General features: G+C 41.4%; 113 protein-coding genes and 1 pseudogene (1 of these 114 running past the window's edge). 40 read left to right on the top strand and 74 right to left on the bottom strand.

The window, feature by feature from the left end; genetic code table 11:
* Window positions 1-804, top strand: partial view of a GIY-YIG nuclease family protein gene (locus FFR60_RS03180; RefSeq protein ID WP_137662984.1) — the 3' portion only. It extends 162 nt beyond the left edge of the window; only the last 804 of its 966 coding nucleotides appear in the window; its start codon lies beyond the left edge, outside the window; the stop codon is at window positions 802-804.
* A 68-nt stretch (window positions 805-872) separates the two neighbouring features.
* A complete protein-coding gene (locus FFR60_RS03175; protein ID WP_137662983.1) occupies window positions 873-1367 on the top strand; it encodes a GyrI-like domain-containing protein in 495 nt (164 codons plus the stop codon).
* Between the two features lie 516 nt (window positions 1368-1883).
* On the opposite strand, the gene FFR60_RS03170 is transcribed toward FFR60_RS03175, so the two are convergent.
* Window positions 1884-2498, bottom strand: coding sequence for a histidine phosphatase family protein (locus FFR60_RS03170; protein ID WP_137662982.1), 615 nt, complete (start codon window positions 2496-2498; stop codon window positions 1884-1886).
* A 398-nt stretch (window positions 2499-2896) separates the two neighbouring features.
* Here FFR60_RS03170 and FFR60_RS03165 point away from each other — a divergent pair, with 398 nt between their 5' ends.
* Window positions 2897-3157: a DUF6442 family protein gene (locus FFR60_RS03165; protein ID WP_088935308.1), complete on the top strand. Its 261-nt coding sequence runs from the start codon at window positions 2897-2899 to the stop codon at window positions 3155-3157.
* Between the two features lie 97 nt (window positions 3158-3254).
* Window positions 3255-3989, top strand: a complete 735-nt coding sequence (locus FFR60_RS03160) for a YdcF family protein (RefSeq protein WP_137662981.1) — start codon at window positions 3255-3257, stop codon at window positions 3987-3989.
* Window positions 3990-4063: 74 nt separating this feature from the next.
* Here the strand turns inward: FFR60_RS03160 and FFR60_RS03155 are convergent, their stop codons facing one another.
* The 3 genes from FFR60_RS03155 to FFR60_RS03145 form a co-directional block, all read right to left on the bottom strand.
* Entirely contained in the window at window positions 4064-4486 is a 423-nt protein-coding gene (locus FFR60_RS03155; protein WP_137662980.1) for a hypothetical protein, read from the bottom strand.
* A 194-nt stretch (window positions 4487-4680) separates the two neighbouring features.
* A complete protein-coding gene (locus FFR60_RS03150) occupies window positions 4681-5193 on the bottom strand; it encodes a hypothetical protein (RefSeq protein ID WP_137662979.1) in 513 nt (170 codons plus the stop codon).
* Between the two features lie 157 nt (window positions 5194-5350).
* Window positions 5351-5605: a hypothetical protein gene (locus tag FFR60_RS03145; protein ID WP_088935912.1), complete on the bottom strand. Its 255-nt coding sequence runs from the start codon at window positions 5603-5605 to the stop codon at window positions 5351-5353.
* A 347-nt stretch (window positions 5606-5952) separates the two neighbouring features.
* On the opposite strand from FFR60_RS03145, the gene aspD reads away from it, so the two are divergent.
* From aspD to FFR60_RS03130, 3 genes are all read left to right on the top strand, one after another.
* Window positions 5953-7548, top strand: a complete 1596-nt coding sequence (gene aspD / locus FFR60_RS03140; protein ID WP_137662978.1) for an aspartate 4-decarboxylase — start codon at window positions 5953-5955, stop codon at window positions 7546-7548.
* A gap of 228 nt (window positions 7549-7776) precedes the next feature.
* Complete coding sequence (gene thiD, locus FFR60_RS03135; RefSeq protein ID WP_137662977.1) at window positions 7777-8595, top strand: bifunctional hydroxymethylpyrimidine kinase/phosphomethylpyrimidine kinase; 819 nt, start codon at window positions 7777-7779, stop codon at window positions 8593-8595.
* On the top strand, window positions 8585-9133 hold the full coding sequence (locus tag FFR60_RS03130; protein ID WP_088935915.1) for an ECF transporter S component: 549 nt from the start codon (window positions 8585-8587) through the stop codon (window positions 9131-9133). The genes thiD and FFR60_RS03130 overlap by 11 nt, the downstream gene beginning before the upstream one ends.
* Before the next feature lie 371 nt (window positions 9134-9504).
* Here the strand turns inward: FFR60_RS03130 and FFR60_RS22895 are convergent, their stop codons facing one another.
* Window positions 9505-9663: a nuclear transport factor 2-like protein gene (locus tag FFR60_RS22895; RefSeq protein ID WP_249354937.1), complete on the bottom strand. Its 159-nt coding sequence runs from the start codon at window positions 9661-9663 to the stop codon at window positions 9505-9507.
* Between the two features lie 172 nt (window positions 9664-9835).
* Between FFR60_RS22895 and FFR60_RS03120 the strand changes: the two genes are divergently transcribed.
* Both FFR60_RS03120 and FFR60_RS03115 read left to right on the top strand, forming a co-directional pair.
* Window positions 9836-9982, top strand: coding sequence for a hypothetical protein (locus FFR60_RS03120; protein ID WP_171004854.1), 147 nt, complete (start codon window positions 9836-9838; stop codon window positions 9980-9982).
* Between the two features lie 519 nt (window positions 9983-10501).
* Window positions 10502-12034, top strand: coding sequence for an ABC-F family ATP-binding cassette domain-containing protein (locus tag FFR60_RS03115; RefSeq protein WP_137662976.1), 1533 nt, complete (start codon window positions 10502-10504; stop codon window positions 12032-12034).
* Here FFR60_RS03115 and FFR60_RS23120 read toward each other — a convergent pair.
* Complete coding sequence (locus FFR60_RS23120; protein WP_307723309.1) at window positions 12031-12564, bottom strand: hypothetical protein; 534 nt, start codon at window positions 12562-12564, stop codon at window positions 12031-12033. The two genes, FFR60_RS03115 and FFR60_RS23120, sit on opposite strands and share 4 nt — an antisense overlap.
* 361 nt (window positions 12565-12925) lie before the next feature.
* On the opposite strand from FFR60_RS23120, the gene FFR60_RS03105 reads away from it, so the two are divergent.
* Window positions 12926-13510: a helix-turn-helix domain-containing protein gene (locus FFR60_RS03105; protein ID WP_137662975.1), complete on the top strand. Its 585-nt coding sequence runs from the start codon at window positions 12926-12928 to the stop codon at window positions 13508-13510.
* A 38-nt stretch (window positions 13511-13548) separates the two neighbouring features.
* Here the strand turns inward: FFR60_RS03105 and FFR60_RS03100 are convergent, their stop codons facing one another.
* Window positions 13549-13989 (bottom strand): hypothetical protein, encoded by a 441-nt coding sequence (locus tag FFR60_RS03100; RefSeq protein ID WP_137662974.1) that lies wholly within the window; start codon window positions 13987-13989, stop codon window positions 13549-13551.
* Between the two features lie 162 nt (window positions 13990-14151).
* Between FFR60_RS03100 and FFR60_RS03095 the strand changes: the two genes are divergently transcribed.
* On the top strand, window positions 14152-15732 hold the full coding sequence (locus FFR60_RS03095) for an Nramp family divalent metal transporter (RefSeq protein WP_137662973.1): 1581 nt from the start codon (window positions 14152-14154) through the stop codon (window positions 15730-15732).
* A 221-nt stretch (window positions 15733-15953) separates the two neighbouring features.
* On the opposite strand, the gene FFR60_RS03090 is transcribed toward FFR60_RS03095, so the two are convergent.
* From FFR60_RS03090 to FFR60_RS03070, 5 genes are all read right to left on the bottom strand, one after another.
* On the bottom strand, window positions 15954-16670 hold the full coding sequence (locus tag FFR60_RS03090) for a DUF5131 family protein (RefSeq protein WP_137662972.1): 717 nt from the start codon (window positions 16668-16670) through the stop codon (window positions 15954-15956).
* 118 nt (window positions 16671-16788) lie between these two features.
* A complete protein-coding gene (locus tag FFR60_RS03085; protein WP_137662971.1) occupies window positions 16789-17481 on the bottom strand; it encodes a tryptophan synthase subunit alpha in 693 nt (230 codons plus the stop codon).
* Window positions 17481-18761, bottom strand: coding sequence for a PTS ascorbate transporter subunit IIC (ulaA, locus tag FFR60_RS03080; RefSeq protein ID WP_088935317.1), 1281 nt, complete (start codon window positions 18759-18761; stop codon window positions 17481-17483). The genes FFR60_RS03085 and ulaA overlap by 1 nt, the downstream gene beginning before the upstream one ends.
* 11 nt (window positions 18762-18772) lie before the next feature.
* Window positions 18773-19045 (bottom strand): PTS sugar transporter subunit IIB, encoded by a 273-nt coding sequence (locus FFR60_RS03075; RefSeq protein WP_088935318.1) that lies wholly within the window; start codon window positions 19043-19045, stop codon window positions 18773-18775.
* Window positions 19042-21078 carry a BglG family transcription antiterminator gene (locus FFR60_RS03070; RefSeq protein ID WP_137662970.1) on the bottom strand — a complete coding sequence of 679 codons (2037 nt, stop codon included), beginning with the start codon at window positions 21076-21078 and terminating at the stop codon, window positions 19042-19044. Before FFR60_RS03070 ends, FFR60_RS03075 begins: the two co-directional genes overlap by 4 nt.
* A 185-nt stretch (window positions 21079-21263) precedes the next feature.
* Between FFR60_RS03070 and FFR60_RS03065 the strand changes: the two genes are divergently transcribed.
* From FFR60_RS03065 to FFR60_RS03055, 3 genes are all read left to right on the top strand, one after another.
* Complete coding sequence (locus FFR60_RS03065) at window positions 21264-21533, top strand: hypothetical protein (protein ID WP_016178166.1); 270 nt, start codon at window positions 21264-21266, stop codon at window positions 21531-21533.
* A 34-nt stretch (window positions 21534-21567) separates the two neighbouring features.
* The gene (locus FFR60_RS03060; protein WP_137662969.1) at window positions 21568-22491 is read left to right on the top strand and encodes a DNA/RNA non-specific endonuclease; all 924 of its coding nucleotides are present in this window, start codon (window positions 21568-21570) and stop codon (window positions 22489-22491) included.
* A gap of 147 nt (window positions 22492-22638) precedes the next feature.
* The gene (locus FFR60_RS03055; protein WP_137662968.1) at window positions 22639-23652 is read left to right on the top strand and encodes an LPXTG cell wall anchor domain-containing protein; all 1014 of its coding nucleotides are present in this window, start codon (window positions 22639-22641) and stop codon (window positions 23650-23652) included.
* Window positions 23653-23691: 39 nt separating this feature from the next.
* Here FFR60_RS03055 and fsa read toward each other — a convergent pair whose 3' ends face one another.
* Complete coding sequence (gene fsa, locus FFR60_RS03050; RefSeq protein ID WP_137662967.1) at window positions 23692-24342, bottom strand: fructose-6-phosphate aldolase; 651 nt, start codon at window positions 24340-24342, stop codon at window positions 23692-23694.
* A 240-nt stretch (window positions 24343-24582) separates the two neighbouring features.
* Here fsa and FFR60_RS03045 point away from each other — a divergent pair, with 240 nt between their 5' ends.
* A complete protein-coding gene (locus tag FFR60_RS03045; protein WP_137662966.1) occupies window positions 24583-24954 on the top strand; it encodes a YxeA family protein in 372 nt (123 codons plus the stop codon).
* A gap of 36 nt (window positions 24955-24990) precedes the next feature.
* Here FFR60_RS03045 and FFR60_RS03040 read toward each other — a convergent pair whose 3' ends face one another.
* A complete protein-coding gene (locus tag FFR60_RS03040; RefSeq protein ID WP_137662965.1) occupies window positions 24991-25299 on the bottom strand; it encodes a carboxymuconolactone decarboxylase family protein in 309 nt (102 codons plus the stop codon).
* A gap of 253 nt (window positions 25300-25552) precedes the next feature.
* Here FFR60_RS03040 and FFR60_RS03035 point away from each other — a divergent pair, with 253 nt between their 5' ends.
* From FFR60_RS03035 to FFR60_RS03020, 4 genes are all read left to right on the top strand, one after another.
* Window positions 25553-26617, top strand: a complete 1065-nt coding sequence (locus FFR60_RS03035) for a type I restriction endonuclease (protein ID WP_137662964.1) — start codon at window positions 25553-25555, stop codon at window positions 26615-26617.
* A 215-nt stretch (window positions 26618-26832) separates the two neighbouring features.
* Window positions 26833-27147: a PadR family transcriptional regulator gene (locus FFR60_RS03030; RefSeq protein ID WP_088935324.1), complete on the top strand. Its 315-nt coding sequence runs from the start codon at window positions 26833-26835 to the stop codon at window positions 27145-27147.
* On the top strand, window positions 27144-27728 hold the full coding sequence (locus FFR60_RS03025; protein ID WP_137662963.1) for a DUF1700 domain-containing protein: 585 nt from the start codon (window positions 27144-27146) through the stop codon (window positions 27726-27728). The genes FFR60_RS03030 and FFR60_RS03025 overlap by 4 nt, the downstream gene beginning before the upstream one ends.
* On the top strand, window positions 27725-27892 hold the full coding sequence (locus FFR60_RS03020) for a hypothetical protein (RefSeq protein WP_171004853.1): 168 nt from the start codon (window positions 27725-27727) through the stop codon (window positions 27890-27892). The genes FFR60_RS03025 and FFR60_RS03020 overlap by 4 nt, the downstream gene beginning before the upstream one ends.
* A 59-nt stretch (window positions 27893-27951) precedes the next feature.
* Here FFR60_RS03020 and FFR60_RS03015 read toward each other — a convergent pair whose 3' ends face one another.
* Window positions 27952-28743, bottom strand: a complete 792-nt coding sequence (locus FFR60_RS03015; protein ID WP_137662962.1) for a hypothetical protein — start codon at window positions 28741-28743, stop codon at window positions 27952-27954.
* Between the two features lie 199 nt (window positions 28744-28942).
* Between FFR60_RS03015 and FFR60_RS03010 the strand changes: the two genes are divergently transcribed.
* Window positions 28943-29482, top strand: coding sequence for a GNAT family N-acetyltransferase (locus tag FFR60_RS03010; protein ID WP_137662961.1), 540 nt, complete (start codon window positions 28943-28945; stop codon window positions 29480-29482).
* Window positions 29483-29546: 64 nt separating this feature from the next.
* Window positions 29547-30179 (top strand): pentapeptide repeat-containing protein, encoded by a 633-nt coding sequence (locus tag FFR60_RS03005; RefSeq protein ID WP_137662960.1) that lies wholly within the window; start codon window positions 29547-29549, stop codon window positions 30177-30179.
* A 51-nt stretch (window positions 30180-30230) separates the two neighbouring features.
* Here the strand turns inward: FFR60_RS03005 and FFR60_RS03000 are convergent, their stop codons facing one another.
* Window positions 30231-30833, bottom strand: coding sequence for a hypothetical protein (locus FFR60_RS03000; RefSeq protein WP_137662959.1), 603 nt, complete (start codon window positions 30831-30833; stop codon window positions 30231-30233).
* 246 nt (window positions 30834-31079) lie between these two features.
* The gene (gene spx / locus FFR60_RS02995; protein WP_088935330.1) at window positions 31080-31505 is read right to left on the bottom strand and encodes a transcriptional regulator Spx; all 426 of its coding nucleotides are present in this window, start codon (window positions 31503-31505) and stop codon (window positions 31080-31082) included.
* A 563-nt stretch (window positions 31506-32068) separates the two neighbouring features.
* Between spx and FFR60_RS02990 the strand changes: the two are divergent.
* A pseudogene (locus FFR60_RS02990) lies at window positions 32069-32476 on the top strand (YjdF family protein).
* Window positions 32477-32552: 76 nt separating this feature from the next.
* Here FFR60_RS02990 and FFR60_RS02985 read toward each other — a convergent pair.
* Both FFR60_RS02985 and FFR60_RS02980 read right to left on the bottom strand, forming a co-directional pair.
* Window positions 32553-33386 carry a DUF6544 family protein gene (locus FFR60_RS02985; RefSeq protein WP_137662958.1) on the bottom strand — a complete coding sequence of 278 codons (834 nt, stop codon included), beginning with the start codon at window positions 33384-33386 and terminating at the stop codon, window positions 32553-32555.
* Window positions 33387-33549: 163 nt separating this feature from the next.
* Window positions 33550-33972 (bottom strand): GNAT family N-acetyltransferase, encoded by a 423-nt coding sequence (locus FFR60_RS02980; protein WP_137662957.1) that lies wholly within the window; start codon window positions 33970-33972, stop codon window positions 33550-33552.
* A gap of 542 nt (window positions 33973-34514) precedes the next feature.
* Between FFR60_RS02980 and FFR60_RS02975 the strand changes: the two genes are divergently transcribed.
* Window positions 34515-34985, top strand: a complete 471-nt coding sequence (locus FFR60_RS02975) for a MarR family winged helix-turn-helix transcriptional regulator (protein WP_088935334.1) — start codon at window positions 34515-34517, stop codon at window positions 34983-34985.
* A 53-nt stretch (window positions 34986-35038) separates the two neighbouring features.
* Here FFR60_RS02975 and FFR60_RS02970 read toward each other — a convergent pair whose 3' ends face one another.
* The 3 genes from FFR60_RS02970 to FFR60_RS02960 are packed head-to-tail and all read right to left on the bottom strand — an operon-like array spanning window position 35039 to window position 37005.
* Window positions 35039-35212 carry a hypothetical protein gene (locus FFR60_RS02970; RefSeq protein WP_171004852.1) on the bottom strand — a complete coding sequence of 58 codons (174 nt, stop codon included), beginning with the start codon at window positions 35210-35212 and terminating at the stop codon, window positions 35039-35041.
* Between the two features lie 51 nt (window positions 35213-35263).
* Entirely contained in the window at window positions 35264-36154 is an 891-nt protein-coding gene (locus FFR60_RS02965; protein ID WP_137662956.1) for a glycosyltransferase family 8 protein, read from the bottom strand.
* The gene (locus tag FFR60_RS02960; protein ID WP_137662955.1) at window positions 36151-37005 is read right to left on the bottom strand and encodes a glycosyltransferase family 8 protein; all 855 of its coding nucleotides are present in this window, start codon (window positions 37003-37005) and stop codon (window positions 36151-36153) included. The genes FFR60_RS02965 and FFR60_RS02960 overlap by 4 nt, the downstream gene beginning before the upstream one ends.
* A 301-nt stretch (window positions 37006-37306) precedes the next feature.
* On the opposite strand from FFR60_RS02960, the gene FFR60_RS02955 reads away from it, so the two are divergent.
* Window positions 37307-38119, top strand: coding sequence for a Cof-type HAD-IIB family hydrolase (locus tag FFR60_RS02955; protein ID WP_137662954.1), 813 nt, complete (start codon window positions 37307-37309; stop codon window positions 38117-38119).
* Between the two features lie 45 nt (window positions 38120-38164).
* Here FFR60_RS02955 and FFR60_RS02950 read toward each other — a convergent pair whose 3' ends face one another.
* Both FFR60_RS02950 and FFR60_RS02945 read right to left on the bottom strand, forming a co-directional pair.
* Window positions 38165-38806, bottom strand: a complete 642-nt coding sequence (locus FFR60_RS02950) for a carbonic anhydrase family protein (RefSeq protein ID WP_137662953.1) — start codon at window positions 38804-38806, stop codon at window positions 38165-38167.
* Window positions 38807-38842: 36 nt separating this feature from the next.
* Entirely contained in the window at window positions 38843-39769 is a 927-nt protein-coding gene (locus tag FFR60_RS02945; RefSeq protein WP_249354936.1) for an alpha/beta fold hydrolase, read from the bottom strand.
* A 111-nt stretch (window positions 39770-39880) separates the two neighbouring features.
* Here FFR60_RS02945 and FFR60_RS02940 point away from each other — a divergent pair, with 111 nt between their 5' ends.
* A complete protein-coding gene (locus FFR60_RS02940; protein ID WP_088935339.1) occupies window positions 39881-40249 on the top strand; it encodes a YccF domain-containing protein in 369 nt (122 codons plus the stop codon).
* A 34-nt stretch (window positions 40250-40283) separates the two neighbouring features.
* Here the strand turns inward: FFR60_RS02940 and FFR60_RS02935 are convergent, their stop codons facing one another.
* A complete protein-coding gene (locus FFR60_RS02935) occupies window positions 40284-40463 on the bottom strand; it encodes a hypothetical protein (RefSeq protein ID WP_249354935.1) in 180 nt (59 codons plus the stop codon).
* 61 nt (window positions 40464-40524) lie between these two features.
* Window positions 40525-40779, bottom strand: coding sequence for a TfoX/Sxy family DNA transformation protein (locus FFR60_RS02930; protein ID WP_088935340.1), 255 nt, complete (start codon window positions 40777-40779; stop codon window positions 40525-40527).
* A gap of 293 nt (window positions 40780-41072) precedes the next feature.
* Here FFR60_RS02930 and FFR60_RS02925 point away from each other — a divergent pair, with 293 nt between their 5' ends.
* Complete coding sequence (locus FFR60_RS02925; RefSeq protein WP_137662952.1) at window positions 41073-42524, top strand: helix-turn-helix domain-containing protein; 1452 nt, start codon at window positions 41073-41075, stop codon at window positions 42522-42524.
* A gap of 72 nt (window positions 42525-42596) precedes the next feature.
* On the top strand, window positions 42597-43133 hold the full coding sequence (locus tag FFR60_RS02920) for a prolyl-tRNA synthetase associated domain-containing protein (RefSeq protein WP_088935342.1): 537 nt from the start codon (window positions 42597-42599) through the stop codon (window positions 43131-43133).
* A gap of 318 nt (window positions 43134-43451) precedes the next feature.
* On the opposite strand, the gene FFR60_RS02915 is transcribed toward FFR60_RS02920, so the two are convergent.
* Entirely contained in the window at window positions 43452-45371 is a 1920-nt protein-coding gene (locus FFR60_RS02915) for a fibronectin type III domain-containing protein (RefSeq protein WP_137662951.1), read from the bottom strand.
* A 497-nt stretch (window positions 45372-45868) separates the two neighbouring features.
* Window positions 45869-46819, bottom strand: coding sequence for a hypothetical protein (locus FFR60_RS02910; protein ID WP_088935344.1), 951 nt, complete (start codon window positions 46817-46819; stop codon window positions 45869-45871).
* Between the two features lie 182 nt (window positions 46820-47001).
* Between FFR60_RS02910 and FFR60_RS02905 the strand changes: the two genes are divergently transcribed.
* Together FFR60_RS02905 and FFR60_RS02900 are read left to right on the top strand one after the other, a co-directional pair.
* On the top strand, window positions 47002-49575 hold the full coding sequence (locus FFR60_RS02905; protein ID WP_137662950.1) for a transglycosylase domain-containing protein: 2574 nt from the start codon (window positions 47002-47004) through the stop codon (window positions 49573-49575).
* 58 nt (window positions 49576-49633) lie between these two features.
* Window positions 49634-50068 (top strand): hypothetical protein, encoded by a 435-nt coding sequence (locus FFR60_RS02900; RefSeq protein ID WP_137662949.1) that lies wholly within the window; start codon window positions 49634-49636, stop codon window positions 50066-50068.
* A gap of 81 nt (window positions 50069-50149) precedes the next feature.
* On the opposite strand, the gene FFR60_RS02895 is transcribed toward FFR60_RS02900, so the two are convergent.
* The 5 genes from FFR60_RS02895 to ptcA form a co-directional block, all read right to left on the bottom strand.
* Window positions 50150-50815, bottom strand: a complete 666-nt coding sequence (locus FFR60_RS02895) for a CPBP family intramembrane glutamic endopeptidase (protein ID WP_137662948.1) — start codon at window positions 50813-50815, stop codon at window positions 50150-50152.
* Window positions 50816-50922: 107 nt separating this feature from the next.
* Window positions 50923-51852 (bottom strand): carbamate kinase, encoded by a 930-nt coding sequence (arcC, locus tag FFR60_RS02890; RefSeq protein WP_088935348.1) that lies wholly within the window; start codon window positions 51850-51852, stop codon window positions 50923-50925.
* A 9-nt stretch (window positions 51853-51861) separates the two neighbouring features.
* Complete coding sequence (gene aguA, locus FFR60_RS02885; protein WP_137662947.1) at window positions 51862-52959, bottom strand: agmatine deiminase; 1098 nt, start codon at window positions 52957-52959, stop codon at window positions 51862-51864.
* Window positions 52913-54337 carry an APC family permease gene (locus tag FFR60_RS02880; RefSeq protein ID WP_137662946.1) on the bottom strand — a complete coding sequence of 475 codons (1425 nt, stop codon included), beginning with the start codon at window positions 54335-54337 and terminating at the stop codon, window positions 52913-52915. Before FFR60_RS02880 ends, aguA begins: the two co-directional genes overlap by 47 nt.
* 122 nt (window positions 54338-54459) lie before the next feature.
* Window positions 54460-55479 (bottom strand): putrescine carbamoyltransferase, encoded by a 1020-nt coding sequence (ptcA, locus tag FFR60_RS02875; protein WP_088935351.1) that lies wholly within the window; start codon window positions 55477-55479, stop codon window positions 54460-54462.
* A gap of 274 nt (window positions 55480-55753) precedes the next feature.
* Between ptcA and FFR60_RS23065 the strand changes: the two genes are divergently transcribed.
* Window positions 55754-56719 carry a response regulator transcription factor gene (locus FFR60_RS23065; RefSeq protein WP_137662945.1) on the top strand — a complete coding sequence of 322 codons (966 nt, stop codon included), beginning with the start codon at window positions 55754-55756 and terminating at the stop codon, window positions 56717-56719.
* 18 nt (window positions 56720-56737) lie between these two features.
* Here the strand turns inward: FFR60_RS23065 and FFR60_RS02865 are convergent, their stop codons facing one another.
* Complete coding sequence (locus FFR60_RS02865; protein WP_137662944.1) at window positions 56738-57697, bottom strand: hypothetical protein; 960 nt, start codon at window positions 57695-57697, stop codon at window positions 56738-56740.
* A gap of 405 nt (window positions 57698-58102) precedes the next feature.
* Between FFR60_RS02865 and FFR60_RS02860 the strand changes: the two genes are divergently transcribed.
* Entirely contained in the window at window positions 58103-59497 is a 1395-nt protein-coding gene (locus tag FFR60_RS02860; RefSeq protein WP_137662943.1) for an amino acid permease, read from the top strand.
* Between the two features lie 100 nt (window positions 59498-59597).
* Here FFR60_RS02860 and FFR60_RS02855 read toward each other — a convergent pair whose 3' ends face one another.
* Window positions 59598-60716, bottom strand: coding sequence for an AI-2E family transporter (locus FFR60_RS02855; RefSeq protein WP_088935355.1), 1119 nt, complete (start codon window positions 60714-60716; stop codon window positions 59598-59600).
* A 236-nt stretch (window positions 60717-60952) separates the two neighbouring features.
* Between FFR60_RS02855 and FFR60_RS02850 the strand changes: the two genes are divergently transcribed.
* The gene (locus tag FFR60_RS02850; protein WP_137662942.1) at window positions 60953-62143 is read left to right on the top strand and encodes an AI-2E family transporter; all 1191 of its coding nucleotides are present in this window, start codon (window positions 60953-60955) and stop codon (window positions 62141-62143) included.
* Window positions 62144-62211: 68 nt separating this feature from the next.
* Here FFR60_RS02850 and FFR60_RS02845 read toward each other — a convergent pair whose 3' ends face one another.
* Together FFR60_RS02845 and FFR60_RS02840 are read right to left on the bottom strand one after the other, a co-directional pair.
* The gene (locus FFR60_RS02845; RefSeq protein ID WP_088935357.1) at window positions 62212-63375 is read right to left on the bottom strand and encodes an aminotransferase class I/II-fold pyridoxal phosphate-dependent enzyme; all 1164 of its coding nucleotides are present in this window, start codon (window positions 63373-63375) and stop codon (window positions 62212-62214) included.
* The gene (locus FFR60_RS02840) at window positions 63372-63866 is read right to left on the bottom strand and encodes an Lrp/AsnC family transcriptional regulator (RefSeq protein ID WP_137662941.1); all 495 of its coding nucleotides are present in this window, start codon (window positions 63864-63866) and stop codon (window positions 63372-63374) included. The genes FFR60_RS02845 and FFR60_RS02840 overlap by 4 nt, the downstream gene beginning before the upstream one ends.
* Before the next feature lie 236 nt (window positions 63867-64102).
* Between FFR60_RS02840 and FFR60_RS02835 the strand changes: the two genes are divergently transcribed.
* Complete coding sequence (locus FFR60_RS02835) at window positions 64103-64432, top strand: hypothetical protein (RefSeq protein ID WP_088935359.1); 330 nt, start codon at window positions 64103-64105, stop codon at window positions 64430-64432.
* Between the two features lie 97 nt (window positions 64433-64529).
* On the opposite strand, the gene FFR60_RS02830 is transcribed toward FFR60_RS02835, so the two are convergent.
* The 4 genes from FFR60_RS02830 to FFR60_RS02815 form a co-directional block, all read right to left on the bottom strand.
* Entirely contained in the window at window positions 64530-65078 is a 549-nt protein-coding gene (locus FFR60_RS02830) for a hypothetical protein (protein WP_171004850.1), read from the bottom strand.
* 97 nt (window positions 65079-65175) lie between these two features.
* Window positions 65176-66123 (bottom strand): TMEM175 family protein, encoded by a 948-nt coding sequence (locus FFR60_RS02825; protein ID WP_137662940.1) that lies wholly within the window; start codon window positions 66121-66123, stop codon window positions 65176-65178.
* Between the two features lie 88 nt (window positions 66124-66211).
* Entirely contained in the window at window positions 66212-67120 is a 909-nt protein-coding gene (locus FFR60_RS02820; protein WP_137662939.1) for a DMT family transporter, read from the bottom strand.
* 135 nt (window positions 67121-67255) lie between these two features.
* Window positions 67256-69646, bottom strand: coding sequence for a Xaa-Pro dipeptidyl-peptidase (locus FFR60_RS02815; RefSeq protein ID WP_137662938.1), 2391 nt, complete (start codon window positions 69644-69646; stop codon window positions 67256-67258).
* 298 nt (window positions 69647-69944) lie between these two features.
* On the opposite strand from FFR60_RS02815, the gene FFR60_RS02810 reads away from it, so the two are divergent.
* Complete coding sequence (locus FFR60_RS02810; RefSeq protein WP_088935363.1) at window positions 69945-70223, top strand: zinc ribbon domain-containing protein; 279 nt, start codon at window positions 69945-69947, stop codon at window positions 70221-70223.
* Window positions 70224-70243: 20 nt separating this feature from the next.
* Here FFR60_RS02810 and FFR60_RS02805 read toward each other — a convergent pair whose 3' ends face one another.
* The 12 genes from FFR60_RS02805 to FFR60_RS02750 form a co-directional block, all read right to left on the bottom strand.
* Window positions 70244-71479 carry an RbtT/DalT/CsbX family MFS transporter gene (locus tag FFR60_RS02805; RefSeq protein ID WP_137662937.1) on the bottom strand — a complete coding sequence of 412 codons (1236 nt, stop codon included), beginning with the start codon at window positions 71477-71479 and terminating at the stop codon, window positions 70244-70246.
* A 53-nt stretch (window positions 71480-71532) separates the two neighbouring features.
* Window positions 71533-74133, bottom strand: a complete 2601-nt coding sequence (locus FFR60_RS02800; RefSeq protein WP_249354933.1) for a glycoside hydrolase family 38 N-terminal domain-containing protein — start codon at window positions 74131-74133, stop codon at window positions 71533-71535.
* Entirely contained in the window at window positions 74121-75227 is a 1107-nt protein-coding gene (locus FFR60_RS02795; protein WP_171004861.1) for a PTS fructose transporter subunit IIC, read from the bottom strand. The genes FFR60_RS02800 and FFR60_RS02795 overlap by 13 nt, the downstream gene beginning before the upstream one ends.
* A gap of 16 nt (window positions 75228-75243) precedes the next feature.
* On the bottom strand, window positions 75244-75564 hold the full coding sequence (locus FFR60_RS02790; RefSeq protein WP_088935367.1) for a PTS fructose transporter subunit IIB: 321 nt from the start codon (window positions 75562-75564) through the stop codon (window positions 75244-75246).
* Window positions 75565-75579: 15 nt separating this feature from the next.
* Window positions 75580-76026, bottom strand: a complete 447-nt coding sequence (locus FFR60_RS02785; protein ID WP_137662936.1) for a PTS sugar transporter subunit IIA — start codon at window positions 76024-76026, stop codon at window positions 75580-75582.
* Window positions 76027-76028: 2 nt separating this feature from the next.
* The gene (locus FFR60_RS02780; protein ID WP_137662935.1) at window positions 76029-77918 is read right to left on the bottom strand and encodes a BglG family transcription antiterminator; all 1890 of its coding nucleotides are present in this window, start codon (window positions 77916-77918) and stop codon (window positions 76029-76031) included.
* Window positions 77919-78201: 283 nt separating this feature from the next.
* Window positions 78202-79362 (bottom strand): MFS transporter, encoded by a 1161-nt coding sequence (locus tag FFR60_RS02775; RefSeq protein WP_137662934.1) that lies wholly within the window; start codon window positions 79360-79362, stop codon window positions 78202-78204.
* 115 nt (window positions 79363-79477) lie between these two features.
* The gene (locus tag FFR60_RS02770) at window positions 79478-80383 is read right to left on the bottom strand and encodes a sensor histidine kinase (protein ID WP_137662933.1); all 906 of its coding nucleotides are present in this window, start codon (window positions 80381-80383) and stop codon (window positions 79478-79480) included.
* Between the two features lie 25 nt (window positions 80384-80408).
* A complete protein-coding gene (locus tag FFR60_RS02765) occupies window positions 80409-81194 on the bottom strand; it encodes an ABC-2 family transporter permease (RefSeq protein WP_137662932.1) in 786 nt (261 codons plus the stop codon).
* The gene (locus FFR60_RS02760) at window positions 81178-82113 is read right to left on the bottom strand and encodes an ATP-binding cassette domain-containing protein (protein WP_137662931.1); all 936 of its coding nucleotides are present in this window, start codon (window positions 82111-82113) and stop codon (window positions 81178-81180) included. The genes FFR60_RS02765 and FFR60_RS02760 overlap by 17 nt, the downstream gene beginning before the upstream one ends.
* 65 nt (window positions 82114-82178) lie before the next feature.
* The gene (locus FFR60_RS02755) at window positions 82179-82823 is read right to left on the bottom strand and encodes a CPBP family intramembrane glutamic endopeptidase (RefSeq protein WP_171004849.1); all 645 of its coding nucleotides are present in this window, start codon (window positions 82821-82823) and stop codon (window positions 82179-82181) included.
* A gap of 120 nt (window positions 82824-82943) precedes the next feature.
* On the bottom strand, window positions 82944-83624 hold the full coding sequence (locus tag FFR60_RS02750; RefSeq protein WP_137662929.1) for a response regulator transcription factor: 681 nt from the start codon (window positions 83622-83624) through the stop codon (window positions 82944-82946).
* A gap of 313 nt (window positions 83625-83937) precedes the next feature.
* Between FFR60_RS02750 and mazE the strand changes: the two genes are divergently transcribed.
* Both mazE and FFR60_RS02740 read left to right on the top strand, forming a co-directional pair.
* Window positions 83938-84159 carry a type II toxin-antitoxin system PemI/MazE family antitoxin gene (gene mazE / locus FFR60_RS02745; protein ID WP_088935376.1) on the top strand — a complete coding sequence of 74 codons (222 nt, stop codon included), beginning with the start codon at window positions 83938-83940 and terminating at the stop codon, window positions 84157-84159.
* Window positions 84159-84527 carry a type II toxin-antitoxin system PemK/MazF family toxin gene (locus tag FFR60_RS02740; protein WP_088935377.1) on the top strand — a complete coding sequence of 123 codons (369 nt, stop codon included), beginning with the start codon at window positions 84159-84161 and terminating at the stop codon, window positions 84525-84527. The genes mazE and FFR60_RS02740 overlap by 1 nt, the downstream gene beginning before the upstream one ends.
* 42 nt (window positions 84528-84569) lie before the next feature.
* Here FFR60_RS02740 and FFR60_RS02735 read toward each other — a convergent pair whose 3' ends face one another.
* The 6 genes from FFR60_RS02735 to FFR60_RS02710 form a co-directional block, all read right to left on the bottom strand.
* On the bottom strand, window positions 84570-84935 hold the full coding sequence (locus FFR60_RS02735) for a PqqD family protein (RefSeq protein WP_137662928.1): 366 nt from the start codon (window positions 84933-84935) through the stop codon (window positions 84570-84572).
* Window positions 84928-86847, bottom strand: coding sequence for an OPT/YSL family transporter (locus FFR60_RS02730; RefSeq protein ID WP_137662927.1), 1920 nt, complete (start codon window positions 86845-86847; stop codon window positions 84928-84930). The genes FFR60_RS02735 and FFR60_RS02730 overlap by 8 nt, the downstream gene beginning before the upstream one ends.
* 85 nt (window positions 86848-86932) lie before the next feature.
* Window positions 86933-88351: a dipeptidase PepV gene (gene pepV, locus FFR60_RS02725; RefSeq protein ID WP_088935380.1), complete on the bottom strand. Its 1419-nt coding sequence runs from the start codon at window positions 88349-88351 to the stop codon at window positions 86933-86935.
* Between the two features lie 627 nt (window positions 88352-88978).
* A complete protein-coding gene (gene ppdK, locus FFR60_RS02720) occupies window positions 88979-91594 on the bottom strand; it encodes a pyruvate, phosphate dikinase (protein WP_137662926.1) in 2616 nt (871 codons plus the stop codon).
* A 213-nt stretch (window positions 91595-91807) separates the two neighbouring features.
* A complete protein-coding gene (locus FFR60_RS02715; protein WP_137662925.1) occupies window positions 91808-92311 on the bottom strand; it encodes a YehS family protein in 504 nt (167 codons plus the stop codon).
* 140 nt (window positions 92312-92451) lie between these two features.
* Window positions 92452-94200 carry a glycoside hydrolase family 13 protein gene (locus FFR60_RS02710; protein WP_137662924.1) on the bottom strand — a complete coding sequence of 583 codons (1749 nt, stop codon included), beginning with the start codon at window positions 94198-94200 and terminating at the stop codon, window positions 92452-92454.
* A gap of 650 nt (window positions 94201-94850) precedes the next feature.
* Here FFR60_RS02710 and abc-f point away from each other — a divergent pair.
* Window positions 94851-96344, top strand: a complete 1494-nt coding sequence (abc-f, locus tag FFR60_RS02705; RefSeq protein ID WP_137662923.1) for a ribosomal protection-like ABC-F family protein — start codon at window positions 94851-94853, stop codon at window positions 96342-96344.
* 47 nt (window positions 96345-96391) lie between these two features.
* Here the strand turns inward: abc-f and FFR60_RS02700 are convergent, their stop codons facing one another.
* From FFR60_RS02700 to FFR60_RS02690, 3 genes are all read right to left on the bottom strand, one after another.
* The gene (locus tag FFR60_RS02700) at window positions 96392-97090 is read right to left on the bottom strand and encodes a GntR family transcriptional regulator (RefSeq protein ID WP_088935385.1); all 699 of its coding nucleotides are present in this window, start codon (window positions 97088-97090) and stop codon (window positions 96392-96394) included.
* A 148-nt stretch (window positions 97091-97238) separates the two neighbouring features.
* On the bottom strand, window positions 97239-99641 hold the full coding sequence (gene hypD / locus FFR60_RS02695) for a trans-4-hydroxy-L-proline dehydratase (protein ID WP_088935386.1): 2403 nt from the start codon (window positions 99639-99641) through the stop codon (window positions 97239-97241).
* 31 nt (window positions 99642-99672) lie between these two features.
* Window positions 99673-100452 carry a glycyl-radical enzyme activating protein gene (locus FFR60_RS02690; protein ID WP_137662922.1) on the bottom strand — a complete coding sequence of 260 codons (780 nt, stop codon included), beginning with the start codon at window positions 100450-100452 and terminating at the stop codon, window positions 99673-99675.
* Between the two features lie 175 nt (window positions 100453-100627).
* Between FFR60_RS02690 and FFR60_RS02685 the strand changes: the two genes are divergently transcribed.
* A complete protein-coding gene (locus FFR60_RS02685) occupies window positions 100628-101170 on the top strand; it encodes a helix-turn-helix domain-containing protein (protein ID WP_088935388.1) in 543 nt (180 codons plus the stop codon).
* A 46-nt stretch (window positions 101171-101216) separates the two neighbouring features.
* Here FFR60_RS02685 and FFR60_RS02680 read toward each other — a convergent pair whose 3' ends face one another.
* The 8 genes from FFR60_RS02680 to FFR60_RS02645 all read right to left on the bottom strand — a co-directional run bounded on the left by FFR60_RS02680 (window position 101217) and on the right by FFR60_RS02645 (window position 107914).
* Entirely contained in the window at window positions 101217-102002 is a 786-nt protein-coding gene (locus FFR60_RS02680) for an N-formylglutamate amidohydrolase (protein WP_137662921.1), read from the bottom strand.
* Window positions 102003-102110: 108 nt separating this feature from the next.
* Window positions 102111-102434 (bottom strand): PTS lactose/cellobiose transporter subunit IIA, encoded by a 324-nt coding sequence (locus FFR60_RS02675; protein ID WP_137662920.1) that lies wholly within the window; start codon window positions 102432-102434, stop codon window positions 102111-102113.
* An 18-nt stretch (window positions 102435-102452) separates the two neighbouring features.
* Window positions 102453-102971, bottom strand: a complete 519-nt coding sequence (locus FFR60_RS02670) for a GrdB-related putative oxidoreductase (RefSeq protein WP_137662919.1) — start codon at window positions 102969-102971, stop codon at window positions 102453-102455.
* A 14-nt stretch (window positions 102972-102985) separates the two neighbouring features.
* Window positions 102986-104341: a PTS cellobiose transporter subunit IIC gene (celB, locus tag FFR60_RS02665; RefSeq protein ID WP_088935392.1), complete on the bottom strand. Its 1356-nt coding sequence runs from the start codon at window positions 104339-104341 to the stop codon at window positions 102986-102988.
* A gap of 26 nt (window positions 104342-104367) precedes the next feature.
* A complete protein-coding gene (locus FFR60_RS02660) occupies window positions 104368-104697 on the bottom strand; it encodes a PTS sugar transporter subunit IIB (protein ID WP_088935393.1) in 330 nt (109 codons plus the stop codon).
* Window positions 104698-104718: 21 nt separating this feature from the next.
* Window positions 104719-105672: a glycosylasparaginase gene (locus FFR60_RS02655; RefSeq protein WP_171004848.1), complete on the bottom strand. Its 954-nt coding sequence runs from the start codon at window positions 105670-105672 to the stop codon at window positions 104719-104721.
* A gap of 160 nt (window positions 105673-105832) precedes the next feature.
* Window positions 105833-107134 (bottom strand): M20 family metallopeptidase, encoded by a 1302-nt coding sequence (locus FFR60_RS02650; protein ID WP_137662918.1) that lies wholly within the window; start codon window positions 107132-107134, stop codon window positions 105833-105835.
* Window positions 107135-107182: 48 nt separating this feature from the next.
* Complete coding sequence (locus FFR60_RS02645; protein ID WP_137662917.1) at window positions 107183-107914, bottom strand: GntR family transcriptional regulator, LSA1692 subfamily; 732 nt, start codon at window positions 107912-107914, stop codon at window positions 107183-107185.
* Between the two features lie 272 nt (window positions 107915-108186).
* On the opposite strand from FFR60_RS02645, the gene FFR60_RS02640 reads away from it, so the two are divergent.
* Together FFR60_RS02640 and FFR60_RS02635 are read left to right on the top strand one after the other, a co-directional pair.
* Window positions 108187-108930 carry an epoxyqueuosine reductase QueH gene (locus FFR60_RS02640; protein ID WP_137662916.1) on the top strand — a complete coding sequence of 248 codons (744 nt, stop codon included), beginning with the start codon at window positions 108187-108189 and terminating at the stop codon, window positions 108928-108930.
* Window positions 108931-109112: 182 nt separating this feature from the next.
* Window positions 109113-111212, top strand: a complete 2100-nt coding sequence (locus FFR60_RS02635) for an LTA synthase family protein (protein ID WP_137662915.1) — start codon at window positions 109113-109115, stop codon at window positions 111210-111212.
* A 33-nt stretch (window positions 111213-111245) separates the two neighbouring features.
* Here the strand turns inward: FFR60_RS02635 and FFR60_RS02630 are convergent, their stop codons facing one another.
* The 4 genes from FFR60_RS02630 to FFR60_RS02615 all read right to left on the bottom strand — a co-directional run bounded on the left by FFR60_RS02630 (window position 111246) and on the right by FFR60_RS02615 (window position 115032).
* Window positions 111246-112043: a Cof-type HAD-IIB family hydrolase gene (locus FFR60_RS02630; RefSeq protein WP_137662914.1), complete on the bottom strand. Its 798-nt coding sequence runs from the start codon at window positions 112041-112043 to the stop codon at window positions 111246-111248.
* Window positions 112040-112978 carry a glycosyltransferase family 2 protein gene (locus FFR60_RS02625; RefSeq protein WP_088935411.1) on the bottom strand — a complete coding sequence of 313 codons (939 nt, stop codon included), beginning with the start codon at window positions 112976-112978 and terminating at the stop codon, window positions 112040-112042. Before FFR60_RS02625 ends, FFR60_RS02630 begins: the two co-directional genes overlap by 4 nt.
* Window positions 112971-113885: an AraC family transcriptional regulator gene (locus FFR60_RS02620; RefSeq protein WP_137662913.1), complete on the bottom strand. Its 915-nt coding sequence runs from the start codon at window positions 113883-113885 to the stop codon at window positions 112971-112973. The genes FFR60_RS02625 and FFR60_RS02620 overlap by 8 nt, the downstream gene beginning before the upstream one ends.
* A 199-nt stretch (window positions 113886-114084) precedes the next feature.
* Window positions 114085-115032 carry a hypothetical protein gene (locus tag FFR60_RS02615; protein WP_137662912.1) on the bottom strand — a complete coding sequence of 316 codons (948 nt, stop codon included), beginning with the start codon at window positions 115030-115032 and terminating at the stop codon, window positions 114085-114087.
* Window positions 115033-115343 lie beyond the last annotated feature (311 nt).

Below are 115343 nucleotides of genomic sequence, written 5' to 3'. Positions count from 1 at the left end.
ATGGTTCGCTGGATTGCTGACTTTGATTATGAGTTAGCGGCAACAGAATTCGATGCTCTCTTATTAGAATGCCATTTAATTCATCAAATTCGCCCACGTTACAATCGAATGATGAATTACTACGAAGGCTACGGCTATTTTCAATTTATTGATAAAGCTCCCTACCTGAAAGTCCTAAGCGAGTGGTCTGAGGAAGGCTTAGTGATTGGTCCCTTCTATAAACAAAGCAAGATCCAGGAATTGAAAGAGATCATTAATAGTACGTATCGCTTAGACGGACCGTTGAAATACGTAGCGGGCATCGTTAAAAACTATGACGAAATTTCTCCTGAAGCAGAGTTTGACCTGCGGATACAAGAGATTAAGGCGACGCTTTTAGGTCAGTCCACCGCCCTGCTTACGCGGATCGATCAGCGGGTGCAGGCTGCCAGTGAGCGCCACGATTATGAAGCCTCTGCGCAATGGTGGAATAACTATTTGACCGTTCAGCGCTTTTTGCGGCGCAATAAACAGCTGATCCAGATCATGCAAAATCAAACCTTTGTCGGCATATTGCCGGAAGACGGCGTTTATTACTGCTACTTATATGCTAAAGGGGAATTGCTGAATCGGGTGGTTTATCAACGCGAACCAACCATTGAGCAAGCCAAAAAGCGATTAGAAAAAGGCGTTTCAGCTAAGACCTGGCAACGTCTGGAAGCCAAAGAACGCTTGGATAAGGCCGATGTTGATTTGTTTCCTATTTTCTTTAATTATTTGAACCAGCATGGACAGGTCAGAGGCTTCTCCCCGCAGGAAAAATAGCTCGTATTTGTATTCGATTTCATTCCTTGTTACAATCAGCGTAGGAGTTTTAGAAACGGGGGATGACTATGCAGATTGAGAAGATCACTAAACCAGCACAAACGATCGTTTCGATGTCCACACATATTTCACATGAACATTTACCAAATTACATCGGAACCTCTTTTGTAGACCTGTTAGAATATATTCAAAAAAATGAAGCTGAGCTTGTTGGGACACCATTTATTTCTTATTTGAACCTAGATGAGACTGGCCAAGCTAGAGATGAACTCTTAGCTGTCGAAATCGGCTTTCCTATTAATAAGGAAATTCCTTCAACAGAAAAATTCCAAAGCTATGTCCTGCCCGGCTATCAAGCAGTCCGAACACTCTATGTCGGTGACTATGATGATTTGACGGATTCTTATAAGGAATTAATCGATGCCATCAAGCAAGAAAATGGAATCTTCACCTTCCGCAGCTATGAATACTTCCTGACGGATGCCTCCGTACCATTAGAGGATCAAGAAACCATGATCGAATTGACTTATCGCTTAAAACGAAAAGCATCACTTACAGAATGACCGAATCAAAATTAAAATAAAATGAGAGTCCATCAATTAGAAAATTGATGGACTTTTTTTAGCTTTTATTCATTTGCAGAGACTTACTCTCAGTAAAAAGTCTGTTCTTTTATCTCTTAACGTCTTTTTCTCCTGCTAAATAAAAAAACACTTTAGCAAAAAACGCCAAAAAGTCTTTTAAAAGTTATTTATAACTCCTATCCATTTTCGCTCGATTAATAAGACGGCCTTCACGGATGATTGTCTTTTATTCAATCACTTATAAGCAAAAATTAAGCGATTCAGTCGATTTCCGCTTGATGATCAAATGTTAATTTTTATTATTTTTAACAGAATAAAAAAGTCCGAAAATAACTAAAACGATTACATGGACCTTCTGCCAAAAACAGATTCAAGAATTAACTAGTTCTTTTTGTAAATGTCCGAAAACTAACGAAAAAACCATAAAGTAGATTTCCCGAATCAAAAAAATAAGCATACAATGACATTTCTGCCATTATATGCTCAGCTTATTCACTAAAAGGTTTGACCCCATGTTTCAATGTTTGTTTTCTCTTTTGAATAGGTTAAAATCGTCAAACTCGAATTATCGACGATTCCACTCTCGCGAATTTTTGCTAACGGCACACCTTTTAGCGTATTCAATAATGCCACCAGCAAAATTCCATGACTAACTACCAAGACCTTTTTATTCGGATGTGTCTTTGCTACCTCTTCGATCACCTTAGTACTTCGAGTGATCAAACTGGTATAAGGTTCCGCGTGAAATTTCTCGGCGGCAAACAAATCCGGACGGGTCCGATAATTTTTCAAATCTTCGGGATAGGCTGCTGTGATCTCATCGATCTTTTGACCATCCCAATCGCCTAGACGCATTTCACGCAAATCTTCGACGATCGTCAATTCCGGTGCCTGTACATTTTCCGCCAGAATGATTTTCGCAGTCGTTTGCGCCCGCATTTGCGGCGAAGTCAAGGCTAGATCAAATGGGGTAGTTTTCAAGTGTTGGGCCATTCGCTGCGTTGCTTCTACACCAGATGGGATCAATGGAGAATCAACTGTTCCTCCATTGAAGCGACCTTCCGCATTAATTTCCGTTTTTCCATGTCGAACAAAATAAAATTGAGTCACACTCTCACTCCTCGTATACGATGTTTTTTTTATTTTAAGTTCCCTGCTAGCTGCTCTTTCCGATTACTTGAACCAATCAAGAGTTCCTTATTCGTTTACCAATCGATTAATACAGCAACTTTCACTCATCCAGTATACACTAATAATCAGTGATTTATACCAAAAAGAATGCGCATTTCTGACAACGATTCAAAAAATAACTATTTTATTAAGGAGTAGGTGCGGATATGCGTGACTTTGTAATCGGATTCATTTATAATAAAAACAACACTACTCGTGATATTGACCCGATTTTGCTTAATTTAAAGGCGATTAAAGCTTAAAAAGAGCAAATTTTTAACTCGGAATTAACTTTAAAATTAGCTTGAGGGCTTAATCTATGGAATGGAGGGCAACGCATGGAAAAGGAAAGAAAACAGACCAGCACGGATTTGGCGCTAGCCACGGCCGGCATTTTCAGTATGATTCTTTTCAGCATCTTAATGCTCGCGCGCGTGATCGATGATCGCGAAGTCATGGATCTGTTTAGTCTCTTTACCGGTGCCGCCGCCGCCTTTTGTTACGGGAAATTCCTTTGGCTCAAACAGAAAAGCTGGTTGACAGTCTCTGTTGTCCTTTTTGCCTTATGTATTTTCTTTTTTATTCGGTATTTATTCTAACCTGCTGTCGGTAAATTTGACCGACAGTTTTTTTCTGCTGAAAATTTTGCTACTATTATATAGGAGAATATTTCAACTTGAATTTAAGGAGGCAATTATGTCTGATTTTGCGACACTGGTGGATTATCTGACGACGGTTCAGGCTAATCCTGATTTTCACTCTGATACACTGCTGATAGCTGGCAACAGCCTGCCTCATTTGATTGTTTCTGCTGCGAAATTTTGTGAAACGGAAGCTGAGATTCAACGCGTCATTTTTGTCGGCGGAATCGGGCATGGCACGGCACCGCTGATCGCAAATTGTAAGAAAATGTGTCCGGAACTGGTTCGACCAGAATGGCCTCAGCTTTCGGAAGCGGAAATTACGCAGGAAATCTTTTTGCATCACTGTACTCGCGAGCTTACTTTACTATTAGAAAAGAAATCAACCAATACGGGAGAAAATGCCCGCTTCTCTTATGAGCTGTTCACTCAAGATGCACCGAAAAATTTTTGGCTGGTTCAAGACCCGTTAGTGCAGAAGCGCTCCCATGTCACCTTCAGTAAAGAATGGGGGTTGCCGTTATCGGCGATTCAACCGCTCTTTTTTGAACAACCAAAGCTGATTGATTTCGATACCCGTCCCCATTTTGAAAATAGTGAAATGGACAGCTGGTGGGAAGCCGATTATTTCTTATCCTTAGTCATTGGCGAGATTCGGCGATTGAATGATGATGGCGAAGGCTATGGGCCAAAGGGCGCCAACTTTATCCCGCATGTGGACGTGCCAGAGAATGTTTTGGCGAGTTATCAGCGCTGTAGAAAATATTTAGCCGGAAATACCCGAAAATAAAAAAGCTCATCCTGCCTTAGTTGGGAGGATGATCTTTTGTGTTCAACTTAAATCAGAGTTTTCACGGTCCGGCTTCACGAACTAGCTTTTGAGCGAGTTCGCGCAGCCTTTCTTCCGATTCGGCATTTGTTTTTTGCCGTAACTGTTATAGAGTAATTCGGACTCTTCATTATACGGAGCGGCTTATTCTTTTTGCAATCTTCTTTAATGGGCGGGTCGTATTCAGTCACGAAATCAATCAAGCGTTTTTTGGCGCGAATGGTTAAAATCGCACAGGTTGTCAGCCGATTTTGTACTTTGCGTGCCAAAACGCTTGAAAAATTATCTTCAGGTCGGCCATTAAGCCGTTCGTTGATTCGTTCAACCTCGTAGAAAAGATCAAGGACAGATTGGAATGGACGAGGCTTATTCTTTTTTTCAGCGGAATGTTTGAATTTCCCTTTTTTATTCTTTTCATTCACGAATGCTTGCTCTGTAATTTCTGGGACCATTCCCATCGTCCTCCCCTCCCATTACCTTCTAATCGATTGATGTATATATCTAATTAAATTATAGCTGGACTTATCACTTTATCCCAAAATTTTCCTTAATTTAAATACCTATTCTTTTTCTAAATTTTAAACTAATTGGTTTTTCGCAAAAAAAGGCAAAACCTCCGCTTCCATTTTTTGAAAGCAGAGGTTTTGCTCTATTATTTACCCTTTTGCACTGATAGGATTTCTCTAGCAATTTGAGATTTTACTGCTGTACCTGTAATAAGTAATTTCAACGGCTTGATGATTTGTAAACCAAGTCCTGATTTTGTGTAATAAGATAAGCGGTAATGGAAATAATTAATCAATTCAATAATAGCAAACAACCAAATCAACACGCCTACAATGGAGAAACTCTTCGTAAAAAGTAAGACTAAAATATAGGCTCCCAGCAGACCATAATCAATGAGTTTAAAGGCTTGATAGATTCTCGCGATCCGCTGCTCATCCAACGCTTTTTGTTTTTTTAGCCTTCTTAAACAATTCAGCCAATAAAGTGATCCCTGAACAAGGATTACAGTCAAAACAAATAACGGATAAACTATCGCAACTTTTCCGCCTCCTGGCTCGGCCGCTGACCACATACCATAAACCACCCAAAATACCAACGCGCTCAATAGCTCCATTGAAAATAAATAGAACAACTCTTGCTTAACCGTTCTTTTCTTCAAAAATACACCCCTGCTTCCCTTTTATTAACACCATTTCTCTTTTTGTTACTTCAAAGTCAGCCTTCAGTATAGCATATCTGAATATCAGGTTATATTTTGCTTAGTAAAGGGCTCCTATAAAAAAAGAAGCGCTCTTAAAAGAGTGCCTCTTAGCCTTCTATTCAATCACCGTACTGACAAACCCAGCGACTTTATCGAACAAATTACCGAAAAATCCGGAAACACTTTGCCATAATCCGCCAAAATCAGGATTAGCAATAAAGTTCTGTACTTGTGAGATTACTTGATCTTTATACATATAAATGATAAATAGCAAGAATAATACGCCGGCGATGCGCCATAAGACTGACCCGACCTTTACAACAAAGAAAACGAGTAATGCGATAAACGCAAGTGCGATCAATTGATCCATCTTTGAATCCTCCCTTTCGTGGATATCTATATATACGTTCCTGTCCATCAACTTAAACAACTATTAACTTATAACAATAGTATGCCCTAATTCTTTATTTTTATCATGGGTCGAAAGTCTGATATCTCTTAACCGTAAAAAAATCTTTAAAAAGTGGATTCTAAGAATATAGTAAGCGCTTTACTTGTTGATTTATTCATACTTTAGACCTCGCTCCAAACAAAACACACTTTATTTCTTTGTGTTTTAACAGAAACTTTCTCATAAACTCTAAGCGTATTTACGCTGTATTAAAAACAATTCTCGTTACTATGAAGACAAAATAAAGCGTAAAAGGAGTCGTATTTGTGTCAACAACTACTGAACAAGCCTTAGAAGAATTAAGTCCCTTTGAATTAAGTCTCTTTTTGGAACAAAAGATTCATGAAAATAAAAATGTCACCAACCTGCTGAATGCAGGTCGCGGCAATCCCAACTGGACCGCCCCTACTCCGCGGGAAGCCTACTTTTTACTCGGTCAATTCGCTACTCAGGAAACCCTGTACGGTCCAGGTGAATTAACTGCCGGAATGATCCAATCCGATAGCGACCGTGGCCAGCGTTTCGTTGATTTTCTAGCCGCTCATCCTGGAAAAGGTGCCGACTTTTTGAAGAAAATCTGGTTTTCTGACAATAATTATCTAGGAATGCCCAAGGAAGCTTGGCTGACGGACATGCTGGATCATATCATCGGCGACAATTATCCAAACCCAGTCCGCTGTTTAACTGCCTGCGAAGGTCCGATCAAGGCGTATTTGAATCAGGAATTATTTTCAGACAGCACAATTCCCTTTGATATTTTCGCGGTGGAAGGCGGAACTGCAGGGATCTGCTATATTTTCGATACCTTATTCAATAATTTCCTATTGAATCATGGCGACAAAATTGCATTGATGCTGCCGACCTTTGCGCCTTACTTAGAAATTCCGGAATTGCCAAAATACTCCTTCGACATCGTCAAGGTTCAAGCAAAACAAACCATGATCGATGGCAAAATGACCTATCAATACCCGGATGAAGAAATCAATAAGCTGCGGGATTCCGAGATCAAAGCCGTCTTTGTGGTGAACCCAAGCAATCCGACAGCCAATGCGCTGGCTCAACCAACGATCGATTTGCTGAAGGATATCGTTGCGACAGATAATCCGGAATTAATGATCTTGACCGATGATGTGTACGGCACCTTTGTTCCAGTCTTCACGTCGCTATTTTCAGAGCTTCCTTACAATACGGCTTGTATTTACTCGTATTCGAAATATTTTGGCGCGACTGGCTGGCGCGTAGGTACCATCGCCGTAGCCAAGCACAATCTCTTTGATGAATTGATTGCCAACCTGCCACAAGAAAAGATTGAACAATTAAACGAACGCTACGCTTCCTTGACCGCTGATCCAACAACGATTACTTTCATCGATCGCTGTGTAGCTGACAGCCGTGACGTTGCCTTGAACCATGCCGCAGGACTTTCGGCTCCGCAGCAGGTCATGATGGTGATGTTCAGTCTGTACAGCTTGCTGGATGAAGGCCAAGCCTATAAAGCAGAAGTCATGGATATTTGCCGCCAACGGGAAAAACTTTTGTTCAATACGTTGGGACTGCAGGAACCTTTAGAAGATTTAGACACTGCTTATTATTGCGAAATCAATTACGAAGATTGGAGCCGCAAACGTTACGGCAATGCCTTCGCTGATTACTTGAAAAATAAATGGACGGTAACGAAGGTCCTAACCTCCCTTGCGGAAAAGGAACAATTGATGCTGCTGAAAGCCAACGCCTTTGGCAGCAGCGAATGGGCTGTGCGCGTGTCATTAGCCAACTTAGCCACGAACCAATATCCAGAAGTCGGCAAACGAATCATTCGTTTAACCGATGAGATTCGCGATCAATGGATGAAAACAAAATAGCATGAAACCGAACGAATATATTTCTATCGCTGGTGATAGTGTATGTTCGTTTTTTTTGCTGACTCTTCTATTGTATAGCCTTATTCAAAGGTCTTTAGATTTTTCTTTCCTATTTGATAGTGATACACTTTGTTCTATAAATTGGCTGAGGTAAAACAAATCCAATTGGGTGTTTTCATCAGATAATCAAAAGGCTATGCTATAAAAAAACAAATGGAGCGTTTCGATATGAAAAAAGTTGCAACAATTGCCGGTTCGGATGCCACTGGCGGCGGTGGTTTAGAAGCGGATTTAAAAACCTTTCAAGAATTTGGCACCTTTGGCTTGGCGGCGATCACCTCGATCGTCACCTTAGAACCCGAAACAGGGGCACATCATCTGCGAACTCTTTCTTTGGAGCTGATTCAAGAACAGATCGCCTCTGTTTTTGCAGGACCGATTGATTCGATCAAAACCGGGCTGCTGCCTACGCAGGAGATCATCGATTTGGTCAGTGAAGTCATTCCCAAAGACATCCCCTTAGTCGTTGATCCAGTCATCGGCGGTAAAGGAACACAGGATTTTATTAAAAATGAGCAGGTCCAAGCGCTGCGGGAAAAATTACTGCCCCATGCCTTGATCACGACCCCTAATTTACGGGAGGCCGGCATTTTATCTGAGCTTGGTGAACTGACTTCAGAAAAACAAATGGAACAAGCCGCCAAAAAAATCGCTTCATTTGGTGTGAAGCATGTGGTAATCAAGGGCGGGACACGTTTAGCTGCTAAGCAAACCCTCGATCTGCATTATGACGGGCGAAATTTCACCCGCTATCCTCATCCTATCATTGATACACCTTATAATCATGGCGCCGGCTGTACCTTTGCGGCGGCTATCACCGCGGCGATCGCGAAAAATTATCCGCTTGATCAGGCCATTAAGCTGGCGATCGATTTCGTCCAAGCAGCGATCACAATGGGCGAGAAAATAAATCCGTATGTCGGTCACGTTTGGCACGGCGCTTATACCCACGGAGAAAAACGATTGGAGTATTCAGATGAACAGTGATAAACGCATTCATAATTTAGTATTAGTCGCCCTATTCGCGGCACTCACATTGATGGGAACAATGATCAAGATTCCCCTGCCCACCGGCGCCTTTATCCACTTTGGCAATTCGGTCGTCTTGTTAGCCGTTTTATTGATCGGCTATTGGCAAGGGGCATTAGCTGGCGGGATCGGCTTTTTCGTTTTTGATATTTTAAATGGTTTCGCGGCCGAAGCACCCTATTTCTTAGTCGAAAGCTTTGTCGTAGGCGCTGCAGCTTATGCGGCCTTTTCTATCTTCAAACGCAAACCAACACGCATTTACCAAATCATCATTATCGGAATCTGCGCCGGCATCGCGAAATTCATCATGTCCGTCATCAAAGCAACCGTCATGGCGATGATCGCTGGCGCCCAATTGAAGCCGGCTTTCTTCGCGGCACTAGCCACGATGCCTGCGACGGTGATCAATATTTTCTCAACGATTCTGATTGTTAGCTTGGTCTACTTCCCATTAAGAAAAGCCATGCAGATGATCTTCCGCAATCAGCCCATTTAATGCTATACTAAATATCCTTGGCAGGGGCGAAAACCAAAAGCACCGACTGTAATTTGATTTACAGTCGGTTCTTCATTTTACTTTTTAAAATGCCAAACAACTCTCACTAAACTCAGGACTCTTCTATATAATTAGTCGAGTCCCTTCTTTTGAAAAAATTCTAACCCATTGAATCCAACTGTTTTTTCGAATCACAAAAAACTTGCCAATGAGTGATCTTCCAATCATGCTCCACGACCTTCCAAGCAGTTGGGAATTCCCAGTGTTTTTCAGTTTGGGCAAAATAGGAACCACTTGCTCTACCGATGATACTTGCAAAATCACCATTCGCTTAATAATTCTCAATGATGATCCGATAATCTGGAAACCAATCAAAATATCCCTGCCATCCGAGCTTCATTGCCCCCCTTGTTTTCAATCCCACCATACGTATCAACAAAGGAAAAATCCTCTGCCATCAACTCAATGAGTTTTACTAAATCCTGTTGATTAATGGCTGCTGCAAACTGCTCAATTATTTCACGATTCATTGTTTCCCCCTTCCAAAATCTTCTATCTTACAATATACCTAGTAACATTCACACTATTTCAAATTTTAAATTATTAAAATACTTTATGAATGGAATTTTGTTTTGTTATTATCTTTTAATGTGTTATACTTTTATTTGTAAGTTTGTTATTAAAAATAAAGGAGGAAGGACGATGACGTTTTTTGAACAAGAAAAACCGTACCGCGTAACATTTGATTTAGAAGAAAACATTTTTATTGTTTATTCTACTGCTACCGGTCAGCAAGGAACTGGAATCACCATTGAACAAGCGATCTACGACTTAAAAAAATCTGCCTAAGGAGCGCATCTCAATGAATGAAGCCTATAATTAAAAGCCTCTGCTTAAAAATCAAAAGCAGGGGCTTTTTTGGTGTCTTCAGCTTACATAATTGTTCGTTTTCCATAAGGTAAATGAATGTCTTCTTTTATTATTTTCACGGTATACTGAGTTAACGAAAAGACGGAGGTTGAAAAGAATCATGAAAATATTGTTATTTCCATTCTTCGCAGTCAGTTATTTGTTGGCCCATGTCACCCTTCATTTGTCCCTCTATCCAATTCATTGGATAGCTAGCTTATTTCAATAAATAGGAGTGAAAAAAAATGACAGATTTCATTTTTCAATTCATTGATAGTTTAATTAATTTGTTCTGGGGATTTTTCGGTCAAATGATTGATATAATTTCCGACATCCTCAACTATTTATTATCTGCCCAGCTCTAAAAATTCACGAGTCCTTTAAAAAAGGGCTTTTTTTTCTTGACTATCTCCGCTTTTTATTAGATGATGAGAAATTGAGTAAGAAAGTAGGAGAAACATGAGTATCTTAGATTTAACAGGGATCGCTCAGCAATTTGGCGACAAGATCCTGTATGAAGATTTAGAATTGCATTTGAATAAAGGGGAACATCTCGGCCTGATTGGACAAAATGGCGCCGGAAAAAGTACCTTGATCAAGATCATTACCGGCGAACAGCTGCCGGATGAAGGCACTATCGCATGGCAAAAAAATATCCACGTGGGATATTTGGACCAATATGTTGAAGTTGATCCGACCTTGTCGATCAAGGATTTCTTGAAAACCGCTTATGCGGCGGATTTTGCAAAAGAGGAAAAAATCGGTGAACTCTATATGGAATACAGCGAATCGCTGGATGATAAGCTGTTGGAAAAAGCCGGCCGTTTGCAGACGGAATTAGACCAAGGCGATTTCTATCAAATCGATACCTTGATCGCTGAAATGAGCAGCGGTTTAGGCTTGGATATTTTAGGGATGGACACTCCGCTGGAGGATTTAAGCGGCGGACAACGGTCAAAACTGATTTTGGCGAAATTATTATTGGAAAAACCGGATGTCTTAATCCTCGATGAACCGACGAACCACTTAGATGACGAGCACGTCGCTTGGTTAAGTCAATTTTTACAAGATTTTGCCGGAACGTTTGTGGTGATTTCTCATGATCGCGAATTTTTGAACCAGATCACGACCCACATCGCCGATATCGAGTTTGGAAAATTAACCAAATACACTGGAAATTTAACGAAGGCGCTGAAACAAAAAGAGCAATTCCAAGAAACCTATCTGAAGCAATACGCCGCACAAAAACGCCAGATCGAAAAAACCGAAGCCTATATTCGCAAATACAAGGCCGGTTCTCGTTCAACGATGGCAAAAAGCCGTCAAAAACAATTGGACAAGGTGGAGCGCTTGACGCCGCCCTCTTCCAATGCGGTCGCTCGTTTTGAATTTCCCTATGCCCCGATCGTTACGACGTTAGCTCTTGAAACGACGGATCTTGAGATTGGTTACCAAAGACCCTTATTAGCACCGATTAATATCACGCTGCGCTATGGCGAAAAGGTCGCGATTCGCGGATTTAACGGTATTGGTAAATCAACGCTGCTGAAAACATTGATCGGCGCGATCCCGAAAATCGCAGGCGAATTCCACCTTCCAGCAAACACCAAGATCAATTATTTCGAACAGGACCTGCAATGGGAGAACCCTTACCAAACCCCATTACAATACCTAAGCGAGCATTATCCGAAAGAAACCGTCAAAGAATTGCGAAAGCACTTAGCCAAAGCTGGTCTACCCAACCAATTAGCCCAAGAACCGATCAGCACCTTGAGCGGTGGCGAACAAACCAAGGTCAAGCTTTGTCAGATGACTATGCAAAAGGGTAATTTGCTGATCCTCGATGAACCAACTAACCATATCGACCAAGCGACAAAGGATAGTTTGCGTGAGAGCCTAGCGAATTTCACCGGAACTGTCATCGTCGTTTCCCACGAAGAGGCCTTTTATCAAGATTGGACCGATCGTGTGATTGAGATCAGCCAGAATTAATTTAGCATACTTAATCGCTCCAGCAGCCGCCAGCGCCTTTTTCTCGGCGTGTCTGTTGGAGTTTTTTTAGTTATTTGTCTATCCGGCGGCGACTCCAGCAGTTGATTTGCGCTGACATAATTCCCTGCCAACACAGCACCAGCCGGCGTTTGCGTGCCAGTAACCTGTGTAGAAAGTCCTGTGATTTTTGTACCCAATTGGACAAATTTCTCTGCCAACCAATTTTTGACCGACGTCAGCCGAACAGCCAACTTCCGCCATTCCCGAGCAGAAAAATACTCCTTAAAATAGCTAAACAGGCGGCGCTGTATCCGCGTTGCCTTTGTTGTCAGGAATATTTTACGGACCAAATCCTTCATCATCCAGCTGAAGTCCTCGATTGTAAGTTCCTCCCTCACCTGTAAAACCAGCAGATATTGAATGGCTGTATCCCCATCCTGCGTTTCCTGATAATAATTTGTTAGTCTTTTTTCCAGTGTTTTCCTTTTTAGCTGAAATAATTGCTGAATCGTGAAAAGCGGCTTTTCCATGTTGTTTCCTCCCCCTAAAAACTTATCTGCCTATACTGTAATTCTCCCAACAACTTTTTTCAAACAACCTCAAAATGACGATTTCACAAATGGGAACACTACGTCTTATCGCAAAAAGCGGATAAATTTATGATTTTTTTAATTGGAAAAGCGAAAAATTCGGAACTTTTATTGTTTAAAAAAAATAAAGTTTATGGATTGAGGCGGACGCTCTCCCCCAATCTTTTTTCCGCAGTCATCAATAAAACGGTATATAATAGTATTTAAGCAGGAAATCTAGGACTCAACTGTTGGTTGAGGGGCTTTTTAGCACATTCAATCAATGGTTTATTGCCTATCAAGTGCTCTGGAGGGTAAATTTATGGTAGAGATCGGAACGAATATTAGAGAATTGAGAGTCGCCAAGAAGATGTCGCAAAAAGAACTGGCAGAGCATCTGCACGTCACTCCCCAAACAGTTTCTAAATGGGAACTTGATAAAAGTTATCCTGATTTGGATACCTTGCTTCAGCTGAGTGATTTTTTCCATATCTCGACAGATAAGCTGCTGGGAAATTCTAAGCCGTCATTTCTTGAAGCCCTCTTTTCTAAAAAAGGAGCAAACACCATGAAAAACAATGAAACCGATTCTAAACCGAAATATCCTGAAGGAGAAGTTCCCAAGGCGGTCAAAGTCGAGAATGCAGCAAATATTTTGGTCATCACCTTCGACAATGGCGAAATACGCTACCTGAAATCCCATTATATCAATGACTACTTAGACGCTTACTCATTGAAGAAAGGCCATGGCAAACGTCGTTTATTGCTTGGCGGCGGCCCAGCAACCATGTGGTTAGGAACCGAAATTGAACTATTAGAAGATGGTTCCGTCCTGATATTTGGCAAGGACAAATATTCTCCACAAGAACTTTGGTACGAAAGTCAGCCAAGCATTACACTCTTATAAGAACACAAAAAAGGCTTCTCGGTTGAGAGGCCTTTTTGTTAACGCCATTGAAGCTCGTTGCTTTCTTTTAAAGTCAGACCAAAACTTTCGTAATGTGTCAATACTCGTTCTCGCAGATTCGGTACGGTTGTCCCTTTTCTGATTAAAACATCCACTCCGGCGGGTGTCACCAAGGATTTTTCAAAACGGATCACCAATACATCGCCTTTGATCGTCACGACCTGCCAGCGGCTGCTTAAAACTTTCAATACACCGATTCCCCGCCAAATAAACTGCTCTCCAGCCAAGCGATCAATCCCTTTGATTTGCTTGGTCTTGCCCTTAGCTTCATATTCCACCAAGTCGAGTAATTCCACTGCATTTTTCTCCGTTTTCTTATACGTGATCCGCGGATTCTTTCTTTTATTTGATAACCACATAGGAAAAGTCGTCCCTTTGATTTCCCATGTGCCCTCAAGTTGTGGTAACCATTCTGTCATGAGCTCACCTCATTTTCTTCTCTTCAGTGTAAAATAGATTTGATTTTTGGTAAAAAAATATGCTTTTTAAAAATTTTAGGCACGCCGAATCTTTTTCTTTTATTTTCCTGAATTTGGGTGTATGATTGCATCGTAGAAAAGTTAGAGAAAGGTGGAAACATCTTGAGTACAAATAAGCATCCCCTAATAAAACATACAAATGGACTTTCTTTAGAAGAAGTTAATGGTACCGTCGAAGTACCGAAAGGAAAAAGTTTTTGCCGCACATTGCTAGCCTACTCTGGACCAGGCGCGTTAGTCGCTGTTGGCTATATGGACCCGGGAAACTGGTCGACCTCTATCACCGGCGGGCAAAATTTCCAATACTTATTAATGTCTGTCATCTTACTTTCCAGTTTGGTAGCGATGCTTTTGCAATACATGGCAGCCAAACTAGGAATCGTCACGCAAATGGACTTAGCTCAAGCGATTCGTGCCAGAACCAGTAAGTCGTTAGGGATCGTCCTTTGGATCTTGACTGAATTGGCCATCATGGCAACCGATATCGCAGAGGTTATCGGCGCAGCTATCGCGTTGTATTTATTATTCAACATTCCATTAGTCATCGCCGTTTTCATCACCGTCTTTGATGTACTGGTTTTATTGCTATTAACAAAAATCGGTTTTCGAAAAATCGAGGCGATCGTCGTTTGTTTGATTTTCGTAATTCTCTTCGTCTTTATTTATCAAGTCGCTTTATCCGATCCTAACTGGGGGGATGTCTTGAAGGGCTTTGTTCCAACCAATGAAACCTTCGCCAACGCCCCTGCTATCGGCGGTCAAACACCGTTGACGGGCGCTTTAGGAATCATCGGTGCGACGGTCATGCCGCATAATTTGTACCTGCACTCCGCTGTTTCACAAACACGGAAAATCAATCACGAGGATGAAAATGAAGTCGCCAGCGCCGTGCGCTTTACTACTTGGGATTCCAACATCCAGCTATCGATGGCCTTCATCGTTAACGCATTGCTACTGATTATGGGTGTGGCAGTGTTCAAAACCGGAACGGTCAAAGATCCTTCCTTCTTCGGATTGTACGAAGCATTATCGAATCCAGCCACCATGAGCAACGGTATCTTGATGAACGTGGCAAAAACAGGGGCATTATCAACCTTGTTCGCAGTCGCTTTGCTGGCATCCGGTCAAAATTCGACTATTACCGGAACATTGACCGGTCAAGTTATTATGGAAGGCTTTATTCATATGCGGATGCCGATTTGGTTGCGCCGCTTAGTGACTCGGTTGATCTCAGTCGTTCCCGTATTACTTTGTGTTTTGCTATTTAGCGGAAAAGGCGTAATTGAAGAACATGAAGCCTTGAATAATTTGATGAATAATTCGCAAGTCTTCCTAGCCTTCGCTTTGCCGTTTTCCATGCTGCCATTACTGATGATGACCAACAGCTCGGCAGAAATGGGCGAACGCTTCAAAAACAAAAAAATCATTCAACTCCTTGGCTGGGTCTCAGTCATTGGCTTGACCTATTTAAATTTGATCGGATTGCCAGGTCAAATCGAAGGATTCTTCGGCGATAACGCCTCAGCTGCAGAGATTATGACCGCAGATACGATCGCTTATGTTTTGATCGCCACCGTTTTAGCGCTATTAGTCTGGACGATCGTTGAATTGCATAAAGGCAATAAACGCGTCGCTGCCGCTCATGCGCAAACTACACTAGATGAAGAATTTTCTGAAGATTAAACCAAATTTGAAAGACTTCGCGAACTCGCTCAGCTTTTGAGCAATAAGACTAAAATTTTGATAAGTCGTTTCTCAGACTTATCAAAATTTTCGCTTATTGCCGATAAAGCTAGTTCGTGAAGCTGGACATCGTTAAAGCTGTTGATTCAATGTTTTTACTTGTGCAAATTTTTATACTTTCATTACAGTTAAAAAAGCCAAAATCAGCGGATTTCGGCTTTTTATTTATTCGGATACCAATTGATCTCTGCTTTTTTCGCTTGGGAAAATAATTGTCGATAATTCAGCTGATAGTCTTGACCATCCTTGATAAAATGGGTGCCGCATTGACGAAACTCAAAGGGAATCCCCCGTGCGATCGTTTCCTCCCGCAAGTTCAAAATCCAATCGTAATTCAACGGGCGCGCATTTTTATGGTACTCGCCCCCTGCCATCACTAGTTCCACATCATCTAAGTAATCACTGATAGTCATTTCTGCAATCAAGGGCTGACAAATAATATTTTTGTGCTTGATCGGAAGCTCCTGCAGCAGTTTCAGCCGTTGATCCGCTCTTTGCTGATTCTCCACTGAAACACCGATCGTCACATTGTCATACCCGTCACCCCAATCATCGGGTACGACGGACAGCAGTCGCTCGATCCGCTTCGTCAGAAAAATAAATTCTAAATCGGGGCGTTCCTTGATCATCTGCCAGCATTCGTCCCGCCACGGATCAGCCTCTTCAATCAAAAAGTCACTGGAAAAGCACACATAAACCTTCTGACCGCCCTTCATTTTATAGCCGTTTTTCGTTTTTTTGATTGGCGCGTCAAATTGCGCTGATTTTTCGATCTTGCTGGTATCCACATCCCGCTTTTTGTCGCCTTCATGAATGAAGCAATACTTGCACCCCTCACTGACCCGCCGACAGCCGCGCCACGGATTCCAAAATGCCATGCTCTCACCTACTTTTTTTCTTTTATCTTATCAAACTTTCGCTAAGCTTCGCGAGCTATTTCATTTAACAAGACGTAAAAAAGAATCATGCCCCACTTAAAAGTGAAGCATGATTCTTTTAAAATACCGCTTGAATGTCCGTTAAGTATTCTCTTATCCCAGAGATCCCACCTTCATTAAACTGTTTGATAAACTCTGATCCAATAATCGCTCCATCTGCTCCATTGGCTAAAAGACTGGCAATATCTTGCTGATTTTTAACCCCAAAACCAACAAATATCGGTAAATCAGTCTTCTTTTTGACGTAAGGCAAAATTTTTGTATATTCCTCTGGAAGCTGATTAAACTCTCCCGTTTTCCCATCGCCAGAAACAAGATAAATGAATTGTGAGCTTTGGGATAATTGTGAAACAATCAGCCCTTGATCCATATCTTGGCTAAAAGTGTGAACAAAACCAGGATAATTGTCTCCAGTTAAATTTTTATCGACGCATAAAATCGCATCATAAAGTCTTCGAGCAAGTTTCTCTAATTCAAAATGTTTCACACCCTCATAATAAGTCATCAAAATCGTTTTGAAAGAATAACGTTCCCGTATTTCACTCAACACCGCTGCGATTTTTTCAGCGCTTAAATCTGAAATAACTTTTTCTTGCGACTTCCTAACTACTGATCCGTCCAAATATGGATCGCTGACAGGAATCCCAATTTCAACGTACCCGATTTGAAATTCTTCAATGACATCTAAAATTTCAAAAAACGTTTGTTGCGTCGGATAATTAATCGTCAAATATAAGACAAGATTTTTCATTAAGCACCTCCCAGCAGCTGCAGAACCCAACCTAAAATTGGTCCATAAACGGTATAATCGGTTTCACTGAGAATTCGCATAATCGGTGCATAGCTGCCGACCATCGGAAGCAAGAAAGCTTGTCCAAAAATTAATAGAAAACCATTTGCCACTGAACCTAAAATGGCTCCTCTGCGTCCTCCATGAGCATTCCCGAAAATCGCTGTCGCAGCCCCCGTAAAGAAAGTCGGAATTAGTGCTGGAAATACAACCACCGGATAATTCAGCGCACCTAGTATCAGCATCCCTGCTAAACCAGAAACCAGACTGCACAAGAAACCAACAATCACTGAGGTTGGATAGTTTGGAAATAGCAGCGGAATATCCAAGCCAGGCTTCGAATTTGGAATGATTTTATTCGCGATTCCGTGAAAGGCCGGAATAATTTCCGACAGCATCATCCGTACACCTGTAATAATGACCGTGATCCACATTCCGAACTCAACACCACGCAATAATGAAAAGACAATAATATCTTGACCGCCAGTGATATTTTCCATCGTCCAGCTAGGTGTTGCAAAAAGACTCACCAATAAGAATAAGACAGTCATAACCAATGTCAAAGCAATCGTCATTTCTCTAAGAAAATTCAACTTCTTAGGAATTTCCATCTGCTCTAAGTCATGTTCCTTATTACCGAACAATTTAGCCAGCAAAGTAGCTACTAATAAACCAGAAGAGCTGGAATGAGCTAAGGTAAAGCCTTCTCCTCCTTTGACTCCCTTAATACAGACAGCTACGTAGGCACAACTAAAAGTCATATATAAACCTAACATAATCGCCCCAACAGCAACGATACCGGTAAATGGCAAAGTAGTATTAAATTTCAATAATGCTGCAATCAAACCAGCAAAGAAGAAGGAGACATGAGCAGATAAATGAACATACTTAAAACGAGTGAAACGCGCCAGCAAAAGATTGATCAGAAAGCCGAAAGCAAAAATCAACGACATTTCTGTCCCGATGTCCGCAAAACTTTCTGCCTGAGCCGCACCGATATTTGATGAAAAAGCCTTCATATCAAATATCTTTGAAATCATTTGCTGAAGCGGCAGCAAGGCGCCACCCAGTGTTTGACCGCCAACATTGATCATCGTAAAACCAATCATTGTCTTGATCGTACTTGGCAAAATTTGATCCCAGCTCTTTTTTTGAGCGACCATACCAACGATGACTACCATACCAATGATAAAAACTGCTTGGCTCAATACATTATTTACAATATATAAAAAGACCGACATTTTTAGCCCCCCTATTCATTGATCGTCCTTAAAAGCTGCTCTTTCAAATACTCTTTATCCATCATATTATCGATTCGCACAATTTTAGCTGTCGAATCCCGTAAAGTGTCAGCAAAATCTGAAGTCGTAATCAAAATGTCATAACTATTTGGATCAACCGAACCGATATCTGCTGCGTCAACAGAGGCTTCAATATTTTCAGCATCCAAAATTTGCTGGGTGAACAATCTCATCATCATGCTGCTGCCAACACCCGCTCCACATACCGTTACAATCTTTATCATGATTCATTTCCTCCTTTAACCATCGTCAGAATTTCTTTGGCTTTTTCAGCATTCAAAAAGCGCTCGACATTTTCTTCATGGGATAAAATCTCTACTAGTTCTGCTAAGGCCTTCAAATGCGTCTGATGATCGACCGCACATAAGCCGATTACGATTCTTACTGGATCGTTCTTAGGATGACCAAATACTACAGGCTCCTGTAAAGTAACAATGCTAAACCCAATATCCAATGCTCCTTCTTCCGGACGCGCGTGCGGCATAGCGATCCCAGGTGCAATTACGATATACGTTCCATTTACTTCAACATTCTTTATCATCCCATCAATATAACTTGGTGCCGCCAAACCGTTTTCTATCAACAATTCGCCGCTTCTTCGGACTGCTTCATCACGATTTTTAGCATGGTAATGAAGATCAATTAAAGATTCAGTCAATATTTCTTTAAGCATAGGCTGATACCCCCTTTTCAAATTTTCACCTGATTTAAGATTCAAATATTCTTTAAAATCTTCCGACAAATTCTGAACTTGCTGCGGTGTTAATCCCGCATATTTTTTTACCATTTTCAACAATTTTTCTACACTGACCTCATGAAAAACAGGTTTAATAAATTCGCTGATGATGCTGATGTCTTCTTCTGATAAATAAGGATTCACCTGCACAAACGGAACACTTTTAAGCTCTAAGGAAATAGTAGTAATCACTAGATCGACTTTATGATCCGCCAACCAATTAATTCCTTCCTTAGCTCCAAAGGTTCCCACAACATCGACATTAAAAATATTTTTTATTTTGCTTTTCAAAATCTCTGAGGTGCTGATGCCGGCATGACAGATGATCACTATTTTGGTTTTATGGGGAACATAAAATTTTTTGCGTTCCAATGAAGCTGCGAAAAAAAGAGTGAAGAAGCTTATTTCGTGATCAGTAAACTCAACCTTCAGCATTTTTTCTATTAATGAAATATGCTTGCGAATAAGCAGATGCAAGTCATGATAGTGGTCTAAAACATAGTCATACATCGGATTTTCTAAAGTTTCATTCGCTAACGTTCGCTTATAAGCCGGGCGCAAATGATTGATCAACCCCTCATACAGTTTTTTATCCCCTTTGAAATCCAACTCAGGAAGCTCCTTATTCACTGCTGTAATGAAGGTTTCAATCACTAAATTAAAGGTTACCCATTTGTCGAAAAGCAATTCTTGAGACTTAGTGATCGAAGCTTCCGAAAGTTTATTCGCTAAATAATTTCGTTCTGTCATGCTGACCGGCTGGTTAAACAATTCATCTAATTCTTCGCAATATTCAAGCAAGATCTGCTCTTCTTTACTTAATAAGTCCTTTTCAGCGACTGTCGTAAGAACCTTGCCTAATTCCATTCGTTTCTTAGTGATCCAAAAATGTACGATCACCTTTTGAAAGGCTTCATCACTTAATTGAATTCCCAGCTGATTACAAATTTTCTCAATGAATTCTTCAATCGATAATAATACTTGCTGCTCCGTTTCATAATGCTCTGTTTCAAAAAGCAGCGGATCTTGTTCAAGTGTAGCAGCTAATAAATTGCGAATCCTACTCTCATCGCCAAGGATTCGATAGCCTCGAAATGGGATACTCTCGAGCACAATCCCATTTTTCTCCAGCTTCTTTCGAATTGCCTGCAAATCACTCAACAAAGTATTTTTCGAAACAAGCGTCTTCTTCAGCAAATCCTCCGTGCTGAAAATAGCTGTTGAAAGTAAAATCTCCTCTAAAATACGAATCCTTCTGATAAGCTTATCGCTGCTGACAAAATCGCTATTTTTGAGCAATAATTTTTCAATTGCAGCAGGATTTTCCACGTTGTAGTACACACGCGCTTTTTCAATGACAACGATCTCTTGACCAGCCGCAACCAGTGTTTCATTCAATTTATTGATATCGTTATATATCGTACGCGTACTTACTTGAAATCTTTTGGCCAATTGATTGATTTCAAATGTCTTTCCTTGTTTTGCCAGCAAACTATATAAATTTGATAATCGATTATCCATAAGCTTTCCTCCTGAATTTAGTATAAGGCATCACAAACGTCATGAAAAAGAACAGTTCATTTCAAAAAATTTGAAACGAACTGCTCCAGTAGTTTGCTCAATTTAGCCGCTATTTCATTATCAGAGCATTAATTGCGTAAAAATGCTAAAATTAAGTGAATGATTTTATAAAAGGAAGTGATTTTTTGGAAGAATATCGCGGTTTATTAGAAAAAACGATTTTATTGCAAGAAAAGCCGATCATGATGTCATTATTGATTATGAGTGATGGTGAGAATAAGACCGAAGTCTTGATCAAAGACCGCTATTTATCGAGTTATGTTTTCCGCCTGCCGGAAAATAAATATATGATCCACATTGAAGGTCGTCGCAACAAACGCAACCAGCTCGTTGCCAAGCATTTTGAAATTATGAATCCTGATGAATATATCAAGATCATCGGCGCGCCGGAATAACGCGGCAGATATTAAAAGAATAGGAGCAATTCCCTTGTCAAAGAAAACTAAACTAGTTGCTGCGATCATGATTGCGGCAGCTAGTTTCGCTGTATACAGCGGAAAAAATTATTTTCAAGAACCCCAATCATCAAAAAGTACACCAACCCAAACACCATCGCAGGTTATCTCGGCCCAACAGGATTTAGCCAAGCTAGAGTATGAAGGCACCCAAACGATCGAGATTAATCAAAATAATCCGACTTTTTCTAAAGAGGATCTCTCTACCGCCAATGGCCCGTGGGCGAAATACAGCGACCTAGATCATCTGAATCGAGCGACGGATGCCGAAGCCCTGCTGAATAAAAAGCTGATGCCCACCGAAAAGCGCGGCGAAATTTCCAGTGTCACCCCCACCGGCTGGCACAATAAAAAAATCAACGGACAATATTTATTCAATCGCTCCCATTTGATCGGCTACCAGCTGACAGGCGAAAATGCCAACTGGAAAAATTTGATCACCGGCACCCGGCAGTTAAACAGTCCGGAAATGCTGCGCTTTGAAATGGATATTAAATATTACTTAGAAAAGAGCTCTAAGAACTATGTGCGCTATTCCGTCGTTCCGGTTTTCCGCGGGGATGAACTATTGGCACGGGGCGTTCATATGATGGCTCAATCGATTGGCAGCGACGATGTTCAGTTCAACGTTTACATTTTTAACGTACAAAATGGCGTAACGTTGAATTATGCGGACGGTACCAGCACGGTTGGAACGACTTCACAGACTTCCACCTCAGAGGCAGCTCCTCTCGATAAAGAATATGTCGACAGCAACGGCAAAGGCCTGATCAAAGGATCGAAAAGCGGTGTCTATCACCTGCCCGACAGTAAATATTACGATCAGACTACTAATCCCCGCGCTTGGTTCAAGACGATCGAAGAAGCGAAAAAGGCCGGCTATCGCGCGGCGAAATAATTTTCAAAAAAAATTTCACACTTTTACTTTACAGATACGTTTCTTATGTTACAATATTGTTACGAAATAATTAAATATGCCACACCACTTGATTGAAAGAGACAGTTGACTGGCATAGGAAATGACATTGAATAAGGAGTGAGATCTTTGAAAAAAACACTATTTGCTTTATCACTAATCATGCTATTCCCCATCGGTGCGAACGCCGAAACTGAAAGCTCGACAGCAGACAACGCGCCTGCCGCTGCGACTGAACAAACAGCATCCATTGAAAGTCCAACGGTAAACAGTGGCACGATTGAATCCAGCGGAACTGTCAACTCCACTGTTGCGAGCGCGACTGATAACAGCGAGGTTAAAGATATTCAGAAAGCGCAAGATAAAACCGTAGATCAAATCGAAAAAGAAACGGGCGTGAAAAAAAGTAACGATCCCGTTGGCAATGTGCAAGATCCTGACAAGATTCGCGAGATGTTGAAAGATGATTCCATGAAAAACATTATCTCGCCAAATGAAGTTGATGGCTACACAAATCAGCAATTATTAAATGCCATGACCCTTTGCCAACGAGTTAGTGCAGATACGTATGGTTTAGATGTCAGCGGTTATGCTCGGATTTTACAAGCCCTATACAAAGACAACAGTTTATCTTGGGATAAAATCCAAAATATTTTGAATTACAATCCAAGTAATTATACCAATGCCCTTGAAATGATCGATCAAATTGATAGCCTGCAAGCTTATCTGGCGGCTCTTTACCCTAGCAATAGTTCGTTCATGCCGATTCGTCAAATGAGCAACCAAGAATTGACAAATGTCTTAAAATACATTTCTCCGATCCAAGAAAAAATGATTGGGACTGAAGGCGACTTCTTCCCAGGGATTATCGCATGGATCAGTCGTTACGCGGAAAAAGACGATGTCCGCAATGGCGTAACAGGTTCTACAACGACCGAAACTTCTACCACAGAAGAATCTACATCAACGACACAAAGTGCTGAAAACAAAGCACCCGCGAAAAATGACGACAACAAAAAAGACGACAAAGGCGGCTTCTTACCAAAAACTGGTGAAGAAAGAAGAACTTGGCTAACAGTTGCTGGTGTCATCATTCTAGCGCTGATCGCCTTCATCATGATCCGTCGCAACCGTAAAAGATAAAAAAAATCCGTGAGCGAATTTCTGCTCACGGATTTTTTATTATTTTTTTGATTGAAATGCCTGCCAATCTGCCTCGAATTGAGCGATCCCGCTAGTCGTCAGTGGATGGCTCCATAGCTTAGGAAACAGATTGCCCGGGATCGTCGCAATATCCGAACCTGCCAACGCCGCTTCTTCTACATGCCCCAGATGACGAACACTCGCCGCGATAATCTCCGTATCAAAAGCATAAATATCAAAAATCTCGCGCAAATCACTTACCAGCTGGATGCCATCGGATGCTATATCATCCAATCGGCCTAAGAATGGGCTGACATATGTTGCCCCGGCTTTAGCAGCCATCAAGCCCTGCGCCGCTGAGAAAATCAACGTGACATTGGTTTTAATGCCTTCTTTTGAAATCGTGTGGACTGCCTGAAGCCCCGCCTCTGTCATGGGGATTTTGACTACGATATTTTCTGCCCATTGACTGATCTCTCTTGCCTCGCGAATCATCCCTTCACTGTCTAAGGATGTGACCTCCGCACTGACCGGACCTGCGACCAATCCGCAGATTTCTTTGATCACCGATTCAAAATCCTTGCCCTCTTTTGCGATAATGGTTGGATTCGTCGTCACCCCATCTACCAAGCCCAGCCGATTGATTCGTTCGATCTCTTCAACGTTCGCCGTATCTAGAAAAAACTTCATGTTTTCCTCCTATACTAGGTTGTTCCCTCAGCAACATTTTCATTTGTTCTTGTCCGACATCCCACCAAATAAAACGCTTTCTTTCCTATATAAAGTATACTCACTCCGGATAATTAGTTCAACAGCCAGCCAAGCTTGTGACAATTTTGTTAGGCGCAGATAGGTCCCTCGCCCGATTTTCCCAGAACGCGTTCTTGATAAGCTGAATGCAACAAGTGTGAAGGGATGGTCATTCGACTCATGATCAAAAAAATAATTGGATTCATTGCATTTATCATCATTTTATTATTTGGCACCATGCTTTATTCAAAAAATTCATCTAGCGAAGTCGCTGGTGTCTTGGATCAATTCAATCCATTAGTCCCAAAAACTGAGCTTTATGTAAAAACAACAACGCCGCAATCTGTAAATGTTTACGGAACCGCAACTTACAAGCAAATGGCCGCGAATAAAAATGGGAAAACACGGAGGATCACCTTTGAGGGCCTCACTGAATTAAAAACAGATCGTTACTTAAAAATTATCAATAAAGGAGCTCACATAGAATCCTATGAGGAAGTTCTTCGGTATCAAGTCCCGGAAAAAGCCTTAAAAGAAATTGATCCGCGCTAAAAAATACTGGAATGGCAGAAAGCCACTCCAGTATTTTTAATTTTTGTCATAAGCTTCTAAAGCAGCAGGCAGTGCATTGATCACTTCATTTCCCACCGCCGGCAAACCGATCATGATCGTGCTGATCACTTCTTGTCGAGTAGCCCCCGCTTTTTTTGCCAGCATCACATGAAATGGCAGTCCGCCCGTTTTTCCTGTTGCTGCCAAGACTGCCAAATACGCTAAATGCTGCGTTTTGTCATCTAAAACACTGTTTTCTCCCCATGAATGAATCAGCTCATCGAACGCCTGTTGATACTCTGGTGCTTCCTTCGCGAAGGTTTCAAAAGAATTACTTATTGCCATGTAACACCACTCCCTTTTTGAAACAGTGTACCAGATCAGCAGTGTTTTAAGCTAGGTCATCTCGCAGCGCTTCAATTTCTGATCCAAGCTGATCACTAATTCAGCGAGAAATATAACTCTCAGCTTCTTTGTATTATTTATAAAACAAAAATGAATCCGCTTTCTAAGTTGAGATAAACTATGGTAAACTTATTAAGTAATGTTTTGAATATAAAAATTGGTATATATCGATAATGTTAGGAGTTGTTTTTTTATGGAAATGGATAAATTCAAAGAAGATTTGAAACAATTGGGGAGACGTGTAATTGAATTAAAGGATAGCATTGGTACAGAAGAAGCAACTAAAACTTCTTTAATCATGCCTTTTTTTGCTGCCCTGGGATACGATCTTTTTAATCCGACAGAATTCGTACCTGAGTTCACTGCTGATGTTGGAATAAAAAAAGGAGAAAAAGTTGACTACGCTATTGTTCTTGAGGGAAAACCCACAATCTTAGTTGAAGCAAAATCAATTAACGAGCAATTAACAAAGCATGATTCTCAACTATTTAGATACTTTGGAACAACTGAATCAAAATTTGGAATCTTAACAAACGGACAAGAATATAAGTTTTTTACTGATTTAGATGAACCGAACAAAATGGATCTTTCTCCCTTTTTAACAGTGGATATTACAAAAATTAAGGATAATCAAATCCCAGAACTTGCAAAATTTCATAAAGATAATTTTGATGTAGACAAAATTACTAGTTCAGCAGCTGAGTTAAAATACTTAAGTTCACTAAAAGAATATCTATCGACTGAATTGGATGAACCCTCCGAGGATTTCATCAAATTCCTTTTAAATGAGATTTATGATGGAATGAAAACAAAACAGATTCTCGAAAAATTTAAACCTATAATAAAAAAGGGACTCAATCAGTTTATTTCAGAAAAAGTCAATGATAAACTAAGCGCTGCTTTAAAATCTTCTGTTTCTATCGATAATGTAGAGATTCAATCTGAATCAGATACTACCGAAAAAGAAGATAGTGAAATCATAACTACTCCAGAAGAATTGGAGGCCTATACTATCTGTAAAGTAGTGTTAAAAGATACGATCCCGCTAGATCGACTTTTTTATAGAGATAACCGAAGCTATTTCAATATTTTATTAGATGACAATATTCGTCGTTGGGTTCTCCGTGTAAGATTTAATAGTGTCGGCATGAAAATTGAGTTAAATGATGAACAACATACTGTTTATGATTTAGAAAACCCAATTGACATTTACAATCATGCTAAAGAGATTACCAAAATTGTAGAAAGATTCCTATAACCTACAATCAAATTTAAGAGACTAAATCACAGCTTAGGTTGGCTAATTAGTGAGTGGTTTGTGTCGTTACTCTTACTTAAACGGTTTGCCCTATTAGGCAAACCGTTTTTTGAATTTTTTTACAAATACTGTTTTTTACAAAATATAGGCCTAAAGTCCTATAGTCTCCTCTATACTATGTAATGTATAGTATAACGTATAAAGAGGTGTTGTTGATGGATAGTCAATTGAAGAAAGGTTTGATTGAGTATTGTGTTTTGGCCTCATTAGTGGAGATCGATTCCTACGGCTATCAGATCGTCAAAGAAATTCATCCACATCTTGAGATTACCGAATCGACACTGTACCCGATCTTAAAAAGGCTGGAGACAAATAAAAAAGTCTCTACCTATTCTAAAGTCCACAATGGGCGGTTGCGAAAGTATTACCACTTAACAGATTTAGGTGTTGCCAGTATTCAAGAGTTTTTAAAAGAATGGAACGATGTCGAAGCCGTTCACTACTATATTAAAAGGAGTGTTGAAGAATGAATCGAGTGGAATTTATTAAGGAATTAAGCAATTATTTAGCTTACGAAGTTAGACCTAGCGAAGTCCATCGCTTGATTGAATATTATGACGAAATGATTTTAGATTTGATGGAGGATGGTTACTCAGAGCGAGCCGCCGTCAAAAAATTGGGAGATCCCAAGCAGTTAGCTTATGAAGCTGCAGGTATCCCTACTGAGGTCAAGGTTCCACGCCGGCTTAACTGGTTATGGATCACACTTTTGATTTTAGGCTTCCCGTTATGGGGCAGTCTGGCGTTGGCAGCATTTCTCGTTCTTTTGAGTATTGATATCGTTATCTGGTGTATTCCTTTTACGGGGGCTTGTTTGGCTGGTGGTACGATCATCGGCGGTGTCGCAGCTGCGTTCACTAGTCCCTTCGTCCTATTCGATTCGTTCTTTATGGGTGTAACACAGCTTGGTGCCGGTATGTTCTTATTCGGTTTTGGTCTGTTATGTATGTGGTTGACCTATAAATTCAGCGCGGTCTTCATGAATATGCATCGCCGCTTGATGAACGTCATTCGTCGCAACATTTTCCAACGAAAGGTGGTCCAAGTATGAGATCAAAACTTTTAATACCCAAACTCGCTACGTATTTAATTGGTGCCGGAATTTTTTTGCTGCTGCTAGGTTATGCACTATCCGGCTTTTCACCTAACAGCTACCGTACGAACTACGATGACCGTCATTGGTACAATATCGTCGGCTTTTATACTGGTGATTAAAAAGAAAGAATCCTCTTCGTATATACGAAAGGATTCTTTCTTTTTTTGTGGAAATTATTTTAATCGTCAAGTTTAACATTTTTAGCAGTATTCTCCACTTCGGTCAATGGATCAAAATCTGCTCCAGTCTCCATGATCCGATAGCTGAATCTGACAGTGTCGCTCAACTCATAAATGACATAGAATGTTGTGTCGGCGGCATCTTCGTCATAATGATAAGTCACATAAGTATACTTATAGCCCTCCGCTTCACCAGTTTTTTGGGTGACGTCTTTTGCTTCTGAACTCTCCAGCTCTGTCATTTCTTCCGCTAATTGGTTGAGTGCCGGAACAGGCTGCATATAAATATACAAGCTTTCGTCTTCTTCATACTCTTTTGCGTATTTTTCTTCAAGTGCCTCATCATAAAGGTGATACGCGATTTCCCGATCATCATTGTCCTTTAGCCAGTAGAAACAAGGAAGCGCTTTTTCGGCAATGGTCAAATCCTTTACTGTTGTATCCGGTGAATCAGACCATTCTTTTAATGAACCGTACGACTCCCCAATATATCCGTACATTTCACAGTCCATCGAACTGTCTACATTGAAGTGCATATACTGCTTATAATCTCCCACCGCAGTTTTTTCACCAGGAAAGCCGCCTTTTTTGACTTCGCCTGTACTAAAAACTAAAGCCGTTTTCCCGTCGGATGTTTTGAACTTGCCTCCATCTGTCGAATTATTGGTTTTGGCTTTACTGCTGGTGCTCGTCTGATCCTTTCCAGCATCATTGGTTTCGCTTTTGTTGCTTCCGCACGAAGCCAATAAAAAAGTACTGACCACCAAAAGTAGCAATGTCACCTTTTTCATAATATCCCCCTCACTTTTTTCTAAATTATATCACGAATAAACAAAAAAATAATATCGCTATCAATTTCGTATTTAATAGTGAGGTCGCTTTTATTGATGTTAATCTGAATAATTAGCATTGTTATTTACTTAATCTGCGGTCCATTTAAACCTGAAGCATGCTACACTAGCAACAAATAAAGTCAAAGAGGTGAAGCTCATGGAAACAATTCACTTGATTCAGCCCCAAGAAAGTCATGAAGCCGTGGTCCAAGATTACATAGAGGAACATTTTTCCTTTGGCGAGGATTCTCTCCACGGCTCCTCATTATTGACCGAGATGGAAAGTTACAGCGCTTGGTTGAGCCATTTGACCAAACAGTCCGACAAAGCCACCGTCTCCTCTGATTGGGTTGTCTCTACTACCCTGCTTGCAATTCGCAAAAAGGATCAAAAAATTATTGGCACGATCGATATTCGACATGAACTGAACGAATTTTTACTGGAATTCGGCGGTCATATTGGTTTTGGCGTGCGCCCGAGCGAACGTGGAAAAGGCTATGCCTCAGAGATGCTGCGTTTAGGACTAGATTATTGCAAAATACTGGGCCTTGAAAAAGTGATGGTTGCCTGCTACAAGGAAAATATAGCTTCTGCGCGAACCATTCGCAAAAATGGCGGCGTTCTGGATAGAGAATTTAGCCACGATGATGGAAAAGATGTTCAAGTTTATTGGATCAATTTGTCGGATAAGAGATAGTTTCCAACTGATTAGGATGCTAAAATAAGAGAAAGAGGATCTCGGAGAAAGGACACGATATTAAATGAATGCCACGCTAAAAAATCACGATTACTCGTTTCGCAAGCTGCAACAAGCAAATTTTCACGATATGACCTTTGAACGCGTCGATTTTTCCAATGCCGATCTGACCGGAGCGAATTTAAGTAATTGTCTATGTATCGATTGCGATTTTTCAGAAGCGATTTTAAGAGATGCTTCTTTACAAGGTACGGACTTTCAAGGCTGCAGTTTGCGCGGCGCAGATATTTCTGGCGCGAATTTGTTTTTTGCTATGCTGGAGCATGCCGACCTGACTGATATCATCCATGATGAACGGACTCAATTTTTTGAACTTTACTGCCCGGCTGAAGGACCTTTCGTTGGTTACAAAAAATGCTTTGATTATCGGATCGTTCAATTGCTGATCCCGGCAGATGCCCGCAGAACCTCTGCGACAAATACCTGCTGCCGCTGCGACAAAGCTAAAGTTTTAAGCATCAAGGATATGTATACCAATGAGGACTATGACGAAGCGGTCTCGTATGTTGACGGCGATTTTGTTTATCGTGTGGGTGAATATGTGGTAGCGGAGAATTTCAATCCCAATCGCTGGGCAGATTCCACTGGCGGGATTCATTTCTGGCTGACCCGCAAAGAAGCTGAAGGTTATATGTAAAACAACGCCCTCTCCATTGAACGTACTGGAGAGGGCGTTATTAGTCTTTTATTAATCCTTTTTATTCATTTTTTCTTGAAAATAATCCAACGTCAATCCTTTGATATCCGTTAAACGTAAAATTTCTTGCAAGGAGTCATATTCCTCATACAGCTTCTTCTTTTCTTTATCCAGCTCATAGTCGGTAACGATTCCTGACATAGTCGGCGCATTGAACATCTTGGCCGAGATCGTTCGATGAACCCCGTCATTTTGCAGGATATAACAATCATCCTCTTTATAATAATTAAAGCGAAGTGGAGATGAACCTTCGAAGTTAAACTCGCCAGAATAAAATGCCAGCTGAAAGGTCAAGCCATGTTCCTTCAATGATGTTATATTAGCATCGATTTTGTTGCTATCTCTTCCTTCCGTCGTTCTTCCCATAAAGAGATCATAAACCGATTTTCCCACGACCGTTTCATCCGTTTTTAACGCGATGATTTTCTGGATGGGGATATTTTTACTTAGGTGTTCACTGTTTTCTACTTTGTTGTAATAATTTTCTATATGGGTATCTTGAAAAAAATTTCTTCTCTGTGACTGAATATGCTCTAGACTGATTCCAGCCTCTAGCATGATTTCCGTAGCCTTCTTCTCAAAATCTGTTGTCATGTCATCATAAGCCCCTTTCAACGTGGTACCAGACCTTATCACTTAGCTCGCAGTGATAAAATCCCAATGGAAAAAGACAATACACCCGCAACTTTCTTGGTTGCAGGTGCTGGTGTAGCCGACTATTCAAGTACTACTCATCATTTTGGTGCTTTTCTCCAATTGATGGGCCGATATTTTGTTCAATCGGTTCTACCTGCTTTTTAACAAAAGCAATACAGCTCTGCGCTTATCCTAAGCTGCCGTCTAAGCAAATTTTTGCTTTTCCCAGTCCATGTAAAACAATGTTTCTGTCATTTTCTTTGAATTCAGCTTACGCACTTCACGTGGAATAAATTGATGGATTTCATCTTCGTTAAAACCGATTTGCAATTTAGTTTCGTCTATCACGATCGGACGTTTTAGTAGACCAGGGTTTTCTTCGATAATTCCAACTAATTCATTGAAAGACAAATCATTGAGATCAAAATCAAATTTCTGATAGACCTTTGAGCGTGTCGCAATGATGTCTTCTGTGCCATTTTCAGTCAAGGAAAGAATTTCTTTAAGTTCCCTTTTTGTTAGCGGATCAGTAATAATATTTCTTTCTTCAAAATCCAAACTTTGTTCTTCTAACCATGCTTTCGCTTTTCTGCAGGAATTGCAACTAGCCGAGCCGTATAATTTAATCATTTTCAAAACACCTTTCCGATAAGTTCATTCTTTTAAATACTCTGTGTTATTCTACAAATATTACGATACAGCACTTATCATCCCTTGTTAATCTAATTTTTAAAAAGTATCAAAAAACAGCATTTGAAAATAGCGGAAATTGATGTTTTTTATAACAAAGAAAAAAATAAACCAATTACGAAACAATGAAAAAGCGCTGATATATCAATGTTTCGAATTAGTTCGAGAAAAATTTATAACGCCACAAAAGGCAGGCTCAACGTTTGACTCAATTATTTCTCTGGGAAGTAAAAATATGATTACCCGACATTAATTATCTTTTTTTAACACAATTAATATTCCAGCAAGGAAACAAATTAGCGCAACTCTTCCACCGCTAAAGGAAGTTAATTTCGCTGATAGACACACCTTCCGCTAACCTTATTGATTTTCTCTACAAACCTAGTACACTAAAGATGAGCATAAAAACACATGGCGGTTGGTAGTCCGCCGCATGAAAATGTCAGTAACCTGCCCTCCCTGGGTTGTCCCTTGCTTGAAATCCAATTAAGGGAGGTGTCATCATGAAGTTGACGATCTACTTCGATGGCAGTTTTTGGTGCGGCTTGGTAGAAGCTGAAACCGATGGCCATTACCAAGTTATCCGATATGTTTTTGGGGCTGAACCAAAAGACGCGGATGTTTTCACTTTTATCGCAAAACGTTTGCCGCGTTTATTGGACGAAGCTGGAACTGTCGCCGCTGAGAAAAAGTCTGAGAAGAAAATCAATCCGAAGCGAATGCAGCGATTGATTAATCGTGAAAAATGACAGCCAGTCGTTTCCACCAAGGCGCAGCTGGCGATCAGCGAATTACGGGAACAAACCAAAACGCTCAACAAGGCGCAAAAGAAGCTGAGAAAAGCCCAAGCCGCCGAAGCCCGTTTCCAGCAAAAGCAAGCTAAGAAACGCGAAAAGCATAAAGGGCACTAAAAAAGTTTTGCGAACCAGCAGCAGCGAGTTCATGAAACCCAATAAAAAAATACAGCCGTGGCTGTATTTTTTTATTTTATCTATGCCAGATCTTGATCTTATCACTAACAAAATAATTATCGATTCCTTGAGGCAGCTTCCAATTTACGCTGACACGTCCCGGTCTGCGATAGTCGCCGTCGCTCTCATAATTTTCATAAAGAACGAACCAAGGAACTAATGAAGTCCCCTTCCCATTTTCATCCATATAGCGATCATCCGTATCAAAGCGAACAATATCTCCCGAATCATCGAAAGTAAATCGCCCTTTCGCACTCACGCCATTCCACGTGATCGTTCCTTCGATTCTTCGCTCATCAAGTGTGCGCCAAGCGACATACTCCTGCAAAAACAACCCCGGCATAAAAACCGCATCAGCCAAAGCTGTGATCAATTGTCCCTGATCCATCTCAGGGCCAGTCGAATTAAACAATTGAAAATGCTTGGCAATGACTCCAATCATCGCTCCGCGCCCATCCTTCACACTATCTCTCACCTGAACAGGCAGCCCAAACATCCGTGCCTGCAAAAAAGCATAGCGATCTGGTCGATAAACAAAGTTGACCTGACAAAAATCAATCGCGATCGGCGCTTTATCCGCAGACATACGAAACTTGGTATTTCCAAAACGAATCTGCATATTACGCATCAGCGGTCGATTGACATAACCATTTTTCTTTAAATATTTCTTCAATAACGGCGGCAGCTGAGCGATTGATTCTTCAGTGATTAGTTGTGGTTCAGGCGGCAGCTCTTCCTGTTGAAAAGAATCTTCGATATCCGCCAAGTATTTATTCCAAGCAGATCCGCCCGGCAGAAAAAAATAAATGACTATAAGTGCTAAAACAATAACTAGACCCCATAGCAGCATATCTCATCCTTCCTTTCATATACAATTTTGTGGTTTAGCTCTACTATATATGAAACCGAAAGTATAAACATGAGGCTAAGGGCTTATTTCGATAAGTTCAATAAAGTCGAAAAAGCTATAACCCAAATCGATGATGATAACTTTTGATCAGCTCTAACATTTTTTATCTCTTCAACCTTTTGCACATAAAATAGTGGGTTTCATCTTCCAACGGATGGTGGTCGATTTGTCCGATAATCTCATAGCCATGATGTAAATAGAAAGCTGGTGCATTAAAACTCATCGTTTCCAAGAAGACGAGGGAGCACTGTTCCTTTTCAGCAATTTGTTCTATCTCAGAAAGCATCCGGCTGCCAACTCCTTTTCCGCGTATCTTGCCATCCACATAAAAAAGCTCAATGCGTAAATAATGCCAATGAATCTCTCCAACAATGCGACCAAAAATCTGACCGTCTTCTTCACAAACAAGACTGATGGGTTTAAATTCATACTGCGAAAGTTCAGGGACCGTCTCAACTGTATATTTATCTAATTGTTTAATTATTATCTGTTTGTTTTCTAAATAGTCTCTTGTTTTAATTTCCATGATTGCTTTTTCCTCCAATTTTTTAGACAAAAAAATGCTGGATAAGATTTATCTTATCCAGCAATAGTTGCCCTCCGACTAACAGTACCCAGTCTAACAGAATGAAATCCGTTGTCAATAACTAGCATTTTCTTATTTTGTATAGAGCGAGATTCAATTTTGATGATAACTTCAACGATTGTATTTAGACTTCCTAGTTCACAATTTATGTAGTAAAAGCAGCTTCCTCCTTCTGCACTTGAAGCGAACTCCTCGTCAGCAGTTGGGCTAAAATAGAAAAAAAAGTTTTAGTGAGATAAAACAATCGATTGAGCGCATCTATCACAAGGCATTTGTGGTTATTGCTAGAGATATGCCAGAGGTTCCACCTTTTATTTTCCAAAGGACTAATCAAATAAGCCCGATATGCCAGTCGTTGCATCAGCAAACAGAATCAATCGTGTCTGCTTAATTTACTAACAGAAAACTTTAATTTATTTCGGTAACCTGATAAAATGATGGATGACATATCATTATTCCATATGAATAGGGGTTATAAATCCATGGATGAAAAAGAACTAAATTTGACCGTTACTGAAAAGTACTTTGAATTAAACAGTTTATTCATGCAATTCTTTCGAGAAAATTCTCGCGGTCCATTCAAATTTGAAAACCGCAATCGCGGCCAAGGGCAAATCTTGAGCATTATTCGTCAACACGGGACCATCTCACAAAAAGATTTAGTCAGCCGTCTAGACATGCGCCCGCAATCGGCATCCGAGATGATTCGCAAGCTTGAGAAAAAGGAATATATCACTCGAGAAAAATCGCTGGAGGACAAACGCGTCATGAATATCCATTTGACTCCTCGCGGAAAAATCGCGGCTCAACAAAGTGATGATTTCCAACCTGTCGTCTTAGACGCACTGACCCATGAGGAGAAAGAACAGTTTGAAAATATTTTGACGAAGTTGATCAACGAGCTTGAACCACAGGTCAAACATAAGCCGCGAAATCGCTTTGGACGTCCTTAGAAATAAGCAAAAGCCGCAGGAGAATCCTCATTCTCTTGCGGCTTTTGTTGTGCTTATTTTTTTCGACTGTTGATCTTTTTCGTAATAAATCCGATCACAAAGACGGATAGTATCTTGAATAGCAGTGAACGAACGGCACTGTTTTGTTTTGAATCCTTTTTTTTGTTCGATTGCGGGTGGAAGCGGCTCTTCGAATGTCCCGCTTTGCTTGTCATCATAGCTTTCATTAGATTCACTCCTTGCTTGATTGATAATAACGAATTTGACTTATAGCTTACTTAGCCTAGCTTTCTGGTTGAGGATAGTTTGGTTGAACTTTTTTCTTCTTCTGTCTCATCTTCACTAAAAGCGGTCAAGTCTTCGTATTCTTCATAGTATTTTTTCAAAGACGAAGTAAACTCTGGGTCCCACGGCTTAACGTGGCCTGAGTAATGCAAAATCTTTGGATCTCTGCGAGCTTGAAAATACTCTTTCTCCCCTTCTGGATCTGGATGCTGAACTTCTCTTTTCATAATATAGCTTTGAGCATTCCATTTCGGATGAAGCTGCAGCCAATGGTCATGCAAGATCGCATTCAATGCGTCTTGATCGTGAAATTTCAATTTATCAGGATTGTCGTGAATGTAGCGCAATACCCGATTCGTCACATTTTCCGATAGCCATTTTCTCATATTGATCAGCATAAAGCCTGAATTGAAGTATTTAGTAGAATCACAGGCGATCTCCATTTTCTCTAAACGATGATGGAAACCGGCATCTTCTACCGCAGCCAGCGTATACCCACTCAAATCAATCTCCCATAACTCGGATATATCTGCCAACGCGATCATGTCGCAGTCCAGATAAAGAATTCTTTCAAGGTCTTGATCACGGAACAATTCTGGGATTGCGATCCGATAATAAGCGGTTTCTGGGATGCGATCACTCTCCACTGCATCCGCGAAATACTTCTTGTCGATCGTTAAAAAGTGCAGCGCAGCATCATATTCTTTGATCGTCTCACGCATCAACCGTTTATTGGCAATACTGATCTCATCATCAATTACGTAAAAATCAAAATCTGCTGCGGAGTGTTCGGTATTTTCGAGAATCGAAACAAAAAGTGCCGATACGTGCTCCGCAAATCCGTCATTACAACTTGAAACTACTGTAAATTTATCTTTTTTCATTTTACCTTCACCGTCTCCATAAAAATACTTTTGTTCAATATCTCCATATACAATTCTTGATAAGGATGCCCCTCTAAAGTGTTCCATGGTTTATCATGGCCCGTAAAATGGACGATCGCCGGATTTTCCCGCCCCTCTTTGTATCGTTCATCATACTGTTTAGTCGGTGCAGGATGCTTGTCAAAAATCAACGACGATTGCATATTCCAACGGGGATGAATCGGCTGCCAATTTTCATATAAAACAGCATTTAACGCATCCTGATCATGATAAATAATCTTATCTCCATTGTTTTTCAAATAGTCGATCGTTTTTTCAGTAATATGCTCCTTGTTCCACTGAGCGACATCGATCACCATCACACCAGAATTAAAATAGTAATCATCAGATTCAACACCTAATCGTTCTAGTGCCTTCGTCTGTCCAGGATCGATGATGGCTCCGATCGTTTTTCCTTCCAAATCCTGTTGATACAATTTTTGGATATCATCCAAGATCAATGTATCTGAATCAATATACAAAATTTTGCGATAATTCTTATCCGCCAAAATCTTCGGCATTGAAATTCTAAAATATGCGGTAGTTGTAATATGGTCGCTAACTAAAAAATCTTCATAAATTTCTTCATCAACCTTAACAAATTGAATAACAGCCGCATCAGAATGTTGGTGTGCCGTTTGGATCAATTTCTCTTTACTCGATACCGAAAGATCATCATCTATAATAATGAATCGAATCGGTGTTTTTCTTGCCGTCTTGTCTAATAGCGTTGAGATCATTACACTCAGATAAGGAGCGTAATTTTCATCTGCTGCCGTGACTACGGGGATTTCTTCAATTTTCGATAGCATATATTCTTCACTCCTATCTCGATTTTTATATTTTTTAATAACAGCTAATTACAAATCTCAGATTAGCCCCCTCAACAGAAATAAGCAAAATTAATGCTCTGTTACCCCTAACATTTATTCAAAAAAGCGGGGAAAAATCCCTATAATTGGGGCAATTTAACCAATTATTAAGTTTTTATAAATTTTTAGATTTGTTTATTGATTTGAAAATATTTTTGTAAACTCATGAGCGTTTAATTGTTCATTTTCTGAAAATTGGACTACCCTTAAAGTAGATTAACTAAAAAAAGGACGGATATAGATGAAATTGGTAGCAATTGATCTTGATGGTACCCTGCTAGATAAAGAGGGAAAAGTATCTGAAGAAAACGCTGCGGCGTTAAAAGAATTTGATCGTCAAGGCGGAACTGTCGCTTTGGCAACCGGCCGATCAATCCAGTCAGCAAAAGAAGTGTTTGAACAATTAGAGTTAAATGGATACACATTGGCCTCAAACGGTGCCTATGTTGCGCGAATCGAAAAAGGCGAAATAAAAAAAGTGTTGAAAAGCTACACGATTCTTCCCGCTACAGTAAAGACCGCACTTTCACTCGCTATGAAAACGGAAGTAACCGTTGTGGCTAGCCGCGCAACCCAAGATGACCGCATTTCTTTTGCGCAAGATAAAAATGAAGTCAACAGTCCCTACTATGCCCAGTTTAATTTGAAGGAATCAAAAGTAGACGAACTGTGGAAGCAAATCGATCAAGATGAAATCAGCTATTTCAAATTAGCCTTTACTGATGGTGACACCAGTAAACTAGTCAAGTTGCGCTCACAATTAGAGAAACAGCAGATCAACAGCTCTTATTCTGATAAGTATTGGCTGGAGGTTATGGCCGAAGGAGTCAATAAGGGAGCTGCGCTAAACTTTTTGACCAAGCACTTGTCGATCGACTTATCAGAAGTAGCAGCTTTTGGTGATCAGGAAAACGACCTGGAAATGCTAAAAATCAGCGGAAAAGGTATCGCGATGGAAAATGCCGCGCCTGCGGTTAAAAAAATCGCCGATAAACAGACCAAATCAAATGAAGAGTCCGGTGTGGCATTCATTTTGAAAAACTTTCTTGCGTAATTCTCAATAGACATAAAAAGACGTTGCCTTTTTGGCAACGTCTTTTTATTCGTTATAGCTCAATACTTTTCGCTCGTTGATCGACTGACACTCGCGATTGTTTCTTCCATGAATGGCAATAAAGCGCAGCACCTGCTCAGCCGATACTTCTAAAACATTTTGCATCACATACCATTCCACCCCTTCGGTCAAAGGCGGCGTCGTCAAAGAACCCAGATAATGGTAATAACTTTTATTCTCAGGAATTAGACCTGCAAAAGAAAAACTGCCCTCACCCTTTCCCTGATCATACTGGTTCAATACATGTTCAAAATCCGGGTTGAACTCTCCGACTTGATAAAGCACCCCGATCACTGCCAGCTGACCACTGGCTGATTGGAATAGAAAATGACCTTCTAATGGAAAAATTTTACCATCTAAACGGTGCTCTCCATCTGCGTGAAAATGCAATTGGACAAAATTGAACACACGATTGTTAAAACTGGCTTGACCAGCACCTAAAAGCTGCAGGTTTTGACCATTATTAAGAAAAGTTGCCGTCGTTTCCGACAAATTTACTTGTATATTTGCAAGAGTATTATTGTTTTCAATTTGAGTTGTTTGGATATCAATCGGTGATTGTCGTTGACCGCCTAGCGGCTCCCAATCACCTTGATGGCAATAATCTATCAAAAATTTTGCTTTCATATGATCCCTCAATTACCTAAAATTTTTACAATAATATCATTTTTCAGAAATATTTTCCATCCATATGCAAATATCATGAAAAACGGTAACTTTTTGGGATTCATTCAATAGTTCGTGCCGGGCTTTTTCGTAGAGCTGGACTGTCACCTGTTCCACGCCGGCAGCTCGATAAGACTGCGCTGCCTTCATCACACCTTTGCCATACTCGCCCACCGGATCTTCTTGCCCCGATAGAAATAGCAGCGGCAGCTTTTTCGGTACTTTTTGCAGTAATTCCGGCTCCTGAGTGCGAATAATCAGCGAAAAAAGTTCGTGATAACCACTTAATGTAAATAAAAAACCGCAATTCGGATCTGCTAAGTAAGCATCCACCTCTTTTGATAAGGTGGTTAACCAATCCTTATCGGTTCGCTTTTTAGGGATCTTGCGATTCATATTGCCAAAGGCCAATTGATCGATCAGTTTACTGTGATGTTTTTCTCCTTGGAGTTTACCCAACAATTTAGCTGACTTTTGACCAAAACGAGTCAACCAGACTGGCTGCTGGCCTGTCCCCATTAAAATCGCGCCATCGATCGCTTCACCATAGTCATACAGATAATTCCGCAATACAAATGAGCCCATGCTGTGTCCTAAAACAAAGTAAGGCAAATTAGGATATCGGGCTTTCCCCCACTTCGTCACCTGATACAAATCCTGGACTAATCCATGTTTGAGCGTTTCATCGTGAAAGTAGCCTTTAGGATTTTCACTAACAGAGGCACCATGACCTAGATGATCGTGTCCGATCACCGCAATCTTTCGTTCATTCAAATAATTTGCCAAGGGTTCGTAGCGCATCAAATGTTCCGCCATCCCATGAGTCACTTGCAGAACCGCCCATGGATTTTCACATGACCAATGATACGCCTGCAGCGGTGTTTTCTGGTCAACAGAAAGTAATTCAATTTTTTCTACCATCATCGTTTCCTTTCTAAAAAGCCTTCGCTAAAAATTCTACTATGTATATCCATCTCAAGTTGGAGGTGAAATGATCAAAAAATGGTACACTATTAATAAATGGAGGGATGAAATATGTCTTGCTTAGGTAATATCATCTGGTTCATCTTCGGCGGACTGATTGGCGGCTTGACTTGGTGTCTTGCCGGAATTTTATGGTGCATCACTATTATCGGCATCCCGATCGGCTTGCAATGCTTTAAATTTGCCAGTCTGAGCTTTGCTCCGTTTGGCAAGGATATCGTTTACCATACCACTGGGATAAATTTGATCGTAAATATTATTTGGTTGATCGTTTCGGGCGTTCCTTTAGCAATCGGTCATTTGATCAGCGCCGCGTTTCTATGTATTACGATCGTCGGTATTCCGTTTGCTGCACAGTCTCTCAAGCTTGCTCGTTTAGCCTTGATGCCTTTTGGTGCCCAGATCGTTTCAATTCGTTAAAAAAAGAGGAATGACAGCTGTCTTCCTCTTTTTTTTATCCAAAAATCAAGTAAATCAGACCTGCAATGATCAAGATCAAATTCAACGTTACTTGAATATTCACCATCAGCGGTGTCACATTCTTTTTCTTGCGGCGTGCAAGGTTAATAAAAATATTATATGCACCGACTAAAATGACAAAAATCACTAAAGCGATCAGATACAAAAAAGTCACTTCCTTTTTTGTATGTAGTGTAACGTGAATCCTATCTCTCAGCAAGCAAAGTCAAAAAAATCTAATTTAATTGTTTGAAAAAATCGCGTAATTCGGCTTTGCGCCGTTCGCTTAATTCACGTTTGGGAATATCTTGGATCGCCCCTTCTAATCCGTACAGCAGATGCAAACAAGCCCCGTCATCTACTAGATGGCGAATTTTTAAAAAGGCTGCCTCTGTTCCCAGTTCCCGTAACTGATCAGGGGTCACAATTCCTACCTGTTCCAACTTTTCTTCATTTACTACACCAATATTTTTCATTTCTGAAATTTTCATCGCCGACTCCTTACTCCTTTTAGATTCATTATACCTTAGAATAAATGCGGAAACGACCGCTTTCACAAAAAGTTTGAAAAGCAGTCACTTTTTTCGAATTTTCCGGCACAGTAAGAAATTTTAAACAATATAACCTTAGTTATTTTTTAATAAAACGAGTTTCTTATGATTTGTTTAGGATATGACTTTATTTTTCACCATATATTAGGTTATTATTTGTATTAAATGATATTTTAATTTATCATATAAATCAGTACGGTTAATTTTTATTAAATAGGAATGGGGGTATATTCATGCTGGGGATGGATAAAAACACGGTGCTGAAAATTCAGATCATCGAAACGCTAGATGGCCTGCAGGCACCGATTTCTTTGAAGGAATTGCAGGAAAAGATTGGTTATGCCAGCCTTGGTACGATTCGTGTGAATTGCAAAGAATTACAAGCAATCATCGAAGAACTTTATACAGACGAAGATTATTTTTTAACTCTTCGGATGGATAATGGCCGCGGCATCCAATTAGACCGTTCCTCAACGAACCTCCAATCATTGACAAGCTACTTATACAAGTATGACCTTGCTTGTGAAATCATTCGTACAATTTTAACGAAACGAAAAATTTCTGCGATCCAGTTCTGCATGGATAAAAATATCAGCGAATCAAAATTGCGCCGCAAAATCAAAGAGATCAATCAAGATTTGTCTGATTATGATCTCTATATCTCTTGTTCGACCAAAATCAGTTTAAAAGGACGCGAAGTCGATGTGCGTCGTTTTTACTATATTTTTTTCCGCGGACTATACCGCCAATTCAGCCAAGTTGAACGTATTAACATTGAGAGCTATTTTCAACTGGCAAATCAAGTAGAGGATTACTTAAAGCTTTCCAATAACCCAACCAACTTGGAAATGATCTGCTTTTGGCTCTTAATCACCAATCAATCATTAAGCAAAAAAAGTGAACTTATCTTTAATAATACAGAAAAAGCATTGTTGAACCGCTTCAAATATCCCAAAAAGCCAGCTTTTTTAAAAACCTGGAATACAAATGAATGGCGCTTTTTCCTTTATGCCATTTACAGTTCTCTATTGAACGATTTTGAGCTGCAGCCTAAGAATTCTTCTAGGGATCTCTTTTTTAATCAGGCCGTTTCCCATTGGATCAAGTCTTTTACGACGCACTTCCGTCCATTGAACAGCCACGAGCAAAAATATGTCGGCAGCAAGCTTAGACAGCATTACGCAGCACTGGCTTTCTTCCGATTGAACGATCCCATGATTGATGAGCTTGGAAATAATGTGGCACTAAATCATGTCCAGTCGCAGTTTCCTTATTACTACCGACGCTTTAACACCTTTTGGCAGGAGTTCACCCAAGCAGTACCAGGCTATGATTATCGCCAGTTACGGATCTATTCGTTTTTAACCTGTGTGAACCTCTATTCATTAGAGAACTGCTTACCAGAAATATCGGTGTATGCGTTTTCCGAGCACAGCGATCTTTTCAGTATTTTTATCCAAGAAAAAATCAATTTGTATTTCAAAAACCGATATCACCTGACTTTTGTAGAAGCTCCGCGTGAGGCGCAGGTAATCATCGGAACAACACCGGCCTGTAAAAAATTTCTCTCAGAGGGCCAAGAGTCGGTTATCATCCGCTCCAATATCACTGCGACCGATTACACAGATATTGAAACAATTCTAGAAAAAATCGTAAGGAAAGATTTGGCACAAGCAGAAAAATAAATGAAAATAGGTTGAGAATTTGATTAAAAAAAGGTATCGTAGTAGGTATTACATATGAAAAAGGAGGCCGTTATGGTTTACGTTAGTGAAATGCATACTACCCCGCCGACTGAGTTTGGTTCTGAATTAGAGGAAAAAACCTATGAAACACTGGCAAAGTTGGAGATTCCTTTTTATCAAGTAGCGACCGGCGAAGCGTTGACGATGGAAGATTGTATCGATATCGATAACCGCTTAGGGATCGAAGTTGTTAAAACAATCTTTTTATGCAACCAAAAGAAAACCAAATTCTATTTGTACATCACACCGGCAGATTTTAAGTTTGTCACCAAAGAGTTCGGCAAAAAATTGGAGATTCCACGGGTATCTTTTGCTTCAGCGGATCTATTGAAGGAGCGCTTAGGAGTTATTCCGGGTGCTGCGACGATTTTCGGGTTGTTAAAAGATCCTGAGCACGAGATCCAATTAGTCTTCGACAAATCCGTTGCTGAACGGGAATGGTATGGCTGCAGCTCTGGTTCTGTAACCAATTATATGAAACTGAAAACAGCGGATATCTTTGAAAAGTTCCTGCCTTATACAGGTCATGAAGCGATTTTTATTGATTAGGATTTAAAAAGACTTCGCGAACTCGTTCCGTTTTGCCAGTTCCTTTTCTCGCTTTAGCGGGATTAGTGAAATGTTATGCACAATGACAATCAGATTCTTTTTTCACGATTTTTGAAAAATAATTTCTTAGTTAGGTATCAAATCTATTTTACTTGTAAAAAACTTTTTAATTTCTCAAAGGCGCAAGAAAAAAGTGTTAGGAGGGCTCTCTCCTAACACTTTTTTTGGACGATCTTGCTTTATTGAAAAGTTAATCAAAATGAGGTTTCTTCATTTAAAAAACTTTTCTAACTATCAAACTTAAATTGATCAATCACTTTAGCATCTTACAGTAACGCAGCCTAGTTCAATCATTGGTCCTGTAACTTCTTTTCCACAATCAGAACCAACCGCTTGAATTGCGAATGAGTAAGAGCCTCTTGATAAGCAGACATAGCTTAATGATTCATCAAGATAGTAGCCTTTTCCAAAAGCGCCATTCATATATTTTGCATAACGAACATCAATCGTCTTGTACGCTGATCCGTAGCCGCAACCAGATGTTCTGCGGTAAACACGTACTTTCGTGTAGTCCAACGTATTTGGATTTTGAGTACCTAAGAAAATTTGCGCTCCGTAATAGCGGGATGGGATACAGCCGCAAACAAGTCTGTTCTTGATACACCCTCTCAATCCACTGCCAATTTCTTTTTTCTTCAAGGTTGTTGCACAGCTCGATCCCCATTGCGGGCTGACCCAGTTGCTCCATTGACCATAATTTGCTTTCACCCAATAGTAGTAAGTCGTGCATTGGTTCAAGCAATCATCCGTATAAGACATTTCTGAACCGTCTTGTTTGCCAGGTACATTGATCGCAGTCGCATTATTAATGTTGTTAGTTGTACTGCGGTATAACGTGTAGCTGGTTGCGAAGCGCTGCGACGCATTGTCGCTCTTCGTATTTGTCCAAGTAACTTTGATTGCTTTGTCGGAAACAGCTGTCGCTTTAATGTTTGGATTCAATGTCGTTCCGCAAACAGTAAATTTACTGATGTTTGAGCTAGTAACTGTTTCAGCGGATAATGGCGTGTTTTTAGGACGTTTCACCATTACCTTGTAGCAATAAGTTGTATTATGGTCCAGCTTGATATCGTTGTAAGTAGTTGTGCCGGTTACTTTAGCGATTTCTTTAAAGTCGCTAGAATGGTAATCGTTGCATTTTTTGCTTGCACGGAAAATCTTGTATTCCGCATTGTTGCCTTTTGATTCCCAGCTAAGTTTTAACCAGTGGTGCTGCGCTTCAGTCACGCAAACATTTTTAACAGCATCCCATTTTTCTTTGTAGTTGTTTTGGTTACAATGTTTGCCGCTGTGGTTCTTGTCACAGTCTTCATCGTGCTTCCAATTATGATTACAGCCGTGACCGCTATGGCCTTCATCACAATCTGAGCCATGTTGCCATTTGTTTTCGTTACAGTTTTTACCACTATGATTTTTGTCACAATATTGGCCGTGCTGCCATTTATTTTCGTTACAGTTTTTGCCGCTATGTTTTTTGTCACAGTAGTCGCCATGTTTCCAATTGTTTGAATTACATTTTCTGCCGCTACTGTGGTTTTTATCGCAATCTTTGTCGTGTTTGCCCGCATTGTTGTTGCAAGTACGACCACTGTGTTTGCCGTCACAGCCGGTTTTATGTCTTGATGATCCAAACGTTTGAACTGCAGGAGCATCCGTTGTCGCTTCTTCAGCTTTTTCTTCGGATGTTTCCTTTGTAGCTTCTTCAGCAGGTGCTGCTGATGGAGCCGCGGCAGCCGCATCGATTTCATCATCCTCAGCTTTTGTTGCAACATCTTGATTGGCTAATGGGCCGGCAGCTTCCTGTTCCTTGCCATCGACCACAGCTGATACTTTATAGTAGTAAAGATAATCAGCCTTAAGCGTGCCGTTTGTCTTTAATTCCATATAAGGATCAACTGCATATGTTTTGTCACTCTTTAATGTTTGAATACGTTCAAATTTCCCATCCTGTTCTTCTGCCCGATACACGTTGTAGCTTTCCGCATTTTCAACCTTATCGAACTGAATGACTGTCCATTTTTGCGTATCATTATGTTTAACTGTCAGATTTGCAGGAGTATTTCCTTCATCTGCGGCAAATACTTGTGCCGGTACCCCCAACGAGGAGACAGTCATGATCAATAGCGTTACCAACGACATGATCCCTTTTATTTTTTTCATTAATCCCTTTTTTTTCATTTCGCTCTCCTTTTCTGCTCTTTACCCAAGTGCAAAAAGTGCACAACAAATAAACCCTACCCTAACTATTGAAACTACTATCTCCATATGGAAGATAGTAGTCGTTTAATTTTTTTCGGAGTTTGTTTTTGGCCAAAAACAGAAGCAGCTTTCCATGGACCACCCCCCATCAAGTAAACACACCAACAAGCATGTTTGATTACAGGAATTACTCTCTCTAGGTTTCCCCGTCTCTAAGAAATGTGATTATTAGGGATATTTCCTGTTGCCACAAATATAACAATTATTGTGATAAAATTCTATGATCACTCAAAAATCAAAATTATTCTTCAGATTATGACGAAAAATTTTCACTACACTCCATATATTTTATAATATATTTAATAAACTAATCGATTTCGCTGTTTTAACCGATTCTGTCAGCTGCTGAACATTAAACGCAAAAAAAAGACCATCAATAAATGATGATCTGCTTAATTTTTACTAATAGATTCGACTTATTGTCTATTAATAGAAACAATCTTTTGCTGCAGCCGATCATAGACGACTACAAAGGTTGCGATATCCTTTGCAGAAGTCGGTACTCGGAAATAATAGTCGGATTGTCCATCAGTCGGCGTATTCGTGTGGTAGAAGCCAGATAAGTACGCATGAGTAATATCTCCACGAGTATCCTTGAATAGTTCAAAGAAGCCGCTTGGATCGGTTATATTCATACTTTTTTCCAAAGCTTTGAATTCCGTTTGGTTACTATCCATTCCCGCCTTCTCCATTTGGCGATAAAGCTGTGTATCCGTTCCTCGTCGAATCAGTTCTGTCCAGGCAGTTTCAAAGTCCGCCGATTTGTCCAAATAGGTATCGTCTTTTGTAATGATAGATTTTACATCACTGCCGTCTTCGGCCGTCAACTCATTCAACTCTTTGTCGTTAAAACGAAGATTGACCGTATAATCATGACGCGAACCGCTCGTATCCGTAAAACTCCAAACCTGCCGCTGCGTCGTCATCGTCTGATCATCGACTAAACGCTGACCAAAGCCTACCAGATTCACACTGACAAAGCCGCTCTCCTCTGAACTTACCATGGGATAGATTTTACGATAAAGATCAAAAATATTTTTCCCATCCTTGGCCGGTCCATAAACCTTCTCGATCGCATCAGACATCGCCTGAGAACTCGAAAAGCTGTTATTGTCTGCAAATGCCGTGTTCAAAGCATCGATTTTTTTTGTTTGTTCTTCTAATAATGTTTGATCATTGACATCCTTCAACGCCAATACGTTTAATTTAGGCAGTTCTTCTTTCTTCGTTTCTTTGTCATCGCTGGCAAAAACGCTGAATGGGATCGTAAATTGCGGAAAATTCCCGCTCAAAACAATACCAAAGCTTCCGACAAATAAAGCGGCTAGAATCCCCCAAAAGATCAACCATTTTTTCTTCGTGTCCATAGTTCACCTCGTCTCCCCTACATTGTGGCGACAAATTAAGCAAGCGTCAAGTATTTCTAGTGAAAATCCGACTATTTTTATGAAATAATCTAAATTTTTTCTTGTAAAAATATGAATTTGATAGTTATTCTCGTCATTTTCTATTACACTAGAAGAAATGATTTTTTTAAGGATAGGCGGATATGGCAAATAGAAAAGAACGACATCAACAAAAAAAAGAAAAGAGAATAAGACCAACACGAAAAAAATCGTCACAAAGTAAATTATCGCGATCCACAAAGATCTCGCTAAGCATTCTAGCGGCGGTGCTTTTATTGGTGATTGCAGGGACGATTTTCTTCTTCCAAAAATATGGAAAAGAAGTCACTGCGGCGATCGATGCTGGTGAAGAACACGCGGCAAAAATCCAAGAAAGTGACTTCAAGCAATACCACCCTACCACAATCTTAGATAAAAATGGACAGGTCCTTAAGGAGTTAAAGACCCAAGAGCGGGACTATATCACTTACGATAAGATGGACCCGTTGGTTTCCCAAGCTTTGATCTCCATTGAGGATAAACGGTTTTACGACCATCACGGGGTGGATACGCAAGGGCTGCTTACGGTCGCATTGAACGCGGCGACTGGTCGCGGGGTCCGCGGTGCCTCCACCATCACGCAGCAATTGGTAAAAAATATTTATCTGACACCCGAGGTTTCAATCTCACGTAAGATCGAAGAGATGGTAATGGCCCAATCGTTAGAAAAGAAATTTACCAAGCATCAGATTTTGGAATATTACTTAAACAACGTCTACTTCGGCCATGGCGCTTACGGGATCAATGCCGCAGCGAAGGTTTATTTTGGCAAGTCCATCAACGATACGAGTCTTTTAGAAAAAGCGACGCTTGTGGGGATCACCAATAATCCGGGGATATTTGATCCGACAACTAATAAGAAAAATGCTTTGAAGCGCGCCAAGCTGATCCTCAAGGAAATGAATCAGCAGGGGTATATCACAAAGGATCAGTATGACAAAGCCGTTGCCGATGATATCTCCGCGGAAATCCACAGCAACGCGCTGAATAATCAATTGGACAATAATGAAGTCGCCTTAGCGGTGGATTCAACGACGAAGATTTTGATGGGCCAGCAGGACTTCCGTTTCCAATATCAATTTGATTCGAAAGAAGAGGAAGATCGCTATAACGAAGAATATACAACCGCTTATAACAAAGTGTATCAGCGAATCCTTTCCGGCGGTTATCAAATCAGTACCAATATCGATCCCGCCCTTCATGACCAACTGCAAGGAATCGTCAGCAACGTTATGAATGCGTGGCAGGATATCAACGGTGAGAATAATTTTTACACCAAACAAGCGGCGATGACCGTCATCGATAATCATACCGGTGATGTGGTAGCAAGTATCGGCGGCCGCGGTGAAGAAGGCAATCACTACAACCGGGCCTTTCTTTCCTACCGTCAGCCCGGATCAGCGATTAAACCGTTAGTCTCCTATGCGCCGGCTTATGAACGCGGGCTGCTGGAAAGCAGTGCAGTTTCAGATGATCGGCCAAATAATACGTATCCTAATAATGTTTACAATGGCTCAAAAGGAAATCTGACATTGCGCAATGCCTTGGCCGTTTCTTCCAATGTGGTCGCCTATAAATTGGCTGATGAAAATCGCAACGAATTGAAAGAGCCTGTCTACCAGCGTTTATCGCAGATGCAGTTCACCGGCTTGGATGTGGAAGATGACAATCCGATCATCGCTGTCGGCGGAATGACCTATGGAGCGACTACCCAAGAAATGGCCAGCGGAATCGCAACATTGGTCAATCAAGGAAATTATCGCGCACCAGTCAACATTCAAACGATCAAGCGCAAAGACAACGGGCAAGAAATCTTCTCTCAAAGTGAGATCGCACAGCAGAAGGTTTATAGTGACGATGCGGCTTACTTAACCATTGATACAATGAAGGCTGTCCACCAGAATACTGACGGAACAGCCGCCGGATTGACCTTAGCCCATAACCAATATTGGGCGGTCAAAACTGGTACAACCGATGAAGCCAAAGATTTATGGACAGTCGGTGCCACACCATACTATACCGTGGCTGTCTGGGCCGGCGACGACACACCGCAGCCGCAGGATAATGCCAGCGTTGGTCAAGCAACTAAAGAAATTTTCAAACAAACCATGGATCTATTGAACGACGGCAAAGAAGATGTTGATTTCCAAATGCCTTCTTCCGTACAAAAAGCTGGCGGTCAATTAGTCACCCGCTCCAGTCAGACTAAACAAGTTTTGGCAACACGGAAAAATGCTTTGGATACAGCAACGACCAATATTGATACCTTAGCCAAGCAAAAGGCCAATGAACTAACGGCAGCCAAACTCAGCACACCGATGGTGGAAGAAGCGTCGACCTTTAGTAATCAATTGATCTCTGAACGAATCAACACACTTAGTCAATTTGAGATCATCGTGACCGATACGCAGGACAACTGGCAAACCTTTGATCAATTTGCCCAAGATGTCTTTGCTCTGGTCCAACAAGTCGAGCCGTCAGGCGGTACGCTCTCAGAGCAATACACCAGCGTATACCGCAACAAAGAAGCCGAGTACGCTCATGAAAAAGCGGCTCGCGATTCCGCGATCAATACGGTTAAAGATCAAATCACCGACACGAAAAATCAAAGCAAGGACTTAGATAAACAAATCAGTGATTTGAAGAAACAATTAGAAGCAGAGAAAAAAGATGATTAAAAACAGTCGCCGCTCTGGCGACTGTTTTACTATAAGTGAGAAGAAAAGGAGTGATCTAATGGATCGTGTGTTAACACTTTTGACTGCTAAAGATACTAAAGAGGCTCTGGCAGCTTTTAAAAAGTTGGAAGCTGAATGTCTTGCCGAATCTATTTACGCGGATAAGCTTGAAGAATTTTTGCCGGCCCTTAACGCAGAGAATTCATGTGGACGAGGACGCGCGTTTAAATTTTTTATGCTCAACGCCCGCTGGGATTCGCAAAAGATCATTGACGCTCATCTTGAAGAAATTCTAGCGATCTTGGATGATTCCAAAGCTCCCGTTGTTCGTCAATGTATTCCCTACTTGGTTTATTTAACAGCGGCTAAACCAGAAATGACTCCGATCATTCGCAAAAAACTGGAAAATCTGGATCTCAGTCAATATAAAGAAAGTATGCAGAGTTTGATCAAGCGAGATATTGCAAAAGTTTTGACTGAGATTAAAAGATAAATCAATCTAAATTTTTCTTCTTTTTAATACTAAAAATCCCAGCTCAAAAGGCTGGGATTTCTTTTATTCTAGAGCGAAGTTTTAAAACAGCAACATCAATAAAAGCGTGAGCATCTTAATAATAATCGGCACCTCTAGCCGCTTAGTCTGTACATATGCCAGACCTAAAATGATATTCATCATTAAAGAAAGCAGCCAGTAAATAATCCCATCGGGCCGAAATGCCAAGCAATATACCAGACTGGAAACAAGCACACCCAAAAACGGCTTATCCGCAAACACCAGCCCGATGATCCCGCCACGAAAGAGAACTTCCTCCATGATTGGAGCAAGAATAAAAGTAAACAGCCCTATAACCAGCGAAGGAGCTTTCGAGAGGACTGCCATTGTACGCGGATTTCCCGCTTGTTCAATAAGTATGTTTTGATTTATTAGTATGGTTTCTGCAATTAAGATACCTAGAGCCAAGACCGTGCCGATTAAAATGATTTTGATGTTCTTCTTTGTCAAAAAAATCAAATCAAAAGAAAAAAGTTTCAATCCTTTGGAAAGCCGCAGCATAAAAAATGAAGTAAGCAAACAGAAAAAACAAAGTGCACCAATTTCAATCCCCGAATACCCATGACCGCTACCTTCCTGCGCGGTTATCAAAAACATACCATATAGCATCGAAAAAAGGACGACCAAACCGGCTAAGCCTAAACAAATCATGATATTCCATAGTTTTTCGACAGTTTGATTCTTCATGGCTCCTTCCACTTCCCTTTTCTTTTTATTATATTATTATACTCCCATAAACAGCAAGAAAAATCCCGATTACTTGGAGAGTTTTCCAAGTAATCGGGATTTTAGTTTTACATTTGGACCGTAGTGCCGCTATTGCCTTTAACGGCTTCTGAAGCTTGTTCAAGAGAGGCGATAATGGCTTGTCGGCCGGCTTTTGATTCGGCGAAGTCAATTGCGGCTTCGACTTTTGGCAGCATGCTGCCGGGTGCGAATTGTTTTTCTTCGATATATTTTTCCATATCCGCAACAGTGGTTGTCTCTAAGGCTTTCTGATCTGGTTTTCCAAAGTTTACAAAGACATGATCCACAGCGGTTAAGATAATAAAGACATCTGCATCTATCAATGCCGCCATTTTGGCTGCCGCAAAGTCCTTATCGATTACCGCATCCACCCCTTTATAGCGGGTGCCTTCATAAATAACTGGAATGCCTCCTCCACCACAGGCGATCACGACTTGCCCCGCGTCGACTAAGGTTTTCAAACTGATCTTTTCGTAGATATCGACAGGTTTTGGTGAAGGTACGACACGACGCCACCCACGACCTGCATCTTCTACGTAAACATCGTCGCTTTCATCCATCAGTTTTTTCGCTTCTTCTTCGCTGTAATACCCGCCGATCGGTTTGGTAGGATTTTCAAACGCCGGATCAGCAGGATCAACCACGACTTGCGTCAGCATCGACACTACTGGAATGTCTTCCATTCCCCGTGAAACTAATTCTTCATCGATGGCTTGCTGCAGATGATAGCCAATGTAGCCTTGACTCATCGCGGTACACTCTGGAAATGGCATCATATCTTCTGCTGTTTGACTCGTTTCTTCAAAAGCCAAACGAATTTTCCCGACTTGCGGGCCGTTGCCGTGAGCGATCACGACATGGTGTCCGGCCGTAATCAAATCAGCGATTGATTTTGCTGCTAATTCAGCTTTAGTTAATTGTTCATTGGCAGAATTGCCTAACGCGTTTCCGCCCAATGCGATAACGATTTTTGACATGAGGGTCTCCTATCTTTGTGGCTGTTGTTGTGTGATACAGTGAATATTTCCGCCACCGTATACGATTTCAACAGTATTTACACCCACAACTTCTTTATCTGGGAAGATCATTTCTAATTGTTCTAATGCTAAGGCATCATTCTTGTCGCCATATTGCGGTACGATTACGCCGTTGTTGGTGATCAAGAAGTTCATGTAAGAAGCGATACAGATATCGCCGTCTTCACGCGGCATTGTTCCTTCAACATAGTCGATCTTGAAGTTGCCGTCGATCGTGACATTTTCGATTGGGCAACAGATTTTATGAACTTTTAATTTGCGGCCTTTCGCATCCTTCATTTCACTTAGACGTTTGTATGCATCTTGCGCTGCTTCGTAGAATGGACTGTTTTCATCTTCGGTGTAGATACATGCCACTTCACCTGGACGAACGAAGCAGGCAACGTCATCTACGTGACCATTTGTTTCTTCCGGATCGATCCCATCGCCTAACCACAGAACTTTTTCACAGTTTAAGTAGTCGCATAGTTTTTGTTCGATCTCTTTTTTAGTCATGTGAGGGTTGCGCCCTTCACTTAATAGACACATTTCCGTAACTAAAACCGTTCCTTCGCCATCAACATGGAACGAACCGCCTTCTAAAATGAAATCGTCTGTCCGATAAGAATCGACATGTTCGATCTCACAGATTTTTTGTGCGACTAAATCATCTTGGTCCCATGGGAAATACAATCCGTCAACAAGACCACCCCAAGCGTTAAAGCCCCAGTCGTTTCCACGCAATTCACCTTTATCATTGATCACGAAGCTTGGTCCGCAATCGCGAATCCAGGCATCGTTGTTGGACATTTCGTAGACCGTGATATCCTCAGGTAATTGACGACGACAGTTTTGGAACTGCTGCTGTGAAACCACGACATTCATTGGTGTGAACTTGCTGATAGCTTTTGCCACTTCAGTGAATGCTTCTTGTGCTGGTTTTCCGCCATCGCGCCAGTTATCTGGACGTTCAGGCCAGATCATCCATACCTTCTCTTGTGGTTCGTACTCGCCGGGCATTCTAAACCCGTCTTGTTTCGGTGTTGTCTTTTCGATTCTCTTCGCCATGATAAATTACTCCTTCTTTTTTGATTTTTTTCACCCATATAATCGCCTCACCAAATAGTGTGAAGACGACAGCTCCGATCGTGATCGGTAGTTGTTCACTTAAACTTGCTGGATCAAATTGCAGTGGCAAAGCTGTGAAGATCAATGAAATAACGATCATAATCATTGGCAGCGCAACCAAAACTTTCAAGAATGTATCACTGCCGCCAACTCTAAATGGCCGCGGTGTATCTGGATCGATTTTGCGTAATCTGTAAAAAGCTGGGAATACTGGCACATATGACATCAAGAACATTACTAGGTTCAATGAGAAGAAGGCCCAGAATAGATCCTGATTCGGTAAAATCGGTGCGATAACAACTACGATCGATGCCACAACGCCATTCATGATCGCCGCGCCAATCGGCATTTCGTCTTTGCCGCCGCGTTTCGCGAAGATTTTCGGCATATCGCCATTTTCCGCTGCGTAACAAGCCGTGTTGTTAACACCTAATGACCAAGAAATCATATTGCCAAACAGCGTTAGTAAGAACAGGAACGCCATCGCGATGATGAACCAGCCGCCAGTCGAGCCTGTCAATAGCTTGAAGCTGTCCATCAAGCCGCTGCCGGTACTGATTTGATCAGTCGGGATCGCTACACCGATACCAAAGGCTGAGAAAATGTAGATCGCCGCGATTACTAGCCCGCCAACAATGATTGCTTGTGGAATTTGTTTTTTCGGATTTTCCATATCATCTGCAAAGGTACAAATAACTTCAAAACCTAGCAGGTTGAAAATAATTACTGAGATAAAGGATAAACTATTCAAATTAAAACTTGGCAGCATCGAAGATAAGGTAAACTCATTCGCCGCGCCTTTTGTCGCAAACGTATAAAGTCCTAATGCCCCGATCAAAATAGCCAATAGCATCTTGATCACAGCGGCCCCATTCAAAATCCAGACACTGTCAGCGACTGGATAGAAGCTGATCCAAACAATGGCCCAAATGAAGACCAATTCGATCACGATCGCTGCGACCGTTGGGAACTCAATCCCTGTAATCGTCGTCAATAGATCCGGAGTTACAACTGCTAATGAAGCGAGCCATAATGGATAATTGATCCAATAATACCAAGATACCCGCGAGCCCCAGCGATGTCCGAAGGCTTGAGTCACCCAGTCATAGATCCCGCCATCGCCAATATAGGTCGTTCCTAATTCCGATGACATTAATCCATACGGTAATAAGAATGCTATTAATAAGAAGATCCACCAAAAAAATTGCGAATTTCCGATCGCCGCAACCGGCGCCGCTGCCTCTGCCACGAACACGACACAGATAACGGATAATATTGCGCTCATCAAACTAAACTTTTTCTTCTTTTCTTCTCCCATTGTTTTCTTCCTTTCCGGTACAAGGGAAACAGGGATTGAGGATTTCCTCAATCCCCGAATGGAAATAATCTTGATGAAGGTTGATTAAAGCCGCAGATCATTTCCGTCCTCACCTCTGGGGTCTATAGTGCCTTGCCTAAGAAGACTTCTAAATCTGCCTTTGCTGCTGCTTTTTTCTTTTCATCGATTGGGTTCTTGTCTGCGTAATCATGCATCAAATAAACTAACAAGCCGCGAATTGAAGTCAAACGGTTTTCCGCTTCATCGAAACAGATTGAGTTTGGTCCATCCATTACTTCATCTGTTACTTCTTCACCGCGAGTCGCAGGCAGACAGTGCATGAATTTCGCATCTTTGCCGGCACGAGCCATTAATTCATCATTTACTTGGTATTTAGGATAGAACGTACTCATGCGTTCTTCTTCTGATAATTCTGCTTCATATAAACCGTACCAAACGTCGGTATAAACATAATCAGAACCTTCGATCACTTCGATCTCATCAGAAACGGTGTATGAACCGCCAGATTCTTTACAGATCGCATCTAATCTTGCACGATGATCTTCATTTAATTGGAAGCCCTTAGGACCGAATTGAACAAATTCCATTCCCATTTTTGTTGCAACTAAACCTAGTGAGAAACAAACTTGAGTCGCATCACCAATGAAGGAAACTTTGCAGTCTTCGATTTTCTTGCCTTCAGGTAAATGTTCGATCATAGTACAAAGGTCGCCTAATTCTTGAGTTGGATGGTTGAAATCAGACATCCCGTTGATTACTGGGATCGTTGCGTTGTTGGCTAAATCATACACACTGTGATGACGTTCCACACGAGCCATCAAAATATCAACTAAACGAGAAAGTACACGGCTCGTATCTTCAATTGTTTCATGTCCGCCTAATTGGATTTGACCTGGTGCTAAATATTCTGCGTGTCCGCCTAATTGCGTCATCGCTGTTTCAAATGAAACCCGTGTTCTAGTAGAAGACTGCTGGAAGATCATGCCTAACACTTTATCTTTTAATAATGGCGGATAAAAACCGTTTTTAATAGAAGCTTTGATTTTCAATGATAAATCAACGATGTACTGAATCTCCTCTCTCGTGTAATTTTCTGTTGTAATGAAATCTCTTTTTGCCATGTTGACGCCTCCTAAGTAATTTGTTTGCTTTTGCATCTTCACTTTAGGCGAAAAAGGCTGAGTTTACGATAAGCCAAAGGATGTAAACGCTAACATTTGCGAAATCAAACGAGTTTTAGCTGGTTTATTTTTAGATGTAAACCTTTTATTTTTCAAGGGTTTAGAAAAGTTTAGAAGAAAGTTTAGCGTATTTTAGGACGATTAGGGAATAAATGATGTTATACTTAAGTGAAGAAATGAAGTTTTTTGACTACGAAATGAAAGGGGATTCAATATGATAGCTATCTTCGTTTATAATATTCTTTTGATCATTCTATATTCCATCACAATGGCTTTTGCAATAAATTCCTATCTAAAAGAAAAAAACAAAGTGTTTCTGCTGATCAGTCTTTATCTAGCCTTCTTCATTTTTGACAACATCATTATTTATATGACCGAATTCATCAACTCCTTTGCCCAGAGCTACGACCAAGCATTTATGAGTGCACCTGCGGTTAAGACCATCATTTTTATGGGAAATGCCTTTTTCTCCATCTCCATCATCGCCGAATTACGAAAAGAAAAACTCAAAGCATTGCATTATGGCCTCTTGATCGCTTTAGCCGTTTGGATGATCACAGTCCCATTAATGGATAATTCAGCATTAAAAGTATGGCTTTACTATTTAGGAAACCAAGTTTTTCTCTTTTATTTAGGTTTTTACTGCTGGCGAGGTGCGCGAATGGACCTCCCCGAGTTGAACACAGGCTATTTAAAAAAGCTGGCGATTATCTGTATTCTTTTTAGTATCTTGATTGTCATTGAAGATAGCTTTGTGATTTTCAATGTAGATCAATACAGTTCGCTGGCAACCAAGATCTACAATCGCAGCATTTCAGAAGACATTTTTTCGATTACCGTCTGCTTACTATTTCTCCACTCCTACCTGAAGGCGCGGCAAGTTCCAGAGGAAGACACTCCTGAGGAACAGGAAAACTCGATTTTGATTCAAAGATTCTGTCATGCTCACCAATTCACGCAACGGGAAACAGAAGTTTTTGAACTGCTGATGTTCCACCGAACCAATCAAGAGATCGCCGATCAGCTTTTTCTTTCACTTGGAACAGTCAAAACTCACGTCCATAATATTTTCATTAAGCTGGATATCAAGAAGCGGACACAAATTTTCCCTATGTTTGAAGAATATCAAGCTTCCTCCAATGGTAAAATGACACTAAAAAAGAGCAACGATTTCACTTAGAAAATCGTTGCTCTTTTTTTATTCGTCTTCCTCATGATGATCTTCCGAAGAAGAACTTGATGAGCTTGAAGAATCTGATCCCCGTGAACGAGACTCTGATTCCGCTTTTTTGCGGGAAGATTCGTCATTTTTGCTGTCCTCAATCGAATCTAAAATATCTTTATAAGAGTCATATGTCTCCTGCTTTTCAGCTAAAACCTTTTTCAACTCCGTTAATTCTTTGTTGCGCTCTGCCAACGCTTTGGCTTGACGCTCTTGATAATTTTTTTCGGCTTCCGCCATTGAGGCATCGCTTTGCTGGATTTGAGTCGCAAAGCTATTGTTTTCATTCGCCAGCTGATTTTTCACTGGGTCCAATTTATCCAATAACTGCTGCTTATACTTTCCATCCGGCAGGACCGCCAACGTTTTTACCCCCGCCAAATAGTCCGATAAGGTCAAACCATCGCCTTTATTAAGCAAGTCCGACACATCAGTCTCCGCACTGGTAAAATCCTTCGATTGCGTTTCAGCGATCCGCAGAAGCATGCTGATGTCTTGGCCCCAATCCTTGTCCTTGGCAGAACTTTCACTCAACTGATCCTTCAGGGCTTTGATCTTATCTTGGTCGGGCTCCTTTAAAATCGGGTGCGCCGACAGATCCAAACCATTTAACACATCGCTTTCAAAAAGCTGATTCAAATCCTCTTGAAGCTCAAAATTTTTCTTGGCGTGATCAATGTCTTCCAACGTTTGGCTTTCTCCACGTTGCTTCTTAACTTCGGTTGCCAAATCATCAAACGCCTCACTTGAAATATCGGCTTTAAAATAGCCCGACTTCTGATCCTCGTAAAGATCGGCTAAACGCTCATTCAGCACCTTTTTCGTTTCTTTTTCTGACTGGATTACTTTATCTTGGTAGATGTGATAGCTTGCAAAACTTACGGCGCCAAACACAACCAGTCCTAATACCACCCAACCGATTGTTTTTTTGTTCAAACCGGCTCCTCCTCGTCAATGCTTTTATTTTTCCTAAAAAGAAAAATCAGGTTTATTTACATTTATACACCATTGCTTCTCAATTACTGATTGTTTGACATAGAACTCACAAACGTGCAGCCGATTCATTTTTCGAAAACTGAAAAATGAGTCGGATCACCATGCCGCATATATTCAATTAAACTTGCTAAAGTAAGAAGTCAAACTGGCAATTTGTCAATATTATAGCATTTTAATCCTAGCAAAACACAAGTTATAGTAAAATCTTTAGCAACTCTTTTTAATTTTATGTTATTTTAAAATTATTAGAAAATTCTTGGCATTCTGTCAATTCAAGGAAAATATTTCAACCTTTGAATTATTTCTGATAAACTCGTTCTATTCTTAAAAAAAGGACTGATTTTATTGGAAACTCATGAAGAATTGGATAGAGGATTAAAAAATCGTCATGTCCAATTGATTTCAATTGGCGGGGCTATTGGCACTGGACTGTTTCTTGGTGCCGGAAAAACCATACAGCTGACTGGTCCTTCGATTCTTCTCTCCTACACGATCACCGGCTGTGTGATCTTTCTGATCATGCGTGCTTTAGGTGAATTGATGCTGTCAAATTTGAACTATCATTCATTTTTAGATTTTATCGCCGATTATTTAGGCAAAAAAGCAGCTTTTGTAACGGGCTGGACTTACTGGTTCTGCTGGATCGCCATCGCGATGGCTGACCTGACCGCTACCGGGATGTATGTGAACTATTGGCTGCCGAATATTCCTCAATGGCTGTCTGAAATTATCGCGTTGGTCTTGTTGCTTGGTTTGAACCTAGTGGCAGTCGGACTTTTTGGCGAGTTAGAGTTTTGGTTTGCGTTAATCAAGGTCGTCGCTATCATTGCTTTGATCATCGCCGGGGTCTTCATGATCTTCTCCGGCTTCAAAACCAGCGCCGGACCGGTTGCCATCAGCAACTTATGGCGCCATGGCGGTTTCTTTCCGAAAGGGTCAAGTGGTTTTGTCCTCTCCTTCCAAATGGCGACCTTTGCTTTTTGCGGGGTCGAATTAGTTGGTCTGATCGGCGGCGAAACCTCTGATCCGAAAGCGGTGTTGCCAAAAGCAATCAATACGATCCCGCTGCGTATCATTTTGTTCTACCTAGGTTCATTGTTTGTGATCATGTCAATCTATCCGTGGTCAAGCTTATCAGCAGATCAAAGTCCCTTTGTGCAAGTCTTTTCCGAGATCGGGATCGCAGCCGCCGCTTCTATTGTCAACTTGGTGGTTCTAAGTTCAGCCATGTCTGCTTGCAATAGTGCTATTTACAGTACGAGCCGGATGGTCCGTTCCTTAGCCCAAGAAGGCAGTGCACCAAAACGTTTTACCAAACTGACACGCAATCGTGTCCCGGGAAATGCTCTCGTATTCTCAACTCTCGTCATTTTTCTCGCGGTGATCATGAATTTCTTCGTGCCTAGTCAGATTTTTACTATGATTAGTTCGATTGCAACGATCTGTTTCATTTTTATTTGGGGAATGATTGTTTTTACCCATATGCGCTATCGCAAATCAAGACCCGAGCTGGCCGCAAAAAGCACCTTTAAATTGCCGCTGTTTCCCTTTACAAACTATCTCGTATTCCTATTTCTCGCTTTTGTTTTGTTCGTTTTAGCACTAGCTCCCGATACGCGGGAGGCACTGATTTTCTCTCCACTCTGGTTTATCGTTCTTTTGGGGATCTGTCATTTTAAGTTTGAGAAAAATATACCGATATTTAGTAAAATTTTGCACCTTTTTGATAATCAAAATTAAAACCAGTTATTTATTGCTTTATCCGCTTAGATAAATTTTTCACAAAAAATAACCGCCCTCCAAATTCATAATGCTTGGAAGGCGGTTTTTTAGTTGATTTTTACCCTTCGCCCTTGTCCTTGAGCAAGTGGCTTTCACGACGGAGCTGGTAAATTTTGTGAATGTTAATGATCAGTGTTTTGATCACGGCATAAACAGGGATACAGATCAGCATGCCTATGATACCGGCAACACTTCCTGCTCCGATCAAGACTAGGATGATCGTCAGCGGATGAATATTCAATGACTTGCCGAACAGCAGCGGCTTGATCAGATTGCCGTCTAATTGCTGAATGACCAAAACGGATAATCCCATATACAAAGCCTGCAGCGGTGAAATAAACAGACCAACGATAATCGCCGGGACTGCCCCGATAAAAGGACCGACATACGGAATAATATTAGTGATTCCGCAAAAAAGAGCCAGCAGCAAGCTGTAGGGCTGTTGAAAAATCGTCATAGCAATAAAACTCAAAATCCCAATAATAAACGCATCTAAAACGGTACTGCTGATATAAGCGGATAAGGTCTCATTCAATTCCCGCACGGTTTGACGCAGCTCTTTACGAATCGATAATGGAAAGAATTGCGAAACAGCGTCTAAGAATTTATGCCCATCCTTGAACATAAAGATCAAAATAAAAGGAACAGTGAACAATAAAACGAAAAATTTCATTGCAAAACCAAAAATCCGCGACAAACTTGAGGTCACACTGACAATCCCCACTTTAAGCAGATTATTGATCGTCAAATTCGCTGCCGCCAATTGTTTTTCCAGATTAAAGTTTTTGAACTCCTCTTTATTCGCCAGTTCGTTTAGCCAACGGCCTGATTCTTCTGCGTAAACAGGCAGGTTTTGCGTCAGTTGAACGGCTTGTTCGATCATTTTCGGAACGGCATTCATCATAATCAAGACGATGATAAAAGCGATCACAATAAACGATATGAGAAAACCGACGACGCGCGGCAATCCTCCTCTTTCCTCCAGAAAAACTACGATGGGATCGAACATATAATAAAGAAAACCAGCAATCAATAACGGCATCAAGATTGCAGAAATCATGCCCAATACTGGCTCGAAAATATTAGGCATTTGTAAAAGAAAATAAATGCCTATGATAGTTAAGACAATTTCAGCCGTCCAAAAAAACAACTTGGATTGTTTGAAACGTGTCAGCATAAACGCCTCCTTAAAAATTTCTTATCCCCCAGGATATGGCTTCATCTTATCATTTCTCAGAAGAAGTAAGAATGCTTTTATTAAAATTAAAGGAAAAGTTTTAGATAAACTAGGAAAGTATTCAATAGAATCTCATAACGGCCTTTCAAAAAACGTCGATTTGCGAGCTTTAAGCCTATTTTTTGTGCCTCGCTCCCTTCTTCGCTACAATAAAAAGAAAAAAGGATTTGATAAAAATGGAACGACCATCGACAAAAGCGACCCGTTGGATCAAGTTTATCGGCGGCCGGAACCTAATCTTTACATTGATTGCCGGTGTGTTACTAGGAGCTTTGATTTTTGTTTTTTACCATGTGCGGTTTGTCTTTACTCCGCTGCTGATTATTTTCAAAACAGTTTTCGCTCCCATCTTGCTGGCATTGATTTTGTATTATTTGTTAGACCCGATCGTCAATTATTTTGAGAAAAAAGGGGTAAAACGAATCTATTCTATCTTAGGGATCGTCGTTGCACTCTTACTGCTCATCGGAGCCTTCAGTGTTTGGGCGGTACCTAAGATTTATAGTCAAACGGCCAACCTAGTGAATGATTTCCCGCAGCATGTCGATAATTTCAATTCGGCCCTGCAACATCTCGTCGCGGGAACGGTACTGGAAAGTCCTATCGAGGAAATTTTTGGTTCTTTAGAGGATGTTGTCTTTCAAGTGATTAATACCTTGTCGGATTCGCTTGGTGATATCCAACGATTCGTTGGCGACCTCTTTTCTACAGTCAGCGGCTTTTTCATTATTTTGTTCACCTCGCCGATCATTACTTTCTTCCTATTAAAAGATGCGCGGCAATTTCACAGCTACTTTTTGAAACTATTGCCGCCGAAATTTCGGAATGATTCCAATGAATTAGGGGCGATTCTAAATAGTCAGGTCGGCGATTATTTGAAGGGACAGTTTATCGTTGCTTTAGCCAACGGCTTGATCGTTTTTGTCGGCTTTCTGGTAATCGGTATGCCTTATGGATTGCCATTGGCGCTATTAGTTACGATTACTTCGATCATCCCTTATATTGGCCCTTTCATCGCCTTTGTTCCTTGCGCAGTGATCGCGCTGCTCCATTCTTTCCAGATGCTGGTGGGGTTGATCATTGTCTGGATCATCGAGCAAATCTTGAATGGCAATGTCATCGAACCGAAAGTTTTAGGCGATCAGTTAAAGGTACATCCGGTTACGATCGTGCTGGTTTTATTGGTTATGGGGAATCTCTTCGGTCTGTTTGGTCTAGTTTTCGGGATTCCAACCTATACCATCTTCAAAGCCTTTGGCGTGTTCCTTTTTCGCAAGTTCAAACAGCGCTACAACCGCTATTATGGCGAAGATGAAGGTGAATACGAAGAAACCGAGTTTTCACAAAAAGAATATCCTGCTAATTAAGAAATCTGTTCTCTTTTGAACAGATTTTTTTTGCGAAAAAAAGAAGCGGATCACCTCCGCTTCCTAGTTTATTTCAAGCGCATCACAAAACGTTCCAAACGCTGGATGGCTTCTTTTAATTCATAGATCGAATACGCATACGACAAACGTAAAAAGCCTTCGCCGCTTTTTCCGAACGCCGAGCCGGGGACGACCGCCAGCTTTTCTTCTTCCAATAGGCGCAGCGCAAACTCTTCACTGCTCAAGCCGAATTGGCTGATCTGCGGGAATAGATAAAAAGCACCCTTCGCCTTATAACAAGGCAGCCCCATTTTCTCTAACGCATGGTGCAGATAATTCCGCCGTTCCTCATAGGACAGCCGCATCGGCTCCACGGTTTCCTGCCAATTATTTTTCAGTCCAGCTAGTGCGGCATATTGACTCGCTGTCGGTGCCGCCATGATCGTATATTGATGCAGCTTCAACAGCTGCTCCATGAACATTTCCGGTCCAGCCATAAAGCCTAAACGCCAACCAGTCATCGCAAAACCTTTTGAAAAGCCATTGATGACAATCGTTCGTTCACGCATTCCCGGCAGCTCCGCAATACTAGTAAAGGGCTCATCATAGACAATTTCCGCGTAAATCTCATCCGTAATAACTAACAGGTCGTGCTTCTTCGCAACATCAGCGATCTTGATCAGCGCCTCGCGATCCATCGTGCCGCCAGTTGGATTATTCGGATAAGATAAAATCAAAATCTTGCTTTTCTCGGTCAATACCGCTTCCAGCTCTTCTGGCGTCAGCATAAAATCATTCTTCGCCTGCAGGTCGATCGTTACTGGTGTCCCACCCACTATTTGCGTGATTGGTTCATAGCACACGAAGCTGGGTTGGGGAATGATCACCTCGTCGCCGGGATCGACAAATGTCCGCAAAGCAATATCAATCGCTTCACTGCCGCCGACTGTTACAACGATCTCTGTTTTCGGATCGTATTTGACCTTGTTGCGGAAAAGCAGATACTCGCTGATTTTCTCCCGCAGCTCGATCAGACCCGCATTGGCGGTATAAAAGGTCCGGCCTTCTTGAATCGATCGAACACCTTCTTGAGTCATATGAGAAGGCGTATCAAAGTCCGGCTCGCCGACACCTAAAGAAATCGCGTCAGGCTGTTCAGATACGATGTCAAAGAATTTGCGAATGCCGGATGGTTGAATATCTGTAATTTTTTTCGTTAAAAAATTTCTCATGGGCTCACCTGAATTCTAGGGTCGGAGTCATCTTGATACATATCAATGCCCCATTCCTTGTATTTGTCGAGCAAGAAATGCGTCTGCGTCCCAGATACATCGGGAATCGACGCTAAATTGGTAGAAATAAACTTAGAAATTTCTTTGATATTGCGTCCTTGCAGCAGCAAGATAAAATCAAACCCGCCGCTGACAAAAAAGAAGGATTTAACTTCGGGAAACTTCCGAACACGTTCTGCGATTTCGCGATAGCCCTCTTCTCCTTTAGGAATCGTTTGAACTTCAACTAAGGCTTCGATCCAATCATCTTCCACTTTATCCCAATCAATCAAGGCCCGATAGCCGCAAATAATTTTCTCTTCTTCCATGCGTTTGATTTCTGCAGAAACGATCACTTCATCTTCGCCCAGCATCACCGCGTATTCTTCCAGACTTAACCGACAATCGGATTCGATCAGCTTCAATAATTGCTTGCGTTTACTTTGTTCCATATGAACGGCTCCTTCGCTTTAACAATTTGTTAGGTAGTTTTAATCTTTTGTTTATTATTCCCAAAAAAAGAAAAACTGTCAAATAATTTTGAAAATTCATAAAATACTGATAAAATTTCCGGCAATTTTTTATTACCTAAAAATTTTTCACTTTTCTATAACACAAACACTTGGTTTCATAGTACAATAAACTGGATGAGCAACAAGAAAAATGCGTAGAGACAGGAGGATTGGGAATGGAACAAGTAGTTGAGATGTTTATTGAAAAACAGCGGCAGCGTTTAGCCGACGGCAAGATCCGCCAAGAGGAATACGAGGCTTTTTTAGATGGGATCAATGATGCCCTTTCATTTTTAGGGATGCATTATGTGAACGGCTCGGAAACTGTCGAACAGGATGACCGCAAACCAGCAACCTTTAACGAGATCGAGGAAAAATATAAAAAGTTCCGCGAAGTCGCAATGTATAAAAACAGCTTCTTGCGCGTATCAGATATTATCAAGCATTCCGGTCAAATGACGGATGAATTAAAAAAAATCACCAACACAGTTAAAGAAGAACTCTAAAAAAACTTTTTTAAAGAAGCGTTTGATCGCTTCTTTTTTTGTCCTTTTTTCTTCATGCCTTCAGATTGAGTAAAAAAATAGACTTGATTGCTCAAGTCTATCCCTTCATTAGTAATTCATTATAAAACGCCTGTCCGATTTCCTTCAGTTCGCTTTTGTTGAAGGATTTTGCGATCCAAGTCGGCATCGCGGCCTCCACCGTTCCATAAATTTCGATCATAACCTGAATAAATAATTGCGCATCTAATTGGTCGATCGCTTTTCGCAGGCGTCTAGCTGGTTCTAAGAGCTGACTCTCGATTTGACGTGTCCGATAGATTCGATAAATAGTGCGCCCTTCCTCTGCCGCCAGAGAGAACAACGGCTGTTCTTCCGCGATTGCTTGCAGGCTTTCCTGCTTGTAGCGATCATAGCGCTGCTGCCATGCCAGCAATTCGCCATAAACGGTTTCGATTTTTTGCTTGCGAACGGTAGCTAAGGCGCTATAAAAATCAATCGGTAATTTTTCTACGCGGCGCTCGCGTTTGATCCAAGTTGCCAAAGTTGATTGCGGAATTCCCGCCAGCTTGCCAAATTGTTCAACAGTAATGCCTAGATCACGACGAATGTACATTTTGATTGGATGCTCGATCATTGTTACTGACATTCTTCCACCTAACTCTCCTGCGATATTTTTACTTCATTATATAATGAGCAGCAAAAAATACCAAGGCGAAAAGCATTTCTGCTTCACACCTCGGCTATTAATGTCTTTTTTTCGATTGATTCTGCAGCTGATCATTCATTTCCTTTGTTGCTGAATTGATCCGCCGCTCGGTCATCGCTTCTTGTCTGGCCATCTTTTGTTTTTGCTTTTCCAAACGGTCAATCTCATTTTCCGCCCGGCGTTTATCATGCTCATTCATTGATGAGAGTTGCTGCTTCTTCTGATTGATCTCATTATTGATATGCCCTTCCCAATCGGACATAATCTGTTTCCAGCGGTCCGGATCATAGTCGCCATTAGCTTTCATCGAGTCCCGCAGCAAAGTAGAATAACGCCGCATCGGATTGCCCCAGACCTGATTCCGATCCTGAAAATAATCCGCCTGCTGCTCATCATCCAATGTTGCAATCAAGTTGTCTTCTTCGCGATCGATGATGTTTTGCAAGAACGCCATAATCGGCAAGATCAGATAAATAATCAACGCCGGTCTCACATAAAACAGTCCGAAAATCAAAACAATAACCCGAAAACCGATCGACAGCAAGTCCTGTCTATTCAACTCATTCACGCGTCGTTTCCGCTGTTCCGCATCTTTCAATGACTGACCCGTTAATGCTACAATCAGCCGGCGCATCACGAAAGTTACGATCAATGTCAATACACCATAGATCAAGAGTGTTTGCTTAGTGGTATCTTCAATCAGCAAACGCGTCGCTGATGGTACCAATGACAAGAAAAACAATAGCAGCAGGTAAACAACTAAATCTTTATTTTTCACCTGATCGATTTTATTAAAGGCATAGCCTGTCTGAAACCACAAATTCGCCACAAAACAAAAACTTATAAAATAAATCCCCACCGCTCTAAATAGCGAATACATATCAACGACACCATTCGCCGCTGTTTGGATCGGCAACTCTAAGACGATGATCGTCAGAATAATCGCAATGATCGCATCGCCAAAAACCACAACGCGTTCCTTCATCTCTTCAACCCCTTTTCATACTTCTGACCTATCATATACCAAATGACCGAAAAAGAATAATGATAAGGGGAGCTTATGAAGTACCTTTTTACTTGATCAGCTCATCTTCTGGCAAAACCTTTTTATCCGATAAGCGTGTCAGCAGGATCACAGAACCGATCACCACCACAAAACCGAGCAGCTGAACCTTAACAAAGAGACTATGAAACAACACGATACTCAAAATCGTCGCCAAAATCGGTTCCACCACCGTCAACACACTAGCCAATGAAGCCTCGATAAACCGCAAGCTTGATAATTGAAAAAGAAAGGGCAGCGCCGTACCGAAAATAATAATACTAATCACCAAACCAAGTGAATAGCCGTCCATTTGAAATTCCGGACGCCAAATGGGCCGAAGCGGCTGAAAAGCCAAACCGGCAATAAGCATTCCCAGACCCGCGATCCGCATCTCGCCATACTTTATCAACAGCTTACGCGGCTGCAGCGTATAAAAAGCCAACGTGACCGCCGAGGCAATTCCCATCGCAAAACCCATCGGCGAAATATTCAAGGTTTGGATATTGCCTTCTGCCACGATCAAAAAAACACCTATAAAAGTCGCCGCCATCAACAGCACTTCCACAAAATTGATTTTCTTTTCCTTATTCATCACGAGAAAAATAAAAATGAAGATCGGTCCGGTAAACTGCAGGATCGTCGCGATCGCCGCTCCGCTATATTGGATCGCTTTGAAATAGGTATACTGCACCCCCAGCATGCCGATCAGGGAAAACAGCAGCAGGCTGAAAAAATCCGACGGGGAAAATTTTCGCCGCGGCCCCTTTCGCTGAAAGAGATTCAGCCCTGTAAGTAATCCTCCCGCCGTTAAAAGCCGAACGCTCGCCAGCCATTCCGGCGAAACCAGATACTCTTCAAAAAGAATTTGGCACATAATCCCCGACAACGCCCACAAAGCACCTGCCGAGCACGCCAACAACACACCCCTAATTTTCATTGACTGCTCCTTTTTTATAGTTATAGTTTTCACATTGCCCTCATTATAGCATTCACTAAAAAACTATCTACCAGCTTTTTTATTGGACGACAAAAAAACAAGCCCAAAAATCTTGGGCTTGTTACGAGGTTCAGTTTATTCGCCGATCGGCAAGATCAGTTGCGATTCTGCTAGATCTAAAGTGTAATCAATGTCTTGGTTTCCGCGAACGGTCATTCCAAAGTCTGTGCCATAAACCGCGAGACCGATTTGACGCCCCGCTGGCAGATGATACATCGTTGGATGCAAGACTACTTCCACCTCCACAAATTCATTGGCCTTCAGATCATCGTTCTTCCAAGCATTTTCGCGATTTTGCAAATTAATATGACCGCGAGTGATCAGCTTGTACTCGTCCTCAGCACCTAGTTTGAATTCTACGAGATTATCCTCCCGCCAATTTCTGCCTAATGGCAAGCCATGCAAAGCTACCATATCTGGCACAGGCTTCAAGCGTTTAGCAGCGCCGAAGTCGATCAACTCAAAGCTCAGCATTCCCAGATCCACACTTGAGGCTACTTTGATCTTCACTTTCGGACGTCCGTTTAAGAAGAGCGCTTCAGCTAGCGCTTCTGTTTTCGCTAAATAGCGATGACCGTCCATCAAGCCGTCTTCTTTGAGTTCCTTTTCCCAAAGATCGATATTCTTGGTGTAGCTTTGATATTGTTCTTCCGGTAATTGATCCTTGAAGGTAAGCCGACCAGAGCTAGGTGTTTTTGCTAATGCTTTTTCACCTAAGTGATAAACCTTTTCACTAGCTGGTGCCCAGTCTGTCAATGTATCCCATGTTTCAGCAACAGTATTTTTTTGATAAACAATATCCGGTAAAATTTCTTTGGCATTATTGTCTACGCCGTACAGCTTATGACTTAGCCACAAGTTCATCATGTCTTGGAAATCCAATGACGGTATATTATTGATGTAAATATGCTGTCCTTGGTGCAGGATCAGTTTCTTGGCAACCGGCACATCCTTCAACGCATCCCACAAATCAGCGACTTGACGCGGCTTCACATTCCAGTCATTTAGTCCGTGGACCATCACCACATCGCACTTGATGTCTTTGATAAACGGCAAATAATTCCGTTCATCCCAGAAAGTATTGTAATTACCGGTCTTACGGTCCTGCAACTCAGCCATTTCTTTCAGATAATCCAAGAAAAATTTCTTGCTGTGAAGATAATCGCCGGCATTCCGCATTTTACTGAAGGTCTCGATCGCTAAAACGTCGGCATCTTCTCCTGGGAATCCGCCAGGGGCGATAACTAAGCCGTTGTCACGGTAATATTGATACCAGTCAGAGATCGCCGCTTCAGAAATAATCGTCTCCAGCCCTTCTACTTGACGTGTCGCACAAGCAGTCGCTAACGTTCCGAGATATGATTTTCCGGTCATCGCTACTTTGCCGTTGCTCCACCACGCTTTGATCGCGATATTGTCTGTCCGATTCGTGAAAGCACGACGATTGCCGGCTAACCATTCGATGTAAGCCACCATTGATGTCGTTTGTTCGACAGAGCCGCAAGTTTGGATACCGTCAGAGTCCCGCGTACCGATCCCTGCGCCGTAAACCACCGCAAAACCGCGAGCTAAGAAGAAATCATTCAAGCTGTGATTATTCTCGCGGACAAATGTTTCCGTCGCATGGGTCGCTTTGCCCTTCACTTCACGTTCCGCTGGTAATTCCACCGCTGCTGGTTTGTATTGGATCTCTTCATAGGTGGTTTCCGTCGGTTCTTTACGTTCCAACGGAACATTCACGTCGTAAGTCAATTCCTCGCCGGCTGGTCCATTGACTCCTTGACTGTAGGGACTGGCAGTAAAGAGCGTTGCGACCTGCAAACCTGCTTCAGTTTCAGCCGGACGCAAAATTTCTAATTTCAATAAATCACGCTTGCCATCCTGATCGGTATCCAGCGGAGCTTCCACATAGACCACTTCCCGAATCAAACGGGACGTATCAAAGACTGCCTGCGCTTTGCCATTGAAGAAGAAAGGTTTGCTGACGTCTTTGTCCAAGTAATAGCCTTCCGAAGCAAGCTTATCAAGATAGTTCAACCCATTTTTTGTATGACTCGTTAATAATAAATACCACGCTTCAATAAGTGTATTTTTATCTGCAAAATCGCCGTCAATCATAGGTACTCCGATTTTTTCCGCTTCCGCAAGAATATCCTTCACCGCAAAATCAATCGTCGGTTCAAAATCCAATTGCTGCAGACCCATCGTATAGAAAACTTCCTTCGTTAAGGGAGAGCCTGCTTGATAAAATTCCGCTAGATCCGTTGCTTCATCGGCTAAGAAGTTGGCAAGTTTATTGATAAACCCGCTCTCTTCCTTGACTGTTAAAAAGCTTTTACGTAAAAATTCAAACCATAATTTTGTCGCATCCGTTGCTGAATCGATGGTCAAAAAGCCCGCTTGGGTCAGTTCCTTCTTCGCTTCTTCTAGTGAGACACGTTTTAAACCAAATTGATTGATTTTCATCTACTTCTCTCCTTCTTCATCTGTAAGATATTTTTCTGCCAGAAAAATAAGTCTGAGTTCATGCCGTATGACGGCTTACTGAAATTCCGCCTAATTCCACCAAAACACAAGAAAAAGCGGAAAGTTATACTAGCAGCTCTTTTTTTCTGATAAAATAATTATAACAAATACTTTCGCTAAGTTCGTTAAAGTTCAATGAAAACGATTACTGAACACTTGCGGAATAAAATCGAGCGAGTACTTTGAGATAATCTATAAAAAAACTAGTTCATTAATAGAAAAAAAAGGGGAGATATTTATGGATGAAATGACTTATTGCCAGAGTTGCGGCATGCCACTTACTAAAGGTACGCATGGGACCGAACACGACGGCTCTCAAAATAGCGAGTATTGTCTATATTGCTACAAGCACGGAGCGTTCGTGGATGATTGCACGATGGAAGACATGATCACTATCAGCCTGCAGCACATGAAAGAGTCCGGTATTTTAGAAGAACAAGGAAAAACCGAAGAGGAAACCTTGGAATTTATGAATAGCTTCTTCCCAGATTTGAAGCGTTGGAAAAAGTCGTCGTAAAAAATACGGCGACTTTTTTATTATACCGATTCGATTTCTTTAGAGGTTTCGTCAGCTGGTGTTTTAAGTTGCGTACTTAACAGACTGCCAGCAAAATATAAAACAGCAAACACGATCAACGTAAAATTCCCGCCATATTGCTGAAACAGCAATGTCACTAGGATGGGGCCAAAAAAATTGCTCAAGCCAGAACCCAGATTCAAAACAGACACTGCTGCTACCTTATTGTCGGGAACCATCGAAGGAATTAGAGCGGACAACGGAGTAAATGCCGCGATACCGATCGCAAAAACGATAAACGCTAACAGCAGCAAGATGAAATTGCCTGGAAAGTAATTGATTACGATAATCAATAATAAACATGATAGCCCTGTAATCGTGCCTGAAAACAGAGTAACGATCTTTCGCCAGCCGTATTTATCACCTAGGCTGCCAAAGAAGATGCCGGCAAATGAGTTGACTACGTAACAGATCGCCCACGCGCTTGTCCATTGAACCAGCGTAAATTGATGCTGCAGCAAAAAGATCGGCATCATGATCACAAAACCAAATTGCCCGATATTATTGATCCCCTTCACTAGCAGACCGATCGATAATCGAGGAAATTGAAAAAGGATCTGTATCCCCTCCTTCATCTCAGTCCAAACAGTGGCAGGAGTATCTTTCGTCCGTCGAATTTCACAACGCGCTACTGTTATCACACCGCCAATCAAAATCAACCCAGCTCCAGCAATAAAAACAAAAAATGGATCAAATAGTTTTAACAAGCGTGTCGCAAATACTGGTCCAATAATCGTCATCCCTAGGTTGAAACACAGCCAAAACCACGAAGTTCCCCGTCCTAATTTTTTCGCCGGTGTCTGAATAGTGACCGCAACTAAGAAAGAATAGGCAAATAAAGGATAGACCGTTCCGCGAAGCATATAGCCTAAAAAGATCAGCCACACCTGCTTTGTCGTTAAACCAAACAATAAAATGCCTGTACTGAAAAGCGCCAGCAGCAGACTGACAAGCATTACTTTTTTAATAGAAAATCGATTCACTAAAAAACTAGTGATCCATGAAAAAAAGGCCACAAAAATACCATAGAAGCTAAATAATAAAGAAACGACCTTTACTTGAAAACCAATCGTTGTTAGATAGGATGAAAACCAGCTCGTCTCGATGGTTGCTCCCAGCATAAAAAAAATCAACCCAACGTATCCCCAAAACAACTCCTCTGCTATACCTGTTTTATTTACAATAATATTTTTCATCTTCTCTTCCTTTATAAAAAGCCGAGATGACCGCAATCATCTCAGCTCGTAGTCTACTTGATTAAAAAGGTCAAAACACTGTATGGTTCGATCGACGTGGTGAACGGCTGCGTTTCTTCTATCGCATTGATTTGTTCAACCGTTTTTTCTTTGAACAACTCAGCGATTGGTAATTCCTGCGCTTCATTCGTCGGATTCTCAAAACGAACCACGAAGGCTGTTTCAGTATAGTAGGAACGATGAAGACTACTGATGAAAACTTCATTTTTTCCGAAATCAAGGACACTGTGTTCATTGCCTACCACTGTTAAAGGCTGCTCAAATGATTGAATTTTATTATCGATCCGATGAACAAAATAATTCAAGGCCTGTTTTTGATAAGCAATTGATGGCTGCAGCAGACTTTCACGCCAATGATGCAAAGCTGCTTCAGAAACTGTTGGCTCATCGATCCGCAATGTAAAGCTGAAGGAAATTGTTTGGCCGAATTGCTGAGCCAGCGGCGTATCCATCATCACATGACCTTTTTTAGTCGTATCTCCTGAAGCACGTCCCGGACGATACAATAAATCCGGTTTTCCGAGACTATCCGTAGTCGCTAGCAGCGTAATCCATAATTTATCTTCTTGGTATTCGTATTCTTTGCTGTCCTGTGTAAAAAGTGACAGACGCTGATCTTGAGAAACACCGCTGAGGACTTTTTCAAAAGGCTCCACATTGACCGGCATCTCTGAATACGTTTTGTCCCAATCGACTAAAGAATTGTTTTCACGAGGAATCAAACCAAATGGAAGCCCTGCGAGTATTTGGCCGAATGCTTGATTGTTTTTGATTTGCAGCCGAACACGATGATTCAAGAGTGAATTTTCGAAGCTGACTTCTCCTTTAAGCTCGTCCTGTTCGTTGATAGTCAAAATCAACTGGTATGCAAACGCCTGATTATACTTATCTGCTTTTCGATCAGCTAAAGTTTTTGGCAGCTGCCGTTGCCCGCGCAAGATCATTTTTTCTTGTTTCTCTTCTTTCCAGCATTCACAATCATCGAATGTCAACAACTCCGCGGTCTTGCCTTCAAGAGGAGAAAAATCATACGTGTCCCCTGCATTGCCTTCGTCAGTCAATGACAGAAAATCAGAAAATGTCTTCCCTTGATATTCCAAACTAACTTTGCCTGCCGAATAAGTGACAGATAGAGTTTTGCCGCCGATTTTCTGTTCTGCGATTCTTTTTTGCGGTACGGCTTCTGTACTTTCCTCAAAAGAAAAGACCTTGTAGCCCAAGCCCGGCAGCTCACAAGTTAATTCGATCGTCAAAATGTAGTATCCGGGTTCTGTAATGTATTGATTGCCCGCGGGTGTCTCTTCTAGAATATTTTCCCGACTTTCCACATATTCTGCTTTAACTACCGTTGACGCTGCTCCATTGAAATGAACATTGGACGTGGGCGATAGAACTGTTACTGTTTTCGTCCCAGTGAACTCTTTAGGCGAAGGATTTACGACTAACACTTCATTTGTCTGCAACTTCAAGAAATCCGCTAATTGCTTCATGATCGTATTTTCGATGCTGTCGCAAATTTCCTGTGCTTCTTTTAAGCGATGCTTGATATCTTCCGCAACGCTATCCGAAACACAGCCCGCCAAACTGTCATGGGCCTGCGATTCTAATAATTTTTTCCAAGCCTGCATAACCAAGCGATTGCTTAACTTGATACCGATCTGATCAGCTAAGACCATTAGTGGTTCTGTTCGCTGAACCAGCTGATCTTCTAAATGGAACATCGCCTGCTTCAAATCCATCCGAACCGAGCCGATCGTCTTATGCACACGTGCCAGCACGGGCTCCCGAAGCTCGCCTTGATATACCTCCAGCGATTGCTCCTTCACATAGGCTAAGAAATCTTGGTAGGTGCTGACTTGATAATCGTATTTGCCTAATTGATTGATCGCGTCAATTTTATTTGCAAAATCATGGATGATAGCCAACTGATCATTTCCAGAAGGAATCAACACGTCACCATCAGTGTATTGCTTGATAAAATCTACCGCTGGATCAAGGCGCCCATCGACATATTCTGTCGTCGGTTCTAATAACATGCCCGTTCCATATCCCTGCGGTAAATTCAACGCGGTCACTTCTGCTTTACCATTCAAGCCTCGCCATTTAAAATAAGGCGATTGGACATGCTTATTCAAATGCAGCCCACGCCACATAATGACACTATCCAACCTAGCTTCTTTTAAAATCACTGGAATCTGCGCGTTAAACCCAAAAGTATCCGGTAAATAGCCAATCGGTAAATAGTCTCCATATTTCTTGCTTTCAAAAATCCCGATCATGGCATTTCTCAAAACAGCTTCACCGGAAGCGAAAAAGGCATCTGATTGAGTGTACCAGGGACCAATAAACAGCTGCTTATTGGCCACAAGTTTTTTTACGTCTGCTAATTTTTCGGGATACAGTTGCAGGTAGTCATCCAAAATGGATAGTTGTCCATCCAAAACAAAGCTGGCCTCTGGATGCTGCTTCAACTCCTCGATCGCGTCCGAAAACAATTGATCACTTAAAACCAAGGCATCCATTGAGGTAAAATACCACTCTCGATCCCAATGTGTATGATTTACAATATGAACGTTTGTCATTAATTCTCCCACTCTGCCTCATCGAAACTGTAATCTTCTTCCTCGACTGAGGCAACTTCGATCCCGGCATCCTTTTTACGTAATAAAACACTTGAAATGGCTACAAATAATGAGCCTGTGGCAATCGATAAGACATAGATCGGCCATTTTTCAACAGTAAACCAGCCATAAAATCCGCTGATCGGTGCTTGATTGACCGCACCTAAACCAACTGCCATCGCCGAACCAATAGCTGAGCCAATCACCGTTGAAGGAATAACTTTTAAAGGACTTTCAACCGCAAACGGAATCGCTCCTTCGCTGACACCGACCAAGCCCATGATAATTGCTGATTTTCCGGCTTCACGTAATTCAGTATTGTATTTTTTCTTCGCAAATACAGTGGCTAACCCAAGACCGATCGGAGGAATAATGATCGCTACTTGTGCCGCAGTATTCGGTGCGTACACTTGACTAGTCAATAAAGCCATTGCCGTCGTTACCGCCGCTTTATTAACTGGTCCGCCCAAGTCGAAGCCGACCATTGCGCCGACTACAGCCGCCATGATAATTTGATTGCCCCCGCTTAAGCTGTTCAACCAATTTTCTAAGCCAATATTCAAGGCCGCAAAGGGAACACCAATAATATAATTAATAATAAGAACAGTGGATAACGTCCCTAACACAGGGATCAAAAATACCGGAACGATTGAAGCCATTGATTGCGGCAATTTCACATGATTACGAATCCATAGACAGATATATCCAGCAATCAAACCTGCTGCGATCGCACCCAAAAAGCCTGCATTAATATCTTTTACCAGCATGCCGCCGACTAGCCCCGGAACGATCCCTAATTTATCAACAACAGAATACGCAATAAAGGCTGCAATCACAGGAAACATCAAACCTAAAGCTGTCCCCCCAAAGCCATCGATACTATGAAGCAGACGAATGATGCCGTTTGCACTTTCCGCATACTTTGCATCCCAAATATCAGTCAAGCCATAGATGGAACCGCCAACGCGGGAGATCGCCATAATAACTGCTCCTGCGATGACTAAAGGAATCATGTAGCTAATACCTGTCAACACGTGATTTTTGATTTCTGATAATACACTTTTCATCATTTTTTCCTCCCGATTAATTATTATCTACTAGGGCCAAAGCATCGTTGATTACCTTTTCTGCGTCCTTGATTGGTGCCGCAACCGGAACCTTCAAGATTTTCTTGCCTGCGAAGCGTTCCTCATCTCGTACCTTTGTATCAACAGCGAAAATGACGACTTCGCCAATTTGGCAATCTTTCTCCGTTAACGCACCATCAATTCCTGTTGCGCCTTGGGTCTCCACTTTCAATAAGTAGCCCTTTGCTTTTGCTTCTTTCTTCAAGGCTTGAGCCGCCATAAAGGTATGGGCGATCCCAGTCGCACAAGCTGTTACTGCAATAATTTTTCTTTTCATCTTTTTTTCCTCCTGTTATCCTAAAATTTCAACGATTTCCGCTGCATTTTTTGCTTCATTTAATTTTGTAATGACCTCATCATCCATCAATTTGATAGCGATCTCAGACAAAATTGATAAATGGGTATTGCCTTGTTCACTATCAGGGATGGCTAACATAACGACCAGTGAGACTGGTTTCTCATCCAAAGATTGCCATTCGACCTCTTCGGTTAATCTGGCAAAGGCGATCGCGGGTTCTTTTACTGCTGTCGATTTTCCATGAGGAATTGCGATTCCATTTCCCACACCCGTCGTGGAATGAACTTCTCTTTCTAAAACGGCCGAAACGAAAGCCTGCTCATCAGTTAAAAGAGCCCCTTTTGCGAATAATGACGCCATTTTTTTGATCGTTTCTTCTTTTGATTTAGCCTCTAACGCCAAATCGACCCTATCTGTATGCAAAACCTCTAAAACTTTCATTCCTATAAGCCTTCTTTCAAGTAATCTAAAATTTGTTGTGCATCACCTTTTAACAAGTAGCCTTTTTCATTTTCATCGATAATCGTTAACAGCGAATCAAAGATTTTTTCTAATTGCTGCGGATCTTCATCCTTTACACACAAGAAGAAAACAAATCGTACTTGGGTGCTTCCCCATGGAATTTCATTTTTCAGCCGTAAAAAACAGATGGCTGATTTTTTGACATAACGAGGGTTGGCATGCGGTGTCGCAAATTTATCAAAAGACGTGTAAGAAAAATGTTCCCGCTCTTTCGCACTCTCGATAATGCCCGCTTTGCCGTAGCCCTTTTTGATCAGCTCTTCGCCCATAAACGAGATAGCTTCCTCCAGCGTTTGATACGCTTGGTCTAGGAAAATCAGCTCTTTTTTGATCAAACGACTAAACTCAAAGTTTCTGAGCCGCTCCTTTTGTCCCTCCTGCAGATAATGTTGAATCTGTTGGCGATCCACCTGACTCAAGATAGGTGAAACGATTAATAAATTTTCTGCCGGCAAAGAAATATTCACAGTGGAAAGAACCAAATCTTCAGTAATTTTCGCCTGATACAATTCTTGGACCGAGAGGATTCGATTAATACTTATTTCAGGAAATGATCGTTTGATCCGTGCCGCTAATAATTGCGAAGTCCCTTTCCCGCTGCTGCAGACAAGCAAAACCTCGACTTTCGTTTCCGCTGTTCTCAACTGCTCTCTATAGGCCTGCAAATGGACTGCCATGTAGGCAACCTCATCCTCTGGGATAAACAGGTTATATTGCTTTTCCAATTTTCTTTTTAGCGTAAGAGCCTCATCAAAAGAAAGTGGAAAATTCTTTTTTATATCCCTTGTATAAGGATTATTGACCGGCAGTTTATTCAAAATTCGCTCTAAAGCAAATTTGATATGTCGAGCTAGTGCATTTACAGCCGTTGGATCGTCCAGCAAGGTATATTCAAAAATCATCTCACTGATGATCCGTTCTTCCGTTGCCGCTTCATTCGTTGACACCTGATTCAGCTGATCAAAATATATTTGAATGTAGCCGATTTCAATTTCCGGTATTTGAATATCAAAGGTCTTTTCCAAATCGAGGATCAAGGATTCTAGTAATGGGTTAGCTTGGCGGTCTGGCGCTTGCAGCTCGCCAATCAATTGATTGTCTTTGATCCGCTCCACAGTAATCAGCAAATGCAGAATCAACGATTGATAATTCAAATCACTCATCTTTATTTTGTTTGAAGAAGTAAAGTCTTGAAGAATCAGATTGATCTGTTTCAAATAATCCACATTAACAAAAACCTGAGCAAATTTAGGAATTCCTTCTATTAAATGGAGAAATTGCCCATCTTGATTAATGATCTGCCAGTTTTGTCCCCAAAAGTAATGAATCAAATCCAGTGCCACTCTTCTCCGCTCATACTCCATAATATTTAAAAAGGAGCCTTTGCCGGGAATCTTTTCGATCGCTAGATGAAAATGGTCGAAAATCTCATAAACCTGAATCATGTCCTTTTCTAAGGTAGTCTTACTGACAAACAATGCGTCTGATAACTGCGCCAAAGTAAAATAGCCTTGATTATTTAAGATATTGAAGCACAAATATTGGACGCGCTCTTCTTTTGTACTCGGAACCTTTTGTTCGGTTGGATGAGTGTATAATCGATTGAATGTCGTTTTATCTCCTATGATCGAAACCCCGATTTTAGGTTTTCGACTAAGTGACAGCTCACTTCCTTCCAAAAATTCTTCAATTTTATCTAATGACTTTGAAACGGTTTTATTGGATAACTGCATGTGTTTAGAAATTTGAGTGATCGTCAGCCGATTACTTTTCAATAATATGTCGAACACTTCATAGTCTCGTTTATCCATTGAATCCACCCATTCCCTTTCTTGAATTAATCATAGCCCGAAAGCGTTTTTAAGAAAACGTTGTCTTTTTCCCTAATCAATCCGGTAAAAAGTTGGTGCTGCTTTGCTTTCGGAGAAAAAATTATACTATTCCATTTTATGATGCCTGCCTAAAGCACTTTTTACTTTACCATTGGTTGCTGCTAAAACAAATCAATGTTCTTCGCAAAAAAACTGCCCCCAATCGTTTATATTAGATAAACGATCAGAAACAGTCTTCCCTATTTTTAAAGAAAAAAATTTGCTAAGCTTGGTGCCGCTTTACTTTCTTCTCCAAAGTTATCGTTGAAACCAATAAAATACAACCGAATAAAAACAATAAGTAAGGAAAAATCACCAAGGTAAAGCGTTCTGCTAGAAAACCCAAGACAGGCGGCAAACAAGTCGTTCCAGTATAAGCTAACGCCAGCTGCAGGCTCATGATTCGTGCAGAATCTTTAGTGCCGAATCGTTCCGGAGTTTCATGCAGCATGGTTGGAAAAATCGCGGCCGAGCCTAATCCAGTAAAAATAAACCCGACGGCAGCGAAATTTCCGCTGCCTAAAAATAGAACGACGACTCCTCCTATCAACAGCAGCTCACTCAAATACAATATTTTTCTACTCGATAAGAAAAAAGTGAAAAAACCGGCTGCCAAACGGCCGACAGTCAAACTCGCATAATAGCCTGAAGTCATAAATGCGGCTGTCGCTACTGGAATATCCTTCACTTTAACTAAAAAGCTGCTGCCCCACAATCCCATACATGCTTCGATCCCCACATAAAAAATAAAGCAGATCAAAGAAAAAATGATGCCTGGACGCTTAATCAAAGTAAGCATGGAATCCTGCATCTCACTAGCATGGGGAATTTCCCGCGGCTGCTTCCACTGTTTTCGAGAGAAAAAGACGATTACTACTAGAATAAATTGCAGACAGGCTAAAATAAGATAACCGCCCCGCCAATTTTGATTCTTCAAATAAAAGCCCATAATAATCGGCCCCATCGTTGCCCCTATCCCCCAAAATCCATGCAGCCAATTCATATGATGAGCTTTATAGTGCAAGGCGACATAGTCATTGACTGCCGTATCGATCGCACCGGCACCCAAGCCCAGCGGGAGCGCACTGATAATCAAAAAGAAGAAATTTTGCGAGATCGAAAATCCACAAAGTCCAATCACCGTGAAAAAAATGCTGCACACGATCAAATTACCAACACCAATCTTTTGAATCATTCGATTGGTTTGAAAGCTAGAAAAAATCGTTCCCATCGAGATCACCATCGCGACGATCCCAGCAGAACTGGCGGCAACTTGAAATTCTCCATTCATACTAGGCCAAGCGACTCCCAAAATCGTATCCGGCAATCCTAAACTAATAAATATTAAATAAATCAACCCTAAAAACAAGACACTTTTCTTCATTGACTCCCTCTCTCTTCTGACTCTTTTCAAAGAGACACAATCTTATTGTACAGGAGGATCAATTTTTTTAAATAGTCTTTTACAGAAAAAAGGATTCATTACATCCCGTGAAAATCTATTCCACATGCTCACTTTGAAAGCTCATGGTAATCACTAAACACTCATCCTGATAGCTTCCCTCGATCGTCCCGTTCATTTTCTCCACCAGTTCTTTTACAATCGTCAAGCCTAACCCGCTGCTCATACTGTTGCTGTCTTGAGAAAAAAAGGCGAACTTATCAAACAAATGAGGCAGATTCGCTGCATCAAAATCCGTTGTTTGATTAGAAAACGTAATATATGCCCGCTCATTTTTAATATAGCTATGGATCGAGGCACTGCGGGTCTTGTGCTTCAACAGGTTATCCAGCAAATTCTGAAAAATATGTTCAACCGCGGTATGATTAGCTAAAACTAGCAGATCTTGTTCTAAAGTCACGTCAAGTTCAATATGATTTTTTTCAAAGTCAGGATAATAAAAGGCCAAGGTTTCAGCTAAGATCGTATGGATATTTAATAGTCCCAACGTTAATTGATAATCCTTCGAATCCAGTTTAGATAATTCAAAGAAACTGTTGATCCGCTCATTCAGTACTTCGATTTTTCGATCAACGATCGTTAAGTATTCCGACTGCTTTTTATCTGGCAGATCCTTCAAACTCAACATTTGGATATAGCCATGAATCGAGGTCAAGGGCGTTCTCAGGTCATGCGACATGTTCAAAACAAGCTCCTGCAACTCTTTATTTTTCCGATTGGTTTGCTGCTCCAGCATTTTCTTCCAGTGAATGAACTGATTCATTTCATCGATCAGCTTCACTAGGTCAGGCTCTTGAAATTCTGATAGCAGCAGCTTGTTTGTGTCATTGTCCTGAATCAGTTCCAGCTGCTGATAAATATTTCTCAGCTCATTTTTCATTAGAAAAAGGTAGCCAGCTAAAAAAAGGATGATCGCAATCAATATGATTACCAAAATGCCCATTGCCCTCAACTCCGTTTTCTCTTAATTAGCGAATCTCTTTTTTCCGAAAAACTGTATAACCCAAAATCAGCGAAAGAACCGTCATTGATAAGCCGATGATGATCGTTCTGAATATATCTGCATTTGTCAGCAGATGGATGTGTGCTACATAATTCAAACAGGTGATTGGTTCAAAATCAGCAAATCGTTCACTTTGAACAAATGCACCGACGAAAAAAATAATCGTCTGGTAAGAAAATACAATCGCAGTCACCGCTGAACTGCTCTGTAACAGAATCCCCAACAACAGCATAACGCCAACGAATCCCATATACATCGGAGCTTGAAGACCAATGATTTTCAACATCATGATAAAATCATTGAAGTAAAAACTGCCGGAAAAACCGTGAAAAATCTGATTCATCAATAACCCTACGAGACAATACAGAAGCGGCATCAGACAAGCCAAAATCGAGCAGAAAATAAATTTAGCCAAATAAAGTTGGGGTCGTGAATACTTAAAGGGCACACTATTTTTAATCGTTCCCCACTTAAAATCCGAAATAAAGCTAAACAGAACAACTGGAATCAAAAAGTAAAAGAGAAAATTTGAGACTCTCAATTGCTGCGCCATAATCCCTGAACCATTTGGCGCAAATGACATCGCATTTGTGTTTCTCATATCAGAAACGAGCGTTAGCGTTCCGTGTCCTCCTGAAGCCAAGGCAGTCAGGTTTCCCAAAAGCAAGAAAATTATCCAACCAAGTAGAATACCTAACCAGATTTTACTTTTTCTGAGACGGTAAAAATCTGCTTTAAGAATGTTTAACATTTTGGTTTCCTCCCTCAGTCAAATTTAAATAGTAGGATTCCAACGACAAGCCTTTACGCTCGACCTCTTTGACTTCGACTCCGTTTTTGACCAGCGCTGATATCACCCGCTGGCTTTCATTGATGCAATCAAACAAGCGAATCCGCTGATCGTCCAGAATTTGATAATTTTCAGTATGAATCGTCTGTTCCAATACAAAGGAAGCTTTTTTTGTATCATCGACTTTCAACAATAAATATTTGCCGCATTTTTTCTGTAAAGCAGGTTCCGATATTTCCTCAATCATTTTTCCTTGATGAATAAAGCCGTAAGTCGTTGCAATATGAGACAGCTCATCTAGGATGTGACTGGAAATGAGGATTGTTACATTGGATTCGTGATTCAACTTCAATAAAATTTTACGAAATTCCGCTAGTCCTTGCGGATCAAGTCCATTGAAAGGCTCATCTAAAATCAGCAGATCAGGATTATTCATGATAGCTAAGCCTAAAGCTAAGCGCTGCTTCATTCCTAACGAAAAATTCTTAAACTTCTTCCTCCCGGCATCGTCTAAGCCGATTTTTTCAAGCAGCTGCCCGACGATTTCTTTATCCGTGATCCCTTTAAACTTAGCATAGTAAGCCAGATTTTCATGGGCTGATAAATAAGGATAAAAAGAAGGGCTTTCGATCAATGAACCGATCCGCTCTCTGTAGTTAGCTAAATCAGCCGGAGTGTTTTTACCAAAGAGCTCCAAAGTACCAGAGTTTCCTTCAATTAACGAAAGAATGTACTTCATCGTCGTTGTTTTACCGGAACCATTCTGACCGACAAAACCATAAATATCCCCTCTTTGAACATTCATAGAAAAATCTGCTAATGCATACTCCTTTCCATAAAGCTTGTTTAAATGATTGATAGCTACAATTGTCTCAGACATCTATTTTCATCTCCGTTTCTTTCTATTTATCATGTCGTAAAAGTTTTTTATCGTCTAAACTCAACTTATAAATAATCCAGAATCGCATGGATTAATATGGGCACGAACAAGGTCCCGCTTTGCTTATACGCATAAGCAAAAATCAAGGTGCCAAAAACTCCCTGTCCTAGTAAATTGTCGAAAATGTTGGCAAGCAGATCCATAAAGGAACCGTTTGCTACGATTGTCGGCAGCAAGCCATGCATCGCACCAAAGAGTAATCCGCTAATGATAACGGCTTTCCAAAAACCATATTCTCGATCAATTATTGTAAATAGAAAACCTCTGAAGATAAATTCTTCCACAAATGCAACAACAATAAGGAAAAAGAAGGCTCGATAAATCCCCTTTACTGAGAAATCGCCATGTAATAAAAAAAGTCCTAGATAAACCACCAGTAGAGACACGCTCAAAAAACGCGAGTTAGATGTGAATCCTACTTCACTTAAGGACCTGCCTCTTATCAGCATAAAACCAAAAATCAAGAGAACAAACAGGAAATTTCCAATAGAGTCCGTCAGAAGCTTCAGCCAAACATTGTTCGCTGTAATATCATTTAAAGATATAAGATAATCATTGTTCCATAAAAAAGACATACAAAAATAAGAAAATACTCCGTAGATAAATGTTAGACCAACAGCTATTAATACCTTTTTATTCGATTTCATCATTTTCCCCTCCGTCTTATACCTAAACCTCTGATAGTTTTCAGATTTTACGCACATTTAATGATGTCATCTATTAGTATAAAAAAGAACCCTAAAGAAGCTTGAAAGCCAAACATAAAGAAATCATAAAGGCGGCTCCAGCTTAAAGCCGATCCCCCAAATCGTCTTGATACCCGCGCTTTTCCCCAGCTTTTTTCTAAGGTTGCTCACATGCACAGAAACCGTATTGGTATCAACCTCAAATTCGTCCTGCCAAACGAGTTCTAAAATTTTTTCCTTCGTAAACACCTGGTTCGGTGCTTTGATCAACAGTGACAAAATATCAAATTCTTTTGATGTTAAGTTGATCGTTTTACCAGTAATTTTGACCGTTCGTTCTGCTTCAGAGAGTTCGATCTCACCAAAGGACAGAACCTGTGCGGATGGAATAGCCGCGGACATTTTTCCATACATCGCAATCGCTTTTTCGGTTCGTAAATACAGTTCTTCAAGATTGAACGGCTTGGCTACGTAATCATCCGCACCTAGCTTGAGGGTCGTGATCGTGGCTATCTCACGTTCCTTGGCTGAGACAATGATGACTGGAATGGGGCGTTTAGCCTTTAACAAACGCAATACTTCCTCACCATCCTTACCCGGAAGCATTAAATCAAGGATAATCGCATCAAACTGAAACTGATCAAATAATAAAAGTGCCTCTGTTCCAGAATAAGCTTGCTTGATCTCGTACCCTTTCAGCTCAAAAAAATCATGGATCAATTTGTTTATTTCATTTTCATCTTCTACGATTAACAATTTCCGCAAGAAATATCCACCCCTTTTTTCTACACATACTTAAATTAAGTGTATCACGAAAAAAATACGCAAAAAAAGAGTCTTTTTGTTTTCCTATCCGTCAAAGGATAATCAGTTAATTTGATTGTCTTTGAATTTCTCCATTCATACTAGGACAAGGGAATCCAAAAATCAAAGCCGATAATTTTTTTCAAATAAGGAACATTTCTTAAAGTCCTTTTGATATTTTTAATCGTAATACCACCTCCATAAAGTGATTACATTGTATTCACTTTATGGAGGTGGTATACTGATAGCGACTAAAAGGATGGAGGTTTTTATCATGAAAACAAGACGTCAAGGAAATGCCATTGTTTTAACTGTCCCTACTAAGTTTGGAATAGAAGAAAATATTGACTACATTGCAGTTAAAGGTAAAAATGATTCTATTACCTTCATTAAGAAAAAAAGCAATATTTTTGAAGAAGCTTTTGCAAAAGGAGAAACGATTGATGCTGGTCCGAAGTTCCCTGATGACGCTCCTGTCGGAAAGGAAATGATCTAGTGAACTACAGTTTAAAAGGGTATACACCCAAACAAGGGGATATCATCATTATTAATTTCAATCCCAGCGTAGGTCGTGAAATTCAAAAGAAACGGCCAGCACTCGTAATAAGTTCCGATGTTTATAATTCTGTAACAGGGATGGTCGCTGTGTGTCCAATTACTAGTACAAAAAAGGATCATTTTATCCCCTTAGATGAAACCCACAAAACACACGGGTATATCAACCCTTTACAAGTAAAAACATTGGACTATACTGATCGGCGGCGGGGTGTACAATTTGTTGAAGCCGCTACATTGACTGAACTAGGAGAAGCTGCACATCTTGTCAGCATGATTTTCAACTTTTCTGAGTTATTAAGTGAGTAAAAAGAAAAACCCACTTCAAGCGACTGCTTGAAGTGGGTTTCTTTAGACTAATTCGATATATTTTTCATTCTTCTCTAAATGATGCAAATAGATCAACAAACGATCGTACAATTGATCATTGGCTTCTTCGATGGCTGCGCCGAGGTTTTCACCAATTTCCTTGACCGTCCGTTTGCCATCAACCTGCTGAAGAATAAAGCTGCCGTATTTGTCCAGCTCCATCTCAGTAGTTTCTGGGATCTTATAATGAATCTTGCGTAAGACTCGTTGGATCCAAGCATTTTGTTCCGTGATGACAAAGACGATGCCGTCACGAACTTCATAATGCAGATCTTCTTTGAGACGGTAGACGCGTTTTAACAGCTCTTCCGTTTCAGGATTCACAGCATTTGGCTGTTCTTTAGTCATTGTGTTTCACTTTCTTCACACTTAATAGCGGAATAATGATCGCAGCAACTAAGATCGCAAGCAGCAAGAATGCTGAACCATTAGATCCTAAGAAGCCTGTTGGTGTTCCAGGAGTTACCACACCTGTTACTTGTAAAATGATTCCGATCAAACCAATGATTGAACCACCAGCGATCAAACCAGATGACAAGCTGACACCTAAAGTAATACGTTCTTCTGCAACTTCTTCTGTTTCTTTTTTGTTCAATACATCGATCAATTGACGGATCAACGCACCGACTAAGATGATTGAAGTTGTAGAAATTGGCAAGTAGAAACCAATCGCAAAGGTCATGATCGGCACTTTCATGAAGTGTAAAACAACACCCATTGCAACACCGGCGATGATCATATGCCATGGAAGTGATCCAGACGTAATTCCTGAAGTCAATGTCGCCATCAAGTTCGCTTGCGGCAAACCGAATGGAGGATTTGATCCAGTAATTGCTAATTGTGGAGATAAGATTACCATCATACCAGTAACGATTACCACACCGACAATGTTAGAGATCAAGAAGTAGCGACGGCCTTCGTTGAAGTTTCCGCCCATTACAAAAGTAACTTTTTGTGATTGAGAGTAACCACCACCTACAGAGATCGCTAACACGATAAATGTACCAAACATTAATAATTGTTGTGTATTTTCAGCTGAAGTCCAGCCCATCATAACAAAGACTAGCGTCAAGATAACCATTGAAGCGATCGTCATACCAGATACTGGCAAGTTTGACGTACCGATTGTACCAGTCAAACGACCTGCAACGATAACGAATAGGAAGCTTAAAATGATTGATAATATGCCGCCCACAAGTGCCATTGCCACACTTCCAGTGATGACAAAGCCCATTACGATACCAACAACAGCGCCGATGATCAATGGCAGCATACCGCCGCCTTCTTGTTCAACACCGTCTTTACGGCCCTTCATAGTTGCAGAGATTGATGAAATGATTGTTGGGATCAATTTGATCGCGCCGATCAATCCACCAGAGATCATCATACCAGCTCCGATGTATTTAACATAAGAACCGGAGATCACAGCAAAGTTTGATGCACTCAATAATTGAGAAGCATTGTCCCAAACATGGGCATTGCTGTTAGCCATTTCCATGAAGTAACCAAGTAATGGCGCAATCGCGAAGTTCGCTAAGATCGAACCAGCAAACATCAAGACAGAAACGTCCATCCCAACGATGAAACCAATACCCGTTAATAATGGGTTTACTTCTGTTTCAAATTTCCATTTGTAGAAGCTTTCGTTTACATAGCTGACAACGTTATTCATAATACCAAATACAGAACCAGTTAAAGCAGTTAGCACACCGCCAATACCAAAACCGATCCCCATATATTTAAGCGAATCGCCACCAGTATCAGAAGCGACTAATGTTTCAGAAATAGCCATTGCTTCTGGATAAACCAGTTTACCGTGTTCACTTACAAGCATGTAATCTTGAACGATTGAGAAAACACCGACACCTAGTAAAACAGCACCGATACCTAAACCAACACCTTCGATGAAGTTCACTTTACCACCGACTAAGATTACGGCCGGCAATACGAAAATCATACCAGAGGCTACAGATTCCCCACCACTTGACATCAATTGCAATAAGTTCTTACCTAAAATGGTTCTAGGTTTTACAAATAGAGCGACTAGCCCTGATCCAATAATTGCACCTGGAATACCTGCTGCTACAGTCAAACCAGCCTTCATACCTGAATAAGCAGTCGATGCAGCAAAAAGTGCAGCCAGTAAAATACCTAAAATCATAATGATTGGCGAGCCTGCTTTTTTAGGCTTATCAGCTACATACGGGACATAATCTTTCCCTGCTACTCCACCAAAAGCGTCTTTTGAGAGTTTTTTCATTATCTTTGTAATTCCTTCCTTACTATCATTTCCCAATGAGATGAGGAACCCTGCAAAAAACAGGATTCCTGTCCCTCAGTACCTACTATTTAACTAAGCGATAAATAGCGTCAGCATAAATAGCTGTTGCTTTGAACAAGCTATCAATAGGCATAAATTCGTTTGGTTGGTGCATTACGTTTTCTTCACCTGGGAACATTGCGCCGTATGCGACACCACGTTCTAGGATTCGACCGTAAGTACCCCCGCCGATTGATTCTTCGTGGCCTTCAAGACCTGTATGTTCTTCGTAAACGTCCAATAATGTTTTCACTAATGGATCACTTGCTGGAACATAATGAGGAGTTTTCACGTCACCAATGATCGCGATTGAAACGCCTGCATCTTTAAGGACTTCTTCCATGTTGGCTAAGATGATATCTTTTGTGATGCCTTCTGGATGACGAACATTTAATGTAACTTTTTTGTCGCCGTCTGCACTGTAGTCGAACAAGTTCGCTGACGAAGTTGTTTCGCCCATTACATCGTGTTTAGTGTAAGCATTGATTTTCTTACCGTTGTAATCTAAGTGCATATATTCAGAAATGGTTTGAATGTAGTTAGCACCATTGCCGTCAAGTTTATAGTCAGCTAAGAATGCTGCTAAGAATGTTGCTGAGTTCACGCCGAATTTTGGTTCTTGTGCGTGAGCACCTTTACCGATCACAGTAATTGTGATTTCGCCGTTGTTTTCAGCAAACTCGCCTTTGATGTCAGATTTTTCAACAAATGCATCAAATGCAGCTTTTACATCAGCGACTTTTGCTTCGTCGTTGACTTTAAGAACTGCTGTTGCATCGCCGGGTACCATGTTGGTACGTAAACCTGATTTGAAGCTTACAAGATCAAAGTCGCCAGATTCAGCGTTGTCTTTGTTTGCAAAAGTCACTTCATAAGATAAGATACCTTTTTCACCATTGATGATTGGGAATTGTGCATCTGGAGAAAAACCAACTTTAGGCATTTCTTCCACTTCCATATAACGGTGGATTCCTACCCATTCGCTTTCTTCATCAGTACCGAAGATGAAGCGAATTTTTTTAGAAATTGGTAATTCTAAATCTTTGATAATTCGCATTGCATAATAAGCAGCGATTGAAGGCCCTTTATCATCGGCTGACCCACGTGCGTATAATTTTCCATCTTTGATCACTGGTTCAAATGGATCTGTATCCCAGTTATCGTCGACAGGAACTACATCCACGTGTCCTAAAAGCCCAAACATTTCTTCTCCGTCACCATATTCGATGTGGCCTGCTACGTTTTCGATATTTTTCGTAACGAAACCATCGCGGTCGCCAAATTCTAATACTTTACGTAATGCGGCAGCTGGTCCAGGTCCAAGAGGTTCTTCTTTTGTTCCATGTTCCACGTCGCGGATACTGTTGATACGGATAAGATCGCCTAAGTCTTTCATTAAGTCGTCTTTGCGTGCTTCTACTTCTTTTTGCCAATCAATTGTCATTGTTTAATCCCTGCTTTCTTTTTTTTATAACAAGTCGTTAAACCTGTTAGATTCATTAGAAAGATCATGTCTAAATATAGTTTCAAATTTTGACAGTTTAGAATAACTTTCTTCAAAAGACGAATTTACGGTCCCTTTTATGGGTGCAATACGTCAAAACAATCAACGGAAAAGTCCGCTCATGAATGATGGAAATGTTATTCTATGATTCCTAATTCCGCAGTTTGTTTCACCTCCCAAATCAGCATTATACCGTATTTTTATTCATAAGTCATTGTGAAACAACTATCATTTAATAGAAAATAGCTGATTTCCATTAAAAATAAAGCTTTCACTAAAAAAAACATGTTATTCAAGCTGTTCAAAAAAAGAGGCTATTTTATAATGACATGACACATTTAAAGCCTACAAGAAGTATAACGAAGGTTGTATCCGTTTACAAATTATATTTCATTCATTTAAGGTTGTTCTTTCTCATTTGTTTGTTATCTTTCATTAATTTTAAGTTTTTGAATTTTCCAGTTAATTACAAAAAAGAGATAGCCCAATTAGAGACTATCTCTTTTCAAAATCATTCTAATTTTTAATCAAAAACTCATATACGTGTTTTTTTATTCAAGCTGCGGCTTACTTTTTTAAGGCCGCCTGAGCCAACGTCATTTTCGCCTGCGGAATCCTAAACGGCGAGCATGAAATATAGTCGATCGCCAAGTTATTTAAGAAAGCGATTGACTTCGGATGAGCCGCCGCTTCACCGCAAATTCCAATCTTCAGCTTCGGATTGACGCTTCTTCCGCCTTCGATTGCTAATTTCATCAAGGCTCCAACTCCGGCTTCATCCAAGACTTGGAATGGATCATCCGCAAAAATACCGGCTTCCAAATATTGATTAATGATCCGCGGCGAATCATCGCGGGACAAGCCTAAAGCCATCTGAGTCAAGTCGTTGGTCCCAAAACTGAAGAAGTCCGCGTGCTTCGCGATCTCGGCAGCGACAAAGCAGGCTCTTGGGATCTCGATCATCGTACCGATTTGGTAATCTAAAGCTTGTTTATGTTCCTTAAGACTCTTTTGGATCGCTTCTTCGATCGATGCACGGACGCGGGCAAATTCCTGCGCGTCAATTGTAAATGGAATCATGATCTCAGGCTGAATCGTAAAGTCATTTTCCTTTGTCACTTCGCAGGCTGCTTCAATGATCGCTTCTGCCTGCATTTGATAAATTTCAGGATAAGCCACGCCTAAGCGGAGACCGCGGAAACCTAACATCGGATTGACTTCTGCCAAATTGTCCGTTTTCCGCTTCACTTCATTAAAGGTCTTGCCTAGTTCTTTCGCGACCTCGCGACACTCGTCTGCCCCTTTTGGCAAGAATTCATGCAACGGCGGATCAAGCAAACGGATCGTAGTCGCCTTGCCTTGTGCTGCCTCATACATAAATTTGAAGTCTTGTTTCTGAACTTCTTTTAAGTCCTTCAATACTTCCAAACGTTCGTCCAAGCTATCTGCCAAAATTAATTGACGGAATTGCAGCAGACGACTCTTTTCAAAGAACATGTGCTCTGTTCTGGCCAACCCTATCCCGACTGCTCCAAGGGCCATCCCAGTCTCGATATCATTTGGTGTCTCCGCGTTCGCCCGCACTTTGATCTGGGCATGGCGATCCCAAATCACATGAAGCTCATCCAACGCTACTGTGTTGGTCACTTCCTCCATCGGAATTTCGCCAAAGTAGATTTTTCCAGTGGTTCCATCAACAGAAAGAATCGTTCCCTCTTCAATGACTTTGTCTCCGACTGTCGCCTTGTTTTCTTCCAATACCGTCAATCGCTCACAGCCGACCACTGAACAGATCCCCATGCCTCGTGCAACTACGGCCGCATGAGAAGTCATCCCGCCGCGACTAGTAATCACCGCTTCACTGACTGCGATCCCTTCAATATCTTCTGGTGAAGTTTCTTCTCGTACCAGTACCACTCTTTCCCCGCGAGCTTTTGCCTCGGTCGCTGCTTCGGCAGTGAAATATGCCGCTCCTGTTGCAGCGCCCGGGCTAGCTGCTAATCCAGATAAGAATGATTCATGCAGTTTCAATTCTTTCTCATCGAAGTTTGGATGCAGAGCCGCCTCCAAATCCTTCGCTTCGATCCGGTCGATCAATTCTTTTTCGTCGATGATGCCTTCTTTATAAAAATCTAGCAGGATCGTCAACGCCGCTTTTGATGTGCGTTTTCCGCTGCGGGTTTGCAGGATAAATAATTTTTCCCGCTCGATTGTAAATTCAACGTCCTGCATGTCATGATAATGCTTTTCTAGGTTTTCACAGATAGTTTTTAATTGTTGGTATTGTTCAGGCAGCTCATCTGCTAATACTTGGATCGGTTTTGGTGTTCGAACACCAGCAACCACGTCTTCACCCTGTGCGTTGATCAAATATTCACCAAATAATCCTGGATCGCCCAATGATGGATTTCGTGAGAACACAACGCCGGTCCCAGAGCTTTCGCCAAAGTTTCCAAAGACCATCTCCTGAATATTTACTGCTGTTCCCAAATCATCGCTGATGTCATGCAACCGGCGATAAGTTTTCGCCCGCTGGTTGTTCCAGCTGCCGAAGACCGCTTCGATCGCTAAATATAGTTGTTCGATCGGGTCCTGCGGAAATTCACGCTGCAGCTTTTTGCGATAAATTTCTTTGTACTCGCTTACAATTTGTTTCCAATGATCAGCCGTCAATTCATTATCAAAGGATAAATTATTGACCTTTTTCAAGGCTGTGATGCGATTTTCAAAATCATTATTGTCCATCCCCATCACGACATTGCCGAACATCTGCAATAAGCGGCGATAGCAGTCATAAGCAAAACGTTCATTCTGACTGTTCTCGGCTAAGGCTGCGACTGTTTGATCATTCAGCCCCAAATTCAAAACGGTATCCATCATTCCCGGCATCGAGAATTTCGAGCCGCTCCGCACGGATACTAATAGAGGGTTGTCTAGATCACCAAATTTTTTCCCCGTTTTAGCGGATAATTTTTCAACGGCTGCCATCACTTGATCCTTCATTTCGTCGATCAGCTGGTTGCCGTGGTTCAAATAGTATAAACATGCTTCAGTGGTTACCGTAAATCCGGTGGGCACTGGCAAACCCAATTTTGTCATCTCAGCAAGGTTGGCCCCTTTGCCGCCTAATAAATCCTTTTGTTCTTTTGATCCTTCTGAAAATAAGTAAACCCAACGATTCATGCGCTTCTCCTCTTAAAATAATTTTATTTAACCTGATTCCAGTGTAATACGATGATTATACAAAGTCAATAAGATGTTTATATAATTTTATTATGCGCATATATGAGGTTTTAAAAGTGATAACTGATGATTTATCTAAGATAGACAGTAAAAGCTTTCTGTTTTTGGGCAAAAAAAAGACCAACCTTGAGTAAAAGATTGGTCTTGCTGATTCTAATCTCGGTAATACAAAGCTAAGCCTTTTAAAAAGTTGCGGGCATATTTATCGCCGCAGGGCTTAAAATTACGATGCCCTTCTTTACGCAGGATCGCGCCAAGCTCGCCTTTTGAAGGATAAACACCGGCTCTGGCTAAAATATCCAGCATATCGTCGCTGGTCAAGGCCAAGGCAATCTTTACCTTCTTCAATAACACATTGTTGATATGTTTAACTTCACCATTTTTTGGTTGTGGTACTGGGTTCTTTGGCTCGCCCCGTTTTAGGATGATAAAGCCATTCAAAAAGGTATCCAGCAGTTTATTATTGATCATTTTTTCGTAAACATTTTTTTCAAAGCTGTCATCTTCTTCAAATACCTGATCGTGTACCTTAGTCAGCATCGCTCTTTCTTCTTCTCGCGAAACCCCCAGACCGCCCAATTCAAAAGCCTTGATGATATCGGTGTCCTTAATATCTAACGCGTACCTTAATCGCAGCAATATATCATTATTATTCATTTTTTTCCTCCGTAGCTCTTCGCTGATGCTCCTACTATACCACAAAAGTGCATGGCTCCCTTCAACCTCGTTGCCAAGCTGAAAAAAAGATCGACTAAGTGATTGCTTAGCCGATCTTTTTGTTTCATTATTCTAATAGTTTACTGTTCCTGAATCACAAATCCATGAGATAATAGCTGATACTCCTCGCCCTCATGATAATTCTGTCCAAACACGCGTCGACCATTCTTTTCAACCTCAAAGGACTCGCCTTCATTAAAGGTCGCGATCAATGTTTTTTCTTTATAGCTTCGCGTCAATGAGAAGGCTTTTTTATCATCATCATAATGCCAAGTCGTGGTGCCATAGCTGAATACTTCAGAAAATTGCTTCCGTAAAGCAATCAGTTGCTTGAAGAAGGTCTGGAGCTCTTCATCTTGTCCTTCCCAGATCATACAGCGGCGGCAATCCGGGTCCATCTCGCCTTCCATCCCGATCTCCGTGCCGTAATAAATACACGGCGTGCCTTTTTGGATGAACATGAAAGTTAAGACTGCCTTCATCAGCTCTTTGTTCCCTTGACACAACGTTAATATCCGCGGCGTATCGTGGGAATCAAGCAAATTAAAGCTGACCTCATTGGTCTGATCGCGATAAAGCAGCTGCTGACGATTCATTCCGAAAATCATTTGCGAGATTGAGATCGTCTGCTCCACGAAAAAGGCTTTGATGCTGTCGGTGAAAGCATAGTTCATCACCGCGTGAAATTCATCCCCCTGCAGCCAGCGCTGTGAAGAATGCCAGATTTCCCCTAAGATATATAAATCCTCTTTTTGCTGCAAAACCGCCTCATGAAATTCCTTCCAAAAATGATGATCGACTTCATTGGCTACATCTAGCCGCCAGCCGTCAATATCAAATTCGCGAATCCAATAGGTCGCAATCTCCAATAAATAATTTTGGACTTCGGGGTTGGCAGTGTTCAGCTTCGGCATGTGTGGATTGAAGCTGAAGGTATCATAATTCAAATTTTTCGCATATTCCGAATCGGGAATCGCTGTATACCGCGGTGGATAGGAATCAATATGGAACCAATCAGCATAAGCAGATTCCTCCCCATGCAAAATCACATCCTGCCATTGATGCGAGCTGGAGCCTAGATGATTGAATACTGCATCCAGCATAACGCGAATTCCGCGCTCATGGGCTTTTTCCACCAGCTCGCGGAACAGCTGCTTATTGCCAAAATGCGGATCAATTTCATAATAATCCACCGTATCGTATTTATGATTCGACGGCGAAGTGAAGATCGGACAGAGATACAAGCCGTTGACACCCAAGTCTTCCAAATAATCCAACTTGTCGATGACACCCTGCAAATCCCCGCCAAAGAAATTCTCGCGGGTGGGCTTTTCACTTCCCCAGGCTAACACATCGTCTGGATCGTTCGATGGATCACCATTATAAAAGCGTTCCGGAAAAATCTGATACCAAACCGTTTTTGCTACCCAATCCGGCACTTTAAACCGATCGATCTCTTGAAAATACGGCATCCGAAAATATAAATAGTCCCGCGCTAAACGATCCTCTTCGTATTCAAAAATTCCTTGATCGGTATAAAAAATCTGTGTTCCAGCATAATCCGTAATACAAAACGCATACGCCAAGCGATGATGCGGTGCGGTCACTTCGATTTCCCAATAATCATGCGTATCGGTCGTATAGGTTTTGTTCATTGTTTGCTGGGTGTGATACCATTTCTCCTCCGCAAAGGTATAAAAATCGCCGCTGATCAAACCAACGGATTTTATTTCATTGCGGGCTGTTTGCAGGCGAATCCGCATCAAATCTTTCGTATAAAGAAAAGCGAACTCGCTCTCGGGACGATGATAAATTCCTGCATAATTCATCCCACCACCTCCATTTCTGAACCCATTGTACCAAACTTTTTGGCAGCGGCTCCACTGCTAACTTTTCTCAAGGGTTTAAAAGACTTTTTTTTCTTGAAATATGCTAATATAATAATAGAAGAATAAATTTTCTTCGCCTCGTTTATCGAGGATCACTCCAGGGCGTAGCATGTTTGGGGAAGCGGCTGCGTCCGTATTTTTTTTTGACAAAATCAGAAAATTTTGTTTTAATGAAATCAACTAATATTGAAACGAGGGATCATGCCATTGAAAAACTAAGCGAATGTTGGAAGCTGCAAACTGAACATCAGTTAACGAAAATTGATGGGATTAGTGCGCAGATTTTCAGGATTGGCTTAGGCTTTCAAGGTGTGGTCTCTTTTTTGCCAGTTATGCTTTTCGCAGTTTGCCAAGCATGAACCGGTGATAAACTTTTTTTCGGAGATAGTGAACAAGCAGTTTAGCAGAATGGTATGCGTACGAAAATAAAGACATTTTTCACGGTTTTGAAAAATGTTTTCATTTCAAATGAGCTAGCTGTCCTGCTATCTACCACTATTTAGAAAAAAGACCTCTCACCCCTAAGTCCTTTCCTGAAAATTGGTTAGGATTTTTTTGTTTCCTTAGTGAAACAAACGGGGGTATTTTTTATGTCTACAATTAAAATTACACATTTGACCTTTGGCTTTGATAAGCAGGTTGATTTATTATTTGACGATGCGAATTTAACGATCGATAGTAGTTGGAAGTTAGGGTTAGTTGGTCGTAACGGCCGCGGCAAAACCACCTTGCTGCAGCTGCTGCTGGGAAAGCATGCGTATCAGGGAGAAATCCAATTTCCGCTGCAGCCTGTCTATTTTCCCGCAACTGTGGAGATGACGGATCAGCTAACGTATTACACCTTATTGGAAGTGGCCGACTTTGAGCTATGGGAATTGGAACGAGAAATGAACTTGATCCAGTTGGACCCGCAGGTATTGTGGCAGCCGTACGAGACCCTTTCTGGCGGTGAACAAACAAAGGTATTGTTGGCATTGCTGTTTACTCAGGAGAATTTTTTTCCATTAATTGATGAACCGACGAATCATCTAGATCTGCAAGGACGCCAGCATGTCGCGAAGTATTTGCAGCAAAAGGACGGTTTTATCGTTGTCAGCCACGATCGGCAATTTTTGAATCAGGTCACCGATCATACCTTGGCGATCGAAAAAAGCCAGCTGATACTTTATCAGGGAAATTTTTCAACCTACGAAGAACAAAAGAAATTGCGGGATGAATTTGAATTAGCACAAAATAGAAAAATCAAAAAGGAAGTCAGCCGACTGAAAAAGACAGCCGCAGAAAAAGCTGAGTGGTCGCGGTCGCGGGAAACCGACAAATATGGCAAACCATCCGAAAAAGGCAGCGGCGGTGTTTTTGATACTGGCTTCATCGGCGCCCGCGCGGCCCGGACTATGAAGCGTTCAAAAACCATTGAAGATCGAATGTACGATCAGATCGAACTAAAGGAAGGACTTTTAAAAGACTTAGAGGATGTCGATCGTTTAACAATGAACTACCAAGCCAGTCGTCACCCGCAGCTTTTGAAAATTGAAAATCTGACGCTTCAGTATCTAGAGCAGGAACCGCTGTTTGCGCCGTTATCATTTGAAGTAAAACGGGGCTCAATTACTGCCCTGACCGGACCAAACGGGATCGGAAAATCTAGTGTACTGCACTATTTATTAGGAACCTTTGCAGGTGAAGCCGCTGGCGAACTCCTTCGGCCATCAGCCAAAATCAGCTATGTCCGGCAAAATTACGAAAGCAACCGCGGCAAGCTGCAAGACTTCGCTGAGAGGAATCAGTTGGATTATTCGGCCTTTTTAAACAATCTGCGAAAACTTGGCATGGAACGAAACGTCTTTCAAAATCGGATCGAAGAAATGAGTATGGGGCAACGGAAAAAAGTCGAACTTGCTAAATCCCTCGCGCAAGAAGCCGAGCTCTACATTTGGGACGAGCCGTTAAATTATCTAGATGTCTTCAATCAAAAGCAATTAGAAGATCTTTTATTACAAATCAAACCAACCATGCTGATTGTCGAACATGACCAGACCTTCTTGAAAAATGTTCACGCACAGCAAATTGCCTTAAAAAAATAAAATGAACCGTCCGAATAATGGACGGTTCATTTTTTAGTCATTTGCTTTTAACAATCTAAACAAAAGTTTTGTTCTTCCCTCGGTAAAGTGACTTTGACGTAATCTTGAATATGATTATGGAAGGCGCGGACGACCGCTGATGGATCGTTCTCCCGCAAAACTTCCACAAGCTTCAAATGTTCTTCGGCTTTCTTTTCAAGTACACCTAGTGAAGAGAGATCCTCGTTCATCACAATCAGCAGCTGATAAAACAACCCCTCTAAAATTTGTACTCTTCTTACATTTCCAGACAATTCCCACAAATACTTATGAAAGGAAAGATCCAACGAATTCAGCAAAAAGAATTTTTCCGCTTCATTTACACCTCGCTTTTCACCGCTGTTCATCTCGCGTGCAATTTTGGTCAGCTGCTGGAAATCTGTTTCTTTGATCCGTTGTTCCCGCAATAGTTTTCGCAGGATCTGCGTTTCAAGTGAGGCTCGAATCTCAAAGGCTTCCATAAGTTCGGCCGGGTTCATTTCGATCACATGATTTCCTTTGCGGGGAGAAAAGGTAATCAGTCCCTGTTCATTCAAAATCCGCATCGCCTCTCTCACCGGCGCTCGGCTAATCCTAAAATGAGTGGAAATGTCTGTTTCTATTAAACGATCCCCGCTTTTTAAAGTTCCTGCTAGAATCTGCTCTTTAACATGCGCGACGACTCGGTCGCTCAAACTCTGCTTTTCGTACTTAGGCATACGATTCATAAATCAATCAGCACCCCTTTTTCATTATGTCCAATTCATTATATCAGAAAGCCCTTACTTAAATCTTGAGATTCTAATCGTGTCACCAATTTGTGTATAAAAAGAGCCAGAAAATAAGCTTTCTGGCTCTTAATTGATCCTCGTTGATTTACCCGAAGGCTTGTTCTGTCCTGGAGATGATCTCATCTTGCAGGGCTTTTTCCAGATTGTTGAAGTAATCGCTGTAGCCGGCAACACGCACGATCAAGTTTTCGTATTCTTTCGGATGCTTTTGCGCTTTCAGCAAAGTATTGCGATCGATCACGTTGAATTGGATATGGTGTCCGTCCAGAGCAAAATAGCTGCGAACTAATGACGCCATGTTGGTGATGCCTGCTTCACCTGCTACTACGCTAGGAGTGAATTTTTGATTCAGCAAAGCACCGCCGGTTTTCGTTTGATCGATTTTCGATGCAGACTTGATTACCGCAGTTGGTCCGTTGCGATCGGCGCCTTTTTCTGGTGAAATACCATCTGGCAATGGAATTCCTTTATGGCGGCCATTTGGCGAAGCTTCCATGACTTGGCCAAAGTAAACGTGGCAAGTCGTTGGCAAGAATTCAACTACTGTTTTCGAGCCTTTCGGTGTTGGACGGCCCGCGATCACTTCTTGCAATGAAGCTGCTACATCGCGTAATAACGTATCCGCGTATTCATCGTCATTTCCATATTTCGGTGTTTCGTTATACACTCGGTCATAAATTTCGTCATAGTTTTCAAAATCTGCTTCACAGGCATCCAGCAAGTCTTGCATCGTCATGGTTTTTTCTTCAAAGACGTTATGCTTGATCGCCGCCAATGAATCCGTGATCGTCGCAATTCCTACACATTGAATGTAGCTTGTGTTGTAACGTGCTCCGCCGGCATTGTAATCCTTGCCGACCTTGATACAATCATCAGACATGACAGAAAGCAATGGTACCGGCATGAACTCCATATACATCCGTTCGATCATGTTATTGCCAGCCACCTTCACATCTACCACATATTGCAGCTCCTCGTGGAAGGCTTCGAAAATTTCTTCGTAGGTTTCCATTTTAGTGAAGTCGCCGACATCGATCCCCACCTGCTTATCCGTGTAGTGATCGTAGCCGCGGTTCATGGCAAGCTCAAATACTTTCGGGATATTCAGATAACCTGTTAAAACATAGGCCTCTTTTCCGGCCACACCGACTTCGACACAGCCAGAACAAATCCCACTTTCTCTAGCATCATCCACCGATTTTCCAAGATAGCTTAATTCTGCCAAGATCGCCTCAGAATTATACATCGCCGGCTGCCCCCAGCCTTTGCGGGAGACTTTCAAGGCTTCACGCAGGAATTTCTCCGGTGTTTTGCGGGAAATCTGCACATTCGAGCTCGGCTGCAGCAGCTTCATTTCATCCATCACTTCTAGAATCAGATAGCTGACATCACTTACGCCGCTGGTTCCGTCCGGACGCAAGGCACCTGTGTTCAAGTTACAAAAATCAGTATACGTGCCGCTTTCTTTTAAGGTGATGCCGACTTTTGGCGGTGCTGGCTGATTATTGAATTGAATCCAAAGATTTTCTAATAGCTCCCGCGCTTCTTCACGGGTCAAACGGCCTTCTTCGATATCTTTTTCATAGAAGGGTTCCAGATGCTGGTCTAATTTCCCTGGGGAATAAGCATCCCAGTTGTTCATTTCCACCGTCACGCCGATATGAGTGAACCAGTACATTTGGATCGCTTGGCGGAAGGTTTGCGGCGCATGCTCCGGTACTACGTCGCAGACTTCGGCTAGGTCCAACAGCTCCTGTTTCCATTGCGGATCGGTTTCCGTTTCAGCCATATCGCGGCATTGCTGCGCATAGCGTTTGCCGTAAATGATCATGCCTTCGCAGACCAGCTTCATACCTTCTAATTCTTCCCGTTTGTTCAAGGCTTCCATGTCATTGTTATAGTCTAAGTTGTCGATCTCCTGCTGGATATCCGCTTTAAAATCGGCAAAGCCTTTTTGATACATTTTGCCATCTGCTACGGTATGACCGGGGCCGCGCTGCATCAAGAACTCTGTGTATAATCCAGCATCAAACAGCAAATGCCATTCTTCCGGCAGCAGGCGATTCATACGAGTCATCATAGCACGGTCATGCCAATAAGGGATGATCACTTCTTCTTGAATGCGGCGGTCTTCTTCACTAACGCGGAAGAAAACTTTCTCGCGGTTATGCATATTATCGAAATCTTCTAACGTGTGGCAGCACAATTCAGGGAATGTTGGCGCTGCCCAAGGCTTGTCCCCTTTTTCTCCCAATACTAATGAGCCTTTTTCAATGTAGTTCGTGCGATTTTCCATGATGTACTTGAAGGCTTTTCCGCGTAATACTGGGGCAGAAACTTTGCCTTCCCATTTTTTGTACGCTTCAGTTAATAAAACCGCCCGTTCCATCGAAATACTTGGGGTACATTCCTTGTCACTGATCTCCCGCAGCCGTTTGATCCGTTCCGTACTTCCTCTTCTTGTTGGTTCCAGTGTTAACTCTGCCATTAATTTCCCTCCTATTATATATGTGGTCCTTTTATCCGCCAATCGTCACTTGGTAGCCGGCATCTTGATAAACCTTTTGCAGCCTTTCTACTTTTTCATCTGCTGGTTTGCTGAAATTCTGGGTACAAATACGGTTCAAACGCTCATATTTGTCACGACCAAAATCATGATACGGCAGCAGCGAAATTTCACTGACATGAATCCTCTCTTTAGCCAACCACTCAATGATTTCTTCTGCATCGACTTCTTCTGCGTTGATTTCATCTAACAAAATCAAGCGCAAATTGATTTCCGCCTGCTGCTCTGATAAAAATCGTAAATTTTCTAACACTAATTGATTGCCTGCACCAGTGTAAAGCTGATGATTATGTGAATCAATGAACTTTAAATCATACAAAAACAAATCGGTATACGGCAAAATGCGGCGATAATTTTCAGTCGGCGCGACTCCGCAAGTATCGATCGCGACTGTGATTCCTAACCGCTGACATTCTTGCGCCAGTTCCACCACATAATCCATATTCTGCGCCATCACTTCACCGCCGGAAAAAGTCACCCCGCCGCCTGATTGATCATAAAAAATTTGATCCGCCTGAATCTTTTTTACCAGCTCGCGGACAGAATAATCCTTTCCGATCAGCTCTTCTTTACCATATTTATTCAACATAATCTCTGGTGCAAATACCTGACTTTCCGGATTGTGACACCATTCACATCTGATGGGACACCCTTTGAAAAAAATCGTCGTACGAATCCCCGGCCCATCATGGGTCGAAAACTTCTGAATATTAAAAATCGTAGGCTTTTTCACGTGCTTCCCTCCCGCCTCTAATTATAAAGTCCCGCCGTCATAGTTGCAAGCGCTTTATTCATAATCGTGAACTTTTTATTTTATTTTCCATAAAGTTTTCACTTAAATGACGGTTAGGAATTTGACCTTTTTTCAGGTATACTAAAAATAATGAATCAATGTAAGGAGTTAGCAGATGAATATAGGTGAAAAAGTTAAAAACCTGCGGAATGAACGAGGAATGACCCTCAAGCAGCTGTCCGAAGCCACTGACTTGTCTACAGGCTTCCTGTCCCAATTTGAACGCGGCATCACGACCATTGCTGTCGAGCATCTTTCAAATATCGCGGATTTATTTCATGTAAAGATCAATTATTTTTTTGAAGAAGAACCTGAGATCGAACCAATCGTTCGCGGCTACGATCAACCAGTGATCCATAAATTGAACAATATGATTTATAAACAATTGAGCCGCACACCCCAGGATAAAAAAATCGCGCCGAAAATGATTGAGATCATGCCTCATGAAAAGCGCGAGCTGCCCACGACTTATCCTCATCATGGTGAAGAATTCGTTTATGTTTTAGAGGGCATCCTGACGTTAGTGATCGAAGAGCAGACGTATCAGCTCTATCCCGGCGACTCCGCCCACTATTTCTCCACAATCGATCACAATTGGGACAACCAAACCAGTAATGTAGTGAAATTTATCGTCGTCCATTATCCTAATGATTACTAAAAAGCGCTCGATCACATGATCGAACGCTTTTTTTATTAGATCTTCTCTATGAGAGTTCCACTAAGATTGTTTCAAAAATCGTTTTCAGCTTTTCCTGTGTCGTTGAAAATAATTCTGGATCATAGGCGGTTAATTCTTCTTCACCAAACGAACGCTGCTGGATGTATTGATTGTAGCGAATTTCTAATTGCAGCGCTTCGATCTCAGCCTGCTGGCCATAGTGCCGGGTGATAAATCCGCCACAAAACGGATGATTATTCGAAACACTGTATCCCGCCGCTTCCAATGAGTCCGTAAACAATTCTCGTAAATCAGCACTAGCTGTTTGATCCTCCTGATTGCCGATCACAAAATCCGCAGGCTCGGTGGCATCATTATTCGGATATTCAGCGAAGCTGTGGAGATCAAATAGATAAACTTTAGAAAAATACTGGGTTTTCTGATCGATTAATTTCTGCAAGGCCTGATGATATGGCCAATAGTAGTTCGCTAACCGTTCAGTGATTACTTTAGACGGCAGCGATTCCGCATACAAACGATTGCCAAAGGTATTTTGCTGGTAGACGACCGTCTCTTGGTAATCCGCCCCCGACATTCGACTTTCACGATTCGGATCAACGACATAGCGATTCACCTGATTTTCGATCACCGTGCAGCCTTTTTCGATTAAGAAATTATACAGCTCTGGTAAAAACCAGTCAGTGTTGGCTAAAACAGCCTCTGGCCGCAAGCGGCTTCGCATTTCCCTCGGAATCCACGTTCCGCTATGAGGCAGGCTGACGACTACTGGGTATTGATTTTTTTCTTCATTATAAATAGTGAACGGGTTCATGGAGTGCCTGCTTTCTGATTTTGAATTTAGTTTGATTATAAACCAATCATCTGCTTAGAGAAATGAAAAACTGACAGAGAAAACACACTCTGTCAGTTTCTAAATATATTATTTTTCTAATACCATCATGCGTTTATATACATCGATTAATTCTTGGGTTAAGCCTATATAGGAAATAGCATTCATCAAATGGTCCTGACTGTGAACCATCAGCAATGTCACTTCAGAGTTGTTTCCACTTGCTTCTGCTGTCAGCAAGTCTGTCTGAGTATTATGCGCCTCAACCAAGGCTTCATTCGCAGCCTTCATGCGTTCTTCAGCCTCAGTAAAATTTTCCTTTTTCGCAGCAGCTAAAGCAGCTACTGCCTCACCTTTTGCATTTCCTGCATTCATGATTAACCCCATAACCACTTGCAACTGTTCATCATTCATTAATAAAAATTCCTTCCGTTAAAAACAAATCTGTTTTTCTAAATCTGCTGTCTCTTTTCCCTCAGCTTTTTCAACAGCCAGCAATGCCATATTTTTGAAGGAATCGTTTAATCCTACTCCACCTTTTTCCGGCATTTTTACAATGGGTATCTCCGATCGATATTTATCTGTTGCTGGATTTTCAATCGACATCGCAGCAATCGCAGGGATTCCTTGCTGATTAAAAATTTTTGCTAAAGAGCCGGCCATTTCACCAAAATTCGGATAATGCATAGCTGGTCCGCAAATGACCGCGTCTGCTTGAAATTTTTTGGCAAATCCTACAAATTTCTTAGTCACCTCCGCTTGATGCGCTAAGAAATAGTGGTCTCCGCAATATAATGTAGCAGTGATTTCAGCATCTTGCTCTTTAAGATAGGTCATTAGGGTCTGTCCGGGACCTAATGCTGATTTTTTCCCGCTAGGAGTTAGGTTCGCGTGCTCGTCACTTCCCATACCTGCTTGAACATGATTTAGAATCAAAATGATTTTCTTCATTCTCTTCACCCATCTTAAATTTCGTCAAAATCAAACGTATCAAAATCGATTTCCTCGGCTTCAAGCTCTTCTGCCTCTTTTTCTTCTCGCAAATACTGATCATCTAACACTTTGATGAACGGATAATAGATTGCCATTCCTAAAACGATCAGCAGTGCTTGCAGTACAGAGGCTTGCCAGCCGCTTACTAAGAAACCAGAAATAATCGGCGGTGTCGTCCAAGGCAGTTGAATCCCATTTGTATAAGGAACAATGCCCCAATCCATCGCAAAATAAGAAATAATAATATTAATAGTAGGAACTAGTGCAAAAGGAATCAAAATAATCGGGTTCAGTACGATCGGCAAGCCAAAAATTATCGGTTCGTTGATCCCAAAAATACTTGGTACTAATGATAACTGAGATAATTTCTTGACACGTTGGCTTTTACAGAAGATGACCATCACAATGATTAGTGATAACGTCGATCCGCCGCCGCCAAAAGTCGCAAACATATCTTGGAACTGACCCGTAATGATATTTGGAATTTCATGACCATCTTTGAACGCTTGCATGTTTTCTACCGATAGCGCTCGCAAAACTGGATTGAATACCGCACCAACCACGCTGCTTCCATTGATACCGAAGAACCAGAAGAAATGCAAGAACAAGTATGCAATAATCATTGCACCTAAGGTATTTCCTAAACTTAATAATGGCGTCTGTAAGAATTTAAAGATTACATCTTGCAAGTTCCCCATTGGCGTTAATGAAACTAACCAATTGATAACGAACATTATTGTCACTACAACGAAACTAGGAATCAATGCTTCAAAAGATTTCACTACGGTTGGCGGAACGCCCTCTGGCATTTTGATCGTCCAGCCACGATGAATCACTGCTGCAAAAATCCGTGTGGAAACTAGGGCAATGATCATCCCTAAGAATAATCCGCTTGAACCCATCCATTTTAAAGGAAGACTAGTCACATCAAAAACTTGTGTACTATTTTCTGGTGTAAATTGAGTAGTAAAAGGAGTCAGAATAAAGAAGGATACTAACGCCAAAGCACCTGATTGGATTGCATCAATCTCTAGTTGTCGTCCTAAACTGTAGGCAATTCCTACCACAGCCAAAATAGTCATAACGTCGAAACTCGCCGATGCCGGTACAGACATCAACGATTCCCAGTTATCCCCTAAGATTGGAGATACTATATTGCTCCAATTTGGAATCGGAAAATTTGCAAGTAATAAGAAGAAAGAACCAACAATCAATAAGGGCGTTGAAATCAAAAATCCATCACGAATGGCAATTAAATATTTGTTCTCACCAATAACTTTAGCAAGCGGCGTCAAAACTTTTTCCAACCAGTTTAAAAACTTCTGCATCTTTTTTTCCTCCAATCAATCAAGTTCTATTTTTTATTTTGTTTGATTAATTTTAAAACTTCTTTCATGGCTTTTTCGCCATCCATCATGCCGTAAATTTCCGGTGCAATAACTGCGACAGGTATGCCTTGCGGTTCAAATTGTTCTTTGGTTTTTTCCAATAAAAATTTGACCTGTGGACCTAAGAGAATCGCTACAGGTTTTTCTTTTGCAACAACTTCTTGCGAACGTGCTACAGGAAAAGCCGTAATTTGAAGCGGCATATTGTGCTTATTGACGATTTCCATCATTTTGTTGACCATAATACTGGTTGACATTCCAGCATCACAGAATAGATAAATTTGTTTTTTACTCATGTTCTTCACTCTCCTAAGTTTTTATTCAATTGGTGCTTTGATCCGTTTTTCATAAGCATCTAACCAATCTTGTGTGATCGGCTGGATATCGGTAGTATGATCTGGGCCCATATTGGCGATGAAAATTTGCGGGTTTTCCTGATCATTTCCAACGCTGAAGGTGAACTCCACGTTGGTTGCCACGCCCCACTCGCCTTTGGTATTCATGGCGATCAATGAGAAGGCTCCGGCTTTTCCATAACGCGCCGTTAATTTATCGTGAAATTCATAGACAGCTTTATCGCAGGCAGCCTGCGGTGTGACTCCCTCGCCCATCAGACGAACGATTTCATAAGACAAGCAGCCCTTCATCAAGTCTTCTCCCAACCCGGTTGCTGCGGCGCCGCCGATCTCGCTATCCACATAGAAGCCGGAACCCGATAATGGCGAATCTCCTACTCGGCCCGGTTTTTTCATAAATAAACCAGAGCTGGAGGTTCCTGCCGTCATGGTTCCTTTTTGATCCAAAGTGACCGCGCCGACTGTGTCATGTCCGTCGTAGGGGTTTAAATTGTTCTCTTGAATTTCTTTCAAGCGTTTTTCCCATAATTTGTGCGCCCGCTCCGTCAGCATGCTCTTTCTTTCGAATCCTGCCAGCATCGAATATTTGGTTGCACCTTCACCGACGCGAAAACTATTGAACTTGTCTTTGCTTAGCTTTCGTGCAACTGAGATCGGATTTTTAACATCGGTGATCCCAGCGACTGCGCCGATTTCAAAGGTATCGCCATCCATAAAAGCCGCATCCATTTCCAAGATGCCTTCTGCGTTTGGCAAGCCGCCAAAGCCGACTGATTTATAATAAGGGTAATCCTCTACTGTTTTGATCAATGTCTCTACCGCATCGCCGGCTCCCTCTTTTTTCTCTAGTAAGCGCAATGCTTCCACTACACCATCATGGGCCATACGCCATGTGGCAATCGCTCCCCACGCCATCGTCGTGCTCCTTTCCGTTACCGTTTACATTTTGAAAATCTGACCTCATTATAAATAGTATATACTGTTTTGTATATACTAAATTCAAAATTTTTTTCACTTTTTTAGTGTTCTCTAAGCAAAAAAAACCTTGGCTATCTCTAACCAAGGCTTCGTTCACTTATTCAATTAACGCCAGCATCGCACGCATATAAATTTCCATATTCAACAAAAGATCTTCTTCATCCATATATTCGTCTTGATTATGGGCGATCCCCTTTTGCCCTGGAAACGACGGTCCGAACGCCACGATGTTCGGAACAAAACGGGCGTATGTCGCTCCAGTCGTTGTGACCGGCGTCCCGTCTAATCCAGTGACTGCTTCATAGACTCGTGCCAACTGCTGAACATTTGGATCATCCTTAGGAAAATGGCTGCTTTTGATGCGCCGAGTAACTTCTAACTGACTGTCTGGCGGCAAATGCTTTTCCAACGCCTCAGTTACTTCTGCTTCAGCTACTGAAACCGGGTATCGGACAGCTAATGAAAGCGACAGCTGCTGGCCCTTTTTGCTTAATTGGTAAGGCGTGATCATTAACTTTCCACTGTCCGCATCTGAAAAATCAATTCCTAAGCCTTCGCCGTAATGCTGATTCGCCAGACTTTTTACAAGCCATGAGAAATAGTCGGCTAATTGTCCTGAAAGCAAATTTTCTTGCAACATTTTTTCCGCTAATAATGTGATGGCATTTTCTCCAAGCTCCGGTGCATTTGACGGCGCTCTTTTACCAACTACCTGGATCTCTTTTCCAGCAACAGTTACAGCTAGATGATCGGGAACGTGATCTCGCGCTTGATCGCCAACAAAATCACCTAAAACCTCCAATTCAGCGGCGGGAATGGTCGTGAATATTTCGTAATTGACGATTCCCCGTTCGCCATACACCACCGGATATTTACAATCTGGCGTAAAGCCAAATTGCGGAGCTTTTTCTTCACTTAAATAGAGCGGAATATCCGAACTGCCGCTTTCCTCATCTGTTCCAAAGACGATCCGAATGGTTTTCTTGACCGGCAGATTCATGTCTTTTAATAATTTCAAACCAAACAGACAAGCTAGAATTGGTCCTTTATTATCTAAAATACCTCTTCCATAAAAACGTTGCTCCTTTTGGCTTAGCTTAAACGGCGGAAAAGACCAGCCTTCACCGGCAGGTACGACATCCAAATGTCCAACCACGCCAATGTACTCGTTTTCATCGCCCCACTGCGCATAGCCGACCGCATCATTGACGATCGCTGTCTCAAACCCATATTTCTCAGCCAATGCCATGACTGTTTCTAACGCCTTCTTTGGTCCTTTGCCAAAAGGCGCCTGTGGTTCTGGGGTGCCTTTGACACTTTCTACTTGCATCACTTGGTCAAGATCTTGATAAAACTGCACTTTGTTTTCTTCGATCACATTTCTAAAATCAATGGACATAAGAAGCCTCCTAGTGACTATCGTCATAAATTTTTCTAAGCTGACAAGCTAGCGATTATAGCGAGTAAGGGTTGTTTTGAATACGTATCGGTCAGACCGATAATAGGAAATATCATAAAAAATCGGCGTGGCATCCAATGCATAAGTCACCGAATAGACTTGCAATAATGGATCGCCCATTGGAACATCCAGCAGTTTTGAAAGCTCCGGCTTCACTAAAATCGCCTCTACTTCTTGGTGGGAATAAGCGATCTCGGTCTTTTCCTCCAGTAATTTGAACAAAGAGCCGTTGAAATCAGCTTTAGTCAAACCTTTAACATAATATTCGGCTAAATAGATTTTTTCCACCGTCATAGGTTCATCATCTAAAATCCGCCGCCGAACCAATTCGTAGATCGGCTGATCTTCTTCCAATTGCAGAGCGTTCAGGATTTCTTCTGATGGTTCGTCGACCTTTTGAAACGAGATGACCTCTGTACTGCTGGTTTTTCCATAGGCTTTTGCTGCCTCAGTAAACCCTTGCAAGCCAGAACGTCCGCTTTGAATCTTAGGCTGTGACATCACGTAGCTGCCCTTGCCGCGTCGTTTTACCAAAATGTTCTTGCTGATCAAATCATCGATGGCCTTACGAATCGTTAAGCGGCTGCAATCAAATTCTTTTGCCAGGTCATATTCAGAAGGCAGCTTTTGCGAGCTTACATACACACCTTCATTAATACGCTTTTCGATCGCGGCAGATACCTGATTAAATTTCGCTTTTGTCGTCTTTTTCTCTTCCATATGTTCTCCTTTTTCTGTTAATTCATCTATTGGTTACTCCCTAATTTATCCTCAATTTCACTATACTGATTCTTTGATGACTTGGCTAGAACAACTTTAAAGCAAAACTATTCGGTATATACCTTACAGTATATACTATATTCGTTAAATAAAAAAAAGCAATTACTCTCAGATATTTTTTATTTTCAAAACAGCGGGTTCTAATTTTTAAGAACTCCCTTCTCAGCTTTCTTTCTGTTCGCACTTCGCTTATAATACCCTCAGGTGATTTTATGAATACAATAGATGCAACGGAAATCGTTGAAAAAATGAGCAATCAAAAAATAAATTATGACCGTGTGCTCCATAAGATGATTCAATCGTGGGAAAAAGAAGCAGTCCGCCCGCGGACTTTGATTCATTCTTGCTGCGCGCCCTGCAGTACATACACACTTGAGTTTTTGACCCAGCACGCCGATGTAACGATCTTCTTCTCAAATTCCAATATTCATCCGGAAAGTGAATATCAGCGTCGTGTGTTAGTCCAAGAAAAATTCATTCATGACTTCAATGCGGCGACTGGCAATCAGGTAGACTTGATCATTGATGAATACAAACCCAATGAGTTCATCCAACTGATGCAGCAGAAAAATCTGACTGAAGAGCCTGAAGGCGGCGAGCGCTGCACTGCTTGTTTTAATATGCGGCTGGATTTGGCAGCGAAAGAAGCCTTGGAACGGGGCTATGATTATTTTGGCAGTGCATTGACGATCTCGCCGAAAAAAAATAGCCAATTGATCAATCAAATCGGCATGGATATCCAAAAAATCTACAACACCCATTATCTGCCAAGTGATTTCAAGAAAAATTCCGGCTATCAGCGCTCCATTGAGATGTGCAAAGAATACGACGTTTATCGCCAATGCTACTGCGGCTGCGTCTTTGCCGCGAAACAGCAAGGCTGTGATCTAAAAACCATCAATAAAGAGGCGAAGGCGTTTGTCAAAGAGCACCAAGCACAAACAATTGAAAGCTAAAAAGATCGATAGAGTGAATCTATCGATCTTTTTGTATGTAAATGATGCAATAAGCCATTTTAATTCAGTGCTCATTGCTTTTTTCATAAGTTTAGAGAGTTTAAATCTTGATAGCCTTTACATTACGATCCGGTCTTCGGTACAATTAACTAATTACAAAGCTGATTAAGAGAGGTTCTGTTATGACCACACCCAAACTGAATTCACGCTTCGGCTTCTTCTTATTATTGACACTGCTGCTGTGGGCAAAAAGTCTGTTTGCTTATTTTGTCGATTTTGATTTGAGATTGGATAATGCCCTTCAGGTCTTTATTCTCCTGATCAATCCAGTAGCGACGACGATGCTCTTCCTGTCGATTTTTCTGTTTATCAGAAGGACCAAGATAGCTTACATGACGGGCTATCTTATTTATCTGCTGCTGAGTATCCTGCTTTTTGTCAACGTGGTTTATTATCAGGAATTTACTGATTTTCTTACTATTGATACGATTTTAGGCGCTGGAAAAGTCGCGAGCGGGCTTGGCGAAAGCGCGATTCGGCTGTTCAAACCTCATGATATTCTATACTTCCTAGACTGCATCGTTGTATTGACCGTCTTGCTCTTGAAGAAGCTGCCCTTGGATACTCGTCCGGTTCGAGCTAGATTCGCTTTTTCAATTACGATCACTGCCCTGCTTTTTCTAGCTGGAAATATAGTTTTGGCAGAAACAAGCCGACCGGGATTACTGACCAGAACCTTCTCCAGAGACTATCTCGTTAAATACCTAGGAATCAATGCCTATACGATCTACGATGGGGTCAAGACTTATCAGGTATCACAGATCCGGGCACAGGCTAGCCCGAATGACATGGAAATTCTGGCAGAAAAAATCAAACAGCGACCAAAAGAAAAGAATACGGAAACGTTCGGGATCGCTAAAGACAAAAATATCATCTATGTGCATTTGGAAAGTGCCCATCAATTCTTGATCGACTACAAGGTCAAGGACGAGAACGGTGCAGAGCATGAAGTGATGCCCTTCATAAATAGTCTCTATCACAGCAACAGCTCCTTTAGCTTCGATAACTTTTATCATCAAGTGAGTGCCGGGAAGACCAGCGACGCGGAAACGTTATTGGAAAATTCGCTCTTCGGGCTAAATCAGGGATCGCTTTTTTCACAGTTGGGCGGGAAAAATACATTTAACGCTGCACCAGCGATTCTCGATCAGAAGCTTGGCTACACTACCGCCGCTTTCCACGGTAATGCCGGGAATTTCTGGAACCGCAATGAAACCTATAAAAAGTTCGGCTATCAGCATTTCTTTGACTCCAGCTACTATAAATTAAATGACGGCAATTCGTTTCAATATGGATTGCATGATAAGCCTTTTTTCCAGCAATCAGTAAAATATTTAGAGCATTTGCAGCAGCCTTTTTATGCGAAACTGCTCTCTGTTTCCAACCATTATCCCTTTTCTGAGCTGCCGGAAGCTGAGAACGGATTCCCGAAAGTTAATACGGGAGATTCAACGATCGACGGTTATTTCGCGACGGCTAATTATTCGGACACGGCAATCAAAGAGTTATTCGACTACCTGAAAGCCAGCGGGCTCTACGAAAACTCGATGATCGTCCTCTACGGCGATCACTATGGCATCTCGGATTCTCGCATCAAGGATACTAAGGAGTTATTTGGCAAAGAGGATTGGACAACATTTGATACCATGCAGGCGCAAAAAGTACCGCTGATCATTCACATTCCTGGTCAAGACAAGGGATCAATCAATCACACTTATGGCGGACAGATCGATGTGCTGCCTACTCTGCTGAATATGATTGGTTATGATTCTGATGATTTGATGCTGCTGGGGCATGATTTGCTGTCGCCAAATAAAGAGGAATTGGTTGCTTTTCGTAATGGAAATTTCGTAACGAAAGAGTATTCTTACCATAAAGGGGACGTCTACGATAATCGAACGGGTGAACTACTGAATTTCAGTCGGCCGGAAGTATTTGAAGGGGCAAAAGAAGTGAAGAAGCAGGTTGATGAGCAGCTCGCTGTCTCAGACCAAATCAATCATGGCGACTTGCTGCGGTTTTATTATGACAGCGGTCTAAGTCCAGTCAAAGCGGAGCAAATCAATTACAAAAATTCGCTAAAAACTCTGACCAATATCGAGAAAAAGTTGGGTGATGATTCAACTAGTGTCTTTTCTAAGAATGGTCAGCGTTCAACAGAAGAGTTGTATCACACAAAAACGTATAAAGAATACACAGAAGAAGGAAATAAAAAGGAGTGAAAACAGCTTGCGTTCTAGCTGTTTTCACTCCTTTTAGTTTAGTAATCCTTCCAACACCTGCAACACTCCGGCTTCATTATGAGACGGTGTTTGGTTCTTCGCCGTTGCCAAAACATCCGGACTGCATTCTTTCATGGCGTAGCTGTGTTCAGTTAGAGCCAACATCTCTAAATCATTATTGGCATCGCCAAATGCCGCCAATTCATTCGGTGCGATCCCCCATTGATCCAACAGCCATTGGATCGAACTGCCTTTAGTGATTCCCGGAATAATAATATCGATGCTGCCGTGACCGCTGGACACCGCCGTGATCTGATCCTTGAAGGCCTCATTCAAATCAGCGACGACTTTCGGTGCTTGATCGACAGGTACATCCAAAGCAAATTTTACGATAACATCCTCAGGTAAATCCGCGAAGCTGTCCAACTCGGCTAATTGGAAATAGTAAAGCGCAGAAAACTCCTTAAATCGCTGAGTGGCACTTTTCAACATATAGGCCGACTTCAAACCGCAGACCACAACTTCCAACTCACTAGATTCTGCCTGTAAAAAAGCTAAGAGCTCTTGAACTAAATTGTCTGTAAAGTGATTCTCTTTCAGCACTTCCCGATTCTTAAAGATCAGCGCACCATTTTCCGAAACAAACGTGATCTGTTCTTCTTTTTCAGGAAAAAAAGACCGCAATTGATAATACTGATTGCCGCTGGCGACAATGAAACGAACGCCCTTTTCCAGCATCGTCTGAAAAATCCCTTCAAAGCGTTCGCGATCGTATTGTCCCTGTGAATCCAAAAAAGTGCCATCCATATCTACTGCCACAGCTTTGATCATGCGTTACCTCCTTTGATAAGTTGTTGTAAAACATTCAATTGCAGCTCAAAATTTTGCCGCGCCTTTTTATTTTCCGTATCCAAGATAAAACCGCAGGATAAATTCAGCAAGGCTGCCAGCATCAAAAAGCCTGCCGTGATCAGTGTCGGCATCCGGTCAACCAGTCCCGTGCGGAAATATTCTAAAAAGACCGGAATGAATAAAATAATCGCCAAGATCGCCAAAATTCCAGCCAACACACTAAAAAACAGCAGCGGACGATAATCCTTGAACAGCTGGAAAATCGTCTTAATCACACGAATACCATCAGACACCGTATTCAGCTTCGAATCACTTCCTTCCGGCCGATCACGATAATCCACCTCGACATTTTTAATCACAAAATTTTTGTCCAAGGCGTGAATATTCATCTCTGTCTCGATCTCAAAGCCCTTGCTTAAAACCGGCATACTTTTGGCAAACAACGGGCTCAAGGCGCGATAGCCGGTCAAGATATCCTTGATATTGCCCTTGAAGAAATAATTGATCAGATTACGAACGACGACATTACCGGAGTTATGAAAGGGCCGTTTGTTTTCCGAAAAATAGGTAGAAGACAGGCGGTCTCCCGTCACCATGTCCGCGCCATTTTCCAGTACCTCGCGACACAAGTTGCGGGCATCTTTAGCCGGATAAGTATCGTCACCATCTACTAATAGATAACACTCCGCGTCAATTTCACGAAACATCGTCCGAACCACGTTGCCTTTTCCCTGCCTACTTTCCTTTTTAACCTTCACCCCCGCTGCTTTGGCGATCGCATAGGTGTCATCTGTGGAATTATTGTCATAGACGTAAATCGTTCCTTCCGGCAACTCCTGTTTAAAATCATCGATCACCGCCTGGATCGTTTGAGCTTCATTGTAACAAGGGATCAATACTGCAATTTTATCCAATCGATTGTTCCTCTTTTCTTTGATTTATTCGATAGTTCTTAGGGGTTTGATTAAAGCGCTCCTTAAACATTTTCCCAAAATAGCTGGCATTTTGAAAGCCGCATTCCTGAGCGATCCGATCGACCGTCCACCTGGTATTCAGCATCAGCCCAACCGCCATCGACATCCGATAGTCATTGATGTACTCCATCGGCTTCTTTTGGGTAAAACGAGCAAAAATCCGGAAGCATTCCGAACGACTGATTCCCGTTTGTTCACAGAGCATCTGGATCGTGATGCGCTCCATATAATTTTTCTGGACATAGTTCATCACAGATTTGATTTCCCGTTCATATTTTTCAGGGCGCTTCGTTGCCGACGTTTTCTGTTGGCTGGATAAATGATTGAACAGCTTTTCCCAAATCAGACTAAGCTGAGAAAGCACCCGCAATTCATAGCCGACACTTTCCTCAATCGACGCTAATTTCAGCAGCAAGCCAGACATTTCCTGCCCCATATCACTGCCGCTTTCGAAACGTTTTCCGAGAAACCCTTCATCCCTCAAGGTTTGAAAGTACTTCTGATAAATCGTGCCGGCCCCGCCGCCGGTCAATAGATCCGCCGAAAAAACAATCGTCAGCATTTCTGCCGAATCCTCTTTTTTCCGCAGCGCCGCACCATGCAGACTATTTGAATAGACCACCATACTGTCGCCTTCTGTCAAAACGAAACGCTGATCATTTAAGCGATAATCCAGCTTCCCCTTCAGCAGCACATTCATTTCGATCGTTTCATGCCAATGATAATTCAAAATTTGACCGACCGTCTCATTAAACTCGTCCTGCCAAATACCAAAGGGAAACGCATTATCTGGAAACTCCATCAGTTCCTTCAAATTACTATCTAAGTAAAGTTTTTTCGCTAACACACGCTCACCACATTCGAAACTATTTTTATACTTTATGTTTAAATTATAGACTAAAACGAACGATATTGAAACTATTTTTTTATAATCGTTAGTTTCATAGGTGGAATCACATGCCAAAGAAATCGATTGATTAGACCGACTTATTTTTCTCCATACTAAAGAAGCCTGATTATCTGTTTTTTTCAATCACGCTGAGAGTCTATTTTTTCTTTCTCTTCTTTTTCCCCATTAATTTGTTTTTCTCTCTTTCGAGCCGTCGTTTCTCCCGCTCTTTATCTATTTGTTCGTTCGTTTTCCCATAGCGCAGGTAGGCGGTGTCCGATTTTTTCGGGGTCTTGGACGGTTTCTTTGGCTTTGATTTTGGTTTCGAGGCGGCAGGCGTTGGCGTTACGTTGGCTTTGTTGTGTGGTGTTGTGGCTTGCTTACTTTCATTGGCAGATTTATTGGTTTTCTTTGATGATGCTCCAGTTTTCGTATCATCAGAAGCAGTTTTGTCCGACGGTTCCTGAGCAGACTCATCCACTTCCTCCAAACGAGCGTCATAAGCGGTTGTAATGATTTTTCCCGAGCCTTCGTAATTGATAAATTTGACGAATTTGCGCACACCGTTTGTTTCAAAAATTGTTAAAGTCGTCAAAATTTGTAAAAGCTTCGTAACAACAGGCGCAGCTTTGTTAGGATCAACTTCACGAATCGTCAATTTATGGCGTTTGCCGTTCATATCTTCAAAGAAGGACTCCACAATATAAGCATGATTTTCCTGACGAATGTCCAGCGTACCTTCTTTTATTAAGTAGTCTTTATAACCACGGGCTTCCTTAGTGCAAGCCAAATAGTCCGCTTCATTACGAAACAGACGCTTGATGATCGTTTTCCATTCACTTTTTTCGCAATATTCCTCAAAATAAGGAGCATATCGGCGCAGCGTATCACTAGGCTCTGACGTTAAGAACAGCTCACGAATCAATGCTTGGAGCGTTTCCGAGATCGCACGCGAACACAGGGCGTTCCGCACAAGAACCGCCACAAGATACTCAATGACCTCTGAAACATTTTGGCTTTGTTCAAAGCGTTTAAGAATTCTCCCCTCAAGATTTTCCCATTTCATCAAAAAGAGCTGTCTTTGACCTAATTTTGCTACATCCATTTTTCATACCCCCAACTTATTATTAAATAGTAATCGTTTTCATTTTATAAAACTATGATAGTAATAAGTCCCAATGATGTAAATAGGTAATAGAATTATATTTTTTAATAAAAAATAACGAAATTGAATCGAAGAGCGGCTCTTTATAAATAGAAACAGAGAAAAAAAGGGCAAGTTGTCTAGCATAAACATCAGATCTTCGTATTTCACTTGGCTCTAACAATCAGAACCACCCGTGAAAACGGGTGGTTTGCTCTGCGGGTGAAACCCCTTGTTGCTATGACTACGCCTCAAGACGTTACCCTTCACAT

Origin of the sequence: Enterococcus hulanensis (assembly GCF_005405485.1) — a bacterium.
In the GTDB taxonomy this organism is placed as follows: Bacteria; Bacillota; Bacilli; order Lactobacillales; family Enterococcaceae; genus Enterococcus_A; species Enterococcus_A hulanensis.
Note: the sequence above shows the minus strand (reverse complement) of the source record. Positions and strands in the feature narration are given on the sequence as shown.

Excerpts from the sequence above, each read along its gene's own strand:
- FFR60_RS03175 (WP_137662983.1), top strand. The coding sequence starts at position 873 with ATGCAGATTGAGAAGATCACTAAACCAGCACAAACGATCGTTTCGATG.
- FFR60_RS03165 (WP_088935308.1), top strand. The coding sequence starts at position 2,897 with ATGGAAAAGGAAAGAAAACAGACCAGCACGGATTTGGCGCTAGCCACG.
- FFR60_RS03160 (WP_137662981.1), top strand. The coding sequence starts at position 3,255 with ATGTCTGATTTTGCGACACTGGTGGATTATCTGACGACGGTTCAGGCT.
- FFR60_RS03155 (WP_137662980.1), bottom strand. The coding sequence starts at position 4,486 with ATGGGAATGGTCCCAGAAATTACAGAGCAAGCATTCGTGAATGAAAAG.
- FFR60_RS03145 (WP_088935912.1), bottom strand. The coding sequence starts at position 5,605 with ATGGATCAATTGATCGCACTTGCGTTTATCGCATTACTCGTTTTCTTT.
- thiD (WP_137662977.1), top strand. The coding sequence starts at position 7,777 with ATGAAAAAAGTTGCAACAATTGCCGGTTCGGATGCCACTGGCGGCGGT.
- FFR60_RS03130 (WP_088935915.1), top strand. The coding sequence starts at position 8,585 with ATGAACAGTGATAAACGCATTCATAATTTAGTATTAGTCGCCCTATTC.
- FFR60_RS22895 (WP_249354937.1), bottom strand. The coding sequence starts at position 9,663 with ATGAATCGTGAAATAATTGAGCAGTTTGCAGCAGCCATTAATCAACAG.
- FFR60_RS03120 (WP_171004854.1), top strand. The coding sequence starts at position 9,836 with ATGACGTTTTTTGAACAAGAAAAACCGTACCGCGTAACATTTGATTTA.
- FFR60_RS03115 (WP_137662976.1), top strand. The coding sequence starts at position 10,502 with ATGAGTATCTTAGATTTAACAGGGATCGCTCAGCAATTTGGCGACAAG.
- FFR60_RS23120 (WP_307723309.1), bottom strand. The coding sequence starts at position 12,564 with ATGGAAAAGCCGCTTTTCACGATTCAGCAATTATTTCAGCTAAAAAGG.
- FFR60_RS03105 (WP_137662975.1), top strand. The coding sequence starts at position 12,926 with ATGGTAGAGATCGGAACGAATATTAGAGAATTGAGAGTCGCCAAGAAG.
- FFR60_RS03100 (WP_137662974.1), bottom strand. The coding sequence starts at position 13,989 with ATGACAGAATGGTTACCACAACTTGAGGGCACATGGGAAATCAAAGGG.
- FFR60_RS03090 (WP_137662972.1), bottom strand. The coding sequence starts at position 16,670 with ATGGCATTTTGGAATCCGTGGCGCGGCTGTCGGCGGGTCAGTGAGGGG.
- FFR60_RS03085 (WP_137662971.1), bottom strand. The coding sequence starts at position 17,481 with ATGAAAAATCTTGTCTTATATTTGACGATTAATTATCCGACGCAACAA.
- ulaA (WP_088935317.1), bottom strand. The coding sequence starts at position 18,761 with ATGTCGGTCTTTTTATATATTGTAAATAATGTATTGAGCCAAGCAGTT.
- FFR60_RS03075 (WP_088935318.1), bottom strand. The coding sequence starts at position 19,045 with ATGATAAAGATTGTAACGGTATGTGGAGCGGGTGTTGGCAGCAGCATG.
- FFR60_RS03070 (WP_137662970.1), bottom strand. The coding sequence starts at position 21,078 with ATGGATAATCGATTATCAAATTTATATAGTTTGCTGGCAAAACAAGGA.
- fsa (WP_137662967.1), bottom strand. The coding sequence starts at position 24,342 with ATGAAGTTTTTTCTAGATACGGCGAACGTTGAAGAGATCGAACGAATC.
- FFR60_RS03045 (WP_137662966.1), top strand. The coding sequence starts at position 24,583 with ATGATCAAAAAAATAATTGGATTCATTGCATTTATCATCATTTTATTA.
- FFR60_RS03040 (WP_137662965.1), bottom strand. The coding sequence starts at position 25,299 with ATGGCAATAAGTAATTCTTTTGAAACCTTCGCGAAGGAAGCACCAGAG.
- FFR60_RS03035 (WP_137662964.1), top strand. The coding sequence starts at position 25,553 with ATGGAAATGGATAAATTCAAAGAAGATTTGAAACAATTGGGGAGACGT.
- FFR60_RS03030 (WP_088935324.1), top strand. The coding sequence starts at position 26,833 with ATGGATAGTCAATTGAAGAAAGGTTTGATTGAGTATTGTGTTTTGGCC.
- FFR60_RS03025 (WP_137662963.1), top strand. The coding sequence starts at position 27,144 with ATGAATCGAGTGGAATTTATTAAGGAATTAAGCAATTATTTAGCTTAC.
- FFR60_RS03020 (WP_171004853.1), top strand. The coding sequence starts at position 27,725 with ATGAGATCAAAACTTTTAATACCCAAACTCGCTACGTATTTAATTGGT.
- FFR60_RS03015 (WP_137662962.1), bottom strand. The coding sequence starts at position 28,743 with ATGAAAAAGGTGACATTGCTACTTTTGGTGGTCAGTACTTTTTTATTG.
- FFR60_RS03010 (WP_137662961.1), top strand. The coding sequence starts at position 28,943 with ATGGAAACAATTCACTTGATTCAGCCCCAAGAAAGTCATGAAGCCGTG.
- FFR60_RS03005 (WP_137662960.1), top strand. The coding sequence starts at position 29,547 with ATGAATGCCACGCTAAAAAATCACGATTACTCGTTTCGCAAGCTGCAA.
- FFR60_RS03000 (WP_137662959.1), bottom strand. The coding sequence starts at position 30,833 with ATGACAACAGATTTTGAGAAGAAGGCTACGGAAATCATGCTAGAGGCT.
- spx (WP_088935330.1), bottom strand. The coding sequence starts at position 31,505 with ATGATTAAATTATACGGCTCGGCTAGTTGCAATTCCTGCAGAAAAGCG.
- FFR60_RS02985 (WP_137662958.1), bottom strand. The coding sequence starts at position 33,386 with ATGCTGCTATGGGGTCTAGTTATTGTTTTAGCACTTATAGTCATTTAT.
- FFR60_RS02980 (WP_137662957.1), bottom strand. The coding sequence starts at position 33,972 with ATGGAAATTAAAACAAGAGACTATTTAGAAAACAAACAGATAATAATT.
- FFR60_RS02975 (WP_088935334.1), top strand. The coding sequence starts at position 34,515 with ATGGATGAAAAAGAACTAAATTTGACCGTTACTGAAAAGTACTTTGAA.
- FFR60_RS02970 (WP_171004852.1), bottom strand. The coding sequence starts at position 35,212 with ATGAAAGCTATGATGACAAGCAAAGCGGGACATTCGAAGAGCCGCTTC.
- FFR60_RS02965 (WP_137662956.1), bottom strand. The coding sequence starts at position 36,154 with ATGAAAAAAGATAAATTTACAGTAGTTTCAAGTTGTAATGACGGATTT.
- FFR60_RS02960 (WP_137662955.1), bottom strand. The coding sequence starts at position 37,005 with ATGCTATCGAAAATTGAAGAAATCCCCGTAGTCACGGCAGCAGATGAA.
- FFR60_RS02955 (WP_137662954.1), top strand. The coding sequence starts at position 37,307 with ATGAAATTGGTAGCAATTGATCTTGATGGTACCCTGCTAGATAAAGAG.
- FFR60_RS02950 (WP_137662953.1), bottom strand. The coding sequence starts at position 38,806 with ATGAAAGCAAAATTTTTGATAGATTATTGCCATCAAGGTGATTGGGAG.
- FFR60_RS02945 (WP_249354936.1), bottom strand. The coding sequence starts at position 39,769 with ATGATGGTAGAAAAAATTGAATTACTTTCTGTTGACCAGAAAACACCG.
- FFR60_RS02940 (WP_088935339.1), top strand. The coding sequence starts at position 39,881 with ATGTCTTGCTTAGGTAATATCATCTGGTTCATCTTCGGCGGACTGATT.
- FFR60_RS02930 (WP_088935340.1), bottom strand. The coding sequence starts at position 40,779 with ATGAAAATTTCAGAAATGAAAAATATTGGTGTAGTAAATGAAGAAAAG.
- FFR60_RS02925 (WP_137662952.1), top strand. The coding sequence starts at position 41,073 with ATGCTGGGGATGGATAAAAACACGGTGCTGAAAATTCAGATCATCGAA.
- FFR60_RS02920 (WP_088935342.1), top strand. The coding sequence starts at position 42,597 with ATGGTTTACGTTAGTGAAATGCATACTACCCCGCCGACTGAGTTTGGT.
- FFR60_RS02915 (WP_137662951.1), bottom strand. The coding sequence starts at position 45,371 with ATGAAAAAAAAGGGATTAATGAAAAAAATAAAAGGGATCATGTCGTTG.
- FFR60_RS02910 (WP_088935344.1), bottom strand. The coding sequence starts at position 46,819 with ATGGACACGAAGAAAAAATGGTTGATCTTTTGGGGGATTCTAGCCGCT.
- FFR60_RS02905 (WP_137662950.1), top strand. The coding sequence starts at position 47,002 with ATGGCAAATAGAAAAGAACGACATCAACAAAAAAAAGAAAAGAGAATA.
- FFR60_RS02900 (WP_137662949.1), top strand. The coding sequence starts at position 49,634 with ATGGATCGTGTGTTAACACTTTTGACTGCTAAAGATACTAAAGAGGCT.
- FFR60_RS02895 (WP_137662948.1), bottom strand. The coding sequence starts at position 50,815 with ATGAAGAATCAAACTGTCGAAAAACTATGGAATATCATGATTTGTTTA.
- arcC (WP_088935348.1), bottom strand. The coding sequence starts at position 51,852 with ATGTCAAAAATCGTTATCGCATTGGGCGGAAACGCGTTAGGCAATTCT.
- aguA (WP_137662947.1), bottom strand. The coding sequence starts at position 52,959 with ATGGCGAAGAGAATCGAAAAGACAACACCGAAACAAGACGGGTTTAGA.
- FFR60_RS02880 (WP_137662946.1), bottom strand. The coding sequence starts at position 54,337 with ATGGGAGAAGAAAAGAAGAAAAAGTTTAGTTTGATGAGCGCAATATTA.
- ptcA (WP_088935351.1), bottom strand. The coding sequence starts at position 55,479 with ATGGCAAAAAGAGATTTCATTACAACAGAAAATTACACGAGAGAGGAG.
- FFR60_RS23065 (WP_137662945.1), top strand. The coding sequence starts at position 55,754 with ATGATAGCTATCTTCGTTTATAATATTCTTTTGATCATTCTATATTCC.
- FFR60_RS02855 (WP_088935355.1), bottom strand. The coding sequence starts at position 60,716 with ATGCTGACACGTTTCAAACAATCCAAGTTGTTTTTTTGGACGGCTGAA.
- FFR60_RS02850 (WP_137662942.1), top strand. The coding sequence starts at position 60,953 with ATGGAACGACCATCGACAAAAGCGACCCGTTGGATCAAGTTTATCGGC.
- FFR60_RS02845 (WP_088935357.1), bottom strand. The coding sequence starts at position 63,375 with ATGAGAAATTTTTTAACGAAAAAAATTACAGATATTCAACCATCCGGC.
- FFR60_RS02840 (WP_137662941.1), bottom strand. The coding sequence starts at position 63,866 with ATGGAACAAAGTAAACGCAAGCAATTATTGAAGCTGATCGAATCCGAT.
- FFR60_RS02835 (WP_088935359.1), top strand. The coding sequence starts at position 64,103 with ATGGAACAAGTAGTTGAGATGTTTATTGAAAAACAGCGGCAGCGTTTA.
- FFR60_RS02830 (WP_171004850.1), bottom strand. The coding sequence starts at position 65,078 with ATGTCAGTAACAATGATCGAGCATCCAATCAAAATGTACATTCGTCGT.
- FFR60_RS02825 (WP_137662940.1), bottom strand. The coding sequence starts at position 66,123 with ATGAAGGAACGCGTTGTGGTTTTTGGCGATGCGATCATTGCGATTATT.
- FFR60_RS02820 (WP_137662939.1), bottom strand. The coding sequence starts at position 67,120 with ATGAAAATTAGGGGTGTGTTGTTGGCGTGCTCGGCAGGTGCTTTGTGG.
- FFR60_RS02815 (WP_137662938.1), bottom strand. The coding sequence starts at position 69,646 with ATGAAAATCAATCAATTTGGTTTAAAACGTGTCTCACTAGAAGAAGCG.
- FFR60_RS02810 (WP_088935363.1), top strand. The coding sequence starts at position 69,945 with ATGGATGAAATGACTTATTGCCAGAGTTGCGGCATGCCACTTACTAAA.
- FFR60_RS02805 (WP_137662937.1), bottom strand. The coding sequence starts at position 71,479 with ATGAAAAATATTATTGTAAATAAAACAGGTATAGCAGAGGAGTTGTTT.
- FFR60_RS02795 (WP_171004861.1), bottom strand. The coding sequence starts at position 75,227 with ATGAAAAGTGTATTATCAGAAATCAAAAATCACGTGTTGACAGGTATT.
- FFR60_RS02790 (WP_088935367.1), bottom strand. The coding sequence starts at position 75,564 with ATGAAAAGAAAAATTATTGCAGTAACAGCTTGTGCGACTGGGATCGCC.
- FFR60_RS02785 (WP_137662936.1), bottom strand. The coding sequence starts at position 76,026 with ATGAAAGTTTTAGAGGTTTTGCATACAGATAGGGTCGATTTGGCGTTA.
- FFR60_RS02780 (WP_137662935.1), bottom strand. The coding sequence starts at position 77,918 with ATGGATAAACGAGACTATGAAGTGTTCGACATATTATTGAAAAGTAAT.
- FFR60_RS02775 (WP_137662934.1), bottom strand. The coding sequence starts at position 79,362 with ATGAAGAAAAGTGTCTTGTTTTTAGGGTTGATTTATTTAATATTTATT.
- FFR60_RS02770 (WP_137662933.1), bottom strand. The coding sequence starts at position 80,383 with ATGGGCATTTTGGTAATCATATTGATTGCGATCATCCTTTTTTTAGCT.
- FFR60_RS02765 (WP_137662932.1), bottom strand. The coding sequence starts at position 81,194 with ATGTTAAACATTCTTAAAGCAGATTTTTACCGTCTCAGAAAAAGTAAA.
- FFR60_RS02760 (WP_137662931.1), bottom strand. The coding sequence starts at position 82,113 with ATGTCTGAGACAATTGTAGCTATCAATCATTTAAACAAGCTTTATGGA.
- FFR60_RS02755 (WP_171004849.1), bottom strand. The coding sequence starts at position 82,823 with ATGATGAAATCGAATAAAAAGGTATTAATAGCTGTTGGTCTAACATTT.
- mazE (WP_088935376.1), top strand. The coding sequence starts at position 83,938 with ATGAAAACAAGACGTCAAGGAAATGCCATTGTTTTAACTGTCCCTACT.
- FFR60_RS02735 (WP_137662928.1), bottom strand. The coding sequence starts at position 84,935 with ATGACTAAAGAACAGCCAAATGCTGTGAATCCTGAAACGGAAGAGCTG.
- FFR60_RS02730 (WP_137662927.1), bottom strand. The coding sequence starts at position 86,847 with ATGAAAAAACTCTCAAAAGACGCTTTTGGTGGAGTAGCAGGGAAAGAT.
- pepV (WP_088935380.1), bottom strand. The coding sequence starts at position 88,351 with ATGACAATTGATTGGCAAAAAGAAGTAGAAGCACGCAAAGACGACTTA.
- ppdK (WP_137662926.1), bottom strand. The coding sequence starts at position 91,594 with ATGAATCGTTGGGTTTACTTATTTTCAGAAGGATCAAAAGAACAAAAG.
- FFR60_RS02715 (WP_137662925.1), bottom strand. The coding sequence starts at position 92,311 with ATGAATAATAATGATATATTGCTGCGATTAAGGTACGCGTTAGATATT.
- FFR60_RS02710 (WP_137662924.1), bottom strand. The coding sequence starts at position 94,200 with ATGAATTATGCAGGAATTTATCATCGTCCCGAGAGCGAGTTCGCTTTT.
- abc-f (WP_137662923.1), top strand. The coding sequence starts at position 94,851 with ATGTCTACAATTAAAATTACACATTTGACCTTTGGCTTTGATAAGCAG.
- FFR60_RS02700 (WP_088935385.1), bottom strand. The coding sequence starts at position 97,090 with ATGAATCGTATGCCTAAGTACGAAAAGCAGAGTTTGAGCGACCGAGTC.
- hypD (WP_088935386.1), bottom strand. The coding sequence starts at position 99,641 with ATGGCAGAGTTAACACTGGAACCAACAAGAAGAGGAAGTACGGAACGG.
- FFR60_RS02685 (WP_088935388.1), top strand. The coding sequence starts at position 100,628 with ATGAATATAGGTGAAAAAGTTAAAAACCTGCGGAATGAACGAGGAATG.
- FFR60_RS02680 (WP_137662921.1), bottom strand. The coding sequence starts at position 102,002 with ATGAACCCGTTCACTATTTATAATGAAGAAAAAAATCAATACCCAGTA.
- FFR60_RS02675 (WP_137662920.1), bottom strand. The coding sequence starts at position 102,434 with ATGAATGATGAACAGTTGCAAGTGGTTATGGGGTTAATCATGAATGCA.
- FFR60_RS02670 (WP_137662919.1), bottom strand. The coding sequence starts at position 102,971 with ATGAAGAAAATCATTTTGATTCTAAATCATGTTCAAGCAGGTATGGGA.
- celB (WP_088935392.1), bottom strand. The coding sequence starts at position 104,341 with ATGCAGAAGTTTTTAAACTGGTTGGAAAAAGTTTTGACGCCGCTTGCT.
- FFR60_RS02660 (WP_088935393.1), bottom strand. The coding sequence starts at position 104,697 with ATGAGTAAAAAACAAATTTATCTATTCTGTGATGCTGGAATGTCAACC.
- FFR60_RS02655 (WP_171004848.1), bottom strand. The coding sequence starts at position 105,672 with ATGGCGTGGGGAGCGATTGCCACATGGCGTATGGCCCATGATGGTGTA.
- FFR60_RS02650 (WP_137662918.1), bottom strand. The coding sequence starts at position 107,134 with ATGTCCATTGATTTTAGAAATGTGATCGAAGAAAACAAAGTGCAGTTT.
- FFR60_RS02645 (WP_137662917.1), bottom strand. The coding sequence starts at position 107,914 with ATGGAAGAGAAAAAGACGACAAAAGCGAAATTTAATCAGGTATCTGCC.
- FFR60_RS02640 (WP_137662916.1), top strand. The coding sequence starts at position 108,187 with ATGAATACAATAGATGCAACGGAAATCGTTGAAAAAATGAGCAATCAA.
- FFR60_RS02635 (WP_137662915.1), top strand. The coding sequence starts at position 109,113 with ATGACCACACCCAAACTGAATTCACGCTTCGGCTTCTTCTTATTATTG.
- FFR60_RS02630 (WP_137662914.1), bottom strand. The coding sequence starts at position 112,043 with ATGATCAAAGCTGTGGCAGTAGATATGGATGGCACTTTTTTGGATTCA.
- FFR60_RS02615 (WP_137662912.1), bottom strand. The coding sequence starts at position 115,032 with ATGGATGTAGCAAAATTAGGTCAAAGACAGCTCTTTTTGATGAAATGG.